This window comes from Sphingomonas sp. CCH10-B3 (assembly GCF_001556185.1).
GTDB lineage: Bacteria > Pseudomonadota > Alphaproteobacteria > Sphingomonadales > Sphingomonadaceae > Sphingomonas > Sphingomonas aquatica.
Genome location: NZ_LSIJ01000021.1, coordinates 1 through 114,208, shown reverse-complemented (window position 1 = coordinate 114,208; position 114,208 = coordinate 1). Strand labels below are relative to the sequence as shown.

108 protein-coding genes, 1 tRNA gene and 1 pseudogene (1 of these 110 cut by a window edge) are annotated in these 114,208 nt (G+C 65.6%); 62 read left to right on the top strand and 48 right to left on the bottom strand.

All coding sequences use genetic code 11. The annotated features are described in order from the left end of the window. The 7 genes from AX672_RS05215 to AX672_RS05185 form a co-directional block, all read right to left on the bottom strand. Nucleotides 1-904, bottom strand: the 5' portion of a protein-coding gene (locus AX672_RS05215; RefSeq protein WP_066649282.1) for a helix-turn-helix domain-containing protein. It extends 2 nt beyond the left edge of the window; 904 of the gene's 906 nt are visible here — the first part of the coding sequence; its start codon is at nt 902-904; the stop codon is cut by the window's left edge — 1 of its three bases falls inside, at nt 1. 173 nt (nt 905-1,077) lie between these two features. Further along, complete coding sequence (locus tag AX672_RS05210; protein WP_066649279.1) at nt 1,078-3,135, bottom strand: NAD(+) synthase; 2,058 nt, start codon at nt 3,133-3,135, stop codon at nt 1,078-1,080. 50 nt (nt 3,136-3,185) lie between these two features. Then, complete coding sequence (locus AX672_RS05205; RefSeq protein ID WP_372587571.1) at nt 3,186-5,372, bottom strand: penicillin acylase family protein; 2,187 nt, start codon at nt 5,370-5,372, stop codon at nt 3,186-3,188. A 41-nt stretch (nt 5,373-5,413) separates the two neighbouring features. After that, nucleotides 5,414-6,331: a division plane positioning ATPase MipZ gene (locus AX672_RS05200; protein WP_082730387.1), complete on the bottom strand. Its 918-nt coding sequence runs from the start codon at nt 6,329-6,331 to the stop codon at nt 5,414-5,416. Nucleotides 6,332-6,510: 179 nt separating this feature from the next. Beyond that, complete coding sequence (locus AX672_RS05195) at nt 6,511-7,593, bottom strand: CaiB/BaiF CoA transferase family protein (RefSeq protein ID WP_066649259.1); 1,083 nt, start codon at nt 7,591-7,593, stop codon at nt 6,511-6,513. A 15-nt stretch (nt 7,594-7,608) separates the two neighbouring features. Continuing rightward, the gene (locus tag AX672_RS05190) at nt 7,609-8,595 is read right to left on the bottom strand and encodes an MlaA family lipoprotein (RefSeq protein WP_066649256.1); all 987 of its coding nucleotides are present in this window, start codon (nt 8,593-8,595) and stop codon (nt 7,609-7,611) included. Nucleotides 8,596-8,827: 232 nt separating this feature from the next. Then, nucleotides 8,828-8,904 (bottom strand) — tRNA-Arg (locus AX672_RS05185). Between the two features lie 79 nt (nt 8,905-8,983). Here AX672_RS05185 and AX672_RS05180 point away from each other — a divergent pair. Genes AX672_RS05180 through AX672_RS18505 form a run of 3 tightly spaced genes read left to right on the top strand, consistent with a single transcriptional unit; the run spans nt 8,984 to nt 10,026 of the window. Next, nucleotides 8,984-9,715 carry a queuosine precursor transporter gene (locus AX672_RS05180; protein ID WP_066649253.1) on the top strand — a complete coding sequence of 244 codons (732 nt, stop codon included), beginning with the start codon at nt 8,984-8,986 and terminating at the stop codon, nt 9,713-9,715. Then, nucleotides 9,712-9,855: a hypothetical protein gene (locus AX672_RS18510; protein ID WP_168727339.1), complete on the top strand. Its 144-nt coding sequence runs from the start codon at nt 9,712-9,714 to the stop codon at nt 9,853-9,855. Before AX672_RS05180 ends, AX672_RS18510 begins: the two co-directional genes overlap by 4 nt. A gap of 21 nt (nt 9,856-9,876) precedes the next feature. Then, nucleotides 9,877-10,026: a hypothetical protein gene (locus AX672_RS18505; protein ID WP_168727338.1), complete on the top strand. Its 150-nt coding sequence runs from the start codon at nt 9,877-9,879 to the stop codon at nt 10,024-10,026. Here AX672_RS18505 and purQ read toward each other — a convergent pair. Together purQ and purS are read right to left on the bottom strand one after the other, a co-directional pair. Then, on the bottom strand, nt 10,023-10,691 hold the full coding sequence (purQ, locus tag AX672_RS05175) for a phosphoribosylformylglycinamidine synthase subunit PurQ (RefSeq protein WP_066649250.1): 669 nt from the start codon (nt 10,689-10,691) through the stop codon (nt 10,023-10,025). The genes AX672_RS18505 and purQ overlap by 4 nt on opposite strands. Then, nucleotides 10,691-10,921 carry a phosphoribosylformylglycinamidine synthase subunit PurS gene (purS, locus tag AX672_RS05170; protein ID WP_066649247.1) on the bottom strand — a complete coding sequence of 77 codons (231 nt, stop codon included), beginning with the start codon at nt 10,919-10,921 and terminating at the stop codon, nt 10,691-10,693. The genes purQ and purS overlap by 1 nt, the downstream gene beginning before the upstream one ends. 144 nt (nt 10,922-11,065) lie before the next feature. Here purS and AX672_RS18835 point away from each other — a divergent pair, with 144 nt between their 5' ends. Then, complete coding sequence (locus tag AX672_RS18835; RefSeq protein WP_202189241.1) at nt 11,066-11,215, top strand: hypothetical protein; 150 nt, start codon at nt 11,066-11,068, stop codon at nt 11,213-11,215. 18 nt (nt 11,216-11,233) lie between these two features. On the opposite strand, the gene purC is transcribed toward AX672_RS18835, so the two are convergent. From purC to AX672_RS05150, 4 genes are all read right to left on the bottom strand, one after another. Then, complete coding sequence (purC, locus tag AX672_RS05165) at nt 11,234-12,013, bottom strand: phosphoribosylaminoimidazolesuccinocarboxamide synthase (RefSeq protein ID WP_066649244.1); 780 nt, start codon at nt 12,011-12,013, stop codon at nt 11,234-11,236. 122 nt (nt 12,014-12,135) lie between these two features. Then, nucleotides 12,136-13,350, bottom strand: coding sequence for a kynureninase (gene kynU / locus AX672_RS05160; RefSeq protein WP_066649241.1), 1,215 nt, complete (start codon nt 13,348-13,350; stop codon nt 12,136-12,138). Further along, complete coding sequence (locus AX672_RS05155) at nt 13,350-14,234, bottom strand: alpha/beta hydrolase (RefSeq protein ID WP_202189240.1); 885 nt, start codon at nt 14,232-14,234, stop codon at nt 13,350-13,352. The genes kynU and AX672_RS05155 overlap by 1 nt, the downstream gene beginning before the upstream one ends. A 35-nt stretch (nt 14,235-14,269) precedes the next feature. Then, on the bottom strand, nt 14,270-15,121 hold the full coding sequence (locus tag AX672_RS05150) for a DUF4349 domain-containing protein (protein ID WP_066649240.1): 852 nt from the start codon (nt 15,119-15,121) through the stop codon (nt 14,270-14,272). Nucleotides 15,122-15,292: 171 nt separating this feature from the next. Between AX672_RS05150 and parC the strand changes: the two genes are divergently transcribed. Together parC and AX672_RS05140 are read left to right on the top strand one after the other, a co-directional pair. Then, on the top strand, nt 15,293-17,551 hold the full coding sequence (gene parC / locus AX672_RS05145; RefSeq protein WP_066649238.1) for a DNA topoisomerase IV subunit A: 2,259 nt from the start codon (nt 15,293-15,295) through the stop codon (nt 17,549-17,551). A 210-nt stretch (nt 17,552-17,761) separates the two neighbouring features. After that, the gene (locus tag AX672_RS05140; RefSeq protein WP_066649358.1) at nt 17,762-19,342 is read left to right on the top strand and encodes a putative bifunctional diguanylate cyclase/phosphodiesterase; all 1,581 of its coding nucleotides are present in this window, start codon (nt 17,762-17,764) and stop codon (nt 19,340-19,342) included. Here the strand turns inward: AX672_RS05140 and AX672_RS05135 are convergent. The 4 genes from AX672_RS05135 to AX672_RS05120 are packed head-to-tail and all read right to left on the bottom strand — an operon-like array spanning nt 19,315 to nt 22,270. Further along, entirely contained in the window at nt 19,315-20,523 is a 1,209-nt protein-coding gene (locus AX672_RS05135) for a CCA tRNA nucleotidyltransferase (protein ID WP_066649236.1), read from the bottom strand. The two genes, AX672_RS05140 and AX672_RS05135, sit on opposite strands and share 28 nt — an antisense overlap. Next, nucleotides 20,511-21,104 carry a CoA pyrophosphatase gene (locus AX672_RS05130; protein ID WP_066649234.1) on the bottom strand — a complete coding sequence of 198 codons (594 nt, stop codon included), beginning with the start codon at nt 21,102-21,104 and terminating at the stop codon, nt 20,511-20,513. Before AX672_RS05130 ends, AX672_RS05135 begins: the two co-directional genes overlap by 13 nt. Continuing rightward, entirely contained in the window at nt 21,101-21,667 is a 567-nt protein-coding gene (locus tag AX672_RS05125; protein ID WP_066649233.1) for a DUF1285 domain-containing protein, read from the bottom strand. Before AX672_RS05125 ends, AX672_RS05130 begins: the two co-directional genes overlap by 4 nt. A 39-nt stretch (nt 21,668-21,706) precedes the next feature. Next, nucleotides 21,707-22,270 carry a GNAT family N-acetyltransferase gene (locus AX672_RS05120; RefSeq protein ID WP_372587572.1) on the bottom strand — a complete coding sequence of 188 codons (564 nt, stop codon included), beginning with the start codon at nt 22,268-22,270 and terminating at the stop codon, nt 21,707-21,709. A 36-nt stretch (nt 22,271-22,306) separates the two neighbouring features. Here AX672_RS05120 and AX672_RS05115 point away from each other — a divergent pair, with 36 nt between their 5' ends. The 5 genes from AX672_RS05115 to AX672_RS05095 all read left to right on the top strand — a co-directional run bounded on the left by AX672_RS05115 (nt 22,307) and on the right by AX672_RS05095 (nt 26,744). Then, nucleotides 22,307-22,939, top strand: a complete 633-nt coding sequence (locus tag AX672_RS05115; RefSeq protein ID WP_066649231.1) for a glutathione S-transferase family protein — start codon at nt 22,307-22,309, stop codon at nt 22,937-22,939. Nucleotides 22,940-23,012: 73 nt separating this feature from the next. Beyond that, nucleotides 23,013-23,384 carry a dihydroneopterin aldolase gene (locus AX672_RS05110; protein ID WP_066649223.1) on the top strand — a complete coding sequence of 124 codons (372 nt, stop codon included), beginning with the start codon at nt 23,013-23,015 and terminating at the stop codon, nt 23,382-23,384. Between the two features lie 2 nt (nt 23,385-23,386). Further along, nucleotides 23,387-23,686 (top strand): Rossmann fold domain-containing protein, encoded by a 300-nt coding sequence (locus AX672_RS05105; RefSeq protein WP_066649220.1) that lies wholly within the window; start codon nt 23,387-23,389, stop codon nt 23,684-23,686. A gap of 710 nt (nt 23,687-24,396) precedes the next feature. Then, entirely contained in the window at nt 24,397-25,155 is a 759-nt protein-coding gene (locus AX672_RS05100) for a helix-turn-helix domain-containing protein (protein WP_066649217.1), read from the top strand. Nucleotides 25,156-25,241: 86 nt separating this feature from the next. After that, nucleotides 25,242-26,744, top strand: a complete 1,503-nt coding sequence (locus AX672_RS05095; protein ID WP_066649214.1) for a S41 family peptidase — start codon at nt 25,242-25,244, stop codon at nt 26,742-26,744. Between the two features lie 16 nt (nt 26,745-26,760). Here the strand turns inward: AX672_RS05095 and AX672_RS05090 are convergent, their stop codons facing one another. The 8 genes from AX672_RS05090 to AX672_RS05055 form a co-directional block, all read right to left on the bottom strand. Next, nucleotides 26,761-27,510, bottom strand: a complete 750-nt coding sequence (locus AX672_RS05090) for a phosphoadenylyl-sulfate reductase (protein WP_066649211.1) — start codon at nt 27,508-27,510, stop codon at nt 26,761-26,763. Next, nucleotides 27,503-27,934, bottom strand: a complete 432-nt coding sequence (locus tag AX672_RS05085) for a DUF934 domain-containing protein (protein WP_066649203.1) — start codon at nt 27,932-27,934, stop codon at nt 27,503-27,505. Before AX672_RS05085 ends, AX672_RS05090 begins: the two co-directional genes overlap by 8 nt. Continuing rightward, nucleotides 27,927-29,558, bottom strand: coding sequence for a nitrite/sulfite reductase (locus tag AX672_RS05080; RefSeq protein ID WP_066649199.1), 1,632 nt, complete (start codon nt 29,556-29,558; stop codon nt 27,927-27,929). The genes AX672_RS05085 and AX672_RS05080 overlap by 8 nt, the downstream gene beginning before the upstream one ends. Before the next feature lie 3 nt (nt 29,559-29,561). Next, entirely contained in the window at nt 29,562-30,002 is a 441-nt protein-coding gene (locus AX672_RS05075; protein ID WP_066649190.1) for a hypothetical protein, read from the bottom strand. After that, a complete protein-coding gene (locus tag AX672_RS05070; RefSeq protein WP_066649185.1) occupies nt 29,999-30,295 on the bottom strand; it encodes a DUF2849 domain-containing protein in 297 nt (98 codons plus the stop codon). The genes AX672_RS05075 and AX672_RS05070 overlap by 4 nt, the downstream gene beginning before the upstream one ends. Further along, nucleotides 30,292-31,068, bottom strand: coding sequence for a uroporphyrinogen-III C-methyltransferase (gene cobA, locus AX672_RS05065; RefSeq protein ID WP_066649182.1), 777 nt, complete (start codon nt 31,066-31,068; stop codon nt 30,292-30,294). The genes AX672_RS05070 and cobA overlap by 4 nt, the downstream gene beginning before the upstream one ends. 79 nt (nt 31,069-31,147) lie before the next feature. Next, a complete protein-coding gene (gene astD / locus AX672_RS05060; RefSeq protein ID WP_066649179.1) occupies nt 31,148-32,563 on the bottom strand; it encodes a succinylglutamate-semialdehyde dehydrogenase in 1,416 nt (471 codons plus the stop codon). A gap of 65 nt (nt 32,564-32,628) precedes the next feature. Continuing rightward, nucleotides 32,629-33,990: a protein adenylyltransferase SelO family protein gene (locus AX672_RS05055; RefSeq protein ID WP_066649177.1), complete on the bottom strand. Its 1,362-nt coding sequence runs from the start codon at nt 33,988-33,990 to the stop codon at nt 32,629-32,631. A gap of 37 nt (nt 33,991-34,027) precedes the next feature. On the opposite strand from AX672_RS05055, the gene AX672_RS05050 reads away from it, so the two are divergent. The 4 genes from AX672_RS05050 to AX672_RS05035 all read left to right on the top strand — a co-directional run bounded on the left by AX672_RS05050 (nt 34,028) and on the right by AX672_RS05035 (nt 38,715). Beyond that, nucleotides 34,028-34,927: an alpha/beta fold hydrolase gene (locus tag AX672_RS05050; protein ID WP_066649168.1), complete on the top strand. Its 900-nt coding sequence runs from the start codon at nt 34,028-34,030 to the stop codon at nt 34,925-34,927. Nucleotides 34,928-34,943: 16 nt separating this feature from the next. Then, a complete protein-coding gene (locus AX672_RS05045) occupies nt 34,944-36,068 on the top strand; it encodes a glycosidase (RefSeq protein WP_066649165.1) in 1,125 nt (374 codons plus the stop codon). A gap of 42 nt (nt 36,069-36,110) precedes the next feature. Then, complete coding sequence (locus AX672_RS05040) at nt 36,111-37,244, top strand: glycosyltransferase (RefSeq protein WP_066649162.1); 1,134 nt, start codon at nt 36,111-36,113, stop codon at nt 37,242-37,244. Nucleotides 37,245-37,311: 67 nt separating this feature from the next. Beyond that, complete coding sequence (locus AX672_RS05035) at nt 37,312-38,715, top strand: NAD(P)H-dependent flavin oxidoreductase (protein ID WP_066649159.1); 1,404 nt, start codon at nt 37,312-37,314, stop codon at nt 38,713-38,715. 227 nt (nt 38,716-38,942) lie between these two features. Here AX672_RS05035 and AX672_RS05030 read toward each other — a convergent pair whose 3' ends face one another. Continuing rightward, complete coding sequence (locus AX672_RS05030; RefSeq protein WP_066649153.1) at nt 38,943-39,353, bottom strand: phosphate-starvation-inducible protein PsiE; 411 nt, start codon at nt 39,351-39,353, stop codon at nt 38,943-38,945. Between the two features lie 143 nt (nt 39,354-39,496). On the opposite strand from AX672_RS05030, the gene AX672_RS05025 reads away from it, so the two are divergent. Beyond that, nucleotides 39,497-39,709: a hypothetical protein gene (locus tag AX672_RS05025; protein ID WP_202189239.1), complete on the top strand. Its 213-nt coding sequence runs from the start codon at nt 39,497-39,499 to the stop codon at nt 39,707-39,709. A 4-nt stretch (nt 39,710-39,713) separates the two neighbouring features. Here the strand turns inward: AX672_RS05025 and AX672_RS05020 are convergent, their stop codons facing one another. Further along, entirely contained in the window at nt 39,714-40,724 is a 1,011-nt protein-coding gene (locus AX672_RS05020) for a 2-hydroxyacid dehydrogenase (protein WP_066649151.1), read from the bottom strand. Between the two features lie 99 nt (nt 40,725-40,823). Here AX672_RS05020 and AX672_RS05015 point away from each other — a divergent pair, with 99 nt between their 5' ends. The 27 genes from AX672_RS05015 to AX672_RS04890 all read left to right on the top strand — a co-directional run bounded on the left by AX672_RS05015 (nt 40,824) and on the right by AX672_RS04890 (nt 64,870). Next, a complete protein-coding gene (locus tag AX672_RS05015) occupies nt 40,824-41,318 on the top strand; it encodes an SH3 domain-containing protein (RefSeq protein ID WP_066649353.1) in 495 nt (164 codons plus the stop codon). Continuing rightward, the gene (locus AX672_RS05010; protein ID WP_066649150.1) at nt 41,315-41,797 is read left to right on the top strand and encodes a GNAT family N-acetyltransferase; all 483 of its coding nucleotides are present in this window, start codon (nt 41,315-41,317) and stop codon (nt 41,795-41,797) included. The genes AX672_RS05015 and AX672_RS05010 overlap by 4 nt, the downstream gene beginning before the upstream one ends. Nucleotides 41,798-41,908: 111 nt before the next feature. After that, nucleotides 41,909-42,283 (top strand): NADH-quinone oxidoreductase subunit A, encoded by a 375-nt coding sequence (ndhC, locus tag AX672_RS05005; RefSeq protein ID WP_066649147.1) that lies wholly within the window; start codon nt 41,909-41,911, stop codon nt 42,281-42,283. After that, nucleotides 42,274-42,813 carry a NuoB/complex I 20 kDa subunit family protein gene (locus AX672_RS05000; protein ID WP_066649144.1) on the top strand — a complete coding sequence of 180 codons (540 nt, stop codon included), beginning with the start codon at nt 42,274-42,276 and terminating at the stop codon, nt 42,811-42,813. Before ndhC ends, AX672_RS05000 begins: the two co-directional genes overlap by 10 nt. Next, entirely contained in the window at nt 42,810-43,580 is a 771-nt protein-coding gene (locus tag AX672_RS04995) for an NADH-quinone oxidoreductase subunit C (protein ID WP_066649137.1), read from the top strand. Before AX672_RS05000 ends, AX672_RS04995 begins: the two co-directional genes overlap by 4 nt. After that, nucleotides 43,577-44,803, top strand: a complete 1,227-nt coding sequence (locus tag AX672_RS04990; RefSeq protein WP_066649135.1) for an NADH-quinone oxidoreductase subunit D — start codon at nt 43,577-43,579, stop codon at nt 44,801-44,803. Before AX672_RS04995 ends, AX672_RS04990 begins: the two co-directional genes overlap by 4 nt. 123 nt (nt 44,804-44,926) lie before the next feature. Continuing rightward, nucleotides 44,927-45,298, top strand: a complete 372-nt coding sequence (locus AX672_RS04985; protein ID WP_066649134.1) for a cupin domain-containing protein — start codon at nt 44,927-44,929, stop codon at nt 45,296-45,298. Beyond that, complete coding sequence (locus AX672_RS04980; RefSeq protein ID WP_066649128.1) at nt 45,298-45,597, top strand: hypothetical protein; 300 nt, start codon at nt 45,298-45,300, stop codon at nt 45,595-45,597. Before AX672_RS04985 ends, AX672_RS04980 begins: the two co-directional genes overlap by 1 nt. Further along, nucleotides 45,590-46,255: a complex I 24 kDa subunit family protein gene (locus AX672_RS04975; protein WP_066649125.1), complete on the top strand. Its 666-nt coding sequence runs from the start codon at nt 45,590-45,592 to the stop codon at nt 46,253-46,255. Before AX672_RS04980 ends, AX672_RS04975 begins: the two co-directional genes overlap by 8 nt. Continuing rightward, nucleotides 46,255-46,428 (top strand): hypothetical protein, encoded by a 174-nt coding sequence (locus AX672_RS04970; RefSeq protein WP_231731156.1) that lies wholly within the window; start codon nt 46,255-46,257, stop codon nt 46,426-46,428. The genes AX672_RS04975 and AX672_RS04970 overlap by 1 nt, the downstream gene beginning before the upstream one ends. Further along, on the top strand, nt 46,425-46,583 hold the full coding sequence (locus tag AX672_RS18830) for a hypothetical protein (protein ID WP_202189238.1): 159 nt from the start codon (nt 46,425-46,427) through the stop codon (nt 46,581-46,583). Before AX672_RS04970 ends, AX672_RS18830 begins: the two co-directional genes overlap by 4 nt. After that, a complete protein-coding gene (gene nuoF / locus AX672_RS04965) occupies nt 46,583-47,881 on the top strand; it encodes an NADH-quinone oxidoreductase subunit NuoF (protein WP_066649119.1) in 1,299 nt (432 codons plus the stop codon). Before AX672_RS18830 ends, nuoF begins: the two co-directional genes overlap by 1 nt. Further along, the gene (locus AX672_RS04960; RefSeq protein ID WP_066649117.1) at nt 47,881-48,285 is read left to right on the top strand and encodes a hypothetical protein; all 405 of its coding nucleotides are present in this window, start codon (nt 47,881-47,883) and stop codon (nt 48,283-48,285) included. The genes nuoF and AX672_RS04960 overlap by 1 nt, the downstream gene beginning before the upstream one ends. Continuing rightward, a complete protein-coding gene (gene nuoG / locus AX672_RS04955; RefSeq protein WP_066649112.1) occupies nt 48,285-50,288 on the top strand; it encodes an NADH-quinone oxidoreductase subunit NuoG in 2,004 nt (667 codons plus the stop codon). Before AX672_RS04960 ends, nuoG begins: the two co-directional genes overlap by 1 nt. Next, on the top strand, nt 50,285-51,337 hold the full coding sequence (gene nuoH / locus AX672_RS04950; protein WP_066649109.1) for an NADH-quinone oxidoreductase subunit NuoH: 1,053 nt from the start codon (nt 50,285-50,287) through the stop codon (nt 51,335-51,337). The genes nuoG and nuoH overlap by 4 nt, the downstream gene beginning before the upstream one ends. After that, nucleotides 51,334-51,819: an NADH-quinone oxidoreductase subunit NuoI gene (gene nuoI / locus AX672_RS04945; RefSeq protein ID WP_066649107.1), complete on the top strand. Its 486-nt coding sequence runs from the start codon at nt 51,334-51,336 to the stop codon at nt 51,817-51,819. Before nuoH ends, nuoI begins: the two co-directional genes overlap by 4 nt. A gap of 33 nt (nt 51,820-51,852) precedes the next feature. Then, nucleotides 51,853-52,461 carry an NADH-quinone oxidoreductase subunit J gene (locus AX672_RS04940; RefSeq protein WP_066649105.1) on the top strand — a complete coding sequence of 203 codons (609 nt, stop codon included), beginning with the start codon at nt 51,853-51,855 and terminating at the stop codon, nt 52,459-52,461. After that, nucleotides 52,458-52,763: an NADH-quinone oxidoreductase subunit NuoK gene (gene nuoK, locus AX672_RS04935; RefSeq protein ID WP_066649099.1), complete on the top strand. Its 306-nt coding sequence runs from the start codon at nt 52,458-52,460 to the stop codon at nt 52,761-52,763. The genes AX672_RS04940 and nuoK overlap by 4 nt, the downstream gene beginning before the upstream one ends. A gap of 3 nt (nt 52,764-52,766) precedes the next feature. Next, complete coding sequence (gene nuoL / locus AX672_RS04930; RefSeq protein WP_066649096.1) at nt 52,767-54,836, top strand: NADH-quinone oxidoreductase subunit L; 2,070 nt, start codon at nt 52,767-52,769, stop codon at nt 54,834-54,836. 9 nt (nt 54,837-54,845) lie between these two features. Further along, entirely contained in the window at nt 54,846-56,375 is a 1,530-nt protein-coding gene (locus AX672_RS04925; RefSeq protein ID WP_066649093.1) for an NADH-quinone oxidoreductase subunit M, read from the top strand. 1 nt (nt 56,376) lies between these two features. Then, nucleotides 56,377-57,816 carry an NADH-quinone oxidoreductase subunit NuoN gene (nuoN, locus tag AX672_RS04920; protein ID WP_066649091.1) on the top strand — a complete coding sequence of 480 codons (1,440 nt, stop codon included), beginning with the start codon at nt 56,377-56,379 and terminating at the stop codon, nt 57,814-57,816. An 8-nt stretch (nt 57,817-57,824) separates the two neighbouring features. Then, nucleotides 57,825-58,523, top strand: a complete 699-nt coding sequence (locus AX672_RS04915) for a biotin--[acetyl-CoA-carboxylase] ligase (protein ID WP_082730391.1) — start codon at nt 57,825-57,827, stop codon at nt 58,521-58,523. 115 nt (nt 58,524-58,638) lie between these two features. Continuing rightward, nucleotides 58,639-59,421 (top strand): type III pantothenate kinase, encoded by a 783-nt coding sequence (locus tag AX672_RS04910; protein ID WP_066649086.1) that lies wholly within the window; start codon nt 58,639-58,641, stop codon nt 59,419-59,421. A gap of 98 nt (nt 59,422-59,519) precedes the next feature. Continuing rightward, nucleotides 59,520-61,154, top strand: a complete 1,635-nt coding sequence (locus tag AX672_RS04905; protein WP_066649084.1) for a ribonuclease J — start codon at nt 59,520-59,522, stop codon at nt 61,152-61,154. A 4-nt stretch (nt 61,155-61,158) separates the two neighbouring features. Continuing rightward, complete coding sequence (locus AX672_RS04900) at nt 61,159-61,437, top strand: DUF1467 family protein (RefSeq protein WP_066649082.1); 279 nt, start codon at nt 61,159-61,161, stop codon at nt 61,435-61,437. A gap of 149 nt (nt 61,438-61,586) precedes the next feature. Further along, nucleotides 61,587-63,785, top strand: a complete 2,199-nt coding sequence (gene katG / locus AX672_RS04895; RefSeq protein WP_066649081.1) for a catalase/peroxidase HPI — start codon at nt 61,587-61,589, stop codon at nt 63,783-63,785. A 146-nt stretch (nt 63,786-63,931) separates the two neighbouring features. After that, entirely contained in the window at nt 63,932-64,870 is a 939-nt protein-coding gene (locus tag AX672_RS04890) for an NAD(P)H-dependent flavin oxidoreductase (protein ID WP_066649080.1), read from the top strand. Nucleotides 64,871-64,945: 75 nt separating this feature from the next. Here AX672_RS04890 and AX672_RS04885 read toward each other — a convergent pair whose 3' ends face one another. Further along, entirely contained in the window at nt 64,946-67,963 is a 3,018-nt protein-coding gene (locus AX672_RS04885; RefSeq protein ID WP_231731155.1) for a TonB-dependent receptor plug domain-containing protein, read from the bottom strand. A gap of 225 nt (nt 67,964-68,188) precedes the next feature. Between AX672_RS04885 and AX672_RS04880 the strand changes: the two genes are divergently transcribed. Continuing rightward, complete coding sequence (locus tag AX672_RS04880; RefSeq protein WP_066649079.1) at nt 68,189-68,704, top strand: hypothetical protein; 516 nt, start codon at nt 68,189-68,191, stop codon at nt 68,702-68,704. Nucleotides 68,705-68,728: 24 nt separating this feature from the next. On the opposite strand, the gene AX672_RS04875 is transcribed toward AX672_RS04880, so the two are convergent. After that, nucleotides 68,729-71,053 (bottom strand): hypothetical protein, encoded by a 2,325-nt coding sequence (locus AX672_RS04875; RefSeq protein WP_066649078.1) that lies wholly within the window; start codon nt 71,051-71,053, stop codon nt 68,729-68,731. Nucleotides 71,054-71,145: 92 nt separating this feature from the next. Here AX672_RS04875 and AX672_RS04870 point away from each other — a divergent pair, with 92 nt between their 5' ends. The 5 genes from AX672_RS04870 (at nt 71,146) to AX672_RS04850 (ending at nt 76,054) form a co-directional block, all read left to right on the top strand. Further along, complete coding sequence (locus AX672_RS04870) at nt 71,146-71,439, top strand: hypothetical protein (protein ID WP_066649077.1); 294 nt, start codon at nt 71,146-71,148, stop codon at nt 71,437-71,439. A gap of 66 nt (nt 71,440-71,505) precedes the next feature. Beyond that, nucleotides 71,506-72,687, top strand: coding sequence for a hypothetical protein (locus AX672_RS04865; protein WP_066649074.1), 1,182 nt, complete (start codon nt 71,506-71,508; stop codon nt 72,685-72,687). 34 nt (nt 72,688-72,721) lie between these two features. Beyond that, a complete protein-coding gene (locus AX672_RS04860; RefSeq protein WP_066649073.1) occupies nt 72,722-73,822 on the top strand; it encodes a DUF2336 domain-containing protein in 1,101 nt (366 codons plus the stop codon). Then, nucleotides 73,819-75,201 (top strand): sensor histidine kinase, encoded by a 1,383-nt coding sequence (locus AX672_RS04855; protein ID WP_066649072.1) that lies wholly within the window; start codon nt 73,819-73,821, stop codon nt 75,199-75,201. The genes AX672_RS04860 and AX672_RS04855 overlap by 4 nt, the downstream gene beginning before the upstream one ends. A 286-nt stretch (nt 75,202-75,487) precedes the next feature. Next, nucleotides 75,488-76,054, top strand: a complete 567-nt coding sequence (locus AX672_RS04850) for a hypothetical protein (RefSeq protein ID WP_066649070.1) — start codon at nt 75,488-75,490, stop codon at nt 76,052-76,054. Nucleotides 76,055-76,061: 7 nt separating this feature from the next. On the opposite strand, the gene AX672_RS04845 is transcribed toward AX672_RS04850, so the two are convergent. Both AX672_RS04845 and AX672_RS04840 read right to left on the bottom strand, forming a co-directional pair. Then, a complete protein-coding gene (locus AX672_RS04845; RefSeq protein ID WP_066649068.1) occupies nt 76,062-76,253 on the bottom strand; it encodes a hypothetical protein in 192 nt (63 codons plus the stop codon). A gap of 1 nt (nt 76,254) precedes the next feature. Continuing rightward, entirely contained in the window at nt 76,255-77,538 is a 1,284-nt protein-coding gene (locus AX672_RS04840) for a citrate synthase (RefSeq protein WP_066649066.1), read from the bottom strand. 225 nt (nt 77,539-77,763) lie between these two features. On the opposite strand from AX672_RS04840, the pseudogene AX672_RS04835 reads away from it, so the two are divergent. Then, a pseudogene (locus tag AX672_RS04835) lies at nt 77,764-79,848 on the top strand (ComEC/Rec2 family competence protein); the annotation flags it as partial. A gap of 13 nt (nt 79,849-79,861) precedes the next feature. Here the strand turns inward: AX672_RS04835 and lexA are convergent. Continuing rightward, the gene (gene lexA / locus AX672_RS18155; protein ID WP_082730384.1) at nt 79,862-80,533 is read right to left on the bottom strand and encodes a transcriptional repressor LexA; all 672 of its coding nucleotides are present in this window, start codon (nt 80,531-80,533) and stop codon (nt 79,862-79,864) included. 58 nt (nt 80,534-80,591) lie between these two features. After that, nucleotides 80,592-81,773: a molybdopterin molybdotransferase MoeA gene (locus AX672_RS04830; protein ID WP_066649339.1), complete on the bottom strand. Its 1,182-nt coding sequence runs from the start codon at nt 81,771-81,773 to the stop codon at nt 80,592-80,594. Between the two features lie 86 nt (nt 81,774-81,859). On the opposite strand from AX672_RS04830, the gene AX672_RS04825 reads away from it, so the two are divergent. Together AX672_RS04825 and AX672_RS04820 are read left to right on the top strand one after the other, a co-directional pair. Next, on the top strand, nt 81,860-82,510 hold the full coding sequence (locus tag AX672_RS04825; RefSeq protein ID WP_066649062.1) for an ATP-binding cassette domain-containing protein: 651 nt from the start codon (nt 81,860-81,862) through the stop codon (nt 82,508-82,510). Beyond that, entirely contained in the window at nt 82,507-83,898 is a 1,392-nt protein-coding gene (locus AX672_RS04820) for a hypothetical protein (protein WP_066649059.1), read from the top strand. Before AX672_RS04825 ends, AX672_RS04820 begins: the two co-directional genes overlap by 4 nt. A 2-nt stretch (nt 83,899-83,900) precedes the next feature. On the opposite strand, the gene moaC is transcribed toward AX672_RS04820, so the two are convergent. From moaC to AX672_RS04795, 5 genes are read right to left on the bottom strand one after another with little or no spacing between them, the layout of a single operon-like run. After that, nucleotides 83,901-84,368 carry a cyclic pyranopterin monophosphate synthase MoaC gene (gene moaC / locus AX672_RS04815; protein WP_066649056.1) on the bottom strand — a complete coding sequence of 156 codons (468 nt, stop codon included), beginning with the start codon at nt 84,366-84,368 and terminating at the stop codon, nt 83,901-83,903. Then, on the bottom strand, nt 84,365-85,150 hold the full coding sequence (gene trpC, locus AX672_RS04810) for an indole-3-glycerol phosphate synthase TrpC (RefSeq protein ID WP_066649055.1): 786 nt from the start codon (nt 85,148-85,150) through the stop codon (nt 84,365-84,367). The genes moaC and trpC overlap by 4 nt, the downstream gene beginning before the upstream one ends. Then, nucleotides 85,147-86,142 carry an anthranilate phosphoribosyltransferase gene (gene trpD, locus AX672_RS04805; protein WP_066649052.1) on the bottom strand — a complete coding sequence of 332 codons (996 nt, stop codon included), beginning with the start codon at nt 86,140-86,142 and terminating at the stop codon, nt 85,147-85,149. The genes trpC and trpD overlap by 4 nt, the downstream gene beginning before the upstream one ends. Continuing rightward, nucleotides 86,139-86,723: an anthranilate synthase component II gene (locus AX672_RS04800; RefSeq protein WP_066649049.1), complete on the bottom strand. Its 585-nt coding sequence runs from the start codon at nt 86,721-86,723 to the stop codon at nt 86,139-86,141. The genes trpD and AX672_RS04800 overlap by 4 nt, the downstream gene beginning before the upstream one ends. Nucleotides 86,724-86,749: 26 nt before the next feature. Continuing rightward, nucleotides 86,750-87,844 carry an alpha/beta fold hydrolase gene (locus tag AX672_RS04795; RefSeq protein ID WP_066649047.1) on the bottom strand — a complete coding sequence of 365 codons (1,095 nt, stop codon included), beginning with the start codon at nt 87,842-87,844 and terminating at the stop codon, nt 86,750-86,752. Between the two features lie 101 nt (nt 87,845-87,945). Between AX672_RS04795 and AX672_RS04790 the strand changes: the two genes are divergently transcribed. Together AX672_RS04790 and AX672_RS04785 are read left to right on the top strand one after the other, a co-directional pair. Next, nucleotides 87,946-88,353, top strand: coding sequence for a hypothetical protein (locus AX672_RS04790; protein ID WP_168727337.1), 408 nt, complete (start codon nt 87,946-87,948; stop codon nt 88,351-88,353). A 78-nt stretch (nt 88,354-88,431) separates the two neighbouring features. Next, nucleotides 88,432-88,755, top strand: coding sequence for a hypothetical protein (locus AX672_RS04785; RefSeq protein WP_066649042.1), 324 nt, complete (start codon nt 88,432-88,434; stop codon nt 88,753-88,755). 57 nt (nt 88,756-88,812) lie between these two features. Here AX672_RS04785 and AX672_RS04780 read toward each other — a convergent pair whose 3' ends face one another. Then, on the bottom strand, nt 88,813-90,324 hold the full coding sequence (locus AX672_RS04780; protein ID WP_066649039.1) for an anthranilate synthase component I family protein: 1,512 nt from the start codon (nt 90,322-90,324) through the stop codon (nt 88,813-88,815). Nucleotides 90,325-90,329: 5 nt separating this feature from the next. Then, nucleotides 90,330-92,282, bottom strand: a complete 1,953-nt coding sequence (locus tag AX672_RS04775; RefSeq protein ID WP_066649036.1) for a peptidylprolyl isomerase — start codon at nt 92,280-92,282, stop codon at nt 90,330-90,332. A gap of 125 nt (nt 92,283-92,407) precedes the next feature. Between AX672_RS04775 and tpiA the strand changes: the two genes are divergently transcribed. After that, nucleotides 92,408-93,142, top strand: a complete 735-nt coding sequence (gene tpiA / locus AX672_RS04770) for a triose-phosphate isomerase (RefSeq protein ID WP_082730383.1) — start codon at nt 92,408-92,410, stop codon at nt 93,140-93,142. A 4-nt stretch (nt 93,143-93,146) separates the two neighbouring features. Here the strand turns inward: tpiA and phnX are convergent, their stop codons facing one another. The 6 genes from phnX to AX672_RS04740 all read right to left on the bottom strand — a co-directional run bounded on the left by phnX (nt 93,147) and on the right by AX672_RS04740 (nt 106,849). Beyond that, entirely contained in the window at nt 93,147-93,959 is an 813-nt protein-coding gene (phnX, locus tag AX672_RS04765; RefSeq protein WP_066649030.1) for a phosphonoacetaldehyde hydrolase, read from the bottom strand. Next, entirely contained in the window at nt 93,956-95,083 is a 1,128-nt protein-coding gene (locus tag AX672_RS04760; protein ID WP_066649028.1) for a TIGR03364 family FAD-dependent oxidoreductase, read from the bottom strand. The genes phnX and AX672_RS04760 overlap by 4 nt, the downstream gene beginning before the upstream one ends. A 63-nt stretch (nt 95,084-95,146) precedes the next feature. Next, a complete protein-coding gene (locus AX672_RS04755; protein WP_066649027.1) occupies nt 95,147-96,460 on the bottom strand; it encodes a DUF5690 family protein in 1,314 nt (437 codons plus the stop codon). 136 nt (nt 96,461-96,596) lie between these two features. Beyond that, nucleotides 96,597-97,529 carry an acetyl-CoA carboxylase carboxyltransferase subunit alpha gene (locus tag AX672_RS04750; RefSeq protein WP_066649026.1) on the bottom strand — a complete coding sequence of 311 codons (933 nt, stop codon included), beginning with the start codon at nt 97,527-97,529 and terminating at the stop codon, nt 96,597-96,599. Continuing rightward, nucleotides 97,526-101,215: an SDR family oxidoreductase gene (locus AX672_RS04745; protein WP_066649024.1), complete on the bottom strand. Its 3,690-nt coding sequence runs from the start codon at nt 101,213-101,215 to the stop codon at nt 97,526-97,528. The genes AX672_RS04750 and AX672_RS04745 overlap by 4 nt, the downstream gene beginning before the upstream one ends. 159 nt (nt 101,216-101,374) lie before the next feature. Further along, nucleotides 101,375-106,849, bottom strand: coding sequence for an AMP-binding protein (locus tag AX672_RS04740; protein WP_066649020.1), 5,475 nt, complete (start codon nt 106,847-106,849; stop codon nt 101,375-101,377). A 309-nt stretch (nt 106,850-107,158) separates the two neighbouring features. Here AX672_RS04740 and AX672_RS04735 point away from each other — a divergent pair, with 309 nt between their 5' ends. Together AX672_RS04735 and AX672_RS04730 are read left to right on the top strand one after the other, a co-directional pair. Beyond that, nucleotides 107,159-108,403 (top strand): tyrosine-type recombinase/integrase, encoded by a 1,245-nt coding sequence (locus AX672_RS04735; RefSeq protein WP_082730382.1) that lies wholly within the window; start codon nt 107,159-107,161, stop codon nt 108,401-108,403. A 392-nt stretch (nt 108,404-108,795) separates the two neighbouring features. Next, nucleotides 108,796-109,326, top strand: a complete 531-nt coding sequence (locus AX672_RS04730) for a helix-turn-helix transcriptional regulator (RefSeq protein WP_066649017.1) — start codon at nt 108,796-108,798, stop codon at nt 109,324-109,326. A gap of 209 nt (nt 109,327-109,535) precedes the next feature. Here the strand turns inward: AX672_RS04730 and AX672_RS18145 are convergent, their stop codons facing one another. Together AX672_RS18145 and AX672_RS18500 are read right to left on the bottom strand one after the other, a co-directional pair. After that, entirely contained in the window at nt 109,536-109,985 is a 450-nt protein-coding gene (locus AX672_RS18145) for a helix-turn-helix transcriptional regulator (RefSeq protein WP_066649014.1), read from the bottom strand. Next, nucleotides 109,978-110,472: a cupin domain-containing protein gene (locus AX672_RS18500; RefSeq protein ID WP_168727335.1), complete on the bottom strand. Its 495-nt coding sequence runs from the start codon at nt 110,470-110,472 to the stop codon at nt 109,978-109,980. The genes AX672_RS18145 and AX672_RS18500 overlap by 8 nt, the downstream gene beginning before the upstream one ends. 185 nt (nt 110,473-110,657) lie before the next feature. Between AX672_RS18500 and AX672_RS18140 the strand changes: the two genes are divergently transcribed. From AX672_RS18140 to AX672_RS04700, 5 genes are all read left to right on the top strand, one after another. After that, a complete protein-coding gene (locus AX672_RS18140; protein ID WP_082730379.1) occupies nt 110,658-111,179 on the top strand; it encodes a carboxymuconolactone decarboxylase family protein in 522 nt (173 codons plus the stop codon). 112 nt (nt 111,180-111,291) lie between these two features. Next, nucleotides 111,292-111,648 carry a nuclear transport factor 2 family protein gene (locus tag AX672_RS04715; protein ID WP_066649008.1) on the top strand — a complete coding sequence of 119 codons (357 nt, stop codon included), beginning with the start codon at nt 111,292-111,294 and terminating at the stop codon, nt 111,646-111,648. 87 nt (nt 111,649-111,735) lie between these two features. Continuing rightward, the gene (locus tag AX672_RS04710; protein ID WP_066649005.1) at nt 111,736-112,329 is read left to right on the top strand and encodes a ferritin-like domain-containing protein; all 594 of its coding nucleotides are present in this window, start codon (nt 111,736-111,738) and stop codon (nt 112,327-112,329) included. A 1-nt stretch (nt 112,330) separates the two neighbouring features. Continuing rightward, complete coding sequence (locus tag AX672_RS04705) at nt 112,331-112,744, top strand: c-type cytochrome (protein WP_066649002.1); 414 nt, start codon at nt 112,331-112,333, stop codon at nt 112,742-112,744. 31 nt (nt 112,745-112,775) lie between these two features. Further along, nucleotides 112,776-113,354 (top strand): uracil-DNA glycosylase family protein, encoded by a 579-nt coding sequence (locus AX672_RS04700; RefSeq protein WP_331711170.1) that lies wholly within the window; start codon nt 112,776-112,778, stop codon nt 113,352-113,354. Nucleotides 113,355-114,208: the final 854 nt, after the last annotated feature.

Here is a 114,208-nt window from a genome sequence, read left to right as displayed (position 1 = left end):
ATTGATCAGCCAAGCCGCGCCGATATCGATTGGGCGAAATTCCCATGGCTTTGCTGAACGCGACGGTGAAGTGCGACTGGTTGGAAAAGCCGCAAACAAGTGCGAGTTCGGCGATCGTCAGGTCCGACGTCGAAAGCAATTCGCGGCTGCGCTCGAGGCGGCGGTTGCGGACATATTGATAGGGGCTGATGCCCGTCGCACGCTTGAACACGCGCGAGAAGTGGAACGGCGACAAATGCACGACGGCAGCCAGGTCTTCGAGCCGGATGCGTTGGTCGAGATGCGCCTCGATATAGTCATACAGCCGCCGCAGCTTCCATGGCGGCAGATAAATATGGTCCGCTTCGCGTGCCAGAACAGCGGGATCGGTCCGCGTGAGCAGACTGGCGATTGCGCGGGTCAGACCCTCAACGAAGATCGAAGACGCAAAACCGGGAGCGGCGATTTCGCTGTCGAGCATCCGGATGAGCTGCGCCAGATGCTGGTCGTTGCTGAAGATGTGCGGATCAAGAGTGCTGCGCGGCAGTTCCGCGACAAGCCTGCCGAGATAGCCTTGTGGAAACATCAGGTTGATCGAATGCGCCGACACACCGAATGTCGCCGAGGAATCGGCACCATGCGGCACGAAGGTGGTGCGCAGCGACCGGTTGGGTGCCACCGTGAAGCGCTCGCCAGCGACGTTGCCGAATGCGGGAACGCCCGCCCCGCGCGACAGCAGCAGCAGGTCAGGACCGTCGGAAGTCCGGTCAGCGGTGGTCATCGCACCAGCAGCACCGTAATTGCGCATGCGGAAAAGCAGAACATTGGTGGCGGGATCGCAATAGGCCTCGACCACGGGTTCATTGCGAAAGCTGATCGCGTCGATGGCAGCATGGCCGGTGTGTGTGTGGCGGTCCGGTTGCACTCACCCCTCCTTGCTGACTCGCGCATGGTCACCACGATGGCCGACCCGCGACTCGACATGAAACACGTAGCGCCCGCTACGAATGTCTCAAACGTCGGGGGTCATTGCAATGGGGCGCCGGTGTCGCTCCGGATTCCGGCGCAAAAATTGAGAAAAACAGCAGCGCCGCGAAATCAGGACGGCAAGCCCGCCCGCAATTCTTCCAGCCACACCGTCGCGACGCCATCGCTGGGCGCGCGCCAGTCGCCGCGTGGGCTGAGCGCGCCGCCGCCCGACACTTTCGGGCCGTTGGGCAAGGCGGATCGCTTGAACTGGCTCGTCGTGAAGAAACGGAACAGGAATTCCTCGAGCCATTTGCGGATCGTCGGCAGGTCATAGCTGTGGCGCGCGGTCAGCGGGAAGCCGCGTGGCCAGCGGCCGCTCTCGACATCGCGCCACGCGTGCAGCGCGAGGAACGCGATCTTCGAGGGCGGCAGACCCTGGCGGATCGTATAGTGCAGGAAAAAGTCGTGCAGCTCATAGGGGCCGATCCGGTCCTGCGTGCTCTGGATCGCGCCGTTCGCATCAGCGGGTACCAGTTCGGGCGAGATTTCGGTCGCCAAAATCGCTTCGAGCACGCGGTCGGTCTCGGTGTCCCAGAAGTCGGTCGCGATCGTCCAACGGATCAGATACTGGATCAGCGTCTTGGGCACGCCCGCGTTGACCCCGTAATGGCTCATGTGATCGCCGACGCCGTAAGTGCACCAGCCGAGCGCAAGTTCGCTCAGGTCGCCGGTGCCGACCACAAGCCCATTGTGCTGATTGGCGAGGCGAAACAGGTAATCGGTGCGTAGCCCTGCCTGCACATTCTCAAAGGTGACGTCGTAGATTTTCTCGCCCTGCGCGAAGGGATGGTCGATGTCGGCGAGCATCTGCTGCGCGGCGGGGCGGATGTCGATCTCGTCGCCCGCGACGCCGAGCGCGCGCATCAGCGCCCAGGCATTCTCGCGCGTGGCATTGCTCGTCGCGAAGCCCGGCATCGTGTAGCCGAGGACATGATCACGCGGGATTTTCATCCGGTCGACGGCCTTGACCGCGACGATCAGCGCATGTGTCGAATCGAGCCCGCCCGAAATGCCGATCACCAGCCGTTCGGTGCGCGATGCCTCCATCCGCTTCATTAACCCTTCGACCTGAATGTTGAAGGCTTCGTAGCAATCGGCATCGAGCCGCTCGGGCGTGTTGGGGACGAAGGGGAAGCGGCGCAGCTCGCGCTGCAGGCCGACATCGGCGAAGTCGGGTCCGTGCTCGAAAGCGATGCGGCGGAACTCATATTCGGGATCGCCCGCCAGCCGCGCGGCATCGTTGAAGGTGCCGTTGCGCATCCGCTCGATCCGCAGCCGCGCGACGTCGATATCGGCGACGATCGTGTCGGCCTCGCAGCGGAAGCGCTGCGACTCCTTCAGCAGATCGCCATTTTCGTAGATCAGGCTTTGCCCGTCCCAAGCGAGATCGGTGGTACTTTCGCCCGGGCCGGAGGCGGAGAAAACATAGGCGCAGATCGCGCGTGACGACTGCGCCGAGGCGAGCATCGCGCGGTCGCGCGCCTTGCCGATCAGGATCGGCGAGGCCGACAGGTTGCAGCAGATATAGGCGCCGGCCAGCGCGCCGTTGGTCGAAGGTGGGGTAGGGGACCAGAAATCCTCGCAGATTTCGGCATGGAAGATGAAATGCGGCAAGTCGCTGGCGGCGAAGATCAGATCGGTGCCGAACGGCACGCGCTGGCCCGCGAGGTCGATTTCCATGCCGGTCAGCCCGGCGCCGCTCGCGAACCAGCGCTTTTCGTAGAATTCGCGGTAATTGGGCAGAAAGGTCTTGGGCACGACGCCAAGGATACGCCCGCGCGCAATTGCCACCGCGCAATTGTAGAGCCGACCGTTGCGCGGGATTGCGGCACCCACGACCATGACCGTGCGCAGCTTGGCAGTAGCGCTGGCGAGCCGCGTGATCGCCGCTTCGGTCGCACTGTGCTGCGCCGCTTGCATGTGCAAGTCGTCGATCGCGTAGGACGACAGATTGAGCTCGGGGAAGACGATCAGGTCGACGGCGTTCGCTGCCGCTTTCTTTACCAGTTCGATGGCCGCTTCTGCGTTGGCGGCAGGATCGCCGACGGTCGCGCGCGGCGTGGTCGCAGCGACGCGCACCATTTCATGCGCGTGGATCGAATAAAAATGGTGCGGGCGTTTGGGCATGGCCCTCGCAATAAGCCGCTTTCCCCGACAAGGCCAGTGAGCGTCCCGGCTTAGCGGCCGGGGTGGTACTGCCGCTCGACATGGCCGGTCAGCTCGCTCGGCCAGAAATAGACCGGGCGTAGCGCGCCGGTGGCGTAGCGCGTTGCCTGATCGTTGAAATGCTTCGACGCCGGATCGCCGCTTTCGCCGCCTGCCGTCACGGCAATGGCGCGGACCTGTGGGCCGAATTCGACCACCGCGACGAAGCTGTTGCCGCCAGTGCCGTAATAGCGCTTGGTGCCCGGATAAGCGCGCGCGCCGAACGACGCGAGCGAGCCCCATTGCGCCGAGGCGAAACCGACCGGTGTGCTCGGCTTGACGTCATCGAATTTCTGGACGATCGCCGCGTCGTTGCGCTGGAAGCGGTTGATGTCGCCCCACGGTACTTCGGTCGAACCGAAATCGGCCGTCAGCCGGTCGACCGCGATTTCGAGCGCCTTCAGCTTGCGCGCCGGTGAAGCGGCTTCCATCGCGCGGTAATGCGCTAGCCCGACCGTTTCGAGCTCAAGGTCGCGGATCGTCTCGCCCCACAGCGCCTCGCCCCAGAAAATCGCCAGCGACGTCGCGACCGAATCGGCCGCCCAGCGGCGATCCCAGCCCTTCAGCAGCGCGACCGGGCGTGCGAGCTTGGTCTTTTGCGCGCCCTCCGGCAGCGCTTCCCACGCGGTGACAAGGCCGGGGATCAGCGGGTCGAAAGCATTGAGATGCGAATCGAAGGCAAGCGCGCGCAATCCCTCGACGGTCAGGTCGCGCGCCGGGGTGAGCAGCGCGGTTGCGTGCAGGCCGCGCGGATTCTCACCCGCTGTATCCATATAGCGAGGAAAAGCACTCGCCTTCGGACTATCGGGCCCTGCCGCTGACCATGGCCAGTCATTGGTGTTCATCACCCAGCCGGTGTTGGGCGCAACGGCGGCGGGCAGCTCGCTTAGCGTGTGCAGCCCTTGCCAGTCGGTTGCGGGGTCGCTGCCGTCGACCGGTTTGCGATAATCGAAGCGGTCGTTGCGCTTGGGCACGAATTGCGGGTGGAGATAGGCAATCACGCCCTTGTCGTCGGCGAACAGCGTGTTGTTCGAACTATTCGCGCGCCGCTCGGCGACCTTCAGAAATTCGGCGAGCGTCGTGGCCTTGGTGCGCAGGAAGCTCTGTTCGAGCGCGGCCATCGGCTTGTTCATCAGCGCAAAGGCAATCCACTTGTCCCCGGCGCTGCGCGTGATCGGGCCGTGGTGCGTTGCGTAGGTCGTAAAGCGGCGGGTGCCGAGCGTGCCGTCCGCCAGCCGGTACGACAGCGTGATCGGTCGGACCTTTACGGGGCGCAAATCACGGCCATAGCGGTAGAAGCGCTTGCCGGCCTGTTCGACGATCGTCTCGGCGAATTCGTCGACCGAATCGACGCCGCTCGACGTGTGCATCCAGCCGGCATGGGCATTGAAGCCCTGATAGATGAAGAACTGGCCCCAGGTGGCGGCGCCATAGACGTTCAGCCCCTGATCGCTCGTCACTTGCTGTTCGGAGCGGAAGAAGAAGCTAGTGTGCGGATTGATCAGCAACAGCGCATGGCCATCCTTGGTCCGCGGCGGCGCGATGGCGATACCGTTCGATCCCTGCGGCTCGCGATAGGCGCGCGGATCGGGATCGGCCATCGCCAGTTGCTTGCCACCGTAAAAGGCCGCGAGCTGGCGCAGGCTGACGTCTTCGATGTCGCCGCCGATCGACCCTTCGGAAAAGGCGAGCGCCATCCACGGCTCGAAATGTTTGATGACGCGCGGGCGCACAGTCGGGTGGGTGAACAGATAATAATTCAGCCCATCGGCCCAACTGCGCATCAGCGCCTGCAGCCAGGCGGGGCTGTCGGCAAACTGCTGGCGCAGGGTCGCCGGGTCGATGTAGAGCCGCTGGCGCAGATCCTGCCACAGCGCCATTTCGCCCTCAGCCTCCGCGAGCCGACCGAGCGCGACCAGATAGTTGGTCTCGACGCGATTGAAGTCGTCTTCGGCCTGCGCGTACATCATCGCGAAGACGGCGTCGGCATCGGTCTTGCCGTGGACATGGGCAATGCCCCAGTCGTCGCGCTTGATCATGGTTCGCTGCGCGGTTGCCGCCCAGCGCGCCCGCTCAACAGTGTCGGTCTGGGCCAGGGCAGGAACGGGGGCAGCAGCCGCAAAGGCGAGCGCGGCGAGCGTGAGGGAACGCATGTTCATGGCCACGGAGCCTAACGGCGTCACCCGGTGGCGGCAACCGGTCAGGCGCGGCGTTCGCCGAAGCGGCGGACGAACAGCGGCGTTTCGGGCAGCCGCAGATCCTCCATGAATCCGGTCAGCTCGTCACGCGCGGCGCCGCGAAGGCGGCCGATCCCCCGGATAAATTTCAGGTCGAGATGGGTGAGGCCGAGCAGGAACAGTTCGCGATAAGCGACGCGCTCCGCGAGCCCGCGGCCAACGCGGAAATCACATGCCGACGCCAGTTCCTCGAGCGCATTTTCGAAGCGCTGGTCATTCTGGCTGCCTGCCTGACGCATGCGATTGGGCATCACCACCCAGTTGAGCGGGCGCATCCCGACATTCGCGCGCGCGTCGCGCAGCGCATTGACGAGCGCGGCGAAGCACCCGGCCGCTTCGAGCTTCGAATAATCGGCGCGAAACCGGCCGAGCAGATCGAGATCGACGAACGAGCCGTTGATCGGCGTCACCAGCGTATCGGCGAGCGCGATCGCCCGGCGGGCAATCGGCGAATCATGGCCAGCCGCATCGATGACGATGAAATCGCTGTCCCAGCCGATCCGCGCCAATTCCTGACACAGCTGCGCGCCATTCTGCTGCCGCAAGACGCCTGCGACCGGCATCGGCAGCGCGACGCCAAGGCTGCGCGCGGTTGCTTCGCGATTAGTGAGCGAGCGCGCGAGCGTCTGCTGGCGATAGTCGAGGTCGAAACCGGTCACACGGTAGCCCGCGCCAGCAAGCGCCGCGCAGGCATGGAGCGCCAGCGTCGATTTGCCGACGCCGCCCTTTTCATTCGCGAAAACGATGATGTGCCCAGCGGTCCGGGGCCGCGACGCGACATCGCGGACGACCAGAGCCGGATCTTCCTCATAGACATCGTTGAGGGCCGACACTGCTGCAGGACGAAGCCGCCCGACACTCAAGGCCAGTTCAGTGCCCATCACTCACGCCCCCGTCCCGACCGGGGCCCCGCGCTCCCGAGTCGGTAAAGGCAAAGCTAACCAAAAACGCAGGCGGCGTCCTGTCATTTCGGCAGAAAAACGACCCACGACTCGCGCTTTTGGCCCAATCTGGGCCGCGCAGGCGCCGCCACCGGGGTTCCAGGCAGGGTCGGTTGGGACTAGCGCGCCGGTCGCGCCAGCGCGGCGGTGTCGGCCCCGACTTCGGGTGCGGCGGTCGGGTAGGGCGCGGGCGTTGCCGAAAAGCGCGGCGCCGGGGCGGGCTGAGTCGCACCGCCGACCGAAATGAAGGTTTCGCGCATGGCATTGTGCGGATGCAGCGGCGCCTCGCGCATCGCCAGCACGGGCGCAAAGCAGATGTCGGTTGCTTCCATGATCGCGCACCATTCGTCACGGGTCCGGCCGGCGAAAATCGCGGCGAGCTTGGCCTTTTGCGCGGGCCAAAGGGCGCGATCATGCTGGCGGTCGAAATCGGGATCGCGCTCGATCCCGAGCGCCGCGCGCAGCAATGCGTAGAATTGCGGCTCGATCGAACCGATGGCGACGAACTTGCCGTCAGCGCAGGCATAGCTGTCGTAAAAGGGGGCCGCGCTGTCGAGCATGTTCGCGCCGGTCTCGTCGCGGTTCAGGCCGGATTCGAGGAAATGCCAGCTCATCCCCGCGAGCAGCGCCGAGCCGTCAGTCATTGCCGCGTCGATCACCTGACCGGGTGCGCCATTCTTAACCGCGAGCAGCGCCGCGACCATCCCGAACGCCAGCAACATGCCGCCGCCGCCAAAATCGCCGACATAATTGACCGGCGGCACCGGTCGTTCGCCGGCGCGCCCGATGGTATGCAGCACGCCCGACAGCGCGATGTAATTGATGTCGTGCCCCGCAGCCTGTGCATAGGGGCCGGCCTGGCCCCAGCCGGTCATGCGCCCGAACACCAGCTTCGGATTGTCGCCGAGCAGCAGGTCGGGGCCAAGGCCGAGCCGCTCCATCACGCCCGGGCGGAACCCTTCGATCAGGCCATCGGCGCTGCGGCAAAGCTCGCGCGCGGCGGCGACACCTTCGGGCGACTTCATGTCGATCACGACCGAGCGGCGGTTGCGCGACAGTGCGTCACGTGGATCGAGCCGCGCGCCGGGGCGGTCGATTCGGATCACTTCGGCGCCGTGATCGCCGAGCATCATCCCGCAAAAGGGGGCAGGGCCGATGCCGGCAAATTCGATGATCCTGATGCCCGATAATGCGCCCGGCATGTCCGCTCTCCCCGGTTATTTCGGGCTAGGGATGGCGGGTGCGGGGGCCGGGATCAAGGGTGGCGGGCTGGCCGGGGCTTCGGCAGAGGGCGGCCGCGTGAAGGTGGTACGCGGCATCGAGCGAATCGGCGTGTGCGGGCGACCGCGCAAATCGTCGATCTCGTCCTGCCGCATTTGCAGGTAAAGGTCGCGCCGCTGCGAATAGAGATCCTTGTCGCTGCTGCGCATCCGCCGCAGTTCCTCGTCGAAATAGGCGCGGTGGTCGAGCGTGCGGGCGATGCTGGTCGGCAGCGTGAACGCAGGCCGGTTGAACGGCGACCCGACGGCGAACGGCAGCAGCGCCTGATCGGCAATCGATCCGAAAATGTCGCGCACCGTCGTTGGCCCGACGATCGGCAGGAACAGATAGGCGCCGGGCTTCACGCCGTAGAAGCCGAGGGTGTCGGCAAAACCGTTGGGGCGGCGCGGCAGGCGGAACGGCTTGCGCTTGGCGATGTCGAACAGCCCGCCGATGCCGATGGTGGTGTTGACGAAGAAGCGCGCAAAGGTCTCGGCCGCCTTGCCGATCTTGTGCTGGAGGATGAAATTCACGAACACGCGCGGCTCGTGAAGATTGAATAGGAAATTGCCGAGCCCGTCGCGCACTGGCGTCGGCACGATCTTGGCAAAGGTCAGCGCGACCGGGCCGACGACGGCCTTGTCGACGGCCTGCGTTACCGCGAACGACGTGGCGTTGAGCTTTTCGAGCGGGTCACCGGGCGTGCGCTGACGCACGGTGACCATCACTTCCATCGCTTCGTGCTCGGCGTTCTCGCCTACTTCGCGCGACTGAGCCGTTGCATCAAGCGGGGCGGGCGCGGGTCCAGTTGCGGGTGCGGGTGCTGCCTTGCGGTCCTGCTCGGCCTGCGCGATCAGTTCGGCGGGAAGGTCGAGCGCAATCCCGCCATTGTTGATCGGCGCCCCGGCCAGCAGCATCGCGCTGGTCATGCCGGCAAGGCTCATGACACCCTCCCGGCGCCGTGGCGCGAGGCGGTGGTGGTAATGCCAGCGGCAACGCGAACAACGATCGCGTGGGTCAACACGACACGAAAGCAGATGGCACTACATTTCCCCCTGCGGCGTTCACGAATCCGGCCCCCCCAGGCCGCGCGCACTGCCGAAACGCCGCTCTTTGCCGAGTTCTTGAGGAAGATCAACGATTCGCGTTCGATTATCGCGCGGGCTGGTGCGATTTTGGCGCGCCCGGCAGGACTCGAACCTGCAACTCCAAGCTTAGAAGGCTCGTGCTCTATCCAGTTGAACTACGGGCGCGCGCGGCATGCCTGTTAGCCGGAATTGCGTGGTCGGGAAACGCCGTTAAAGCTGCTGACACCGGAATGTGGGGGCTGACATGGACGTGAAATCGGTTTCGGCACGTGAACTGGGGCGCGAGCCGTTCCGATATTTCGATTTCGTGATGGCAGCGTTCGTCGCGATCATCCTGTTGTCCAACGTGATCGGCGCAGGCAAGGTCGCGCAGATCTGGCTGCCGGGGATCGGATACTGGCCGTTCGGCGCGGGCATCCTGTTCTTCCCGATCTCCTATGTGATCGGTGACGTGCTGACCGAAGTCTATGGCTATGGCCGCGCACGCCGGGTGATCTGGGCGGGGACGGTCGCGGTGCTGTTCATGGCGTTCATGTCGTTCGTGGTGGTCGCGTTGCCACCCGCGCCCGACTGGAAGAACCAGGCCGCCTATGAGACGATTTTCGGCCAGGTGCCGCGTATCGTGTTCGCGTCGGTTCTGGCTTTCTGGGCGGGCGAATTCGTCAATTCCTACGTCCTTGCCCGGATGAAGCTGTGGACCGGCGGCAAACAGTTGTGGAGCCGCACGATCGGCTCGACCGTAGCGGGGCAGGCGGTCGACAGCCTGATCTTCTACCCGCTCGCCTTCTGGGGCGCCGAAGGCTGGACCAATGCGCTGGTGCTGCAAGTACTGGTGACGCAGTGGGTGCTGAAGGTCAGCTGGGAAGTGCTGCTGACGCCGTTCACCTATCTGGTCGTCAATTTCCTCAAGCGCCGCGAAGGCGTCGATGTGTTCGACGACCGGACCAATTTCACCCCCTTCCGGGCCGATGTGTGAGCTGGCTCCAGTCCAGCAAACTGTGGCTGATCGGCCAGACGCATCTCGCCAAGGATGCTTTGCACATCTACGTCGCGCTGGGGCTGTTCTTCGGGTCAGCGCTGCTGTTCGGGTCGAAGCTTTCGAGCTGGAAGCCCTAGAGCGTCGTACTCGCCGCGGCATTGCTGGGCGAAGCGTGGGATATCCGCGACCGTATCGCCAGCGGCATGCCGCTCGACCTGTGGGGCGACTGGCACGACATCTGGAACACGATGTTCTGGCCGAGCGTAATCCTGCTGCTCGCCCGGCGGACGCGGTTGTTTGGACGTTAGGCGCCCACCGTCTCCAGCAGCCCTTCGAACAGTCGCCGCCCGTCGTCGCCGCCATGCGCCGCTTCGATGCGGCGCTCGGGGTGGGGCATCATGCCGAGCACATTGCCGCTCGCGTTGAGCACCCCGGCAATCTGTCGCGCCGAGCCATTGACGCGCTCGCCATAGCGGAAAGCGACGCGGCCCTCGCCTTCGATCCGATCGAGCGTGTCGGCGTCGGCGGTGTAATTGCCGTCGTGGTGCGCGACCGGCACGATGATGCGTTCGCCCGCAGCATAGCGGCTCGTGAAGGCGCTTTGGGCATTCTCGACCGTCAGCGCGACGTCGCGGCACACAAAATCGAGGCCTTCGTTGCGCATCAGCGCGCCGGGCAGCAGGCCGATTTCGGTGAGCACCTGAAAGCCGTTGCACACGCCGAGCACCGGCACGCCGCCCTCCGCCGCCGCGACGATCGCAGGAATGATCGCCGATCGCGCGGCAATCGCGCCGCAGCGGAGATAATCGCCATAGGAAAAGCCGCCCGGCAGCGCGATCAGGCCGGTACCGTCGGGCAGGGCGGTTTCGCCGTGCCACACCATCGCGGGCCTGGTGCCGGTGACGGCTTCAAGCGCCACCGCCATGTCGCGGTCGCAGTTGGAGCCGGGAAAGACGATGACGGCAGTGCGCATCAGCCGCGCTCCACCCGGTAGTTTTCGATGACCGTATTGGCGAGCAGCTTGCGGCACATCTCGTCGATGGCAGCATCGCTGGTGTCGTCGGCAACGTCGAGCTCGAACAGCTTGCCCGCGCGGACATCGTTGACGCCGTCGAAGCCCAGGCCGCCAAGCGCCTTGTGGATCGCGCGCCCCTGCGGGTCGAGCACGCCGGGCTTGAGTGTCACCACGATCCGCAATTTCATGGATTACTCCTTGTTAACGCTCGCCTGCTATGCCGGGGCGCCCGGTTCGCCGCAACCTTCATCACTTGTTTACTCCTCGGGCACACAGTGGCGTCGGGGCATTGCCGAAGTGCGATGCCGTGTCGTCAGCAAGGGGTGAGTAACATGGCCGGGTTGGCAATGGTGATGTTCATTGCGCTGTTCGCCTTTGGCGGTGAATATTTCGGCTGGGGCGACAGCGGCGGCAAGGTCCAGCTTGCGCTGTTTTGCTGCTTCATTTTCGGCATCATCTGCGGGCTGAAGGTCAAGGGCTGAGCCGATCAGCGGCGCGGGTTATTTGCCGCGCCGCTTGCGATGGCTTTCGAGGTCGAGAACGGCGTTCTCGGCGCCTTCGGGCAGGAGGCCGAGGCGACGCGCGACTTCCTGATAGGCCTCGACTTCGCCGCCCAGATCGCGCCGGAAACGGTCCTTGTCGAGCTTTTCGCCCGACTCCATGTCCCACAACCGGCAACCATCGGGGCTGATCTCGTCGGCGAGGATGATCCGCGAATAGTCATTGTCCCAGATGCGGCCGAATTCGAGCTTGAAGTCGATCAGGCGAATGCCAATTCCGGCGAACAGTCCGCACAGGAAATCATTCACCCGGATCGCCAGATCGGCGATGTCGTGCATTTCTTCCTGGCTTGCCCAGCCGAAGGCGGCGATATGTTCGTCGGTGATCATCGGATCGCCGAGCGCATCGTCCTTGTAGAAATACTCGATGATCGTGCGCGGCAGTTGCGTGCCTTCCTCGATCCCCAGCCGCTTCGACAGCGAGCCCGCCGCGACGTTGCGGACGACGACTTCGATCGGCACGATCTCGACCTGGCGAATGAGTTGCTCACGCATGTTGAGGCGGCGGATGAAGTGCGTCGGCACGCCGATCAGCGCGAGCAACGTGAAGATATGCTCCGAAATCCGGTTGTTGAGCACACCCTTACCGCTGATCGTGCCCTTTTTTTGGGCGTTGAACGCGGTCGCATCATCCTTGAAATATTGGATCAGCGTGCCTGGTTCGGGACCTTCATAGAGGATTTTGGCCTTGCCTTCGTAGATTTGGCGGCGGCGAGCCATCGGCGGGGTCTTTCACAAATAACGTGCCCCGGCCGCGCGATCGACAGGCAACGCGCAAGAGCCGGGGCGGGAACGAGGCCTATACCGGATGCCGGGCCCGCGCGCAACGCGCGAGCGGGGGCTCAGGTGACGGCGTGGCGCGCGGCGAACTGCGGATCGCGATAGGCGTGCGACGCGAGCAGATCGGCAAGGATTTCGCCCGCGCGGACGACACCCTCAAAGCCGAGATAGAGCGGCGTCAGCCCAAGCCGCAGCACATCGGGCGCGCGGAAATCGCCGATCACGCCGTGCGCGATCAAGGCCTGGCAGAGCGGATAGGCATGGGCGTGGCGGAAGGAAATGTGCGAGCCGCGCGCGGCCGGATCGCGCGGGGACACGCAGTCAAGGCCGAGCGCGTCGCCGATCGCCGCGAACGTATCGAACAGCGCCGCGCTCTTGGCGGCGATCAGCGCCGGGTCGGCTTCGAGCATCAGGTCGACGCCGATCTCGAGCGCCGCCATCGCCAGCATCGGTGGCGTGCCTGCCAGCCAGCGCTTGATGCCCGGCGCGGGAGCATAGCCATCGGCGAAGTCGAAGGGCGCGGCATGGCCCATCCAGCCCGAAATCGGGTTGGCGAGGGCGGCTTGGTGGCGCTCGGCCACGAACAGATAGGCCGGCGCGCCGGGGCCGCCGTTCAGATATTTATAGCCGCAGCCGACAGCGAGATCGGCCCCGGCGCCGTTGAGGTCGACCGCGACTGCCCCGGCGCTATGGCTCAGGTCCCACAGCGCCAGCGCGCCGGCTTCGTGCGCGCGCGCGGTCCATGCAGCCATGTCGAAGCGCTCGGCGGTCTTGTAATGGACATGCGTAAGCATGAGCAGCGCGACGCTCTCGTCGAGCGCTTCGGCGATCTGGTCGCGGGGGACGACACGCAGGCTCGCGCCCGGGATGCCTGCCACCACGCCTTCGGCGATATGCAGATCGGTCGGGAAATTCCCCGCCTCGCTCAGGATGACGCGGCGATCGGGATTGGCGCGCAGCGCCGCCGTCAGCAGTTTGAACAGATTAACCGAAGTCGAATCCGCGACCGCCACTTCGCCGGGCGCGGCGCCGATCAGCCGGGCGATCTTGTCGCCGATGCGCAAGGGCGCCTCGATCCAGCCTTCGTTCCAGCTGCGGATCAGCCGTTCGCCCCATTGGCGCTTGGTGAGATCGGCGACGGCGGCCTCGGTGGCGCGGGGCAGCGCTCCCAGCGAATTGCCGTCGAGATAGATCACGCCTTCGGGCAGCACGAACCGATCGCGAAATCCGCGCAACGGATCGGCGGCGTCGCGCGCGCGGGCTTCGTCGAGCGTCATCACTTGCCGAACGCCGCGTCGATCAGCTTCACCGTCTGTGCCCAGGCCGCGCTCTCGGGCGCAATCAACTCGACATGGCCGGTCTGGTCGATCCGGTGCAGCGCCACGCGGTCGCCCTTGGCGCGGGCCTGCGACTCATAGCCGGTGCCGAGCCGCATCGGGATGATCCGGTCATTCTCGCCATTGACCAGGTCCTGCGGCACGCCGAGCGGCAGCAGGCGCGGAACCGAGGTGTCGGCGAAGACATCGGCGTGCGTGGGCGAGGGGGCGCCCGTCAGCCGCGCGACGACGTCGGTGCCGCAGCCATTGTCGGGGCTGGCAGCGGTCGCTTCGAGATCGGGCAGGCCGCCGAGGCTGACGACATGCGCGATCGGCAGCGGCTTGGGCGAGTACAGCGCGCTCCCCTTCGCCAGCCGCGCCCGCCCCGCCAGCCACAGCGCGAGATGCCCGCCCGCTGAATGGCCGACCGCAACCACCTTGCCGAGGTCGAGCTGATAGCGCGCGGCATAGTCGCGCAGCGCATCGGCAGCGGCGGCGGCATCGGCGAAAGTCCCCGGATAGCCGCCACCGGGGCGATCGACGCCGCGATAATCGATGTTCCACACGGCATAGCCGCGCCTGCGCAGATCGTCGGCGATCCAGTTCATCAAGCTGCGATCGGCGATCTCGGTCTGCCAGCAGCCGCCATGCACCATCAGCACGGTGCGATGCTTGCCGGGCGCCTTGGGCAACCAGAGGTCGACCTTCTGGTAAGGGTCAGGGCCATAGCCGATCGTCGCATCGGGCGTCGGGCGAGCGCGACCGGTCAGGTCGGGCCAGGTCAGGAGTTTGGAGTCGGCCATCGCGGTCAGCACCAGCAGCAGGGCGAGGAGAAAGGGTCGCATCGCGCGACCCTATCCATTCGCATGCCGCGCGCCAATCACTCGGTCACGAACCGCTTGTGCAGCCGCCGCCACAGCCACCAACCGGCGAGCGCGAGCAGGACCCAGGGCAGGCCGCCTGCCAGCACGATCGTCAACAGGCTCAGCGCGGCGAGGAAGCTCTCGCGGCCTAGCGCCAGCCCGATCGCGATCGGCGAGTCGGCGTCGAAGCCCGCGAAGCTGTCGGTGGTGCCATAGTCGAAATGCATCGGCGTGGTGGCAAGGCTCGCCTGCTGTGCACCCTTGCTGGCCGCATTGGCATTGAGCGCCTGACGCAAGCCATCGGCCTGTTCCTGCAGCGTGATGCGATCAGCGGATTTGGGCGGCAGCTTGGCAAGCTGTGCCTCGATCCGTTCGAGATCGGCGCGCTTGCGAGCGCTCGCCTCGTCGATCGCCTTGATCGCGCCGCCGGCATCGGTGCCGGTAATGTCGACCGAGCCGAGCTTACCGCCCGCCTTGATGACCGCGTCGATGCCGCCGGTGCCGAACTTGCGCGCGATGGCCGGGTCGAGCTTGAAATCGAGGCTCGCGGTGATGTCGTTCGCGCCGCGCCCGACGGCGTAATGCATGCCGGTGATGCGGCATCGCGCGAGCCCGAGCGCTTCGCACGCCTGCGCATGCGCTTCCTGCGTGGTTGAAATGCGCGCGGCGGGCAGGCGGAACTCATAGGCGTATCTAAACGCGACGCCGGGAGCGGCAGTGACGCCGATGCCGGGGCCGCGCGCGGGGCTGGCGTCGGTCATGCGTTCTTCGCTCGCCATCGCATCGCTGGCCGGTGGCTCGCGTCCGCCGTCGCTTTTCGCGCACCCGGCCAGTGCCAGAGCGATGATCACGACTGCCTTGCCGCGCATTCGACTCTCCCGTTCGTCCGAGGTTGTGAACGGTTCGTCGCTATCCTATCAATTTGCTATAGTAAAGCCGGATGCCGCATTTTCGACATAATGTGATCCGGCTCTGTTCGCTTGAGGCAGGTGTGCGGGAAGGCTTGGCCTTGCGGCCTCGTCGCTGCTACGGCTCGCGCGATGACCACCGAAACGATCGATCCGCCGCCCGCGCCTGACGACATCCCCGGCCAGTCCGACACACCTTTCGACACGGCGCTGTCGGAGCGCTACCTCGTCTATGCGCTGTCGACGATCACCGCCCGTTCGCTGCCCGATGTGCGCGACGGGCTGAAGCCGGTGCATCGGCGATTGCTGTGGGCGATGCGGCTGCTGCGGCTCGACCCGAGCCAAGGCTACAAGAAATGCGCGCGCGTCGTCGGCGACGTGATCGGCAAATACCACCCGCATGGCGACCAGTCGGTCTATGACGCGATGGTGCGGCTCGCGCAGGATTTCGCGCTGCGCTATCCGCTCGTCGATGGGCAGGGCAATTTCGGCAATATCGACGGCGATAATGCCGCCGCTTACCGCTACACCGAGGCACGGCTGACGCAGGTCGCGATCGACCTGATGGACGGCATCGACGACGACGGCGCCGACCTGAAGCCCACCTACAATGGCGAAGAGGAAGAGCCCGAGCTGTTCCCGGGCCTGTTCCCCAATCTGCTGGCGAACGGCGCGAGCGGGATCGCGGTCGGCATGGCGACGAGCATCCCCCCGCACAATGCCGCCGAGCTGATCGACGCCGCCGTCGCGCTGATCGACGATCCCGACGCCGATCCGCTGGCCTTTGTCCAGGGCCCAGATTTCCCGACCGGCGGGCTGGTAGTCGACAGCCCCGCCGCGATCGCCGAAACCTATGCCACCGGGCGCGGCAGTTTCCGCGTGCGCGCGCGCTGGCAGATCGAGGATCAGGGGCGCGGCACCTGGCAGATCATCGTCACCGAAATCCCCTATGGCATCCAGAAGGGCAAGCTGATCGAGGCGATTGCTGCGATCATCAACGACAAGAAGCTGCCGATCCTGGGCGATGTGCGCGACGAGTCCGACAGCGAGATCCGGCTGGTGATCGAACCGCGCAGCCGCACCGTCGACCCCGACGTGCTGATGGAAAGCCTGTTCAAGCTCTGCGACCTCGAAGTCCGCGTGCCGCTCAACCTCAACGTGCTCGACGCCCAGCGCACCCCGCGCGTGATGAGCCTGAAACAGGCGTTGCAGGCGTGGGTCGAGCACCAGTTCATCGTGCTGCAGCGGCGCACGCGCTATCGGCTGAGCAAGATCGCCGACCGGATCGAGCTGCTCGACGGTTACATCATCGCGTTCCTCAACCTCGACCGGGTGATCGAGATCATCCGCACCGAGGATGAGCCCAAGCCGGTGATGGTCGCCGAGTTCCAGCTCACGGACCGCCAGGCCGAAGCGATCCTCAACATGCGGCTGCGGCAGTTGCGGCGGCTCGAGGAAATGGAATTGCGCCGCGAGCGCGACGCGCTGGCGGAGGAAAGCGGCGGGCTTGAAGCACTGCTTGCGTCCGACAAGCTCCAGCGCAAACGGCTGAAGGCGGATCTTGGCGTCATCGGCAAGCGCTATGGCCGCGACACCAAGCTCGGCGCGCGGCGCACGACGATTGCCGAGGCGGCGCCGGCGCGCGACATCCCCCTAGAAGCGATGATCGACCGCGAGCCGATCACCGTCATCCTGTCGCAGCGCGGCTGGATCCGCGCGATGAAGGGCCATATCGACCTCGGCTCGCCCGACGCGCTCAAGTTCAAGGAAGGCGACGGCCCCGCTTTTGCGTTCCACGCGCAGACCACCGACAAGCTGCTGCTGGCGGCCGAGACCGGGCGCTTCTACACGCTCGGCGCCGACAAGCTGCCCGGTGGGCGCGGCTTTGGCGAGCCGGTGCGGCTGATGGTCGACCTCGACGGCGACACGGCAATCGTCGACTTGTTCCCGGCGAGCCGCAGCGCGCGGCTGTTGCTGGCGGCCAGCGACGGGCGCGGCTTCATCGCCCAGGCAAGCGATCTGATTGCCGAGACGCGCAAGGGCAAGACGGTGATGACGCCGCGTCCCGGCGCGCGGCTGTTGCGCGTGCGCGCGCTGAGCCCCGATGCGGACTATGTTGCGGTGATCGGCGACAATCGCAAACTGCTGGTGTTCCCGCTGGCGGAGTTGCCCGAGATGACGCGCGGGCAGGGGGTGCAGCTCCAGCGTTACCGCGACGGCGGCTTGAGCGATGTGACCGGCTTCGTGTTCGCAGCCGGGTTGAGCTGGGCGATGGGCGGCGACAGCGGGCGGACGCGCACCGAAAGCGACCTTGGCCCGTGGCGCGCGGCGCGCGGTGCGGCCGGTCGTCTGCCGCCAACGGGATTTCCGCGCGATAATCGTTTCGGTTGATAGGCGTTTGGGATCATAGGTTTATGTGCCCGGATTACTTCAGGCGGCCTTAACCTATAGTCATTAGACGAGCGCAGGATGGTGACGCGTTCGTCTCGACCTCTGGACGCCGAAGCCGTGCCGGGTAATGGCCTGCGCGCGGAAGTCGCTACGCGCCCGTCGGTCGGGGGCGCGATCAACCTGCTGCCGATCCCGGCCGTGATCTTGCAGATGCGCGGAAGCGGCTTTGCGGTCGAAGAGATGAACGCGCCGATGGTGGCGGCGGGGCTGGGCGGCGCCGGCGATGCCGCGCCGCTGATCCGCAGCCTTGGTGGGCGGCTGATGCCTTTCATGTTGTCCGGCGCGCCGTCCGAAGACTTCGCCTGGCAATGCGGCGATGCCGTCGACCGGCGCCATTTCCGCGTCCATGTCGCGCGCGCGCAGACGCGGCAGGTCGACCGCTGCCTCGTGACCTTGATCGACCGGACCGCCGAAGTGCGCACCGAACAGAATCTGCGGCGCGAGATGCTCACCGACGCGCTGTCGGGCCTGCCCAATCGTGCAGGATTTGCCGATCAGCTCGAATCGCTGTTTGCCGATGCCGCGCATGACCCCGAAGCTCATGCGGTGATGGTCGTCAATCTCGATCGCTTCAGCCGGATCAACGCTTGCATGGGGTCGTTGGCGGGGGACGAGTTGCTGATCACGGTCGCGCGGCGCATTCGCGGCGCCTTGCGCGGTCGCGATGTGCTGGCGCGCATCGGCGGCGACGAATTCGGCGTGCTGCTCCAGCTTGATGCGGGGCGCAGCGATGCCGATCATGTCGCCAAGCGTGTGCTCAATGCGCTGGCCAATCCGTTCCGTCTGTCGGACTTCGAAATCCGCGTGTCCTGCTCGATCGGCATTGCTTTTGGCGGCGACCCTATCGACGATGTCGAAGACCTGATCCGCCACGCGCAGTTCGCGGCGAAACGCGCAAAAGTGTCGGGCGAGGTCACTGCCTATCAGCCGCAGGCGTTCGACGTCGCCCGTGCCGAATTCGGCATGGAAACCGCGCTGCGCCGCGCGATCGACAGCCAGACGCTGCAGCTTGCCTATCAGCCGATCGTCGATCTTGCGACGGGCCGGATCGTCGCGTTCGGAGCCTTGACGCGCTGGCGGACCGAGGACGGCGTCGACATGGCGCCCAACGATTTCATTCCGGTTGCCGAGGAATCGGGGCTGATCGTGCCGCTCGGGCGATGGGCGCTCGACACCGCTGCCAAGGCACTTGCCGGCTGGGATGCGGTTGCAGGCGGCGATTGCGGGGTGCGCATTGCCGTCAATGTCTCGGCGATCCAGCTGCAGCGCGACAATATCCCGCGGATCGTCGAACGCGCGCTGGAGGCAGCGGGATTGCCCGGCGCCCGGTTGACGCTGGAGCTGACCGAAAGCGCGCTGATCGCCGATCCCGATCGTATCGCCCAGACGATGCAGGCGCTGAAAACCATGGGCGTGACACTCGCCATGGACGATTTTGGCACCGGCTATTCGAACCTCGCCATCCTGCAGAAGCTGCCGATCGACGTGCTGAAGATGGACCGCAGCTTTGTGACCGGGATGCTGGCCGACCGCGACAAGATCGCGATCGTTCGCGCGATCCTAAGCCTTGCGCAGGCGCTCGGCATGAAGACGACGGCAGAAGGCGTTGAGACGCATGAGCTTTCGCAGACGCTGACGGCGCTCGGCTGCAGCTATGGCCAAGGCTATTATTTCGGTCGCGCGGTCGATGCCGACGCGGCCTATCAGCTGGTCGTCGATCGCAGGGCTTGATCGAGCACCGCATCGGTGATCGCCGCGACGCGTGCGTCATCCGGAAAATCCTCGGCAATCCACTGGTCTTCGATCCGGTGAAGCGCGCGCGCGACGTCGGGGCCTTTGCTCAGCCCGCGCGCGACCAGCGTGCCGCCCGAAACCGGCAGCGCAGGCGGCGTCCAGCCCGCGATTATCGCCAGCGCTTCCAGTGCTGCATCGACGGCCAAATGCAGCGCAAAACGGTCGCAGGCGCCTTCGAGTCCCAAGCGATAGGCAAGCGCGCGCGGCGGCTCCAGATCGGTCGCAAGGGCGGCTGCAAGCCGCCGTCGCTGCAGGTTCGACAGCTTCAGCCGTGCGCCGACTGCGTCGCCGATCGCGGGATCGTCGGGCAGCAGTGCGGCTAGGCGGCGGATCGGCTGCGGTGCCATACCCGCGGCGGCCTCGATCGCGGCGACACGCGCCAGCCGGTCGGCAGCGGTAACCTCGGGTAATACGGGCGCGAAAATGCCGTGCTCGATCATCAGCGCGACGACCGCAGGCGCATTCGCGGCGACCAGCAGCTTGAGCAGTTCGTCGGCAATGCGTTCGCGGCTGAGCGCCATCAGGTCGTTCGCGCGCGCTGCGCAGGCGGCAAGGCCCTCGGCATCAGGCGTATCGCCGAAGCGCGCGAGGAAGCGGAAGAAGCGCAGGATGCGCAAATGATCCTCGGCAATGCGCTGCAGCGGCGCACCGATGTAGCGGACGCGCCCGGCGGCGAGATCATCCTGCCCGCCGAAATAATCGAAGATCGCGCCGGTCGCAGGGTCGGCATAGAGCGCGTTGATCGTGAAATCGCGGCGCGCGGCATCCTCGCGCCAGTCATCGGTGAAGGCGACGGTCGCGTGCCGACCGTCGGTTGCGACATCGCGGCGCAGCGTGGTGACTTCGACCGGCCCGTCGGGCAGCACCGCCGTGACGGTCCCGTGCGCGATGCCGGTCGGCACGGCCTTGATCCTTGCGGCGCGCAGCCGCTCGACGACGGCATCGGGGGTGAGGCGCGTCGCAATGTCGATGTCGTGCGCGTCGATCCCGAGCAGCGTGTCGCGCACGATGCCGCCGACGAAGCGCGCATCGCCTTGATCCGCGCCCAGCGCTGCGCATAGCGCGTCGAGCCCCGCCCGCTGGCGCCACGCCGCCGGTGGCAGCGTCAGTTCGCCCATGCCAGCCGCCGCGACAGATTGACGATCATGCCCGCCGTCGCGCCCCAGATGCGCCGGTTTTCCCAGTGGATTTCGTAAAAGCGGCGGGTCCGGCCCTGCCACTCGGCGCTGGCTTCGCGGTGATTGGCGGGATCGAGCACATAGTCGAGCGGGACTTCGAAGACGGCGGCAACCTCGGCTTCGGCAGGGACGAGCAGCAGATCGGCGGGGACAATGCCGATCACTGGCGTCACGTCATAGCCGGTGCCGGTGCGATAGCGGTCGGCCGTGCCGATGACCCGCACCGCCGAGGGCGGCAGCGCGATTTCCTCATGCGCTTCGCGAAGCGCAGCGGCGACGGCATCTTCGTCCTCCGGGTCGATCCGGCCGCCGGGGAAAGCGACTTGGCCCGCATGGCGGCGCAGCGTCTCGGTGCGCTGGGTCAGGATCAGGCCGGGTTCGCGCCGGTCGGTGATCGCCACCAGCACCGCCGCCGCAGTCGAGGCTTCATCGAGCGGCAGGTCGCGGCTGTCGCCCGGCAGCAGCAATGTTTCCCCCGGCACCGCATCGAGCGCGCGCCGCAGCCGCAAGTCGAGCGTCACGCTTCGGGCTCGATCGCGAAGAAGGCACCGTCGCTCCACACGCCCGCCGGATCGGCGTCGCTGGCGAGCGCGAGTTCGGCGATTTCATAATAGACCGGCCGCGCGATCAGCGCCTCCAGCCCGGCGCGGACGTGGAGATAGGGGCGCGGACCGTCGTCGCCGGTTGCAAAGCGCAACGCATGGTTCGGCCCCGCCGTCACCAGATCGCCGGTGTTGAGCCGGAACGCGAGCCGCATCGCCGCGCCTTCGCCCTCGGCCTTCATTTCGACCGCGACAAAGGGCGCGTCCTCGACCGCGATGTCGAGCTTTTCGACAGGCGTTACGAGCACATAACCGCCGTCGGGCTCGCGGCGCAGGATGCGCGAGAACAGCCGCACCATCGCGATCCGGCCGATCGGCGAGCCCTGATGAAACCAGGTGCCGTCGCGCGCGATCCGCATTTCGCTGTCGCCGCAGTGGGTGGGGTTCCAGCTTTCGACCGGCGGCAGTTTATCGGCTTCGACCAGCCGGGCGATGTCGGTGAGCGATAGCGCGGAAAGATCGGGCAGCGGGTCCATCGGCATGGCGCTCAGGTAGGCGCGCGGCGGCGGCGCGTAAAGGCGTCAGCGGCGCGGGCCGAGCATCCCCGCGGCATCGGGCACCGCACAGCCATGCGCGAGCAGCCGGTGCCGCTCGACCGGCCCCGGCGCGCGCCAAAGGCCGGTGCAATCGGCGCTGAAACCGAACCGCGCATAATATTCCGGGTCGCCGATCAGCATCAGCGCGTCGCCCAGATCGAGCGCATCGGCCGTCGCCTGCATTTCGGCCATCAGCGCGCGGCCATAGCCCAGCCCCTGCAGATCGGGCCGGATCGCGACCGGGCCGACCATCACCAGTGGCACCGCGCCGCCTTCGTCGCGGTGGAGCGCGATCGGCCAGCACTGGATCGTGCCCGCCAGCGTGCCGTCCTTGAGCGCGGCAAAGCTGAGCGCGTCGATCGCCGCCATCCCGGCGCGGATCAGATAGGCAGTGCGGCCGCGCCGATCGGCACCGAAAGTCGTGTCGAGCAGCGCGTCGATATCGGTGGCGGCAATGCTGTGCAGCGGGCGAAGGTCGATGATCGGTCTCCGACGAGTGAATCGGCATGGACGAAGCGGGGCGGCGCGCTTTAGCTTGGGTGCCAGCAAACACCAACCGGGCAAACACCAACGGGGGAACGCGCGATGAAGCTCTATGATTCCGCCTGGGCGCCGAGCCCGCGCCGGGTCCGCATCTACCTCGCCGAAAAGGGTATCGAGGTCGAGCGCGTCGCGGTCGATCTGCGATCGGGCGAGCATTTCGGCGACGCTTACCTTGGCATCAACCCGCGCGGCACCGTGCCCGCGCTCGAGCTCGATTCGGGCGAAGTAATCTGCGAATCGGCAGCGATCTGCCGCTATTTCGAAGCGCTTCACCCCGCGCCACCGCTGTTCGGCACCACCCCGGTCGAGATCGGCCGTATCGAAAGCTGGACCCGGCGGATCGAAAGCGACGGCTATACCGCCGCCGTCTATGCGTTCCGCAACACGCGCCCTGCGATGGCCGACCGGGGCGCGGCGGGCAAATGGCCGCCGATCCCGCAGATTCCCGAGCTGGCGACGCGCGGCGCGATCATGTGGGGTGCGTTTGTCGCGGCGCTCGACGCACGGCTGGGCGAGTCGCCGTGGATCGCGGGCGATGCGTTCAGCTTCGCCGACATCACCGCGCTGGTGACGATCGACTTTGCGCAGAGCGCCAAGCTGATGGTCCCCGAAAGCGACGTCCACCTGCGCCGCTGGTATCACGAGGCCACCGCGCGCCCGAGTGCTGCCGCCTGAGGCGCCGTTCGCGACGCCTTTCGCGCGCACACAAAACTGCTATGGGCGCGGCCTTGCTGCGGAGAGACTGAGCTTGGACGATCGCCTCGAACTGGAAGTGCACGACATCGAAGTGCCGGTGCTGACCGGCATCTATTCTGAAGAGACGCACTTGCCGCAGCCCTTGCGGATTTCGATCACGGTCGAGCTCGACTGCCTGCCGCATTATGCGCCCGACACGCCACTGGGGGGCTCCAAAAACTATCTCGACCTGAAGCGCGCGGCGACCAGTGCGCTGCCGCCGGGCGTGCATTTCACGCTGATCGAGGCGGTGGCGGACCATATCGCCGAAACGCTGATCGTGCAGGATGCGCGCGTGCGCTGGGTGAAGGTGAAGATCGTCAAGCTCGCGATTTCGGAAAATGGCGAGTCGATCGGGATCACGCTGTTGCGGCACCGGCGGTAGGCGTGGCGGCGCGCGTCATCACGCTGGGCGCGGGCGCCACGGTGGGGGCGCTGGTGGCGGCAGTGCAGGAAAGCGCCGCCGAGGTGATCATCGTCGAAGTTGCCCCCGATATTGCCGCGCTGGAACGGCATCTGATTCTGGCGGCGATCACCCCGCTCGCGATCGAGCTGGCGCCGGGGACGCGGCTGTGCGCGATCGATGTGGGGCCGGGGGCGGAAGCCGAGGATGTGGCGGCGGTGCGCGGCTGGCTCAGCGGCGCGGACTGCACGACGGGGCAAGTGGTGGCGGTGACGGCGGAGTAAGCTTCCTTCCTGTTACCTTCCACCGTTCGTCCCGAGCGCAGTCGAGGGGCGGGATTGAGGCGAGTCGCTTGGGGCCGGTCCGTCGACTTGGGCACTGCGTGCCCAAGCCTGTCCTGAGCGGCTGGCTTGCCAGTCAGTCGAAGGGCTCGGGACCAACGGGTGTAGTGGATGAGGGGGGAGAGCGCCCCCAGCTGCACACGGACTCCGGGCGTAAAATCAGGACACCCGCGGACGCAGGGGAAATTCGACCGGCGCGTTTGCCACGCGTTCGGGGCTCGGCGACTTGGGCAGTGATGCTTTCAGTCTTTTGGCGCCGAGACTGAATTGGCCCGATGAAGTGCACGCCGTCGCCGGGAAGTTCTCCCGGCCTATTGTGGCTGCTTTCGAGTTTAGCCGCTTGGCGGTTGCCCGCTCATGCGACGCCCTACGTGCGTTTACCTTATCGGTGCCGGGGTATGCGGATCCGTCTTACCCGAACGACTTTTCCGCGCCGGTCGAAGATCGCCGCTTGGCCCCTTGCGAGGCGGCACGGAGACCCCATCACCACCCCCGCGCTGGCCTTTTCGAGGGGGTGGCGATGGGGAGGGTGTTTAGCCCATTTGGTTGGTTTTGTCAATAGCAATGTGCGGTCGTGGTCATTCGCCACCAATCTAGTCAAATTCCCCGAGTGCGGCTACTCTGGGCTCATCCTCCCGTCTCGCTGGGGTGACATGACTTTTTTTGCCGCCCTGACGTCCCGCCATTATGACCAGCATAGCGCGCTGGCCGATCATGCGCATGACGCATCGTCAATGTGTGTGGTGATCGCCGGGGCCTATCACGAATCGATTTGCGGGCGCACCGAGCGCTATCCGGCGGGAACGATGTCGTTCTACCCCGCAGGCGAGCCGCATGCGCAGCGATTTGAGGCGCGGGGCGCGCGCAAGTTGCTACTCACGCCAACGCAGCCAACGATCGACCGGATCAAGGCGGCAGTGCCTCAGGTCGCCGCGCCGTGCGTCCACGACCCCGATTTTGTGCTGATTGCCCGGCGGATGGAAGATGAACTTGCCGAGCGCGACGCCTTTTCGTGCGCCATTGTCGAGGGGTTGTCAGTCGAATTGCTGGCGCGGTTCGAACGCGCGCTTGTCCGCTGCCGCCCCGCCCAGCCATCGCTCGCGCTGCTCGCCAAGGCTGAGGAGTTTATCCGTGAAAATCTGAGCGGACGGCTGTCGGTTGCGGCGATTGCGCGGGCGATCGACGCGACGCCCGATGGCCTTGTCGACTTGTTCCGTCAGCATCACGGCGTGACGCCCGGCGAGTATCAGCGGCGGCTGCGGTTGAAAGGGGCGGTGTCGCTGCTGAGCGAGACCGCTATGCCACTCAGCGAGATTGCGCTGGCGTGCGGCTTTTACGACCAGGCGCATTTTACGCGCAGTTTCAAGGCGCTCTATGGTCAGGCGCCGAGCCGCTTTCGCGCCGCTCGCTGAAATACAAATCGCGCCGCGCGTGCAAGATCGGGCCGGGGGCTACTGATACATCCGGGACCGCATCATGCTTGCTGGAGGCCCGTTTTATGCCCGTTTCGCTCCTTGCTCGATCATCGCTCGCCGTCGCCATGTTGGGGTCGGTTTTAGCCGGTCCGGCGGCCGCGGCACCGCCCGCGTTCGATGCCGCCAAATGGCAGGCCGATTACCGCCAGCTCAAGGCGGCGATGGAACGCGAATACGCCAATCTGACGTGGTTCGGGACGGTGGAGGGCGGGCTCGATTTGCCGCGCCTTGACCAGCTGACCCGCGCGCGGCTGGCGCAGGCGAAAAGCGATGGAGAGGCGCGGCGCGTGATCGCGAGTTTTGTAACTGCCTTTGGCGACGGGCATTTCTCGTCGCTTGCCGATCTGGTACCCGGTGGCCCTGCCAAAGCAGCGCCGATCCCGGCGCCCGAGATCAATCCTGACAAGCCCGAGGAGGGCTGCGCGTCGCTGGGGTTCGGCGTGACGAGCCCGGTCTCCTTCTCGCTGCCGTTCGAAACGCTGCCGGGCTTTTCGATGATGTCGGACGGCTTGCAGGCGCCGTTTCGCGCGGGGTTTCTGACGACGCCGGGCGGGACCAAAGTGGCGATCATTCGCATCCAGCAATTCTCCAACCGCGCCTTTCCCGCCGTCTGCACCCAGGCCTGGGCAAAGCTGCGGGCCAGCGGCGCGGCGATCAATCGCGCGTCGGTGCGCAAGGTGGCCTATGGCCATTGGTACGAAGCCTTTGCCGCGCAACTGGCCGCGTTCCAAAGCGCGGGTGCGAGCGCGCTCATCGTCGATATCGGCGACAATAGCGGCGGCAATGACAGCGGCGATTACTTCCCGCGCATGCTGACCGATCGGCTTGTGAAATCGGCGCCGCTGCGCATGGTCGCCTCGCCACTCGCCGCGCGCTACATTGAGGGGCAACTTGAGAATCTGAACGATGCCTTGAGCGAAAAGCCCGACGCTGCGGGGCGGCAAGCGCTGGAAGCGGCGCTCGCGTTTTTCCAGCAGGCGGCCAAGGCGCTGCCGAGCGCGCAGTGCGACCGTTCCTGGGTGTGGCGCGAGCGGCGGCGGTGGGCTGCAATCGGGTGCAGCGGCACGCTCGATGCGGGCTTTGCCGGCGGCGCGGTCGCGGGGCTTCCGCGCGGTGCTTATGCTAGCAGCGACGTCTCCGCACGCTTGTCGGGCGCGTCCGAGGTCGAGGCACAATTCGGCGCTTGGACGGGCCCGGCCTATGCGCTCACCGACGGCAAGACCTATTCGTCGGCTGAGATGTTCGCCGCCGTCTTTCAGGATAACCGCATCGGCAAGACAATCGGCACGCGCACCGGCGGCGATGGCTGCGGGTTCATGGTGAATGGTGACCCGGTGGTGCTGACAAACTCGCAAATGCGGTTTCGCATGCCCAATTGCACCCGACTGCGTGCCGACGGGACGAACGAGGTCGCGGGCATCGCGCCCGATCTGCCGCTGGTCCCGACCCGCGGCGAGGATGACCGCCAGCGCGCGATGCGGGCGATCATGTTGATCGAGGGCGATCTGAAAGCGGGGCGCCCCTGATGGCTAGCTGGCCGGCCTAACGATTGCCGTCGGTGTGAATCCCACACTCCACCTTTGCGAACCCGCGCCATCTCCCCGCGCGCGCGTCTTCGCCCTCGGCGACTGCGCTCGTGCACGGCGCGCAGCCGATCGAGGGGTAGCCGGCGGCTTCGAGCGGGTGGCGGGGGAGGTCGTGCGCTTCGAAATACGCGTCGAGGTCGGCTTTCCCCCAATCGCGTAACGGGTTGATCTTCAGGCGGCCGGCGGTGTCGCTGGGGTCGATCTCGACCAGCGGGAGCGCGGCGCGGGTGCTCGCCTGATACGCCTTGCGGCCCGAGATCGTCGCGTCGAACCCGGCGAGCGCGCGGGCGAGCGGGCGGACCTTGCGCAGGTCGCAGCAGCCGTCGGGGTCGTAGGACCAGCGCTCGCCCTTCGCGTCGCGCGCGGCGAGATCGGCGGGGTCGGGGGTGAGGTTGCGCAGGTCGGTCAGCCCCAGCCGCTCGGCAAGCGCATCGCGATAGGCAAGCGTTTCGGGGAAATGCTTGCCGGTGTCGAGGAAGATCACCGGCACGCTGCGGTCGACAGCGGCAACCATGTGCAGCAGCACCGCCGCTTCGGCGCCGAACGACGAGACCAGCGCAATCCGCCCCGCGAGCCGATCGCCGATCAGCGCGGCAAGCACCTCGGCGGCGGGCAGGCCAGACAACCCCGCGTCGAGCTCAGCCGCCTGCGCCACCGTGAAGCGGGGCGCCACGTCAATCACATCGCGCGGGTGCGCGTCAGCCATGGCGCAGTTTCCACACCGGCACTGCGCCATCGGCGGCGGGCTGATACACGGCCGGGAAGCGCGCGAGCGCGGCGTCGAGCGTCGCCTGGTCGATCGGGGATTCGGGCGCGAAACTGTCGAAGCCGCAGCGGCGCATGAAGGGCACCTGGTCGACCAGCACATCGCCCGCCGCGCGCAGCTCGCCGACATAGCCCGCCTCGCGCAGCACCCGCGCCGACGAATAGCCGCGCCCGTCGCGAAAGCTCGGGAAGCTGATCTCGATCAGCGCGAGCCGGTCGAGCATCGGCAGCAGCGCACGGGCATCGTCGCCCGCCTCGATCCGCACGGCGGTGGCGTTGGTCTGATCGGCGAGGAAAGCGTCGAGCGTGACGGCGGGCTCGTCATGCGCGTCGTCGTCGCGGAAGCGCAGCAAAGTCTCAACCATAAATCGCTTCCTTGAAGGGTTCGATGCCGACGCGGCGATAGGTGTCGATGAAGCGCTCGCCGTCCTCGCGGACTTGCAGATAGAGGTCGGTGGCGCGCTCGACCGCATCGACGATGCCGTCCTCGTCGAAGCCGGGGCCGGTGATGCGGCCGAGGCTCACGTCCTCCGCGCCCGATCCGCCGAGCAGCAGCTGGTAATTCTCGGTACCCTTCCGGTCGACGCCGAGGATGCCGATGTGGCCGGCATGGTGGTGGCCGCAGGCGTTGATGCAGCCGCTGATCTTGAGCTTCAGCTCGCCGATGTCACGATGGCGGGCCGGATCGGCGAAGCGCTGGGCGATTTTCTGCGCGACCGGGATCGAGCGCGCGTTCGCAAGGCTGCAATAATCGAGGCCAGGGCAGGCGATGATGTCGCTGATCAGGTCGAGATTGGCGCTGGCGAGCTCGGCGGCGACGAGCGCGTCATAGACGGCGCGGAGGTCAGCCTGACGGACATGGGGGAGGACGATGTTCTGCGCGTGGGTGACGCGGCATTCGTCGAACGAGTAACGCTCGGTCAGGTCGGCCATCACGTCCATCTGCGCCGACGACGCGTCGCCGGGAATGCCGCCGACGGGCTTCAGGCTGATGTTGACGATCGCATAGCCGGGGGCCTTGTGCGGCTTGACATTCTGGTCGAGCCAGGCGGCGAAGGCGGGGTCGCTGCGGTCCGGTTCGGTGCTCGGGGTGGTGTCGAACGCGGGCGGCGCGAATTGCGCGGTGATGCGCTCGAGCTCGGCGAGCGGCGGGTCGATGCCGAGTTGCTTGACGTGCTCGAATTCCTCGGCGACCTGACGGCGATACTCATCGGCGCCGATTTCGTGGACGAGGATCTTGATCCGCGCCTTGTAGATGTTGTCGCGGCGGCCATAGCGATTGTAGACGCGCAGGCACGCCTCGATATAGCTCAGCAGGTCTTCGGCGGGGACGAAATCCTTGATTTCGAGCGCGATCATCGGCGTGCGGCCCATGCCACCACCGACGAAGACGCGCGCGCCGAGCTGGCCGTCGCGGCGGACGAGCTGGATGCCGATGTCGTGGAGGCGCATCGCCGCGCGGTCTTCATCGGCGGCGATGACGGCGATCTTGAACTTGCGCGGCAGATAGCTGAATTCGGGGTGGAAGCTCGACCATTGCCGCAGCAGTTCGGCCCAGGGGCGCGGATCGGCGACTTCATCGGCGGCGGCCCCGGCATATTGGTCGGACGAGATGTTGCGGATGCAATTGCCGCTGGTCTGGATCGCGTGCATCTCGACGCTGGCGAGTTCGGCAAGCAAATCAGGTGCTTCGGCGAGTTTTATCCAATTGTACTGGATGTTCTGGCGGGTGGTGAAATGGCCGTAATCGCGGTCGTACTTGCGGGCGATATGCGCGAGCATCCGCATCTGCGCCCCCGACAGCGTGCCATAGGGAATGGCGACCCGCAGCATATAGGCGTGAAGCTGAAGGTAGAGCCCGTTCATCAGCCGCAGCGGCTTGAACTGATCCTCGCTGATCGCGCCCGAGAGGCGGCGGTTCACCTGATCGCGGAATTCCTCGACGCGGGCATCGACGATCGCCTGATCGTAAGTGTCGTATCTATACATGATTTAGCTGCCCTGCTGAACGAGGGTGAGGGGGTGGTGGCGGACGATCGTGCCGAGTTGCGCAAGGCTCTGGCCGTCGATTTTGATCTCGCGGTGCGCGGCGCGAATTTTCTTGAAGGCATCGGCGACACCGGGGGCGTCATGGCCCTGCGTGGTCGGATAGCCGACGGCGACGATGACGTCCCAATCGGCGGGCTCACTGTCGGCGCGTTCCATGAGCGCATAGCTGGTGAACAGCCCCTGCTGAATGCCGATCCGGTCCATCGCGAACCAATTCGCCTTGATATAGGCGATGAGGGTGGCCCGCTTGCCAGGGACGGCGCGAAGATAGGTCTGGGTGACGTGGCGCGTCTGTACCTTGGCGACGGATGTTTCCGGCGCCGCGGCGAGCGCGGCAGGGCCGCCGCTCGCCAACGCGAACGCCAGGGCGAGGCGGCGGATCATATCACCCAGGCCCCGGCGTCCGGATCGGCGGGCTTCAATGTCAGGTCGGGGCGCACCGTCGGGCCGAGCGCGCGCACGCGGTCCTTGATGTGCGCGGGGCGGGGGCCTTCGGGGGTGGCGTCAGCATCGATGACATAGGGCGCGTTGACGCGGCGCGCGCCTTCCTCGGCGCGGGCGATGGCTTCGCCGCCGGTGTCGACATCGGCGGCGTCCTCGACATGGCGCGACCAGCCGGTGCCGGTCCACCAGATCACGTCGCCGGTCGGTAAATCATTCCCTGTCAATATCTTCACGCCATCATCTCCGCCGCGGTGGCAAGTTGGTTGAGTGCAGGACCACCGCGCGCCGCGACCGCGCCGACGACGATGACGGCGGGGCTGACGACCGCCTCGCGCCGCACCAGCGCGCCGAGATCGGCGAGCAGCCCGCGCAGCACCCGCGCTTCGGGCCGGGTGCCGTTTTCGATCACGGCGACGGGCATGTCGGGGGCGACACCCTCGGCGATCAGCTTGTCGGCGATCGCCTGCGAGGTTGCGATCCCCATGTAGATGACGAGCGTGCGCCCTCTGCCGGCCAGCCCGGTCCAGTCCTGTTCGGACAAGCCCTGGCATTGCCCCGCGACGAAGGTCACCGCGCTCGACACATTGCGGTGCGTCAGCGGCATCAGCGCCTGCGCCGCGCCCCCCATCGCTGCCGAAATGCCGGGGATCACTTCCACTGGCACGCCTGCCGCGATGCACGCCTCGGCTTCCTCGCCGCCGCGCCCGAAGATGAACGGGTCGCCGCCCTTCAGCCGCACCACCAGCTTACCGCGCCGCGCCTCGGCCACCAGCAGGTCGTTGATCGCTTCCTGCCGCATCGTGTGGCGGCTGCGCGCCTTCGCGACCGACACGCGCGAGGTGGCAGGCGCCAGCGCGAGAATGCGCGGATCGACCAGCCCATCATGGACGATCAGATCGGCCGCGAGGATCGCATCGCGCGCCTTCACCGTCAGCAGGCCGGGGTCGCCGGGGCCGGCGCCGACCAGCAGCACGCGGCCGTCTGTGGGAAAGTTGGTGCGGGTCATTGGTAGCGCAATTGGTCCTCTCCCACCGCCATCGCAACCGATCGATGCTTGGCGCGCGCCAAGCATAGCTATCGCGCGTTCACGCGTCGCGCAGGCCGATGCCAATCAATGCGCGCGCCTGTTCGGATTCGCTCGAAACCACCGGATAGGCGCAATAGTCAGCCGCGTAATAGGCGCTCGGGCGATGATTGCCCGACCAGCCGATGCCGCCGAAGGGTGCTGCCGAACTCGCGCCATTGGTCGGCTTGTTCCAGTTGACGATGCCGGCGCGGGCATTGGCCCAGAACTGGTCGTAGAGCGCGGGGTCCTGGCTGACGAGCGACGCCGACAGGCCGTAGCGGGTGTTGTTCGCCTCGGCGATCGCGTCTTCGAAGCTGTTGACGCGGATCAACTGCAGGATCGGGCCGAACAGCTCGATGTCGGGCCGGTCGTTCATTTCGGTGACGTCGATCAGGCCGGGGGTAAGGAAGGGGCGGTTGGCGACCGGGCGCTGCATGTGGCGGATCGGGCGGCCGCCGCGCGACATCAGCGTCACGAAGCTTTCGGTCAGCAAATCGGCTGATTCATTGTCGATCACCGGACCCATGAAGGGCTGCGGATCAGCGTGCGGATCGCCGACGATTACCCGGTCGAGCAATTTCGCTAGTTCTTCGAGCAGCGGCCCCTGCAGGCGTTCGTCGACGATCAACCGCCGCGCCGCCGTGCAGCGCTGCCCCGCGCTGGTGAAGGCCGATTGCACCACCAGCACGGCGGCCGAATGGAGATCGGGCGTGTCCCAGACGATGATCGGGTTGTTGCCGCCCATTTCGAGCGCGAGGATTTTTTCGGGCCGGTCGGCGAATGCGCGGTTGAGCGCGATGCCGGTGCGCGCCGAGCCGGTGAACAACAGCCCGTCGATGTCAGGATGGGCCGCCAGTGCCTTGCCTTCGGCCGGTCCGCCGATCAGCAGCCGCAGCACGCCCGGCGGCACCCCGGCTTCGTGGAAACAATCGACCAGAAAAGCGCCGGTTGCGGGCGTCTTTTCAGACGGCTTGAAAACCACCGCATTGCCTGCGAGCAGCGCCGGGACGATGTGGCCGTTGGGCAGATGCGCGGGGAAATTATAGGGGCCGAGCACTGCGAGTACGCCGTGCGGCTTGTGACGCAGCGCCAGTCGCCCGGAAAGCTGGCTGTCGAGCCGCCGTTGCGGCGTGCGTTCGGCATAGGCAGTAGCCGAAATGTTGACCTTGCCGATCACCGTGTCGATTTCGGTGCGCGCTTCCCACAAAGGCTTGCCGGTTTCGCGCGCGATCAGGTCAGTGAAGGCATCGGCCTTGGCCCGCACGACATTGACGAAACGGCGCAGCGCCTCGAGCCGATAGGCGAGCGGCTGCGCAGCCCAGCTCGCCCAGTTTGCGCGCGCGATGGCGACTTCCTCATCGACGTCGCCGGGCATGTTCCGCCACAGCACCGCCCCGGTCGCCGGTTCAGTCGAGACGATTTCCTGACCCGCCATTCGATCCCGTCCTCTCAATCCCGCGCTCTTGCCCCAATATGCCGCCCTTTGCCAAGCGCTGCCGATCAACCTGCGAGCGCGGCACCGAAAGCGCGGATCGCCGCAACCTTCGCCTCGAACGGCGCCCAATCGTCGCGCTCGGCAATCGCGGCCCAGATCGCCTCGACCTCGTCGATCAGCATGGAGCAGGGTGGGCCATTCCAGAAGCCATCGTCGCGGGCCTTGCGCGGGCGATAATCGGCGAGCGCGACGCGCGCTTCGTCGAAGGCGTCGCCGAGCGCATCGGGAATGCGTCCGCCGAAGCTTGCGTGAAAGAAATCCGCGAGCGGCGTGGCGCTTGCGCGCAGCCCGCGTTCGATCGCCTGAATGACCGCGACATCGCTTCGCCCACGCGGAATGACGCCAAGCCGCCACAGGATCGCCTCGGTGACTGCGGGCTGATAGGCATCGCCGAAGCGGTCGAGCACCTCGATCAGCGGCGCCGCTTCGACAAGCTGGCGCAGCGACACCGCGAGCTGCATCACGTCCCAGTGGATCGCCTCGGGCTGGCGACCGAAGGCGTAGAGGCCCTGATGGTCGAAATAGGCTGCCGTAAAGCCCGGGTCCCAGGTCGGTGCGAACCGCCACGGGCCGTAATCGAAGCTTTCGCCCGAGATGTTGATGTTGTCGCTGTTGAGCACGCCGTGGACGAAGCCCGCTGCCATATATTGCGCCGCCAGCCGGGCAGTGGTGCCGACGACGAGGTCGAGCAGCCGCACCGGATCGCCGCTCGTATCGCCATAGTAGTGGCGCAACGCATAGTCGGTAAGCCGTTGGAGCCGATCGGTGTCCTGGAAATAGGCGAGCCGCTGGAACGCGCCGATGCGGATGTGGCCGTGGCTCAGCCGCACCAATACGGCCGAGCGGGTCGGTGAGGGCTCGTCGTTGCGCTCAAGCGCCTCGCCGGTTTCGATCAGCGAGAAGCTTTTCGACGTCTCGACGCCCAGCGCCTCAAGCATCTCGGTGGCGAGAATTTCACGCACACCGCCCTTCAGCGTGAGGCGCCCGTCGCCGAAGCGGCTGTACGGAGTCTGCCCCGACCCTTTGGTGCCCAGATCGAGCAGGCGCCCGCGATCATCATACATCTGCGCGAACAGGAAGCCGCGCCCGTCGCCGATGTCAGGGTTATACACCCGGAACTGATGCCCGTGATAGCGTAGCGCGAGCGGCTGCCGGAGCGAGCCGGAGAGCGGCGCAAACCGCCCGAAATGGCTGATCCACGCCGCATCATCGAGGTCGCCCAGCCCGACCCGCTCCGCCCAGCGCTGGTTGCGGAAGCGCAGCCGCGTCTCCGGGAAGTCGGCGGCAGTGACGGGATCGAAAAATCCCTCCCCCAGCGTCAGGATGGCAGCGGCGGGGCGATAGGCGGGTTGCGGGGCGATGGGCATCCGGCGATATGGGGCCGCACAACGCAAGGACGCAACCATGGCCAGCGCCGAAGATCGTCATTGGGAGAGCCGCTATTGGTGGTCGCGCGACGGTCTGCGGCTGCACGCGCGCGACTATGCGCCGCGCGATGCCGCGGGGGCGGAGCGGCCGCCGATCCTGTGCCTGCCGGGACTGACCCGCAATGCTCGCGATTATCATGCTGTTGCCGACCGGCTGAGCGCGCAGTGGCGCGTGCTCGCCGTCGATTTTCGCGGGCGCGGCGACAGCGGCTATGCCAAGGATCCGATGAGCTATGTCCCGCTCACTTATGTGCAGGACATTGAGGCGCTGCTGACCGAAATCGCTGCCGATCGCTACATCGCCATCGGCACGTCGCTTGGCGGGATCGTGACGATGCTACTGGCGGGCGCCGCGCGCGAGCAGATGGTGGGCGCGCTGTTGAACGATGTCGGGCCAGACATTGACCCGGCGGGGCTGGCGCGCATTCGCGGCTATGTCGGGCGCAGCCACACCTGGCCGACGTGGATGCACGCCGCGCGCTCGGTCGCCGAGGCGAATGGCGATGCCTATCCCGATTATGCGATCGGCGATTGGCTGGCGATGGCCAAGCGGCTGTACCGCGTCAATGCGGCGGGGCGGATCGTGCTCGATTACGACATGAAGATCGCCGAGCCGTTCCGGGTGCCCGGCAACGAAGCCGGCCCCGACATGTGGCGTGCGCTCGACCAGCTGAAGGGCAGGCCGGTTGCGATCGTGCGCGGCGCGCTGTCCGACATCCTGCCCGAAGCGACCGCCGCGCGGATGGCAGCCGAGCTGCCCGAAGCGACGCTCACCACCGTGCCGCGCACCGGCCATGCACCGACGCTCGCCGAACCCGAAGCAATGGCGGCGATCGACGCGCTGCTGGCGCGAATCGTGGAACAAGCCGGCGGCTGATCGCTTGTCCGCCGCAATGGCTGCCCCCGCGCATCTTGCCGACCGGCTGATCTTCACCCCGCGCGACGTCGATCTCGCGCGCTCGCCGCTGGCGGGGCAATTGGGTGCAGAAACCTATGTGCTCGGCGCGTTCAATCCGGGGCTGACGCGGCTGCCGAACGGCAATCTGCTGCTGATGGTGCGCGTGGCAGAGGCATTGCGCGCGCCGGTGCAGGGCGAGCAGGTCCGCGCGATCCGCTGGACGGCGGCGGGCTATCGGCTTGATGCCTGGCCGGTCGAGGCAGTCGATATGCGCGACCCCCGCGTCTTTGCCCTGCGCGACTGTGTATCGAAAACGATCGCGCTGACCTCGCTGTCGTGGCTGCTGCCGGTCGAGCTGACGCCCGATGGCTCGGCGGTCGTCGGCGTCGACTACGCCCGGGCAATCGCGCCGAGCGCGCCCTATCAATGCTATGGCATCGAGGATCCGCGCATTTCGCGAGTTGGCGACCGCTGGCTGATGACCGTCTGCTCGATCAGTCCGGAGCGGCAGGCGACCTCGCTCTATTCGTCGACCGACGCGCGCGACTGGACGCTCGAAGGGCTGGTGCTCGACCATCAGAACAAGGATATGCTGATTTTCGAAGGGCTGATCGGCGGGCAATATTGGGCGCAGACGCGGCCCTTGGGCGATGTCTATTTCGCCTATCCTCCCGACAGCGCGTGGGTGAGTGGCCCTGCGATCAACCTGGCGACCTCGCCCGATGCGCTCCACTGGCGCCCGTGCGACCGCCCCGGCATTCGCCCCCGCGCCGGGACGGCGGCGACCGCGCGGATCGGCGGGGGCGCGCCGCCGATCCTGACCGATCGCGGTTGGCTTAGCTTGTGGCACGGCGTCGAGCCCAATGACGGAGTGGGCAGCTATCGCACCTACTGGTCGCTGCTTGCTGCGGCCGACCCGGCGCGCCTGATCGCAACCGGCGACACTCCGCTGATCGAGGCGGCGCCAGCGCTCACCGCGCCGCTCGACGACCTGATGTACCTCCGCGATATCGTCTTCACGACCGGCATCGTCGATGCCGGCGATCATTACATTGTCGCGAGCGGCGAGGCCGATCTCGCCTGCCGGATCACTCACATCGACAAGCGCGCCTTAACCTGAAGGGGCTGGCAAGCGCGGCAAACCACGCTAACGGAAAAGGCGATGGCGGCGATCCATATCCTGCACTTGCATTCGAGCTTCGATCTGGGCGGCAAGGAAGCGCGGGCAGTCCGGCTGATGAATGCGTTCGGCGACGTCGCGCGCCACACGATCGTTTCCGGCGTGCCCGACGCGCTGGGCGCGCGCGACGCGATCGCCAAGGGCATTGCCTGGGAAATCGCGCAGAATCCGCCGCCGCTGACCGGCAAGCCTTCGGTCGCGCGCTATGAAGCGATTGCCCGGTTCATGCGCCGGTTCGATCTGGTGCTGAGCTATAACTGGGGCGCGATCGACGGGGTGATGGCGCGGCGCGTGTTCGCCAAGGATGCGCCGCCGATCGTCCATCACGAGGACGGCTTCAATGCCGACGAAGCGAACGGGCTCAATCCGGTACGCAACATGTACCGCCGGATGGCGCTGGGCGCCGCACATGCGCTGGTGGTGCCGTCGCGCACGCTGGAGGCGATTGCGCTCGGCGCTTGGAAGCAGCCGCCGGCGCGCGTGCGCCGCATCGTCAACGGTATCGATGTGGCGCGCTATGCGGCCGCGCCGGACCCGCGCGCGATCCCCGGCTTTCGCAAGAAACCGGGCGAAGTCGTGATGGGTACGCTGGCGGGCTTGCGCGCGGTGAAGGACCTGCCGTTGCTGGTGCGCGCCTTTGGCGGATTGCCGGGTAAGGCACGGCTGGTGATCGTCGGCGAGGGGCCCGAACGCGGCGCGATCGAAGCGGCGGCGGCGGCAATGGCGGTCAGCGACCGCGTGCATTTGCCGGGTTTCCTGCCCGATCCGGCGCGCTACGTCGGGCTGTTCGACATACTTGCGCTGTCGTCGCGCAGCGAGCAGTTCCCGATCGCGGTGGTCGAGGCGATGGCAGCGGGCCTGCCCGTGGTCGCGCCGCCGGTCGGTGACGTACCCACGATGGTGTCGGCGGAGAACCAGCCCTATCTCGCGCGTTCGGGCATTGAATTGTGGCTGCGCGACGCGATGCAAGCGCTGGCGGTCGATGCCGGGCTCCGCGCGCGCATTGGTGCCGCGAACCGGTTGAAAGCGCAGACGGAATATGCCGAGAGCATCATGATCGACGCCTATCGCAGGCTTTATGCCGAAGCGGCAGGCGTACCGGGGATTTTGGGGTGAGGCCGAATTTTGTCGAAATCTTGCCCAATTGCGTTATGAATGTGGCTTTGGTGCTAGGGAGAAGTGGGTGTTCAAGGGCTTGAAGCCGATCGTCTATGGCGGCCAGGAAGTCTGGCCGCTGGTGGAGGGCGGCAAGGGTGTCGCAGCGACCAATCACGCCAGCGCAGGCGCCTGGGCCGCGGCAGGCGGCATCGGCACGGTTTCCGCCGTCAATGCCGACAGCTATGACGCGGACGGCAAGATCATCCCGCAAATCTACCGCGCGCTGACCCGGCGCGAACGTCATGAGGAACTCGTCAACTACGCGATTGAAGGCGCGGTGCAGCAGGTGCGGCGCGCGTTCGACATTGCCGGTGGCAAGGGCGCGATCAACATCAACGTCCTGTGGGAAATGGGCGGCGCGCAGCGGGTGCTGCACGGTGTGCTCGAACGCACGCGCGGCATGGTCGCGGGCGTGACCTGCGGGGCGGGCATGCCGTACAAGCTGTCCGAAATCGCCGCGTCCTACGAAGTCAATTACTTGCCGATCATCAGTTCGGCCCGCGCCTTCCGCGCGCTGTGGAAGCGGGCCTATTCAAAGGCGCAGGAATGGCTTGCCGCGGTTGTTTACGAAGACCCGTGGCTGGCGGGCGGCCATAATGGCCTGTCCAACGCCGAAAACCCGCTCGAGCCGCAGGACCCTTACCCGCGCGTGAAAGCGCTGCGCGAGACGATGCGCGAAGGCGGCATTGCCGATTCGGTGCCGATCGTGATGGCTGGCGGCGTCTGGTACCTGCGCGACTGGAACGAGTGGATCGACAATCCCGAACTCGGCCAGATCGCGTTCCAGTTCGGCACGCGGCCGCTGCTGACGCAGGAAAGCCCGATCTCGCAGGAGTGGAAGGACAAGCTCACCCGGATCGAGCCGGGCGAAGTGCTGCTGCATCGTTTTTCGCCGACCGGTTTTTATTCGAGCGCGGTTCGCAATCCCTTCCTGCGCATGCTCGAAGCGCGGTCGGAGCGGCAGATTCCCTATTCGACCGAAGCCGCGGGCGATCACCAGTATCAGCTCGACGTCGGCGTGAAGGGCAAGAATTTCTGGGTGACCAAGGGCGATCTGATGCGCGCGCGCAGCTGGTATGGCGCGGGCTTCACTGACGCGCTGAAGACGCCGGACAACACGCTCGTGTTCGTGACGCCGGAGGAAAAGGCGACGATCCGCAAGGACCAGAGCGACTGCATGGGCTGCCTGTCGCAATGCGCTTTCTCGTCATGGATGGACAGCGAGACCAATTCGACCGGACGCCTCGCCGATCCGCGCAGTTTCTGCATCCAGAAGACGCTGCAGGACATCGCCCATGGCGGCGACACCGATCAGAACCTGATGTTCGCGGGCCACGGGGCGTATAAATTCAAGCAGGACCCGTTCTATTCGAACGGTTTTGTTCCGACGGTGAAGCAGCTGGTCGACCGGATTCTGACGGGGGATTGAGGGTTTGCGAGAGAAGCGTAAGGCTGTTTTCGCGCCAATTGCTCCCGCTCATTGCGTACGGAACGACTCTCAAAATCCACCGTGGCCCCGTGTCAAGCACGGGGCGATGGGCCAAGGTGGATTTGATCCATCAGGCGCAATTGCGGGTAACGCTGCCCGTCCGTTTTCCACCAATAGAATCCTCTGCGTCATCGGAATCGCGCCGCCGGACCGTGCCCAAGCCGAGCCTACGCCGCATCCCTGCGCGATCGCAGGATGATCATGATTGCGACCGACAGCAGCAGGATCGCGCTGGCTTCGAACACGATGTTCTCGGGCTTCATTTCCTTGCCCTGCAGCACGATGAGACGCGACAGCGCGGTGATGGCGATGAAGATCGGATAGACGAACGGCGAGGCCGAGCCGCGCCCGGTATAGAACACACCGATCATGCTGATGACTTCGGTGTAAAGAAACATCTGGAGGATATCGGCGAGGGTGACCGTCATTGTCGCGGTGACCGAGGCGATTTCGCGCGCGACCGCGCCGATCGTCAGCAGCGCGATGATGATCAGCAGGCCGTGTTCGAGCAGGTGAAAGCTGGTGACGGCAAAGCTGCTGATCGCCTTGTCGGTGGTGGTCTGCTCGTCCGGCTGCATCGCATGCGCTCCCCCGTTGTCGGGTGTAACTTACGCCAAAATGGTCCGGACGCCTATCGCGGTGCAGTGGGCCATCGCTCACCCGCAATTAACTGTTACGGTGTAGGCGGTTGAGCGAGCCAAAGACGCGGCGGGGAGACGGCATGTTCTATTCCATTACCTATTTGATCGGCTTGATCGTCGGCCTGGTCGTGGCCTTCATCGTTGTCGGCATTCCGACCGGCATCGTGCTGAAGCGGGTGGGCTATTCGGAATGGTGGGCGCTGGTGCTGTTCATCCCGGGCGGGGCGCTGGTCGGGCTGTGGGTGCTGGCCTTCGCAAATTGGCCCGGCCCGGACGTGCGCGTCCGCAAGTAACGGGTCAGACCCACCCCTCCAGCACCTGGTCGGGCGGGCGGTGGCCGTCGGCCCAGACGCGGATGTTGGTGATGACTTTTTCGCCCGAAGCCATGCGGCCTTCGTAAGTGGCGGAGCCCATGTGCGGGGTCATCACGACATTGGGCAGTGCGAGCAGCCGCGGGTCGATCTGCGGCTCGTGGCGCCACACGTCGAGTCCGGCGCCGGCCAGCCGCCCGCTTTCGAGCGCATCGGTGAGCGCTTCCTCGTCGACGATGCCGCCGCGCGAGGTATTGATGACATAGACATGCGGGCGCAGCAGCGCGATCCGCTCGGCGCTCAGCAGATTTTCGCTGTCGGCATTGCGCGGCGTGTGCAGCGTCAGAATGTCGATATTGGCGAGCATTTCGTCGAGATTGGGGTGCCACTGCGCGCCCAACTCGGCCTCGACCACTTTGGGCAGCCGGTTGCGGTTGTGGTAATGGATCGACAGGCCGAAGGCGCGTGCGCGGCGGGCGACGGCCTGGCCGATCCGGCCCATGCCGATAATGCCGAGCGCCTTGCCGCCGATACGGTGACCGAGCATCCCGCCCGGGCTCCAGCCCTTCCACTGGCCCGACCGCACGAGCTTTTCGCCTTCCGCCAGCCGGCGCGGGACCGATACGATCAGCGCCATCGTCATGTCGGCGGTGTCTTCGGTCAGCACGCCGGGGGTGTTGGTGACGATGATGCTGCGGCGGCGGCACGCCTTCAGGTCGATATGGTTCACGCCCGCGCCGAAATTGGCGATCAGCTTCAGCCGCTCGCCCGCCGCGTCGATCAGCGCGGCGTCGATGTCGTCGGTGACGGTCGGCACGAGCACGTCACAGTCCTGCACCGCCGCGACCAGCCGTTCGCGGGTATAGGGCGTGTCGTCGCGGTTGAGCGTGACGTCGAACAATTGCTCCATCCGCGCCATGACCTCGTCGGACAGCTCGCGAGTCACGACAACTTTCGGATTGGGCACGCGGGGCAGGGGGCGTCTCATATCGGGCATGGTCAAGGCTTGGCGTGTCGTCCGGGCGGCGTCAACGGTGGTTGAAATGGGGTCGCGTCAACCGGTAGAGCCTTGAGGGCCAACTCCGGGGGAATGACGATGCGATCGTTGCGTTGCGTACTGATCATCGCGCTGCTGGCTGCTGGGCTGGCTGCCGGGCTGGCGACGGAGGCCGACGCGCAGAAGCGCCGATTGCCCTATTATGCGTCGATCGATGCGTCGAAGGCCCGGATGCGCACCGGGCCGGGACGCGAATTTCCCGCGACCTGGCTTTACCAGCGCAGCGGCCTGCCGATCCGCGTGATCGCGGTCTACAAGGAATGGCGCAAGGTCGAGGATCCCGATGGCGCGAGCGGCTGGATGCAGGCCAATCTGCTGAGCGACACCCGCACGGGCTATGTGATGGGGACCGAGGCGCAATTGCTCGAACGGCCGCAGTTCGGCGCGCGATTGCTCTGGCGCGCAGCACCCGGCGTGGTCGGGCGGATCAGCAAATGCGCGCGCGGCTGGTGCTGGCTCGATGTGCGCGGGCGCGGCGGCTATGTCGAGGTCAACCGGCTGTGGGGCGTTGATCGCGACGAAGTAATCGGGTGACCGGCTGGCGGATCATCGAGGATGATCTGACCGGCGACGCGATCCGCGCACTGATGACGTTTCATGTGCAGGCGGCGCACGCCAACACGCCCGCCGCGCATGCCTTTGCGCTCGGCGTCGAGGCACTGCGGGCGCCGGGGATCACGCTGTGGAGCCTGTGGGAAGCGGGGGCGCTGCTCGGCTGCGCGGCGCTGAAGGATCTCGGGCAGGGCGAAGGCGAGCTGAAATCGATGCGCACTGCGCCCGACCAGCTGCGCCGCGGCGTGGCAGCGGCGCTGCTCGACCATGCGATTGCCGAGGCACGGCGGCGGGGCTGGCACCGACTCAATCTCGAAACCGGCACCGATGCCAGCTTTGCCCCGGCCTGGGCGCTCTATCGCCGGTTCGGCTTCAGCGATTGCGGCCCCTATGCCGATTATGTCGAAAGCGACCATAACCGCTTCATGACCCTGGCCCTGAACCTTGAAAGAAAAGGCTAATTTCGGGCGGCGCATGTTTTCCTCGCAACCGCACCATCGCGGCCTTGCCCCTGCCGGACCATCGTCCTAGAAGCGCCGCAATTCCTCCCTCTGGACACAAAGAGAGCCGTTTTGGTCGATCTTTCCCAGTATCTGCCGATCTTGCTTTTCCTGGGCGTGGCCCTCGTGCTGTCGTCCGCGTTCGTGTTCCTGCCGATGCTCGTCTCGCGGCTGACCGGCACGCACAACCCGACGCCGGAAAAGCTCACCGAATATGAGTGCGGCTTCCCCGCATTCGAAGACAGCCGCAGCCAGTTCGACGTGCGTTTCTACCTCGTCGCGATCCTGTTCATCGTCTTCGATCTCGAAGCGGCGTTTCTGTACCCGTGGGCGGTATCTGTCTTCAAACTCGGCTGGGTCGCGTGGTTTTCGATGATGATCTTCATTTTCGAACTCGCGCTGGGCCTTGCCTATGCGTGGAAAAAGGGAGCGCTCGATTGGGAGTAGAGCTTGAGCGGGCACCGGCCGCCGGAACGCTTCCGGACGTCGGCTTCCTCAACGACATCAATGCCGAGCTGGGCGACAAGGGCTTCCTCGTCACATCGACCGAGGAGCTGTTCCAGTGGGCGCGCACCGGATCGCTGTGGTGGATGACCTTCGGGCTCGCCTGCTGCGCGGTCGAGATGATCCACGTCAACATGCCGCGCTACGACCTCGAACGCTTCGGCGCGGCGCCGCGCGCGAGCCCGCGCCAGTCGGACGTGATGATCGTCGCGGGGACGCTCTGCAACAAGATGGCGCCCGCGCTGCGCCGGGTTTACGACCAGATGTCGGACCCGAAATATGTGATCTCGATGGGGTCGTGCGCGAACGGCGGCGGCTATTACCACTATAGCTATTCGGTGGTGCGCGGCTGCGACCGGATCGTGCCCGTGGACATCTACGTCCCCGGCTGCCCGCCGACCGCCGAGGCGTTGCTGTATGGGATCATGCAGCTCCAGCGGAAGATCCGCCGGGTGGGGAGCCTGGACCGGTGAGAGCGCCTGCGCCTGCCTATGCCGCCAATGACGGCGTGATCGATGCCGCCCGGGTCGCGCTCGGCGAGATGATCGTCGAGACGCTCGATGCGGTCGGCGAAGTCACACTGACGGTCGACCGCGACCGGCTGGTCGAGGCGATGACCTTGCTTCGCGACACGCCGGGGCTGGCGTATCAGCAGCTGATGGAAATCGCGGGTGTCGATTATCCCGAGCGGCCTGAGCGGTTCGACGTCTGCTATCATCTGCTCAGCCTGACCCGGAACCACCGCCTGCGCGTGCGGGTGACCACCGACGAGGTCCAGCCGGTGCCGTCGGTGACCGGGCTGTGGCCGGTCGCGGGCTGGCTCGAGCGCGAAGTGTACGACATGTACGGCGTGCTGTTCAGCGGCAATCCCGACCTGCGGCGCATCCTGACCGACTACGGCTTTCGGGGGCATCCGCAGCGCAAGGACTTCCCGCTCACCGGCTATGTCGAGCTGCGCTACTCCGAAGAATCGAAGCGCGTCGTCTACGAGCCGGTCAAGCTCGCGCAGGATTTCCGCACCTTCGACTTCACCTCGCCGTGGGAAGGCGCCGAGTACGTCCTGCCCGGCGATGAAAAGGCGGCCGCGCCGGCGCCTGCCGCACCCGCACCTTCACCACCGCCGCCCACGCCCAAGGTGACCGAAACCACCGCCCAGTCCGGCGCGGGCAAGCCGCACCCGCATGCCGGCCCCGAGCCCAAATCGCCCGACGTGAACCCCGGCAAGGGGCAAAACCGATGACCGACCAGACCGCCACGATCGCCCCCGAAATCGACCCCGAAACGGGCGAGATCGCGATCGAGAATTACACGATCAACTTCGGCCCGCAGCACCCGGCGGCGCACGGCGTGCTGCGGCTGGTGATGGAGCTCGACGGCGAGATCGTCGAGCGGCTCGACCCGCACGTCGGCCTGCTCCACCGCGGCACCGAAAAGCTGATCGAGTACAAGACCTATCTTCAGGCACTGCCGTACTTCGACCGGCTCGATTACGTGTCGCCGATGTGCATGGAGCACTCCTATGTGCTCGCAGTCGAAAAGCTGCTCGATCTCGAAGTGCCGCTGCGCGCGCAATATCTGCGTGTGCTGTTCGCGGAACTGACGCGCATTTCCAACCACATGCTCAACCTGGCCAGCCATGTCATCGACGTCGGCGCGCTGACGCCGGGATTGTGGATGTACGAACTGCGCGAAGACGTGATGAACTTTTCGGAGCGGGCATCGGGCGCGCGGATGCATGCCGCCTATTTCCGCCCGGGCGGCGTGCATCAGGACGTGCCGCTCAAGCTGCTGAGCGATATCGGCGACTGGGTCGACACGCGCGTGCCGCGGCTGTTCGAGGATGCGATCAGCCTTGTCGCCGACAACCGCATCTTCAAGCAGCGCAATGTCGACATCGCGGTGGTGAGCCGCGAAGACGCGATCAAATGGGGCTTTTCGGGGCCGATGATCCGCGCGGCGGGCATTCCGTGGGATTTGCGCAAGTCGCAGCCCTATGATGCCTATGCGCGGATGAATTTCGAGGTGCCGGTCGGCACGCGCGGCGATTGCTATGACCGGTTCATGGTCCGCGTCGAGGAAGTGCGCCAGTCGGCGAAGATCATCAAACAGTGCCTGAGCGAAATGCCCGACGGGCCGATCGCCAGCCTCGACCGCAAGGTGGTGCCGCCCAAGCGCGGCGAGATGAAGCAATCGATGGAAGCGCTGATCCACCACTTCAAGCTCTATACCGAGGGCTTCCACGTCCCCGCGGGCGAAGTCTATGTCGCGACCGAAAGCCCCAAGGGCGAGTTCGGCGTCTATCTGGTGAGCGACGGGACCAACAAGCCGTATCGCTGCAAGATCCGCCCGACGGCGTTTTCGCATTTGCAGGCGATGGATTTCATGAGCCGGGGCCATATGCTCGCGGACACGACGGCAATTTTGGGCGCGCTCGACATCGTGTTCGGGGAGTGTGACCGGTGATGGAGGCGCCCCTGCGCGATCGTCATGCTGAACTTGTTTCAGCATCCACCGCTCCACAGGCGGTGTCGGGTCGGGCTGCACGATGGACCCTGAAACAAGTTCAGGGTGACGGAGTGTCGGCTGATGCCTGACACCCCCGCCACCCTCAACCTCGCCGACAAGCTCGCGCAGTTCGCGGATCACTGGAATCCGCGCATTGTCGGCCGCTACAATGGCAATGAAATCCGCCTCGCCAAGGTGCAGGGAGATTTCACCTGGCACGCGCATGCCGATACCGATGAGCTGTTCCTCGTCGTGGCGGGCGAGCTTTGCATCGAATTCCGCGACGGTGTGCGGCGGCTGACGGCGGGTGAGATGATCGTCGTGCCCAAGGGCACCGAGCATCGCCCCTTCGCCGAAGCCGAATGCCACCTGCTGCTGCTCGACCGCGAGGGCGAGCCGAACACCGGCATCAACCCGAGCGACATGACGCGCGCGACGCTGGAGGTGCTGTGATGGCCGATCTACCGCAGCCGCGCGCGATTGACCGGCTGGTCGACTTCGCCGACGGCGTCGCGGACCGGTTGCGCGTGCCGCTGTCGGTGGTGTCGGTCGGCTGGTTCGCGCTGACTTGCGCCGATTATGCAGGCTTTGTCCGACTGCCCAGTTTTGTGCTGATTGACGGTATGCCCGGCCTGATCGCGAGCGGGCTGTTCAATGCGCTGTGGTGGGGATTCCTCTATCCGCGTGCCGAGGCGCGCCGCGCCGAGCGTGCCGCCCAGTCTTCTTCCACGAGTTCGAACGCCCATGGCTGACACGATCCACATCCCCGACGAAGCCGAAACCCGGGCGCGCTGGGGCAATTTTGCCTGGTCGGCCGAGAGCGCCGAAAAGGCGAAAACCATCCTTTCGCGCTATCCCGCCGGGCGGCAGCAATCGGCGTCGATCCCGTTCCTCGATCTTGCGCAGCGCCAGGTCGGCGCGGAAACGCAGACGCAAGGCTGGCTGCCGGTGCCGGTGATCGAGTTCGTCGCGCGCGAACTCGGCATGCCCTATATGCGCGTGTACGAAGTCGCGAGCTTCTACACGATGTTCAATCTCGCCCCCGTCGGCCGCTATCATGTGCAGGTATGCGGGACGACGCCGTGCCTGCTTGCCGGGTCGGACGAGGTGATGAAGGCGTGCAAAAACCGCGGCCTCGTCAAGGGCAAGACGACGCCTGACGGCCTGTTCACGCTCACCGAAGTCGAATGCCTGGGCGCGTGCGCCAATGCGCCGATGGTGCAGATCAACGACGACAATTTCGAAGATCTCGACTATGATCGCACCACCGCCGTGCTTGACGCGCTGGCGCGGGGCGAGGCGCCGGCAGCGGGATCGCAGATCGGGCGCCGCGCGAGTTGCCCCGAAGGCGGGCCGACCACACTCGTCGAGATGGTGACCGGGAATCACGATTACCGGGGGGAATGGTGATGCCGAAATATGCCATGGCCGGTTTCCCGATCATCGGCGTCGTTTTCCTGCTGCTGGCGCTGTTCAAGTTCCTGAACGGCGACAGCTGGGTGGTCTGGGCACTACTCGGCTTCCTGTTCGGCGGGTTCGGCATCTTCACTGCGAAGCGCCCCGGCGCGGGAGGTGGCGCATGAACATCCTGATTTCGATCGGCATCGCCTTGCTGGCGCTGCTCGTGCTGGTGGTATTGGTGAAGCTCGCCTTCAACCTGATCGTGCTGGCGGTCGTGCTGGGGCTCGCGGTGGCGGCTTATTTCTTCCTCGAAAAGCTGTTGGGACAGGGCAAGTAATGCTCGCGGACAAGGATCGCATCTTCACCAATGTCTATGGGTTCCAGCCGTGGACCCTCGACGCCGCGCGTAAGCGGGGTGACTGGGACAATACGAAAGCGCTGCTCGAGATCGGGCAGGACGCGATCATCGATCGCATCAAGGCGAGCGGCCTGCGCGGGCGCGGCGGGGCAGGGTTCCCGACCGGCACCAAATGGAGCTTCATGCCCAAGGAGCCCAAGCCCGACCGCCCCAATTTCCTCGTCATCAACGCCGACGAGTCCGAGCCGGGCAGCTGCAAGGACCGCGAGATCATCCGCCACGATCCGCACAAGCTGATCGAAGGCGCGCTGGTCGCGGGCTTCGCGATGCGCGCGCGGGCGGCGTACATCTACATTCGCGGCGAATATATCCGCGAAGCCGAGACGTTGTTCGCTGCTGTTGCCGAAGCCTATGCGGCGGGGCTGGTCGGCAAGAACGCCTGCGGGTCGGGCTATGACTTCGACGTGTTCGTCCACCGCGGCGCGGGCGCCTATATCTGCGGCGAAGAAACCGCGATGCTCGAAAGCCTCGAGGGCAAGAAGGGCCAGCCGCGCCTGAAGCCGCCGTTCCCGGCGGGCGCGGGGCTCTATGGCTGTCCGACGACGGTCAACAATGTCGAATCGATCGCGGTGGTGCCGACGATCCTGCGCCGCTCGCCCGAATGGTTCGCGAGCTTTGGTGCGGAGAATAACAAGGGCACCAAGCTGTTCCAGATCAGCGGCCATGTGAACCGCCCCTGCGTGGTCGAGGAAGCGATGAGCATCCCGTTCCGCGAGCTGATCGAAAAGCACTGCGGCGGCATTCGCGGCGGGTGGGACAATCTGCTGGCGGTGATCCCCGGCGGATCGTCGGTGCCTTTGGTCCCCGCCGCGCAGATCATGGACTGCCCGATGGATTTCGACGGGCTGAAGAAGCTCGGCTCGGGGCTCGGCACGGCGGCCGTCATCGTGATGGACAAGTCCACCGACATCGTGCGCGCGATTTCGCGGCTCAGCTATTTCTACAAGCACGAAAGCTGCGGCCAGTGCACGCCGTGCCGCGAAGGCACCGGCTGGATGTGGCGGGTGATGGAACGGCTGCGCACTGGCGACGCCGAAGTGAGCGAGATCGATACGCTGTACCAGGTGACCAAGCAGGTCGAGGGCCACACCATCTGCGCGCTCGGCGATGCGGCAGCCTGGCCGATCCAGGGCCTGCTGCGCCACTTCCGCCCGGAGGTCGAGCGGCGGATCGCGGAGCGCAAGGGTGCGATGCCCATGGCGGAGGCGGCGGAGTGATGGGCGTTTTTCGTGTCGATCTGCGCCTGTCCAACCCGGTCACCGGGAGCGATGAGACCAATGCCCTCGCTCTGGTGGATACCGGCGCGATGCATTTGTGCATCCCCGAACGCGTTCGTGCGCTGCTTGGCTTGCAGGGCGACGATACCCGGCCTGTCCGCCTTGCCAGCGGTGAATTGATGGACGTGCCCTATGTCGGCCCGGTCAAGGTCGGCTTGATGGGACGCGATGTGTATACGGGCGCGATGGTGCTCGGCGAAGAGGTGCTGCTCGGCGCCATTCCGCTCGAAGATCTCGATCTCCATGTCGATCCGCTTCAGGGTCGGCTGATCCCCAATCCAAACAGCCCCGATCGCCCGATGTCGATGGCGATGGGTGTGCGCCCTGCACAGGCGAGCGAATAATGCCTAAACTCAAAGTCGATGGCGTCGAAATCGAAGTGCCCGCTGGTGCCACCGTGCTGCAGGCGTGCGAGCTGGCGGGGAAGGAAATTCCGCGCTTCTGCTATCACGAGCGGCTGAGCATTGCGGGCAATTGCCGCATGTGCCTGGTCGAAGTGAAGCCGGGGCCGCCCAAGCCGCAGGCGAGCTGCGCGCTGCCCGCGGCCGAGAATCAGGAAATTTTCACCAATTCGCCGATGGTCAAGAATGCGCGCGAAGGGGTGATGGAGTTTCTGCTCATCAACCACCCGCTCGATTGCCCGATCTGCGATCAGGGCGGCGAGTGCGACTTGCAGGACCAGTCGGTCGCCTATGGCCGCGGTTCGTCGCGCTACAGCGAAAACAAGCGCGCGGTGACCGAGAAGTATATGGGCCCGATCGTCAAGACGGTGATGACGCGCTGCATTCAATGCACGCGCTGCGTCCGCTTTGCCGAAGAAGTCGCCGGCGTCGAGGAAATCGGCGCGATCGGGCGCGGCGAGAGCATGCAGATCACCAGCTATCTCGAACATGCGGTGACCAGCGAACTGAGCGGTAATGTCGTCGATCTCTGCCCGGTCGGCGCGCTGACGTCGAAGCCCTATGCGTTCGAAGCGCGGCCGTGGGAGCTGAAGAAGACGCTGACGATCGACGTGATGGACGCGGTCGGCACCAACATCCGGCTCGATTCGCGCGGGCGGCAGGTGCTGCGCTGCCTGCCGCGCATCAACGAAGACGTGAACGAGGAATGGGCGAGCGACAAGACGCGCCACGCGGTCGATGGCCTGGTGCGCAAGCGGCTCGACCGGCCGTTCGTGCGGCGGGCGGGCAAGTTGGTCGAAGCGACGTGGGACGAGGCGTTCGCGGCGATTGCGGCAGTGGGGGCGGGGTCGTCGGTCGCAGCGATCGCGGGCGATCTGGTCGATTGCGAGACGATGTTCGCGGCCAAGTCATTGCTCGCGCAAGCCGGGTCGAGCTTGCTCGAAGGGCGGCAGACGGGGATGGATTACGACATCGCGTCGCTGGCCGCGCTCAACTTCAACACGACGATCGCGGGCACCGAGCGCGCCGATGCGATCCTGCTGGTCGGCACCAATTTGCGCTGGGAAGCGCCGCTGGTGAACACGCGGGTGCGGAAGGCGATCAAGCGCGGCGCGAAGGTGTTCGCGATCGGGCCCGAGGTCGATCTGACCTACAAGGTCGAGTGGCTCGGCGATGATCTGGGCGTGCTGGGGAGCCTGCCCGAGGCAGTGACCGAGCTGTTCGGCAAGGCCGAGCGACCGATGGTGATCGTCGGCGGCGCGGCACTGAAGAACGGGCTGGGCGGGGCGCTTGCCTTTGCGTCGCAGTTCAACCTCGTTCGCGAAGGCTGGAACGGCTTCAACACGGTGCATATGGCAGCAGCGCGGATGGGTGGGCTGATGCTCGGCTATGCGCAGGCCGGCGGGATCGCCGATGTGGTTGCCGCCAAGCCGAGCCTCGTGTTTTTCCTCGGCGCCGATGAAGTCGATTTTGCGGCGTTCGCGGGCAGCTTCAAGGTCTATGTCGGCCATCATGGCGATCGGGGTGCGGCGGCGGCCGATGTGGTGCTGCCGGGCGCGAGCTACGCCGAGAAGTCAGGGACCTGGGTCAATCTCGAAGGCCGGGTCCAGCGCGGCGAGCGCGCGGTGTTCCCGCCTGGCGATGCGCGCGAGGACTGGACGATTTTCCGGGCGCTCAGCGAGCGGTTGGGCCACGCGCTGCCGTTTGACACGCTCGACCAGTTGCGCGCGGCGATGGCGGCGGATGTTCCTGCGCTCGGGTCGCTGGGGCTGGCGCGTTTCGAGTGGAACCCGCCTGCGCTTGACGCCAAGGCGGAAGGGGTAATCGCGGGCTATCCGATCAAGGATTTCTACCTCACCAATGCGATCTGCCGCGCCTCGCCGACGATGCAGCGCTGCTCGGCCGAGCTGATCCACGGGCAGGATTTTGCGGAGGCGGCGGAATGACCAGCTGGTTCACCTATCTCGGCATGCCGTTCGAAGCGGCGTGGTTTACCGCGACGCTGATCGACATCCTGCTCATCGCTTTCCCGGTGATGCTGATGGTCGCGCTGATCATCTATGCCGACCGCAAGATCTGGGCGGCGATGGCGCTCCGGCGCGGGCCGAACGTCGTCGGGCCGATCGGCATCCTCCAGTCGTTCGCCGACGGCATCAAGGTGTTCCTGCAGGAAACGATCATTCCGTCGGGCGCCAACAAGGGGCTGTTCCTGCTCGCGCCGATCGTGACCTTCACCGTCGCGCTGATCGTGTGGGCGGTGGTGCCGTTTCAGGCCGATCTGATTCTGGCGAACATCAATGTCGGGCTGCTCTATGTGCTCGCGGCGAGTTCGCTCGGGGTGTATGGGATCATCCTCGCGGGCTGGTCGTCGAATTCGAAATACCCGTTCTTCTCGGCGATCCGCGCGGCGGCGCAGATGGTGTCCTACGAAGTCGCGATCGGTTTCGTGCTGATCTCGATCGTGCTGTGGGCAGGGACCTTCAATCTGGCGGGCATTGTCGAGGCGCAGAAGGGCGCGATCTTCGGCGTCGTCAACGGCTTCGGCTTCAACCCGCTGCTGTTCCCGATGGCGGTGGTGTTCTTCATTTCGTCGCTGGCGGAAACGCAGCGCGCGCCGTTCGACCTGACCGAGGCCGAGAGCGAACTCGTCGCGGGCTATCAGACCGAATATTCGAGCATGTCGTTCGCGCTCTACTGGCTCGGCGAATATGCCAACGTCATCCTGATGTGCACGCTCAACGCGACCTTGTTCTGGGGCGGCTATCTGCCGCCGGTCGACTGGGCGCCGCTCTATTTCGTGCCGGGGCTGATCTGGCTGTTCGCCAAGATGCTGTTCTTCTTCTTCCTGTTCAGCTGGGTGAAGGCGACGGTGCCACGCTATCGCTATGACCAGCTGATGCGGCTGGGGTGGAAGGTGTTTCTGCCGCTGAGCCTTGGCTTCGTTTTCCTGGTGTCGGGCTATTTGATGCTCGTCCGTGTCGGAGTTCCCGCATGAGCCTTGCTCAAACCATCAAAGCCTTCACCCTGTGGGAATTTCTGAAGGCGCACGCCAAGACCTTGTCCTATTTCTTCAAGGCCAAGGCGACGATCAACTATCCTTATGAGAAAAACCCGATCTCGCCCCGTTTCCGCGGCGAGCATGCGCTCCGCCGCTATCCGAACGGCGAGGAGCGCTGCATCGCGTGCAAGCTGTGCGAGGCGATCTGCCCCGCGCAGGCGATCACGATCGAGGCCGAGCCGCGCGCCGACGGCTCGCGCCGCACCACCCGCTACGACATCGACATGACCAAGTGCATTTACTGCGGCTTTTGCGCCGAAGCCTGCCCGGTCGATGCGATCGTCGAGGGGCCGAATTTCGAGTTTTCGACCGAAACGCGCGAGGAGCTGATCTACGACAAGGCGAAACTGCTCGATAACGGCGATCGCTGGGAACGCGCGATCGCCGCGAACCTTGCCGCCGATGCACCTTACCGTTAAGCGCCAGCCGATCCTGAGGGGCCTCCAGATATCGTGATTCAGGTTTTCGCCTTCTACCTCTTCGCAGCACTGGTGCTCACCTCGGGCGCGATGACGATTGCGTCGCGTAACCCGGTGCATTCGGTGCTGTGGCTGATTTTCGCCTTCTTCAACGCCGCCGGGCTGATGGTGCTGGTCGGCGCCGAGTTCATCGCGATGCTGCTGGTGATCGTTTACGTCGGCGCGGTGTCGGTGCTGTTCCTGTTCGTGGTGATGATGCTCGACATCGACTTTGCCGAGCTGCGCGCGGGCGTGTCGCGCTACATCTGGCCGGGGCTGACGCTCGCAGTCGCGCTCGCTGCCGAACTGGTGGTGACGGTGCAGGCGTGGTCGGTCGGGCCGATCGCGCTGGGGCGCCGCGTCGCGCCGATCACGGCCAAGCCCAATATCGAGGCGATCGGCGAGCTGCTTTATTCGCGCTACCTCTATATTTTTGAAGCCGCGGGGCTGGTGCTGCTGGTCGCGATGATCGGCGCGATCGTGCTGACGCATCGCCGCCGCTCCGGCGTGAAGCCGCAGAACATCGCGCGCCAGAATGCACGCCGGCCCGAGGAAGCGACCCGCAACGTCCAGGTGCCGGTCGGCGAGGGAGTCGAGCTGTGATCGGGCTGTTCCATTATCTCGTCGTCGCGGCGATCCTGTTCACCATGGGGGTGCTCGGCATCTTCCTCAACCGCAAGAACATCATCGTCATCCTGATGGCGATCGAGCTGATCCTGCTGGCAGTGAACATCAATTTCGTCGCGTTCAGCGCCTATCTCGGCGATCTCGTCGGCCAGATTTTCGCGATGTTCGTGCTGACGGTGGCGGCGGGCGAAGCGGCGATCGGGCTCGCGATCCTTGTCATCTATTTCCGTGGCCGCGGCACGATCGCGGTCGACGACGTCAACCGGATGAAGGGTTAAGTCGTGGGGACGTCGATCCTTCTCATCGTTTTCCTGCCGCTGCTCGCCGCGATCGTCGCGGGGCTGGGCAATCGCGCGATCGGTAATGTGCCGGCCAAGGTCATCACCACCGGCGCCTTGTTCGTGTCGTGCGCGCTGAGCTGGCCGATCTTCATCAGCTTCCTCGGCGGCGATGCGGTCAAGACCGTGACCCCGGTGTTCGACTGGATCCGCTCGGGCAGCCTCGAGATCGCCTGGTCGCTGCGGGTTGATGCGCTGACCGCAGTGATGCTTGTCGTCATCACCTCGGTATCCGCGCTCGTGCACCTTTATAGCTGGGGCTATATGGACGAGGACCCGGACCAGCCGCGCTTCTTCGCCTATCTCTCGCTGTTCACTTTCGCGATGCTGATGCTGGTGACCGCCGACAACATCGTCCAGATGTTTTTTGGCTGGGAAGGCGTGGGGCTGGCGAGCTATCTGCTGATCGGCTTCTGGTTCAAAAAGCCGAGCGCCAATGCTGCCGCGATCAAGGCGTTTGTGGTCAACCGGGTCGGCGATCTGGGCTTCATGCTCGGGATTTTCGGCACTTATCTGGTGTTCAACACCGTCCAGATCGACGAGATCCTGCGGCTCGCGCCGGGAATGGCGGGGTCGACGATCGGCTTCCTGTGGTTCCGCGCCGATACGATGACGGTGCTATGCCTGCTGCTGTTCGTCGGCGCGATGGGCAAGTCGGCGCAGCTCGGCCTCCACACTTGGTTGCCCGACGCGATGGAAGGGCCGACGCCCGTCTCCGCACTGATCCACGCCGCGACGATGGTGACGGCGGGCGTGTTCATGGTGTGCCGCTTGTCGCCGATGTTCGAAACCTCGCCGTTCGCGCTGACCGTGGTGATGACGGTGGGCGCGGCGACCTGTTTCTTCGCGGCGACGGTCGGCCTCGTTCAGACCGACATCAAGCGCGTGATCGCCTATTCGACCTGTTCGCAGCTCGGCTACATGTTTTTCGCGGCGGGCTGCGGCGCTTATGGCGCGGCGATGTTCCACCTGTTCACCCACGCCTTCTTCAAGGCACTGCTGTTCCTCGGCGCCGGCTCGGTGATCCACGCGATGCATCACGAGCAGGATATGCGCTTCTACGGCGGCCTGCGGAAATCGATCCCCGTAACCTTCTGGGCGATGATGATGGGCACGCTGGCGATCACCGGTGTCGGTATTCCGGCGGTGTTCGGCAACGAGTTGGCGATCGGCTTTGCGGGCTTCCATTCGAAGGACGCGATCATCGAAAGCGCCTGGGCAGCGGGGCAGCAGGGCGCGTCGATCACCGGCATCATCGTCGCGCTGCTGACGAGCTTCTATTCGTGGCGGCTGATGTTCCTGACCTTCTGGGGCGCGCCGCGCTGGGCGGGTTCCGAGCATATCCAGCATGCGCTCCACGCGCATGGCCATGACGATCACAAGCGTGATGATCATGGGCATGACGATCATGGGCATGACCATGGTCATCACCCCGCCGCGACTGGCGATGGCGGCTATCACCCGCACGAATCCCCGCTGTCGATGCTGCTGCCGCTGATCCTGTTGTCGGTCGGCGCGGTGGCGGCCGGGTTTGCCTTCCACGGCTTCTTCATCGAGCCTGCCTCAGGCGAGGAATTCTGGCGCGGTGCGATCGCTTACAGCGAGCACCTCGCGCACGAAGCGCATGAAGTGCCGCTGATGGTCAAGCTGTCGACCGGCATCGTCATGCTGCTCGGGCTGGGCGGGGCGTATTTCGCTTATGTCGCGCAGCCTGGCCTGCCGGGTGCCGTGTCGCGTGCGGTGCCGTGGCTGCACGACTGGCTGCTCAAGAAATGGTATTTCGACGAGCTGTACGACTTGCTGTTCGTCAAGCCTGCCTTCGCGTTCGGGCGGTTGTTCTGGCACGCCGGCGACGAAGCGACGATCGATCGCTTCGGGCCGAACGGCGCCGCCGCGATCGTCGCCTCGGGCAGCCGCGCGGCGGCGACGCTCCAGAGCGGTTACATCTATACCTATGCCTTCGTCATGCTGATCGGGCTCACCGCCGTGGTCACTTGGGCGATTGCGAGCTGAGCGGGGACCATGGACAATCTTCCGATCCTCTCGATCATGCTCGCCGTGCCCGCTGCGGCGGCAATCGGCTGCCTGTTCCTGAGCGCGAACGGTGCGCGCTGGCTGGCGCTTGCCGCGACGCTCGTCGATTTCGTGCTCGGCGTCGTGATGTGGGCCAACTTCGACATCGGCGGGCCGCAGTGGCAGTTCGTCGAGCGCGCGGCGGCGATCTTCGGACCCTTCGGCTGGTCGCTTGGCATCGACGGCTTTGCGCTGATGCTGATCATGCTCAGCGTGTTCCTGATGCCGATCTGCATCGGCGCGAGCTGGGAATCGGTCACCAGTCGCGTGCCCGAATATATGGCGGCGTTCCTGTTCACCGAAGTGCTGATGATCGGCACGTTCGCAGCGCAGGACCTGTTCCTATTCTACGTCTTCTTCGAAGGCGGGCTGATCCCGATGTTCCTGATCATCGGCATCTGGGGCGGGGCGAACCGCGTCTATGCGAGCTATAAGTTCTTTCTATACACGCTGCTCGGCTCGCTGCTGATGCTGATCGCGATGCTGTACATGGTGCAGCAGTCGGGCACGTCGGACATCCCGACCTTGCTGAATTACAACTTCCCGCGCGGGGCGCAGACCTGGCTGTGGCTGGCGTTCTTCGCGTCGTTCGCGGTCAAGATGCCGATGTGGCCAGTGCATACCTGGCTGCCCGATGCGCACGTGCAGGCGCCGACGGCGGGGTCAGTGATTCTGGCGGGCGTGCTGCTCAAGCTCGGCGGCTATGGCTTCCTGCGCTTCTCGGTGCCGATGTTCCCCGAAGCCTCGGCGAGTCTGACCTGGCTGATCCTCGCGCTGTCGGCGGTTGCGGTGATCTACACGTCGCTGGTGGCGTTGGTGCAGTCGGACATGAAGAAGCTGATCGCCTATTCGTCGGTCGCGCATATGGCGATCGTGACGATCGGGCTGTTCGCCTTCAACCAGCAGGGCATCGAAGGCGCGATGATCGTGATGCTGAGCCACGGGCTCGTGTCGGGCGCGCTGTTCCTGTGCGTCGGCATTATCTACGACCGGCTGCATACCCGTGAGATCAGCCGCTATGGTGGCCTTGCGATCAACATGCCGCGCTATGCGATCTTCTTCCTGCTGTTCACGATGGCGTCGATCGGCTTGCCGGGGACGAGCGGCTTTGTCGGCGAGTTCCTGAGCCTTGCTGGCACCTATCAGGTGTCGACCGTCGCGACTTTCCTCTGCACGACCGGCATCATCCTTGGCGCTGCCTACATGCTCTATCTCTACCGCCGGATCGCGTTCGGCGAGATCGTCCATGACGATGTCCGCGTGATGCCCGACCTGTCGATGCGCGAAGTCGCACTGCTGCTGCCGATCGGTCTCGCGGTGCTGTGGATGGGTGTCTATCCCGAAAGCTTCCTTGCGCCGATGCGCGGCGATGCGAAGACGCTGGTCGCCAGGGTTGCGCGCGCGCAGCCGGTGGGCGACTCGCAGCCGACACCGGGCACGCCGCCGGTCGCCGCAACCGCGCATGCGGAGGCGCATTGAGATGGACATGCACCAGAACCTGCTGACCACGCTGCCCGAAATCCTGCTGTCGATCGGCGGGCTGATCCTGATGATGGCCGCAGCCTGCGGCGGCAGCGCCCGCGCGATCGGCTGGACTGCGGTCGCGGTGCTTGTTGGCGCGATCATTGCGCTGTTCGGCCCGGCCTCGGCGGTCGGTGACGCCTTCGGCGGGCTCTACAAGGCCGATGCGTTTGCCAATTTTGCCAAGGTGCTGATCTTCGGCGCGGCAGCAGTGGCGATCGTGATGGCGCCGGGCTTCTTCGAGCGTACCACCGGCGACGCGATGCGGCCCGAATATCCGGTGCTGATCCTGTTTTCCGCCGTCGGCATGGGGATGATGGTGTCGGCGGGCGACCTGCTGACGCTTTATGTCGGGCTCGAACTGCAGAGCCTTGCCGCTTACGTGCTCGCGAGCATGATGCGCCGCGACCTGCGCTCGGCGGAGGCGGGTCTCAAATATTTCGTGCTGGGGGCGTTGGCGAGCGGGATCCTGCTCTACGGCATCAGCCTCGTTTACGGCTTCAGCGGCACGACGGGCTTCGATGCGATCGCAACCGCCTATACCGGCGCGCATTCGAAGGGGCTGTTGTTCGGGCTGGTGTTCGTGTTCGCCGGGCTCGCGTTCAAGATGAGCGCGGTGCCGTTCCATATGTGGACCCCCGACGTTTACGAAGGCGCGCCGACGCCGGTCACTGCCTTCTTCGGCTCGGCGCCCAAGGTGGCGGCGATGCTGCTCGCGGTGCGGGTCGCGGTCGAAGCGATGGGGCCGGCGACGTTCGAGTGGCGCCAGATCGTCGTGTTCGCGTCGCTCGCGTCGATCGTGCTCGGCGCGGCGGGCGCGATCGGGCAAGGCAATATCAAGCGGCTGCTGGCGTACAGCTCGATCAACAACGTCGGTTTTGCGCTGGTGGGGCTTGCGGCGGGTACGCCGCAGGGCGTGTCGGCGGTGCTGATCTACATGGCGATTTATGTCGTCATGACGCTCGGCAGCTTCCTGATCGTGCTGCAGATGAAGGACCATGAGGGTCAGTCGATCGAGAGCATCGCAAGTCTCTCGGGCATGTCGCGGACGCGCCCCGGCCTTGCCTTCGCGCTCGCGGTGATGATGTTCTCGCTGGCCGGAATTCCGCCGCTGTTCGGCTTCTACGCCAAGTTCGTGGTGTTCTGGGCGGCGGTGCAGGCGGGGCTGTTCGTCTATGCAGCGATCGGCATCGCGCTGTCGGCGGTGGGTGCCTATTATTACCTCCGCATCGTCAAGACGATGTATTTCGACGAGCCTGCTGCTGCCTTTGCGCCGGTCCGTGACCCGGTCGAAGGCGGGCTGATCGTTGCATCGACGGCGTTCCTGTCGCCGCTCGGCTATTTCCTGATCCCTGCGCTCGGGCTGTGGAGCGCGGCGGCGGCAAAGGCGTTGTTCTGACGGCGACGATCCGGACCATTGCCACGACTGCATCGACCAACGCCGACCTGATCGCGCTGGCCGCGACCGGGCAGGGCGAGGGGTTCTGGCTGCGCGCTGAGCAGCAGACCGGCGGACGCGGGCGGCAGGGTCGCGTGTGGCAATCCCCGCCGGGCAATTTCTATGGCTCGACGCTGGTGCGGCTGCGCGGGAGCGATCCGGCACCTGCGACGCTCGCGCTGGTGGCGGCAGTGGCGCTCGAGGAAGCGGTGCGGACGCTGGTGCCCGACGCCGCGCTGGCGATCAAATGGCCCAATGACCTGTTGCTCGGCGGCGCCAAGCTGGCGGGCATTCTGCTCGAACGCGCAGGCGACGCCGTCGTCGTCGGCATCGGCGTCAACCTTGCGTATCACCCACACGACCTCGACCGTCCTGTGACGAGCCTCGCCGCGCACGGCGCGGCACCAGATCCCGCTGCCTTTGCCGAGGTGTTGGCCGATGGCTTCGCGGCATGGCTCGCGCGCTGGCGGGGCGAGGGGCTGGCGCCGGTCCGCGAGCGCTGGCTCGCGCGCGCGCATCCGCCCGGCACCGCGCTTGCCGCCAGCCTGCCCGATCGCGACCGGATCGAGGGGCTGTTCGAACGGCTCGATCATGACGGCGCGCTGATCCTGCGCTTGGCGGACGGCAGCGTCCGTGCCATTCACGCGGCCGATGTTTTTCTGATTTAGGTCTGGCGTTCGTTTAGGTGGAATCGTCATTGCGAGCGCGGCGAAGCAATCCAGTCCGCCGCTATGGATTGCTTCGCTACGCTCGCAATGACGGTGTAACAGGGGAAAAGGCGCAATGCTGCTCGCGATCGATGTCGGCAATACCAATGTCGTCTTCGCGGTGATCGACGAAGGCCGCATCCGCACGCGCTGGCGGATCGCGACCGACGCGCGGCGCACGGCGGACGAATATGCGGTCTGGCTCAATCAGCTGATGCAGCTCGAGGGGATCGATCGTCAGGCGGTGACCGATGTGATCATCGCGACCGTCGTCCCGCGCGCGACGCATAACCTGCAAGTGCTGAGCGAGAAGTATTTCGGCACCACCGCGCTGATCGCGGGGCAGCCGCCGGTCGCCTGGGGCTTCGAAATCGACGTCAAGGAGCCAAGCTCCTTGGGCGCCGACCGTGCCGTGAATATCGTTGCGGCCCATGCCCTCCACGAAGGCGACCTGATCGTCGTCGATTTCGGCACCGCGACCAAGTTCGAAGTCATCGACTTCAATGGCGCCTATAAGGGCGGGATCATCGCGCCGGGGATCAACCTGTCGCTCGACGCACTGGTAACGGCGGCCGCCAAGCTGCCGCGCATCGCGATCGAAGCGCCCGCCGATACCAGCGTCATCGGCCGCGATACGGTCAGCCAGATGCACATCGGCATTTATTGGGGCTATATCGGCATGATCGAGGGGCTGGTCGCGCGGTTGAAGGCCGAAATCGGCCGCCCAGCCAAGGTGATCGCGACCGGCGGGCTGGCGGTGCTGTTCGAAAAGCACACCGATGTGTTCGACGTGATCGAACCCGACCTGACCATTCAGGGGCTGGCGATGATGTGGAGTCGCGCCCATATGAATCGCTAGGCGCGCGCCGGCGCCGCAAAATTCAAGGGTCGCGCACCTTCATCGCGCATTGCCCCCGCTATCTCGCGGCGGCTTCAAAACGAAAGACAAAGACTTAAGTGACTCCAGGAAATGAACTGATTTTCGTCGCCCTCGGCGGCTCGGGCGAGATTGGCATGAACGTCAATCTCTATGGCTGCCAGGGCAAGTGGATCATGGTCGATTGCGGCATTACCTTTGCCGATCCGGCCTATCCGGGCATCGACCTGATTTTGCCCGACCTCGCCTTTATCGAGGAGCGTGGTGACGACCTGCTCGGCATCGTGCTGACGCATGGGCATGAGGACCATATCGGCGCGCTGCCCTACCTCGCCGAGGATCTCGGTGTGCCGCTGTTCGCCTCGCCGTTCACAGCGGGGCTGATCGCGGGCAAGCTCGAGGAAGAAGGCAATGCCGCGCGGATCGACCTGAACGTGATCGAGCCGGGCGAGGCATTCGCGCTTGGGCCGTTCGGGCTGCGCTTCGTGCCGGTCGCGCATTCGATTCCCGAAGGCAGCGCGCTGCTGATCGAAACGCCCTATGGCCGCGTGTTCCACACCGGCGACTGGAAGCTCGACGAGACGCCGGTGATCGGCAGCCCTGCCGACCCCGAAGTGATCAAGGCGATCGGCGACCAGGGCGTGCTCGCGTTGGTGTGCGATTCGACCAATGTGTTCAATCCCGAGCCCTCGGGCTCGGAGGCGAGCGTGCGTGAAGGGCTGCGCAATGTCGTCGCGGCCGCGAAGGGGCGAGTGCTCGTCACCACCTTCGCGTCGAATGCGGCGCGGCTGAAGACGCTTGCCGATGTCGCGAACGATACCGGGCGGACGCTCTGCGTCGCGGGGCGGTCGCTCGATCGCATCCTGAAGGTCGCGCGCGCGACCGGCTATCTGAAGGATTTCCCGGCCGTCGTCGATTTCGACGACGCGATGCGGCTGCCCGCCGACGAAGTGCTGATCATCGCCACTGGCGGTCAGGGCGAGGAGCGCGCCGCGCTCGGCCGGATCGCCAGTGGCAATCACCAGATCAGCCTGGGCGAGGGCGACACGGTGATCTTTTCGTCGAAGCAGATCCCCGGCAACGAAGTCGCGATTGGCCGGATCATGAACCAGCTTGCCGCCAAGGGCGTGCTGATGGTCACCGACCGTCAGGCGCATGTCCATGTGTCGGGTCATCCGGGGCGTCCAGAACTGGCGACGATGTATGGCTGGGTGCGGCCGCAGATTCTGGTGCCGGTGCACGGCGAAATGCGCCACTTGATGGAACAGGCGCGCTTTGGCCTGTCGCAGGGGATCCCGGGCGCGGTGGTGCAGACCGACGGTGACATCATCCGCCTCGCGCCGGGGACGCCCGCCAAGATCGGCAATGCGCCGGTCGGTCGGCTGGTGCTCGACGGCGATGTCATCCTGCCTGCCGATGGTGCGACGATCAACGAGCGCCGCAAGCTGGCGATCAATGGCCAGATGTCGGTCGCGGTCGCCCTTATGCGCGGCAAGCTGGTCGGCGAGCCGCAAATCCGTATCCAGGGTATTCCGGTCGAGGAAGACCGCGATCCGTTCCTCGACGAAGCGATCGACGCGGCGGCAAAGGCCGCGGGCGAGGGTGGTCGCGACCGCGAGAAGCTGCGCGAGAATATCCGGCTCGCCGTACGCCGGGTCGCCGCGCGGTGGACGGGCAAGAAGCCAGTCGTCGATGTGCTGCTGATCGAGGGCTGAGCCGATGCAACTGACGTCGCTGCTCGCGATCTACGCGCTGTTCTGGGCGTTCTCGATCTTCCTCGTGCTGCCTTTCGGCGTGCGCACCGCTGATGAAGCGGGCGTCGCCAAGGTGCCGGGGCAGGCCGAAAGCGCGCCCGCCGAGTTCCGCCCGTGGCGCACGGTGATGCGGATTACGATCGTTGCCAGCGTGCTGTTCGGCCTGTTCCTGCTCAACGCGCACTATGGGTGGGTGACGGCCGAGACGATCGACTTCTTTGGTGGGACCAAGCCGGTCGAGTGAGCGCGGCGGCTGAGCCTGCGCACCAAACAAGTAAATTCGATCACAGACATCAGAAGCGATCGTTTCGCGCTGCGATCGGCTCGGCCTATGGTTGCTTCAGGGCTGCAGCGTGAGTCGCGTCGCCAGCCCCAACCATGATTGGAGAGACGATGGACGCCGAAACCACGTGCCCCGTGCCGCACGACCGCCACGACCGCGCCAAGATCTGGGGAATGTCGAACCGCGATTGGTGGCCCAACCAGCTCCACCTCGGCATGCTGCACCAGCATTCATCGAAATCGGACCCGATGGGTACCGAATTCAACTATGCCGAGGAATTCAAGACGCTCGATCTCGATGCGGTCGTCGCCGACCTGCATGCGCTGATGACCGATTCGCAGCCTTGGTGGCCGGCCGATTATGGCCATTACGGCCCCTTCTTCATTCGCATGGCGTGGCATAGCGCCGGCACCTATCGCATCGCCGACGGGCGTGGCGGGGCAGGGTCGGGCACGCAGCGCTTCGCACCGCTCAACAGCTGGCCGGATAACGGCAATCTCGACAAGGCACGCCGCCTGCTGTGGCCGATCAAGCAGAAATATGGCCGCAAGCTGAGCTGGGCCGATCTGATGATCCTCGCCGGCAACGTCGCGCTCGAATCCATGGGCTTCAAGACCTTTGGTTTTGCCGGTGGCCGCGCCGATGTTTGGGAACCCGAAGAGGACATCTACTGGGGGCCCGAGGGCAAGTGGCTCGATGACCAGCGTTATTCGGGTGACCGCGAGCTCGCCAACCCGCTCGGCGCCGTCCAGATGGGTCTCATTTACGTCAATCCCGAAGGGCCGAACGGCACGCCTGATCCGATCGGCTCGGGCCGCGACATCCGTGAGACCTTCGCGCGCATGGCGATGAACGACGAAGAGACGGTCGCGCTGGTCGCGGGCGGCCATACCTTTGGCAAGGCGCATGGCGCGGGTGATCCCGGCCAGTTCGTCGGTCCCGAGCCCGAAGGCGCGTCGATCGAGCTGATGGGGCTTGGCTGGCGCAACACGATGGGCAGCGGCGTCGGTGTCAATACCATCACCAGCGGCATCGAAGGCGCCTGGACGCCGACGCCGATCAGCTGGGATAACAGCTATTTCGACACGCTTTTGAACAATGAGTGGGAGCTGACGCGGAGCCCTGCCGGTGCTCAACAGTGGACGCCGAAGAACCCCGAAGCGCAGGGTATCGTGCCCGACGCGCATGATCCGTCGCGCCGTCACGCACCGATGATGACGACCGCCGACATGGCGCTGAAGATGGACCCTGCGTATCTGGAAATCTCGAAGCGTTTCCATGCCAATCCCGATCAGTTTGCCGACGCTTTTGCGCGCGCGTGGTTCAAGCTGACTCACCGCGACATGGGGCCGCGCCCGCGTTACCTCGGCAAGCTGGTGCCGCAGGAAGTGCTGATCTGGCAGGATCCGGTGCCCGAAGTCGACCATCCGCTGGTCGATGATGCCGATGTTGCGGCGCTGAAGGCGAAGCTGCTCGGATCGGGGCTGACCGGTGCGCAGCTGGTGCGGACGGCCTGGGCTTCGGCCTCGACCTTCCGCGGCAGCGACATGCGCGGTGGCGCCAATGGCGCGCGGATCCGGCTCGCGCCGCAGAAGGACTGGGCGGTCAACGACCCCGCCGAACTGGCGCAGGTGCTGCCGGTGTTCGAGGCCATCAAGACCGAGTTCGACGGTTCGGCTGCAGGTGGCAAGAAAGTGTCGATCGCCGACCTGATCGTGCTCGGCGGCACGGCAGCGGTCGAGGATGCGGCGAAGAAGGCTGGGTATGACATGACCGTGCCGTTCACGCCGGGCCGTACCGACGCGAGCCAGGACCAGACCGACGCGCACAGCTTCGCGCCGCTCGAGCCGATCGCCGATGGCTTCCGCAACTGGGCGCGCGACGATCATCCGCTGTCGCTGGAGGCGTTGCTCGTCGACCGTGCGCAGTTGCTGACCCTGACCGCGCCCGAGATGACGGTGCTGGTGGGTGGCCTGCGCGTGCTCGGCGCCAATGCCGGGGGCTCGACGCATGGCGTGCTCACCGATCGCGTCGGCACGCTGTCGAACGACTATTTCGTCAACCTGCTCGACATCGGCACCGAGTGGAAGCCAGTCGGCGGCGACGACGAGGAGTTCGAAGGTCACGACCGCACGACCGGCGCGCGCAAATGGACCGGCACCCGCGCCGATCTGGTGTTCGGATCGAATTCGGTGCTGCGCGCGGTCGCTGAAGTCTATGGCTGCGCCGATGGCGAAGCGAAGTTCGTGCACGACTTCGCGGCAGCTTGGACGAAGGTGATGAACCTCGATCGCTTCGATCTGCGCTGATCGACGATCGGGTAAAGCGATGACGGGGCGGCGTGTCGGGGGAACCCGGCACGCCGCCCTTTCGATTCCGGTCGTCCGCATTTCGCTTTGACAAGCGCGCGCCACCCGCGAGACTGGGCGTCAAAGACCAACAGGGGAGGCCAAGCATGAACCGTTTTCTGGCGCACAGTGGCGCACGCTATCCGATCATTCAGGCGCCGATGGGCTGGATCGCGCGCTCGGCGCTGGCGTCTGCGGTGTGCAACGCGGGCGGGCTCGGCATCATCGAAACCTCCTCGGGCGAAACCGAGGCGTGCCAGGCCGAAATCGTGAAGATGAAGGACCTGACCAGCGCGCCGTTCGGGGTGAACCTTCCGATCCGCTTCCTGAAGGATGATGCGATGCTGCATTTCATCTGCGGTTCGGGCGTGAAGTTCGTCACCACATCGGCGGGCAGCCCGGCCAAGTTCATCGCGCCGCTGAAGGAGGCGGGGATCACCGTCTATCACGCGGTGCCGACGGTCGACGCGGCGCTGAAATGCGTCGCGGCGGGAATCGACGGGCTGGTGGTCGAAGGCGCCGAGGGCGGCGGCTTCAAGAATCCGGAGGAAGTGTCGACGCTTGTCCTCCTGCAGGCGATCCGGCGCGTGCCCGATGTGCCGCTGGTGGCGGCGGGCGGCATCTGCGACGGCAAGGGCATGGCCGCCGCTTTCGCGCTGGGGGCAGAGGCCGTGCAGATGGGCACGCGCTTCGTCTCGTCGGCCGAAAGCCCGGTGCATCACAATTACAAACAGGCGATTATCGATGCCAAGGAAACCGGCACTTATGTGCTCAACCAGAAATCGACGCCGTGCATCCGCGCTTTGAAGACCGAGCGGACGGCGGCGATCCACGAAGCTGGGTTGATGCCCGCCGACACCTTTGCGCGGCTGCAGGAGCTGTATTTTGGTGGAGATATGGAAGCGGCCGTCGGGCTCGCGGGCCAGACATCGGGCCTGATCGACGACGTGAAGCCGGTCAAGGCGATCATCGACGAAACGATCGCCGAATTCCACGCAATCTGTGCGCGGATGGGGGGCATGGCAGCGCCCGGGGTGTTCGGCTGATCGCCGCGAAAGTCAGGTAGCTGCAGGCAAAAAAAGACGGGCGACGGCAGCGAACTGCCGCCGCCCGGCAGGGGCTTAGAACTTTATGCGCGCGCCCATGGTGAAGGCACGCCCGATCGGATCATAGATCGTCGGGAAAGTGTTGCCGCTGTTGAACGCGGTCCCGCCGACGCCGCTACCGACGTTAGGCGGCTGACGGTCGAGCAGATTGTCGATCGTCATCGTCAGTTCGAGGTTCTTGAGCGGCATCACCCGCAGCGACAGGTCGAACAGGTCATAGGCGTCGATCTGCCGGAAAGCCGGCAGCACCGTCGTCGGGTTCGGGCCGCCGGGCTGCGGCGTCGATACCGGCTGGATCGCGGTCGCAAGGAACGGCTCCAGCTCCACTGCGCTGACGCGGGTCCACAGCAGCGAGATGTCGAACCATTCGCGGCTGTAGGTCAGGCGGGTGTTGGACCGGAACTTCGCACGCGGGTTGGTGCAGCCGTTGGCGCTGTAATAGCCCGTGCAATCGCGGTTGATGGCATTCGGCGTCGCCTGGAAGTTGTAATAATCCAGCAGCGTCCCGTTGAAGCCCAGCGTCAGCGTGCCGCCATTCTTCAGGCCGAAGTCGTCGAGATCGAAGCGCTGCGACAGGGTGAAGTCGATGCCCGCGGTCTGGATGACACCAAGGTTCGAGAAGCTGAGGATCACGCCCGGCGTTTCGCCCGCACCGTTCAAGCTGCCGGTGAGCGGATTGCGCCGGATCAGCTGGCAGAATGCGTTGTTGGCGAAGGTCGGGTTGAGGGCGGCCGAATAGCAACCGTTCAGGATGTCGGCCTGTGCCGGCTGCGTGATCGCATTGTTCACCCGGATGTTGAAATAGTCGATCGTGACCGACAGACCCTTGACGAAGCGCGGCGTGAAGACGCCGCCAACAGTAAATGTGGTTGCCCGTTCGACGTTGAGCGTATTGTTGCCCGCCGTGGTGACGTTGATCTGGCCCGAGGTCGGCGCCGGAATCTGGCCGATCGTCGCCTGCGGTGCGCCAGTGGCAACGCACAGCGCGGCGAGGCCGGCCGACAGGCCCGTCCCTTGGCACGGATCGACCGTCAGGTTGCCCAGCCCCTGCACTGCCGACTGGAACAGTTCCTGAATGTTCGGCGAGCGCACCGCCCGCTGATAGGTGCCGCGGAACTTGAAGCCGGCGAACGGCTCATAAGTGCCGCCGACCTTCCAGGTGGTGCTGGCGCCGGTGGTCGAATAGTCGGAGAAGCGGATGCCGCCTTCGAGCGACAACTTGTAGAAGAACGGCTTGTCCTCGACGAGCGGCACCGCCAGTTCGATGAAACCTTCGCTGACGGTATAGGCACCGCGGTCAGGCGGCGTACGCGCGCCGGTGCCGAGCACTTCGCCCTGAATCTGCGACGATGCGTCAGGCTGGCTGGCAGCGCTGAGGTCGCGATATTCGCCACCGACCGAGAAAGCGATCGGGTGCGAAGCGAACGGCGAGGTCAGCCCGAACAAGTCACCCGAAATGCTGCCAGTGAAGACCGCCAGCTGGGTCTTGCGATTGATCAGCGCGTCGAGATCGATGAAGTCGAGCTGATCCTGGGTGATGCTGCCATTGGGGCCGAACAGGTTCAGCGGTACGCAGTTGTTGGTCGTATCGGCGCAACGGATGGTGCCATTGGCGGCACCGCCGACGACGCGATAGGCGCGCAGCGCTTGCTGCACGCGGCTGAACGATCCCCAGTTCTGGCGAACCTGATTCTGGGTCGTCTCACCATATTGTGCCGAGAAGTCATATTTGATGGTGTCGGTGATCTTGCCGCGGATACCGGCCTGGATCTGGAAGACCTGGCTGGTGATCGGGTTGCCGCGCGGACCATATTCGGTGAAGCGCCGCTGCGCGATCACGGGTGTTTCGATATAGCCCGCTGTCCCCGGACCACCCTGAACGACCGCGGCCGCGTTGCAGTTGGCCATGGTGATATTGCGCGCGGTGCAAATCTGGTTGCGGATGCCAGCTGGCAGAAAGGGGTTGTTGAGCGCCAGCTGATAAGTGTTACCGAAGGTGCCCGACGGCGCCAGCTGCAGCCGCACTTCGTTGCGGTTGAAGAAGGCGGTCGAATAGAATTCGAGATGCTCGTTGATCTCGTAACGGCCCGCCGCATAGACGTTGATGCGATTGAGCGGCGTCTGGAAATAGGTGCCGTTGTTGGTGTTGTAAGTGTCGTTTGCCGTGGCTGCCTGCAGCAGGCCGGTAGTCGGGTTGACGACGGCGCCGAAGGTGCTGGCCGGCAGCCCGAGCTGGGCGTTGGTCGGCGAGGCGAAGATCGTCACCTGCGCAGCCGTCGCGCCCTGGAACAGCCCGGTGGTCGAGCTGATCGGAAACGCACTGATCGGGCGCTGGGTATGCAGCAGAGGCGACGCGTCGGTATAGTCGATGCCGAGCACCACATTGCCGCGGTTGTCATCGAAATTGGCACCAACCAGCAAATTGGCACGGAAACGCTCGGCGCCGCCGCGTTCGACGGCGCGATAATTGACCGACAGGTCGAGCCCTGCGAAATTGCGCTTGGTAATGAAGTTGACGACACCGGCAACGGCGTCTGCACCATAGACCGACGACGCGCCGCCGGTCACGACGTCGACACGCTCGACGAGCGCGATCGGGATGACGTTGGTGTCGGTCAGGCCGTCGAGGCCGAACGGCACGACGCGGCGGTTATCGAGCAGCACGAGCGTGCGGTTGGTGCCGATGCCGCGCAGGTCGATCGTGGCCGAGCCGTCCGAACCGTTGTTGACGCCGGGGCCGATCGACGGGCGAACCGCCGGCAGGTCGCGGATCAATTCTTCAGCTGTGCCGGGCTGGCGGAAACCAATTTCGGCTGCGCTGATGACATTGACCGGGCTGGCGAGCTCAAGGTCGGGCCGCGCAATGCGCGTGCCGGTGACGACGACTTCGCCGTTGCCAGCAGCCACTTCGGCGCCATCGGGGGCCTTTTGCGGATCGGCGGGTGCGGTCTGCGCCAGCGCGGGCACCGCGAACAGGCAAGAACTCGCCATCAATGTCGTGGTGAAAAAGCCACGACGCATTGTCTTCAACATTCGTCTTTCTCCCCAAAAGCTCGGATCGCTCCCCCTGCGAAGCGCCCCGCCACGCTCACCGACCGGCCGTTCGGGCTCGACACGATGCGCAAGAGCGCCAAGGTTGATTATCTGCAATCATGATGACAACATGATTCGTAATTTTGTGAGAAAAATGCATTTCCTGCGTTACAAAATTGCCACAGTAACATCTTCAACCAGTCACGAAGGGCGCGCGCGATGGCTATGGCAGGTTTGTTAGTCGCGGCGTTGGCGATTGGGATTTATCCCGAAACGAAAACGCTTGATAATCAGGCACTCGCGCAGAAATTTGCACAGTGTCTGGCGATCGCCGTCGATAGCGAACGGCTGGCTTGTCTCGAGCGGGAAGCGCGGACGCTGATCGACAATGAGGCGAAGGGCGAGATCGTGATCGTCGACCAGGAGACTATGGCAAAGACGCGCCGTTCGCTGTTCGGATTCAGCCTGCCCAAGATCAAGCTGTTCGGCGCCGGGGATCGAACCGGTTCGGACGTGGCGAATGATGTGCTGGAAACATCGATCGTCGCTGTCCGGGCCGAACGCTATGGGCTGTGGACGCTCGACTTGGCCGAAGGCGGGCGGTGGCAGACCACGGAGAGCTGGTCCTTTGGTCCGACGCCGCGGGTCGGCAGCAAGGTGCGGCTCGATCGCGGCGCGCTGGGCAGCTATTCGCTGAAGACGCCGGGTGCACGACCGGTCGCGGCCCGTCGGATCAACTGACGCCAACCCGGCGCGCTGAACCCATTAACTGCGTAGCCGCTCGATCGCCTGGGCAAGGGCGACATAGAGCTTGCCCATGTCGGAGGACAGCAATGTTACCCCCATCGGCGCGCCGTCGCGCTGGGCGAGCACGCCGCGCAGCATGCTTTCGAAATCGTGGATATAGCGGTTGACTTGATCGCGGAAGGCAGGGTCATTCTCGTGCAGGCGAGCGATCTCGCGCGCTTCGGTCGCGTCGAGCAGGCGGACCGCGCGGCGCGTGAAGACGCCGCGGTCGCCCTTCAGATAAGCGGCCCAGGCGCTGTCGGCGACGTCCGCCGAAAAGGCTTTGGCGATATCGATCGACGCCGAATTGAGCGCCTCGACGAGGATCGACGAACGCCGCCCGAAGCTGTCGGTATCGGCTTTCTCGCGCTCCTCGCGTGCTTCCTCGATCCGCGTGTCGACGAGCGCGGTGGTCTCGGCGATGGTCAGCATCTGGTCGGCGAGCCGGTTGGCGGCACGCTGCGCGGCGGCGACGGCATCTTCGGCGGCGGTTGCGATCGCGGCGAGCTGGCGTTCGACTGAATTGCCGATCGCGCGTTGCATCGCCTCGACGCTCGCGCTTTCGATCATCGTCGCAGCCTCAGGGATCACGCCCGCCAGTGTGTCACGCGCGCGGTCGGCGGCAGTCGCGGCGGTATCGCGCACCCGGATCAGCGCTTCGATCAGCTGGGGTGCGGCTTGCTCCGCGAAATGCTGCGTCCGGCCGATTGTCGCGTCGAGCGTCTCGCCGATCGCCTCGGCACGTTCGCGACCCGTTGCAAGCGCATCGTTGAGCAGCTTCGACAGCTGGTCGAGTGTCGCGCGCTGGCCCTGAATCACCGTGGCAATCGCTTCGATCGCGTCGTGCGTGCTTTCGGCGGCCGTTACGAGCGACAGCAGTTCGGGTTTGGCGCCGGCAACGACACTGCGGCTGGCGGCGATGCGCGCGTCGAGCCGGGCGAGCGCTTCGGGCAAGGTTTCGTCGATTTCACGCGCGGCAGCATCGAGCGATGTCAGCAGATCCTCGCTGGTGTTGATCACCTTGCGTGCGGTCGCTTCGCCGGTGTTGAGCGCTTCGGTCATCGCATCGGCCGAGCCGCCGAGCGCGCTGATCGACGCGGCGAGCATCTGATTGCGGTCGATCTCGCGCTTGTGGAAATCCTCGAGCCGCGCCTCGACGACTTGAAACTGGTGGTCGAGATCGCGCACCAGCGCATCTCCCGAGGCGCGCTGTTCGCCGAGCCGTTCGGCGATCCGGCCAATGACGTGCTCGATCGCGGCGATGCGCTCCGCCAGTGCTTCGACGCTGTCGCGGCTGGCGCGGTTGAGCGCGGCCTGATTGGCCTCCAACATTGCAAGCATCGCGTCGCCCTGCGCAGCGATGCCCTTGCGCGCTTCGTCGACCGCCGAGGCAGTGCGGCCGAGCAGCCCGTCGACCGCATCGGACATGGCGCCGGTGACTTGTTCGAGCCGCGCGCTCGCGGTTTCGCTGGTGGCTTCCATCCGCGTGATATGGGCGGCAAGCTTTTGCGCCGCAGCGCCGGTAACGTCGTCGGCGATGCGGCCCTGTTCGGCAAGCGCCGCGAGCTGCGCGCCGAGCGCTGCGGCCCGTTCGCTGGCTTCGAGGCCCGTCGCCGCCAGCGTCTTGGCGATGTCGGCGGTTTCGCCATGCGCGCGCGGCAGTGATGCGAGCAGCACACTCAGCGCGCGCTCCGCGCCGGTAACGGCATCGGTGAGCGCGCGGGCCTGCGCATCGGCAGTGTCGACTTGCTGGGCGATGCCGCTGCTGATCGCGGCAAGCCGTTCGGCGGCGCGATCGGCCGTTGCCGACATGATGTCGGCATGGGCGGCAAGCTGCTGGCCATTGGCTTCGACCCGTCTTGAAACGGTCGCCAGCGTCAGGTCGAGCGCGCGCGCTTCGGCCCGCATCGCCTGCGCGGTCGCGGCGAACCGGCGCGCTTCGGCGCGGCTGGTGCGCTGGGCAAGGAGCCAGAGGATGCCGATCAGCGCCGGTGGTACACACAGCGCGGAAATGAACTGGACGAGCGCAAGCGGGGCGAGGCCTGTGCTCAGTACCGGCCAGCTGAGCGCGATCATGCCGCCGAGCCACCCCGCGACGGCGGCAAAAGCGAGCGTCGGTCCGAGCCAGCGCCAGATCGAGCGCGGCGGAGCTTCTTCCTCCTCGTCGACAACGACAGGGTCAGCGGCCGGGAGCGGGGCGGGCGGCGCGACGTCTTCAAGCAGCAGCGAGTCATCGTCGGGCGCTGCCGTCGATGCACTGGCCGGTCCGATCCGAAGATCGATGATACGCGAACCCCCGTTCATCGCGCATGTTTACCACGAATTGTGCGCGCGCAAAGCCCCCGTGGTCCCCGCGCGGCAACGCGGCGTTAACGCCTCGCGCGCTAGCGTGCGGCATGGCTTATGATCCCGGAGCAATCGACGCATCGCTCGCCGCCGCGCTGGGCGAAGACAGCGCGCTGATTGCCGAGCTGCGCGCTGCGTTCGTCGAGAGCGCCGCGCGGGCCAGTGCGGCGCTTTATGATGCCGAGGATGCCGCCGCGTGGCGCGCCGCCGCGCTGCGCCTGAAGGGACTGGCGGCGAGCTTCGGTGCGGTGCGGCTGATGGCGATCGCTGCCGAAGCGGCCGAGGCGACACCGCATGACCCGCGCATCACCGACCGCGTGGTGCGTGCGGTCGCTCGGCTCTGAGCCGGGACAAGCCGCCAAATAGCCGATCCCTTTGCCAAGCGGTATTTCAGCGCTTAAGCGCGGCCGATGCTTGCCGGCCTTTTGTTTGCCATTGACGACGCGGATGACCGCCCCGATACTCTGGTTGCGACCTTGCCGTTCGGCGGGGGTACTCTGCTGGAATTTCAGGCGCGGTTGCTGATTGCGGCGGGGATCAGCCAGATTGCCGTCGTTGTCGCGCGGCTGACCCCCGAACTGATCGGTGCGATCAACCGGATCGGGCGGCGCGGCATTGCCGTCGATGCGGTGCGATCGGCTGCCGAGGCCGTCGCCAAGCTGCACCCGCTTGCCTCGGTGCTGGTGCTGGCCGACGGGCTGGTCACAACCGGCGATATCGTCGCGAGCATGGTCGATGAACAGACGGGCGATGAGGGCGACCTGCTGCTGGTGACCAGCGACGCCGATGCCCTGCCCGGGCTGGAGCGGGTGGGGCGCGACGCGATCTGGGCGGGGCTGGCGCGGGTGCAGCCAGCGCGGCTCGCCGAAGTCGCAGCACTTCCCAAGGAATATGATTTCCAGTCGACCTTGCTGCGGGTGTGCGCGCAAGGCGGCGCGGTGCATTTGACGTTACCGGCAAGCCGGAGCCGGGCCGGTCACGGCATCGAGCATGATTCGGCGCGGCTACGCGGGCGCAACGACGCCGTGCTCGCTGCCTATGTTTCCAACCGGGTAAGTTGGGTCGAGCGCTGGCTGATCGCCCCGGTTGCGCGCGCCTCGATGCCTTGGCTGGTGGGACGGGCAGTGCCGGGTACGACGCTGGCGGGCGCCGCAGGGGCAGTGATGCTGGGCGGGCTGGCACTGACCGGCGGAGGCTGGAGCGCCGCTGGCCTTGCGCTGGCGTTCTTGGCCGTGGGCGCGCTGTTGATTGGCACGGCGCTGGCGTGGCTGCGCGACGAAGCGATGCTCGCACGCGTGCAGCAAGGGCTGATCGCGGGCGGTGCGGCGCTGGCCGCGCTGCTGCTGGGCTGGTCGACAGGCGGCGAGGCGAGCCTGATCGCGGCGCTCGCGCTGGTCGTGCTCGGCGGGCTGGCCGAGCGCGCGGCGAACGAGCGGATTCGGCAGCGCTGGTGGGCGCAAGCCGCCGCCTATCCGCTGCTGCTGCTGCCGTTTGCGGCCGCTGGCCAGCCATTGGCGGGACTGCTGGCGGCGGCGGGCTATGCCGGGCTGACGCTGGGCGCCGCCATTGAGGCGCTGCGCGAAAAGCCTTAGTCTGGTTTTAACGCAACATCCATAAGCGTGAGACATGTCGATCGACCGTGGCGACATGAACGATGGCCTCCCGCCGGATGCCAGCCGACTGCTCGCGCGCGGAGCAGCCGATGACGTGCGCGCGCGCCGCCGCATCGTCGCAGCGAGTGCGGACCTGCATCTGGACGAGACCGAGCGGCTCGACGATCGCTATCGCACCGCGCTCCACCACATGATCGCGGCACTGGTCGCGCTGATCGAGACCGATCTGCGGCAATATGCGGCGCGTCAGCTGGTCGCGCGCGGCATGCCCGAACCGGCGCTGGCGATGAGCGAGGCAACGCTGATGGCCGATGGCGCGCTGCGTGACGCCGGGCTGCTCGACGACCCCGATTTCATGCGCGCGATGCTGGGACGGACCGGGCTGGCGTTGCTTGCCGAACGGCTGCCGCTCGCGACCGCAGCAAATGACCGCCCGAGCCTGTTGGTGCGGCTGGCCGAGCACCGCGACGGCGTGGTCGCGGCCGCCGCAAAGGCGTTGCTGGCCGCCGACGCGCGCCGCCGCGAAGCGGTCGACGGCGCTGCGCCGCGCAACGACATTGCCGCGGAGCAACAACATCAGCTGGTCTGGTGGACGGCCGCCGCGATCCACCGCGACTTTGCCGAGACTTGCGAGAGCATGGCCGATTTCGATCGCGCGCTTACCGAAGCAGCGACGCGCGCCCTGTCGGTGCACGACGAGGCCGAGCGTGCCGAAGCAGCGGCAATGCGGCTGGTCGCAATGCTCGCACCGCAACCGGGCGAGCGCGCCGACCTGCTCTACGAAGCACTTGCCGATCGCCGGCCGGCGCTGTTCGTGGCCGTGCTGGCGCAGGCGCTCGAGCTCGATTTCGATCAGGTGCGCGACGTCGTGATCGATCCTGATAGCGACCGGCTGTGGGTAATGCTGCGCGCCGCTGCGCTGGAGCGCGACACGATCGCGCGGCTGGGGCTGGCGCTGTGCGAGGCGATGCCCGGTCGTGATGTCGAAGCCTTTGCCGACCGGCTCGATACGATCATGGCGGTTACCCCAGTCGCTGCCGAAGCGGCATTGGCCCCGCTGCGGCGCCATACCGATCTGCGCACGGCGCTGGCGCGGATGGGAAACCGCCGGTGAATCAGGTCGATAGCGCGCTGCCGGTCATCCACGGTCGGATCGACGCCGTCGGGCATCTTGTCGAGGCTGATGCGCGGCTCAACGCGCTCAACTCCCGTGCAGGCGGGCGGATCGGCGCGCCGATCGCCGTGCCGCAACTGGCGACGCTGGTGCGGCTGGCGCAGCGGCTGCGCGTGCTCGTGTCGCGGTCGGTCGTGGTTGCCGATGGCGACAGCGATTGCGACATGTGGGTCCGCGCTGAACCGCAGGCCGACGGCGGCGTCCGGCTGACGATCAGCGGCTGGCGCCCGCGCGGCGCGTGGCGAGCCGACGTCGATCCAGTCCAGCGCGAAGCCGATCTGGTGCGCGCGGGCGGCGGCTGGCGCTGGGAAACCGATGCCGCTCTTCGTCTGACGCATGTCGCAAGCGCACTCGGTGGCGGTCAGGCGGGCGATCCGCTGGCGTTGCTCGGCCAGCCGCTGACGCATCTGTTCAAGCTTGGCGAGGATGAGGCCGGGTCAGTGCCGATCCTGAGCGCGCTGGCGATGCGCGCACGGTTCGACGATCAACCGGCGGCGCTGCGCGCAACCGGCCAGCGCGTGCAATTGTCGGCAGTGCCGCGGATTGATGCCGCAGGTGGCTTTGCCGGGCTGGTTGGCTCGGCGGAAATGGTCGATGCCGAAACGACCGGGCCGGAGGCGCCGCCGTCGAGCTTTGCCGCGCGGCTGGACCAGGCGCTGCGCGCGCCGCTCGGGCGGATCATTGCGCATGCCGACAGCATCAACGCGCAGGCCGAAGGGCCGCTGCGGCAAGATTATGTCGATTACGCCGCCGATATTGCGACCGCGGGGCGGCATCTGCTCGGGCTGGTCGATGATCTGGTCGACCTGCAGGCGATCGAGCGGCCCGATTTCGTCATTGCGACCGAGCCGGTCGACCTTGCCGATATTGCCCGCCGCGCGGCGGGGCTGCTGGCGGTACGCGCGGCTGCCGGCAACGTGCGGATCGATCGCCCCGCCGCCGACGAAACCGTGCCTGCGGTTGGCGAGTTCAGGCGGGCGCTGCAGATTCTGGTCAACCTGATCGGCAATGCCGTGCGTTACTCGCCGCCCGGCGGCATGGTGTGGATCCGCACCGAGCGCGAAGGTGACCGCGCCGTGGTCGTCGTCGCCGACCAGGGCAAGGGCATCGCGATCGAGGATCAGGCGCGCATCTTCGAGAAGTTCGAGCGCGTCGACCCGAGCGAGCCGGGCGGCAGCGGTCTTGGCCTCTACATTGCCCGGCGGCTGGCGCGGGCAATGGGCGGCGACATCACCGTCGACAGCGCACCGGGGCAGGGCGCGCGATTTAGCTTTTGGCTGTCGGTTCGCGGGGAGACAGGTTCGCCAGTAGATGAATAGTTGATGTCCCGGCGCGATATTGAAATGCCAAGCTACAAATCGATGCATCGATTGCAATAGAATTAAATGCCATCCGCAAAATTTAACGCTCAATTAGCCGATGCCCACTAAATAATTCCTCACTAGTCGCTGAGGAAGAACATCAATGATGCGAAGGTCTTTCGGGAAGCGTGTGGTCGAGTCTGGTCCGGCGCGCTCGGTGCCGCCTTACCCGGGTCCACAGCCCGACGCCGATGGTGAGACGCGCGTCATTCCCCAGGCAATGTGGGATGGCCCCCGGGGCGAAATGCTGCGTGACTTAGGATTTTCGCCCGATGATCCGAATAATCTGGCGCTGACGCCCGAACGTGCACGTGCCAAGGAGGACGCTGCAACGGCGCGGATGAATGCCCTGGTCGCCAAAGTAAACGCGCATGTGCCCGGTGTTTCCGTCATTCCTTGGGCAATGATTCCCTGGTCCGTGTGGGAAGGATTGAACGCCGAGTTTCTGATCAAGCGCGACTTTCTTCCCAGTTCGCCTTGGAACAACCTGCTTTTGCCCGCTGATGCCGCCTCGGCAGATTTTCTGGGCCTGCCGCTCCATCCTCGCGCCGCCCAGCCGGGTCTCGATGAGAACGTCGCAGCGCTCATCACCGAACTCCGAATCGAAGCCCGCGATGAGTTTCAAACGACATTTGCTGCCCTTGCGCGCGGGGACTGGTCGGCGCTGGATCGGCACGAGGCATTCCGGAACGATCAGTTCAAGAAGCTTATTGCTCTGACGCGATATGTCGCCGATCTGGTATTTGGTTCAGCCGCCTGCGCGCGGCACGATGAACTCTTCGGGTTCGGGCTGTCGGAAGTGACGGGCTAGCGCGCGGTCAGCGCTTGCCCCGCGCGAACAGCAGGACTCCTAAGCCAGCGACCGCCAAGGCGGCGCCGCGGATCGCCCAAGGGCGCTGATCGATCATGAAGCTCGACGGCGGCCAGTGGACATAGCCCAGCCCCTGACCGACCCACAGCAGCCCCATCGCCACCATCAGCGCGCCGAGGATGGCGAGGGCGCGGCGCATTTCAGCGCTGGTCCAGCGGCACGTAATCGCGCTGGGTGGGGCCGGTGTAGAGCTGGCGCGGGCGGCCGATCTTCTGCTCGGGGTCGGCGATCATCTCGTTCCACTGCGCGACCCAGCCGACGGTGCGGGCGAGCGCGAACAGCGCCGTGAACATCGTCGTCGGGAAACCGATCGCCGACAGGATTACGCCCGAATAGAAATCGACGTTCGGAAACAGCTTCTTTTCGATGAAATAGGGGTCGTTGAGCGCCATTTCCTCGAGCTGCAACGCGACTTCGAACACCGGATCGGTGACCTTCAGCGCCGCGAAGACCTCCCGTACCGTCTGCTGCATCACCGTCGCGCGCGGGTCGTAGTTCTTGTACACGCGGTGGCCGAAGCCCATCAGGCGGAACGGGTCGTTCTTGTCCTTCGCGCGCTCGATATAATGCGGGATGCGGTCGGGCGTGCCGATCTCGCGCAGCATGTTGAGCGCGGCTTCGTTGGCACCGCCATGCGCCGGACCCCAGAGGCAGGCGATGCCCGCCGCGATGCACGCGAACGGGTTCGCGCCCGACGAGCCGGCCAGACGGACGGTCGAGGTCGACGCATTCTGCTCGTGATCGGCATGCAGGATGAAAATGCGGTCGAGCGCCTTTTCAACGACCGGATTGACGACATAGGGCTCAGCCGGAACGCCGAACGTCATCCGCAGGAAATTGCCCGTGTAGCTCAGCGAATTGTCGGGATAGAGGAACGGCTGGCCGACCGAATATTTATACGCCATCGCCGCGATCGTCGGCATCTTGGCGATCAGCCGGTGGCTCGCGATCATCCGCTGGCGCGGATCGGTGATGTCGGTCGAGTCATGATAGAAGGCCGACAACGCGCCGACGACACCGCACATTACCGCCATCGGGTGCGCGTCGCGGCGGAACCCGCGGTAGAAGGTCATCAGCTGTTCGTGCAGCATCGTGTGGCGAGTGATCGTGTAGCTGAAGTCGGCGAGCTCGTCCGCGCTCGGCAATTCGCCGTTGAGCAGCAGGTAGCAGACTTCCATGAAGCTCGACTGTTCGGCGAGCTGGCCGATCGGATAGCCGCGGTGGAGCAGCACGCCTTCGTCGCCGTCGATATAGGTCAGGCCCGATTCGCAGCTGGCAGTCGACGTGAAGCCGGGATCGAAAGTGAACGTCCCTGTCTGCGCATAGAGCTTGCGGATGTCGATCACCTGTGGGCCGATCGACCCCGACACGACCTTGTAATCATGATCGGTGCCATTGACGGTGAGTTTGGCGGTATCGGTCATGTGTCTGTTTCCCTAGTCTGCCCCAGCCGGATCGCCGATGCGATCGGGCCGGGAAAGTGGCGGTCGCCGGGTCGGCTGGCGCCTTCCGTATCCCAGTCAGCAATGGCGTCAAGCAGGCTTTGGTCGCGGCGCGGGCCAGATGCGCGCGGGCGGCCCCCGACGGTACCCTGACGGTGCAGGACAGCTTGCGCAGACGGGGTCCAGGCGCGCAGACAGGCGCTCGCGATGGGGGGCAGGGCGCATATTTTCCCGCGCGTGATCAGCGCGGTCGAACGCTGGCTGGAAGGCGAGCGCGATCAGCTGTTCCTGTGGCTGCCGGTGATGCTTGGCGGCGGCATCGCCCTGTGGTTCGTGCTGCCCGATCCGCGGAGCTGGACGTTTGCGTCGTTGTCGCTCGCCGGCTTTGCGGCAGCAGCGCTGGCGCTCGATCGCGGCGGTCGGATGACGCGCGTGGCGGCGATCGCTGCTGCCGCCGCAGCGCTCGGGCTGGGACTGGTCTGGTGGCGGGCCGAGCGTGTCGCGGCACCTGTGCTCGCTCGCCCAGTGGTGACATTGATCGAGGCGAAGGTCGAGCGAGTCGAGCCGTTGCCGCCGCGCGGGCTGGTGCGATTGCGGCTGGCACCGCGTGCAGGATCGCCCAGTGCCGATGCCGTGCCCCGCCATCTGCGCGTCAATCTGGCCGATGCCGATGCGCCGGCCGGGTTGAGCGCGGGGGCTGTGATCCGGCTCGGCGTGCGGCTGCTGCCGCCACCGCCCCCCGCCGTGCCCGGTGCCTATGATTATGCACGGGTCGCGTGGTTCGACGGTATCGGAGCGACCGGGCGCGGCTTTGCGCCGGTCACGGTCCTGCACGCTGGGGTACCCGATCAGGGCCTGCGTGCGCGACTGTCCGCGCACATACAGGCGCAGGCACCGGGCAGTCCCGGGGCGATCGCGGCGGCGCTGGCGACCGGTGACCAGGGGGCGATTGCGCTCGGCGATGCCGAAGCGATGCGCCGCGCCGGGCTCGCGCATCTGCTGTCGGTCAGCGGGCTGCACATCACTGCTGTCGTCGGCGCGACGATGCTGATCGTGCTGCGGCTGCTTGCGCTTAGTCCATGGCTGGCGCTGCGCGTGCGGTTGCCGCTGGTCGCGGCGGGGGCGGGCGCGCTGGCGGCGATCGGCTACACCGTGCTGACCGGCGCCGAAGTGCCGACGGTGCGGTCGTGCGTCGCCGCGTTGCTGGTGCTCGCCGCGATTGCACTTGGGCGTGAAGCCGTGACGCTGCGGCTGGTCGCGACCGGCGCGCTGGTGGTGTTGCTGGCCTGGCCCGAAGCGCTCGCCGGGCCGAGCTTCCAGCTATCGTTCGCGGCGGTCGCGGCGATCGTTGCCCTGCATGAAGCGCCGCACGTGCGCGCCTGGTTTGCGGCTCGCGAGGAAGCGTGGTGGCGGGGCCTGCTGCGCCGCGTTGCCGCGCTGCTGGTGACCGGCATCGTCGTCGAGATCGCGCTTGCGCCGATCGGGCTCTATCATTTCCACAAGGCCGGGCTCTACGGATCGCTGGCGAACATCGTTGCGATTCCGCTGACGACCTTCGTGGTGATGCCGCTCGAGGCGCTGGCGCTGCTGTTCGATCTGGTCGGGGCGGGCGCACCCTTGTGGTGGCTGACGGTACAGGCGCTGCGGCTGCTGCTGGCGATCGCGCATCTGACGGCGGCGGCGCCGGGAGCAGTGGCAACGCTGCCGGCGATGCCGGGCGCGGCCTATGGTCTGATTATCGCGGGCGGCCTCTGGCTTGGCCTGTGGCGGACGCGCGTGCGGGCCGCGGGGTTGATCCCGATCGCGGCCGGTGCGGTCTGGACCGTCGCGACGCCGCTGCCCGATCTGCTTGTAACCGGGGACGGTCGCCATCTCGCGTTACGCACGCCCGAGGGCGAGATCGCGATGCTGCGCGACCGGGCGGGCGACTATACGCAGGCGATGCTGGCCGAAAATGGTGGCATCGACGGGGTGCCGCTGCTGCTGGCCGAGCAGGACTTCGCTCGCTGCACACGCGATCTGTGCCTCGCCGAGCGCATGACGGGGGGGAGGCGCTGGCGGATCCTTGCGACGCGCAGTGTCTATCGCATCGACGCGACCGCGCTGATCGACGCCTGCGCGCGCGCCGACATCGTCGTCAGCGACCGCCGTTTGCCACGCCGCTGCACGCCGCGCTGGCTGAAGCTCGACCGCCCGATGCTTGCGCGCACGGGCGGTGTCGCGGTCAGCCTCGCCGCTGGTTCGATCACCACGGTGCGCACGCCCAGCGACCGGCACCCATGGCGCGATCCGCCGGTGCTGCCGGTCAGTCGTAGCGGCGGAGCAGCCCGGCGAGTTTCCCCTGCACGCGCACCTGCGCTGGATGGTAACGCTGCGGATCATAAGCGCGGTTGGCCGGATCGAGCCGGATCATCGCGCCTTCGCGACGGAAATATTTGAGCGTCGCTTCGTTGTCCTCGATCAGCGCGACCACGATCTCACCGTCGCGCGCGACTTCCTGCCGCTTGATCAGCGCATAGTCGCCGTCGAGAATGCCGGCATCGACCATCGAGTCCCCGGCGACTTCGAGCGCATAATGTTCACCGCCGCCGAGCAGCGCTGCGGGGACCGCAAGCATCGCCGAGTCTTCGAACGCCTCGATCGGCACGCCAGCGGCAATCCGGCCATGCAGCGGAATTTCAATCACGTCATTGGCCGGTTCGGGCATCGGCCGAACGTTGGCGGGCGCCGCGGGTGCGGCCGTCCGCTTCTTCGGCTCGGCACGTTCGGGCATGCGGAGCACTTCGAGCGCGCGGGCGCGGTTGGGGAGACGGCGGATGAATTGGCGCTCCTCGAGCGCGCTGATCAGCCGGTGCACGCCCGATTTCGATTTCAGATCAAGCGCTTCCTTCATTTCCTCGAACGAGGGCGAAACGCCGGACTCGGTCAAGCGGTCGTTGATGAAGCAAATAAGTTCATGTTGCTTGCGCGTTAGCATCGCTCAACTCCACCGTCTGGAACAGACGCCGAACGATTAGGCAACAAAAAGAACGAAGTCAAGCGATGGTGAGGATTTCCACCGAGTCGCCTGCCGCTGCTGCCGGTGCGCCCGGTGCGCGACGGATCAGGCAATCGGCGCGTGCCAGCGTCTGCAGCATCGAACTGTCCTGGTGGGTGGCGGAATGAATGCGCCCGTCGCGCGTTTCGGCCCGCAGATAATCCTCGCGGTGATCGTTCGCCGGGAGTTGGGCACCGAGCGTTGCGGTCAGCAACGGCGGCAGCGGATTGCGCGCGCCCGCCATCGCGGCGATCAGCGGCTTCAGGAACAGCGTCGCCGTGACAAAAGCCGAGACAGGATTGCCGGGCAGGCCAAGCACGACCGCCTCGCCGAGCCGTCCGGCCATCATCGGCTTGCCGGGGCGCATCGCGATCCGCCAGAAATCGATCGTCGCTCCTGCCGCTTCGAGCGCGGGGCGGACGAGGTCGTGGTCGCCGATCGACGCACCGCCGCTGGTGACGAGGATGTCAGCGCGCACCTGCGCAAAGCTGGCCGTCATCGCGGCGAGATCGTCGGGCAGGATGCCGAGGTCGATCAGGTCCACCGGCAACGGGGCAAGCAACGCGGACAGCATGACGCCGTTGGATTCGGGCAATTGTCCGGCGCCGACCGGCTCCCCCGGACGCACCAGCTCATCGCCGCTCGCGGCCAGCGCGACGCGGATCGGCCGATTGACCGCAAGCTCGCCGTGCCCGGCCGCCGCCGCCAGCGCGACCCGCGCCGGCGTCAGCCGCTCGCCGCGCGCGATCAGCACGTCGCCCTGCGTGAAATCGAGCCCGCGCGGGCGGACGTTGCGGCCCGCGTGGCGGGGGCCTTCGCCAGTCAGCCGGACGCGGTCGCCTTCGCGGGCCGCTTCCTCCTGCACCATTACCGTGTCGGTGCCGGGCGGCATGACCGCACCGGTGAATATCCGCACTGCCTCGCCGGGGGCGACGGCACCGCCGAAGGGGTGGCCAGCCGCGCTTTCGCCGATCACCCGCAGCGGCCCGGGGAGATCGGCGAAGCGCACTGCATAGCCATCCATCGCCGACAGATCGGCTGCGGGCTGGGTGCGCGCGGCGATCACATCCTCGGCGAGCCAGCGCCTGGCCGTGGCCGCGAGCGGCAATATCTCGCTGGCAACGCGGGGCGCGAGGCTAAACAACAGGGTCTGAGCTTCGGTGACGGGGAGCAGCGACATCGACTTCGGCCATCGCATATCATGCGCGCGTTGCGAAGGCGCCAGCGGGCTTGCCTGGGCTGTATCATCTGTATAATACACCTATCATGACTATGCACCTCGATGATGTCGCCAAATCCTATGGCCGCAAGCAAGTGCTCGACGCGGTGACGATCGGCCTGCCGGTGGGGCTGACCTTGCTGGTAGGTCCAAGCGGCGCGGGCAAATCGACGCTGCTGCGGCTGATCGCCACCGCCGAGAAGCCAAACAGCGGGCGGATCGAATGGGACGGCACGGCGCTGCCCGGCGCGCGAGGGTCGTTGCGGCGGGTGCTCGGCTATGCCCCGCAAGCCGTCGACTTGCCGGAGGACCTGACCGCGCGCGAATTCGCGTTGCACATCGCGGCGCTCAAAGGCCTCGACCAGGCCGCCGCCGACCGCCAGTTCGCCGCAATCACCGACGCGATCGGGCTGCACCCCGACATCAACCGGCGGATCTCGACCTATTCGGGCGGCATGCGGCGGCGGCTGATTTTCGCGCAGGCGCTGCTCGGCGCGCCCAGACTGCTCGCGCTCGACGAGCCGACCGCCGAGCTCGACGGCGAGACCGCGCGGCGGGTCGGGGCCTTGCTCATCGAGCGTGCGCAAACGGCGGCGGTGGTGATGACCACGCACCTGGCCGACGAACTGACACCAAACGCGCGCCAGGTGCTTCGGGTCGATGGCGGCCATGTGATGCAGGCGTCTCTGGTAGCATGAGCGGGCTGGCGATTGCGCGATCATCGCTGACCACCAGCCTCAAGCGTTATGCGCGCAGTTGGGGGCTGTGGCTGGTGCTGCTGGCGGGACCGATCGGCGCGCGCTTCATGGTCGCGCGCGATGACGGGACCGGCGTGCAGATCGCAATCCGCAATCATTTGCCGATCATGACGTCGGGCATGCTCGGCGTGTCGCTCGGCATCGTCGTGACGACGCTCTTGCTGCCGCTCGGCTATCTTTACCTGCGATCGAACGTGACGCGGCGGCAGCCGTGGCAGATCGAGGAAGTCAGCGCAGCCGCGCGGGTGCCGATCGCGCTCGGGCGCTGGGCCGCCGACGCTTGCGTGATGCTCGGGATGCTGGCGACGCTGACCATTGCGGGGTGGTTCCTCGGCTGGCTCATCGTGTCCGGGCCGCTCGATCTGGTCGCGATCAGCTGGACGCTGTGGCTGATTGCGGCCCCTTCGCTGCTGGGGCTGGCAGCCATCCGCATCCTTTTCGATGCGCTGCGGTTCACGCGCGGCGCCTGGGGCGATGTGGTGTTCTTCATCCTCTGGCTCGTCAGCATTGCCATGCCCGCCGCCGTCAGCGATCAGCCGACGAGCTTTGCGGTCAACATGTATGACTTTCCCGGCTTTGTGCGGCCGATGGTCGGGACGGCGCCTTCGTCCGGCCCGGATTTCTCGATTGGCTCGACGAGTGATCTGAGGCCGGGGCGAGTGCGGCTCGATGTGTTCGAAGGGCTCTATGCCGAGGGCTATATCGCGTCGCGCCTTGCCTGGGCGGGGATCGCCGTGCTGATCGCAGCGTTGGCGGGGCTGCTCTACCAGCCGCATATGCTGCGCCGCAAAGGCCGGGTCGCCACGGCAGTCGATCGATTACTGGCGGCGGGGCCACCGCCTGCCGTGATCGCCGGTGCGCCGCCCGCACCGGGCACCGCGTTGCCCTTTGCCGGGCTGGTGCTCGGCGAGTTCCGGCTGATCGGTTCGGGACGGCTGTTCCTGCTGGCGGCGGCAGCAGCGGCGATGGCGGGGCTGGCGGCGGACTATCGCCATGTCGGCAGCCCGGCGGCGCTGCTGGTGCTGGTGTTCGGGCTGGTCGCGCACGGCGGGCGCAGCGAGGCGCGCGGGTTGCTGGCACTGACGCAGACTGCAGTCCAGCCGCCGATGCTGCGGCGCGTGGCGTTCTTGCTGGCGGGAATCGGCTGGGCGGTACTGCTCGCGCTTCCCGCCGCGGCGATCCGCTTTTCCGTCGAGCCGCTGGTGTTGGCGCTCGCGGTCGGCGCGGTCGCTTCGGCGGTGGCGATGACGCTGGCGACGATCAGCAGGTCGGCATTTGCGCCAAGGCTGGTGCTGCTCGTGCTGTGGTACGGCTATTTGTCGACTTGACGTCAGGCGCGATAGTCGCCCGATTTTCCGCCGGTCTTGGTCAGCAACCGGATGTCGCCGACGACCATCGCCTTGTCGATCGCTTTTGCCATGTCGTAGATCGTCAGCAGCGCGACGCTGGCGGCGGTCAGCGCTTCCATCTCGACGCCGGTGGGGCCAGTGCAGGCGCAAGTGGCAGTCACGGTGACGCCGCTCGCGTCGGGGGCGAGGTCGATCGTGACTTTGCTGAGCGGCAGCGGATGGCAGAGCGGAATCAGCTCGCTGGTGCGCTTCGCAGCCATGATTCCGGCGACGCGGGCGACAGCGAGGACGTCGCCCTTTTTGGCGGTTCCTTCGGCGATTGCGGTAGCCGCTTCGGGCGACATGGTGATGCGCCCGGTCGCCACGGCTTCGCGCGGCGTCGCGGCCTTGGCGCCCACATCGACCATGCGCGCGGCGCCCGCGTCGTCGAGGTGGGTGAGGCCGCTCATCCGAGCAGGGCCCGCGTTGCTGCCTCGACATCGTCGGCGCGCATCAGCGCTTCGCCGACGAGGAAGCATTTGACGCCGCGCTCGCGCATCGCATCAAGATCGGCACGCGTCGACAACCCGCTTTCGGCAACGAAGGTGCAGCCTTCGGGCGCACGTTCGATCAGCTCGTAGGTGCGCTCGAAACTCACCGAGAAATCGCGCAGGTCGCGGTTGTTGACGCCGATCAGCCGCGACTTGAGCTTGAGCGCGCGGTCGAGTTCCTTCGCGTCGTGCACTTCGACCAGCACGTCCATGCCGCAGTCGATTGCAGCGGCCTCGATCTCGGCAAGCTGGTCGTCGTCGAGCGCGGCCATGATCAGCAGGATCGCATCCGCCCCGATCGACCGTGCTTCGGTGACTTGCCACGGATCGACCATGAAGTCCTTGCGCAGCACCGGCAGGTCGCAGGCATTGCGCGCGGCGGTCAGATAGTCGTCGGCGCCCTGGAACCAATGTTCGTCGGTCAGCACCGAAAGGCAGGCGGCGCCGCCGGCCTGATAGGCGCTGGCATGGGCGGGCGGATCGAATGCCTCGCGGATCACCCCTTTCGAAGGGCTTGCCTTCTTGATCTCGGCGATGAGCGCGGGGCCGGATGCCGCGCGCGCGTCGAGCGCGGCGCGAAAGCCGCGCGGCCGACTCTGTCGGGCGATCCCGGCGTCGAGCTCGGCGACCGAAATACACGCCTTGCGCGCGGCGACTTCGGCGCGCTTGGTTTCAAGGATGCGGTCGAGGATGTTGGTCATTGATAGGCTATCCAGCAATCGAGCAGCGTATTGGCAAGCCCGTTGTCGAGCACTTCGCGCGCTTCCTCGATACCGTTACGCAGGTCGGTTGCGTGACCGGCCAGAAAGAGTGCGGCGGCGGCGTTGAGCAGCACCGCGTCGCGATAGGCGCCGGTCTCACCCTGCAACAGGCGGCGGAGCGCGGCGGCGTTATAGGCGGGATCGCCGCCCCGGATCGCCGCGATCGGATGGCGGGGCAGGCCAGTATCTTCAGGCGTCACGCGGGCGGGCGAGGCAATGGCACCGACGCTGACGACCACGCTCGGCCCTGCGCCCGAGATTTCGTCGAGCCCTTCCTCGCCCGACACGACGAGCGCGGCTTCGGTGCCGAGCTGGGCGAGGGCATCGGCATAGACCGGGGCGTAATCGGGGCGGGCAATGCCGATCAGCTGACGGGTGACGCGCGCCGGGTTGGCGAGCGGACCCATCAGGTTGAAGATCGTCCGCTTGCCGATGCGTTTGCGGATCGGGGTGATGCGCGCCATCGCCGGGTGGTGGTTGGCCGCAAACAGAAAGGCAATGCCGATGTCGCGCAACGACGCTTCGGCCAGCCGCCCGGCGCGCGCCATGTCGAGCCCCAGCGCTTCGAGCGTATCGGCGGCGCCCGCTTTGGATGAGGCGGCGCGGTTGCCATGCTTGGCGACCGGCACGCCGCAGGCAGCAACAATCAGCGACACGGCGGTCGAGACGTTGAGTGTATGGTGCCCGTCACCGCCGGTGCCGCAGACGTCGACTGCGCCGGCGGGCGCTTCGATGGGGATCAGCCGCTCGCGCAGGGCACGCGCCGCCTCGGCGATTTCGGTCGCGGTCTCGCCGCGCTGGCTGAGCGCGATCAGGAAATCGGCGATCGCCTCTTCGCTGGTGCGCGCGTCGAGAATGTCGGCAAAGGCCTGCGCAGCGGCGTCGCAGGACAGGGGCTGCGCGGGATCGGGCAGCGCGACATAGGCGCTCACGCGAGCGCCTTGGGCCGCAACCCGGCGAGCGCCATGAAATTGGCGAGCATCGCATGGCCATGTTCGGTGGCGATGCTTTCGGGGTGGAATTGCACGCCGTGGATAGGGAGCGTCGCGTGGCGGAAGCCCATCACCGACCCGTCGTCGGCGGTCGCGTTGACGACCAAGGCGTCGGGTGCGCCTTCGACGATCAGCGAGTGATAGCGCGTCGCGGTGAAAGGCGATGGGAGACCAACAAACAGTCCGCTGCCGTCATGGCTGACCGGCGAGGTCTTGCCGTGCATCAGCCCGCCGCGCACGACCTGGCCACCGAAATGCTGGCCGATCGCCTGATGGCCGAGGCACACGCCGAGCAACGGCTTGCCCGCATCGGCGCAGGCCGCGACCAGATCGAGCGACACACCCGCGTCGTTCGGGGTTTTCGGCCCCGGCGAAATCAGAAAGGCATGGGCGTTGCTGGCGAGCGCTTCAGCGGCGGTCAGCGCGTCGTTGCGCACCACCTGCACCTCGGCGCCCAGTTCCATCAGGTAATGGACGAGGTTCCAGGTGAAGCTGTCGTAATTGTCGATGACTAGGATCATGGCTTTGGGATCATGGCCGACCGCCCTTAGCGGGCAGCGGCAGCCGGGGGAAGGGGTGGCCCAAAGGCTTTCTGGGCGAGCAGTTTGGCGAGATCGGCTTTCCAGAATTTGGCCCAGGTGTGCGTGCCATGCCCCTTGGTGTCGGCACTCGCGGGGATCAGGATGAAGCGGGCGCGCGGCATCCGCCTGACCGCCTTCTCCGCGAAACCGAGTTCGGGCGGGTTGATGAAATCATCGGCCGAATTAATCCACAGGACCGGCACCGTGATCTTTTCTAGCGCGCCCGACGGATCATAGTTGCGCGAGGAGTCGATGTAATAGAGCGCATCATTGGCGTCGATCCGGCTCGCTCGCGCAAAGGCGGTGTCGAGCGCGGCCTCGGTCGCGGCGCGGGTCGGGAATTGCGTCTGCGCGGCGATCGGGTTGAGCCCGGCAAGGATCAGCAGATCGGCGACGGTCCGCACCCCGGCAGCGGGCTGGGAGGTGTAGGCGCCGTTGGCCCATGCGGGATCGGCCTTGATCGCGTCGATCGCCATCTTGCGCCACATCCGGTTACGCCCGGCAAGCGGCACCGGATTGCATGCGAACGGCGCGAGCCGCTCGGCGAAACCGGGGAAAGTCTCGCCCCAGACGAACGCGTGCATGCAGCCCATCGACGTGCCGAGGATCAGCTTGAGCCGGGTGATGCCCAGCCCTTCGACCAGCAGCAGGTGCTGGAGCGCGACCATGTCGTCGTAATCATAGCGCGGGAAGGCCATTCGCAGCCCGTCGCTCGGCTTGGACGATCCGCCATGGCCGATATTGTCGGGCAGGATCACATAGGTATTGGCGAGATCGAGCGGCGCGCCGGGGCCGTAAAGTTCGTCGGCGAACTGCGGCACGAGGAAATTCTTGCCCGAGCCGCCGGTGCCGTGGAGCACCATCACGGCATTGTCGATCTGCCCCTTCGCGTCGCGGTGCGGCGTGCCGAGCGTCGTATAATGGATGCGGACTTCGGCCATGGTCTCGCCCGTCCCGAAGCGGACATCGCGCGCGACAAAATCGCCTTCGGTCGTGGGCCAGGGCGCCGCAAGGGCAGGGGACGCGATGAGCGCAGCCAGCGCGAGGATCAGGCGGAACATGCCGCGAGCGTATCAATGCCCCGTGCCCGGTCAAGCGCGGCTTGTTCAGCCGTATGAAAGAACCGATATGCGAGGCTGTCGCCCTACCGAGGAGATATGCGATGTTGCGACCGTTGATGATTGCCGTGCTGCTGTCGCTGCCGGTTGCCGCCGTCGCGCAGGATGCGAGCCTCCAGAGCCAGCCGCCCGAGCGCATCCGCTCGATCCTGCTAAAGCCGGGCGAGACCTGCCCGCCGGCGCGCGACGCGAACGAGGTCGTAGTCTGTGCGCCGATCGAGGCGCCTTACCGCATCCCGCGTGAATTCCGTCAGGCGCCCTATACCCCGGCGTCAAACAGCTGGGTAAACCGCGTCGAGACGATCGATCAGGTCAGCCGCGTCAATGGCGCCGTGCCGGGGAGCTGCTCGGTGGTCGGCTCGGCAGGTTTCAGCGGTTGTGTGCAGCAGATGATCCAGAACTGGGCGGCCGAGCGGCGCCAGGCGAAAAAGGATGCGGTGGGCGAGCGGTGAGCTCTGCGTGGCCGTTGCCTCGGCATCAGGCGGAGCGCTATTCATTGACTTCAGCCACGGCGATGAGAACGGTATCCCATGCTCATCAAACGGCTCTTCATGTTCGGCTACGAGTCCCCGGCTGAAGCGGACCAAAATGCCCGTCATGGCTGGGACGATGAATCGAGCGCGGGCGTCTGGATTGTCAGCCAGTCCGATGACGATGCGCTGAACTGGGGCCGAGTTGTCGCCGAGCGATTCGTTTGTTGGCTGTTTGCAGACAAGGATGATTATTCCTGGGCCGACGCGGGCTTCGCGCATTGGATCGAGAGCGACCCGACGGCTTTGGCGGCAGCAAGCGAGCTCCCCGTCGTTACCGTTGGTGAAATGCCGGATTTCGAAGCGTTGTCGGGCGAAAGGTAACGTCACACGTCGCTTGCTGTTGCGGGGCGCTTGGCCGCGGTGGCGTCACCAGCGAATCTACTGCCCGAAGCCGACCCCGCCCGCGCGCGCCATCGCCTCGCGCGCCGCTGCCAGCAGCGCGCCCGCTTTCGCTTCGCATTCGCGCTGCTCATACGCCGGGTCGCTGTCGGCGACGATGCCGGCGCCCGCTTGCGCGTGCATCATGCCGTCCTTCACCACGGCGGTGCGCAGGACGATGCACGAATCCATCGATCCATCGGGCGAGAAATAGCCGACGCCACCTGCGTAGGCGCCGCGCGCTTCGGGCTCGAGTTCGGCGATGATCTCGCACGCACGCACTTTCGGCGCGCCGCTGACCGTGCCTGCGGGGAAACCTGCGAACAGAGCGTCGATCGCGTCGTGGCGCGGATCGAGTGTGCCGACGACGTTCGAGACGATGTGCATGACATGGCTGTAGAATTCGACGCCATAGCTGTCGGTGACGCGGACCGACCCTGCGGTTGCCACGCGCCCGGCATCGTTGCGACCGAGGTCGAGCAGCATCAGATGCTCGGCGCGCTCCTTCGGGTCCGCCAGCAGGCTCGCGCGGTTGGCTTCGTCCTCGGCTGGGGTTGCGCCACGTGGACGTGTGCCCGCGATCGGGCGGATCGTGATCTCGCCATCGCGCACGCGCACGAGGATTTCGGGGCTCGATCCAGTCAGCGCAAAGCCCGGCAGGTCGAGGTGGTAGAGAAAGGGGGAGGGGTTCACGCGCCGCAGCGAGCGGTAAAGCTCGATCGGCGGCAGCGCGAAGGGCGCGGTGAAACGCTGCGCGAGGACGACCTGAAAAATGTCGCCCGCAACGATGTAGTCCTTGGCGGCTGCGACCATCTCGCCATAGCGTCCGGCAGGCAGCACCGGGGTCAGCACAATGTCGTGGATTTCGGCACGGACAGGCGGCGGCACCGGGGTGGTCGCGAGCCGAGCCGCGGTAGCCTCGATGCGCTCGGCTGCCGCCGTGATCACATGGTCTGGATCGCCGCCTGGCCAGACCGGCGCGACGATGAACAGCGCGTCCGCCAGCCGGTCGAAGATCAGGATCACCGTCGGCCGCACGAACATCATGTCGGGCAAGCCAAGTCCGGGACCCGCCGCGCGCGTTAGCCGCTCGACCAGACCGACCGTTTCATATCCGAAATAGCCGACCAGACAGGCCAGCGCGCGCGGAAGTTCGGGGGGCACGTCCATCAGGCAGTCGGCAACCAGTGTGCGCAGCGCCGCCAGCGTCGGTTGCGGGCAGGGCGCAAAGGCGTCACGATCGGTCAGCCACTGCGAGTTGATCTCGGCCCTTTCTCCGGCCGCGCGGAAAACTAGGTCGGGGGCAAGGCCGATCAGGCTGTGACGGCCACGGATGGCGCCGCCTTCAACCGATTCGAGCAGGAAATCGCCGCGCCCGGGCTCGATCAGCTTGAGTGCGGCCGCAACCGGCGTGTCGGTGTCGGCGCTCTGGCGATGCCACAACAGCGCCGGACGCCCGGCGGCAAGCGCGGTGCGCGCCGCGGCAACGCCGTTCGCCGTACTTCCCGCCATCGCGGTCAGGGTGCCGTGCCAGTCGTGCCGAGCAGCTCTCGCCGCACCCGAGCGATCACATCGTCGTGCTTGGTGACGCCGATTTCGGCGCGCATCGCGGCGATGAACTGGCGGACATATTCCGTGCCGAGCACGCGGGCGAGATCGTTCTGCTGGGCGCGGACAACCTCGGGCTTGCCGCGCGCGTCGCCGGGCTCGATCGCGTCGAGATAGACGATGAGCCAGCCAGCTGCGTTGGGCGCCTCAAGAATCTTGGCAGTGCGCGGGGCGAGCGTGAACATCAGCGCGAGCGGGGGCGGCGCGTTCTGCCCCGACGCCTGTAGCTGGGCGCGGCTGGCCGCAGCAGGCTCGATCGCGGGCAGCGACAGCTTGGTTGCCTTCAGCGCCTCGGCGAACGGCGTGCCGCCATTAACCTTGCGAACCACATCGACTGCGACGACGCGAGCGGCCCGGCGCGCGCGATCGATCGTGAAGTCGCGGGCGATCGCTTGGCGCAGCTCTTCCGGCGGCGGCGGCGCGGCGGCGACAACCTTATCGACCGCGACAACGGCAAAGGCGCCGTCGGCGCTGGTGGCAACGACCTGCGGGCCGTCGCTGGCCTGTGCCGCAAACGCCGCCTTCATCAGCGGGGCGAGCGCGGGATCGGGCTTGGCCGCCGGGTTGGCCGGATCGGTGCCATCGGCGAGCAGCGGTGCGGTCGTCATCGTCGTCAGCTTGTTGTCGGCAACGATCTTGGCAAAGGTTGCGCGCGCGTCGACCGCGTCGTTGATCCGGTTGGACAGATCAGCCATCGCCCGCTGCGTCTTGGTGGCCGCAACTTCCTTGGTCAGCTCACCGCGAACCTGATCGAGCGTCTTGGCCGCAACCGTTTCGACTTCATCGACATGCGCGACCGTCCAGCCGAGCGGTGCCTTGACCGGGCCGAGCGTCGCACCCTTCGCCGCACCGAACACCTGCGCCGCAAGCTCGGGACCCGAGGCACCGGCATAGGCCTTGCGCTCGACACCGGGCAGCTTGGCAGCCGAAAGGCCAAGCGCCTTGGCCGCATTGTCGATTGGCGTCCCTGCCTTCACCTTGGCGGCAAAGGCATCAGCGGCTGCCTTGTCGGCGAGCACCACTTGTGAAATGCTGCGCTTCTCGGTTGCGGCAAAACGGGCTGCCTGCGCGCGATAGGCGGCAGCGATCTCGGCCTCGGTCGGTGCCGCACTGGCCTTCAGCGTATCGGGCGAAACCAGCGCATATCGGATCGCGCGCCGCTCGGGGATGATGTAGCGCGCGGTGTTCCGCTTGTAAAAGGTCCGAAGCTCGTCGGCGGTCGGCAGCGCGCCGGCGCCAATCGCGCGCGTCGGGATGAAGGCGATCGACCCGCGCCGCTTTTCGAGCAGCAGATCGGCATAGGGCTGGGCAACCTTCACCGGCACCTGGCCGGCGCCACTGGTCGGCGCGGTCAGCTGTTCGATCAAGATGCTGCGGGCAATATCGGTGCGGATGTCGGCATCGGTCAGCCGCCGCTGGGCAAGCAATTGTTCGTACACTTTCTGGTCGAACTTGCCGTCGATGCCCTGCAACTGCGGAATCGCCGCAAGCCGCGTGTCGATCGCCTGTTTCGACACCGTCATGCCGTGGCGCCGGGCGAATTGTTCGAGCACCTGACCATCGATCAGACGGTCCACCGTGCCCTCAAACCCGCCGCCGTCAATGAATTGCTGCACGGTAAGCGTTGGCTGTTGTGCGCGGAAATTCTCGACGTCGGCCTTGACCCGGCGCGCGAGTTCGCCCGCTGTGATGGTCGTCGGCCCGACTTTGGCGATCGGCGCGCTGTCCTTTCCTGACCCGGCGCCATCGCGCCAGCTCGAAATGTCGCTCAGCGCGAACAGCACCACCAGCATCGCAATGGCCAGCATCGTTATGGCCACGCCAAGGCGCGAGTTGATCAGGCGGCGGAAGAAACTGAGCATGCGATCTTTCTGGAATAGGCGAATGGCGCTCCGCTTTAGGGGCGGTCGCGGGCAGCTTCAAGCTTGTGCGATGGCGGTTGCGCGCTATCGGGGACGCTGAACGCTCAGTCAAAAGGGAAAACAGCATGCGGCGGTTGATTGCCGGAAACTGGAAGATGAATGGCAACCTCGCGGCGCTGCACGAGCTTGATGCCATTTCCAGTGCGACCTTGGCGCATCCTGCAGTCGATGTGATGGTGGCGGTGCCCACAACCTTGATTGCGCCTGCCGCCGCGCGCGTGCCGACGCTGGCGATCGGGGCGCAGGATGTCCACGCGCAGGACAGCGGCGCCCACACCGGCTGCATCTCGGCCGCCATGGTCAAGGAAGCCGGTGCGCGCTTCACCATCGTCGGCCACAGCGAACGGCGCGGCGATCAGGGCGAGACCAGCCAGGATGTTTGGGCAAAGGCCATGGCCGCGCGTCGCCACGGCCTGTCCGTGATCCTCTGCGTCGGCGAGACCGAGGCCGAGCGCGACGCCGGGCGGGCAGCGCGAGTGGTGCAGGCACAGATCGAAAAATCGGTCCCTGATGAGGCCGCGGGCGACTGGCTGACGCTCGCCTACGAACCCCGTTGGGCGATCGGCACGGGACGCACCCCGACGATGGACGAGATCGGCGAGATTCACGCAATCGCGCGCGCAAAGCTGCGCATGTTGATCGGTAACGCGGCTGATGGCGTGCGGCTGCTCTATGGCGGGTCGGTGACGGCCGCGAATATCGGCGAGATTCTCGCGGTCGGCGACGTCGACGGCGTGCTGGTGGGCGGGGCGAGCCTGACTGCCGCCAAATTCGTGCCGATCATCGAAGCGGCCGCCTGACCGGTCAGGGGCGAGGGCGCTCGCCATTGTCGATGCGGCGGGCGATCGTGTCGATCACCGGCCAGAGATCAGCGACGCTGTCGATGACATAATCGGCGCCCGCCTGGTCCAGCACCGTCGCCGAACGTGCGATCGCGGCGGCGCGGTCTTCGGGCGAAAGCGCGTGGAGTGCTTCATAATCGAGCCCGACGCTATTGCCCGAGGCAGCAACTCCGACCGTCCAGGCGCCTGCCGCGCGCCCTTCGCCAATCCCGACGGGCGCATCATCAACCTTGATGCACGCCCAGGCCGGCCAGGTGCCGAGTTCGACCAGCGCCTTCCACAGCATCAGCGGGGAGGGCCGGCCCGCCGGCGTTTCGCCCGAACAGATCACGACTTCGGGCGCATAGCCCTGCTCGGCGGCGAGCGGCAGGATGTCGGCCATCATCGGACGGGTGTAGCCCGTGCACGAGCCGATCCGAATGCCCACGTCGCGCAGTTGCGCCGCGAGCGCTGCCGCGCCGGGGATCAGCGCGGCACAATCGCTGGCGGTGACGCGCATCATCGGTTCGACCGCGTCATGCAGGGCGCTCACATCGGCCTCGGTCGGCGCTTGACCATGCAGGTCCTGCCAGCCAGCGGCGATCCGCGGCATGGCGAGCAGCGCGCGGATATGATCGCGCTTGGCCCGCCCCATGTCGGCGCGCGCTTCCGCCTCCGTGATGCTCAGCCCTGCCTCGGCAAAGGCCATTTGCAGCGCCAGCACTGGCGCGCGGCTGCCATGGTCGATCATCGTGCCGGCCCAGTCGAGCACCACAGCTTTCACCGAATGAGTCATGCGGCACTTCCTTCGTTGGCAATTTTGGCAAGGACTTCCTCGGCCAGCGCAAAGGCCGTCGACGCGCCGGTGCCGCTGGTCACGACGACCAGATGCACGCCGGGCAGCGGCTGGCAGACATGGCTGTGGCGATCGGCCGAGGCATAGGTCCCGGTCCAGCGCTCGATCACGGGCGGCACGGTGCCGAAAACCGCGCGGAATTCGTCGAGAATCAACGCTTCGACGCGCGCATCGCCGAACGGGTCCGGGGTCGGCGCATAATGGTGGCTGTCGCCGACCACCAGACTGCCGTCGGCTGACTGAGTGACGATCAGGTGGATGCCCTGTGCGAGGTGATCGCCCTGTTCGGCGTCGAGCCGCGCGCGCAGGGGTGTTGTCGCGGGCAGCGCGGCATAGCCGAGATAGCGGACCAGGCTGAGGTCGGACATGATCGCGGCGGGCAAGCGATAGCCGGGCGCCGCCAGCCGCAGCATCTGGAGCTTGCAGCGCGTGATGCCGGCGAGCGCATCAGGGAAGAGCGTGACGAGATCATCGCCCGGACAGACGATGATGGTGTCGGCGCCGATTGTCCCTAGGGTGGTCTGCACCGCACCAGTAGCGACCTCCCGGACAGCGACGCCGCGCAAGAAGGCGACGCCGTGCCGCTCGTGCAGCCAAGCCGCGAGCTTGGGGATGGCAGTGCGCGATTCGACGCGGATATCGACGCTGCTCGTCAGCACGCCTTCAAGCCGCGCGGGATGGATGTCGCCCAGCAGGCGGCGGGCGGCTGCGCCGTCGTGCCACGCGCATCCCTCGGCCATGTCAGTCGCAAGAAACGCCGCGCAGACGGCGTGCGCTTCGGGTCGCTGCGCGATCATCGCGAGCCCGTGATGCTCGATCGCGATTCCGGCGGGTCCGGCAATCTCGAGCCAGATGTCGCGGGAGCGGCGCGCGCGGCGCCACACCGCGCCCTGCTCCTGCCCGGTGACCGTCACGAACCCGAAGTTGCGGATCGACGCGCCATTCGCTTGCGCGTCACGATCGATGACAACAACGCGCGACCCCGCCCGGACCGCCGCCAACGCATGCGCCAGCCCGACGATTCCGGTGCCGACGATCGCCACGTCGTAACGGCTGTGCTGCACTTCAATCTCCTCACGCCATCATCGCCTTCGCGGCGGCTACCGATCGATTGCCCTCGACTTCGATCAACCCTGCGCGGGCACAGCGGCTGACGGCGCCGCCGCAAGGGCTGCCGTGCGCCGGTGGAGGTAGATCCCGGCAAAGATCGTCAGCACGGTTCCGACGATGCTGGTCGCATAGGCGGCCGCGATGAAGAACTGCAGCCAGTCGAGCGATGCTTGCCCGAAATTCCGCCACAGCAGCAGCGCGACGCTGCCCAGGTAGCCGAACGAGTCCGCGACATACAGCAGGAAGCCGGCATTCGCGACGCGACCGCTCGCGGCGATCAGCCGGTCGAACAGCACGGCGTTGACCGGATTATAGGCCAGATAGAGCCCAGACCCAGCGAGGATCATCCACGGCAGTGGCGCGATCAGATGCGCCTGAAACGCCAGCGTCGATAGCCCAACCAGCGCGAAACCGCCCGCCATCATCGCGTGGATGACCGCCAGCGCGTGCCGGTTGTCGCGAATGACGATGACAAGCGCCAGCCCCGCCAGCGCGAACAGCGCAACCGGCAACTCGCTAAGCGAAAACACGGCAGCCTGGCCGCCATAGCCAAGCGCGGTCCAGATTTCGGGGGCGAAATTGTCGCGGAAATCGCGAAAGGCATTGAGCAGCACATAGGCTACGACAATCGCGAAAATTCCCGGCGCAAAGGCGCGCAGGAAGCTTGCGCGTTCCGCCGCCGTCATCGGCGCGCGACGGACACGCGCGGCTTCGTCAGCCGGGCTGGGCGGGGGCAGGCGGCGCAGCACCCAAACCGAGCCGAGCAACAACGGCAGGAACAATGCGCCGGTGGCCGCAGGCATCCAGAAACGATCGACATCGACACTCTGCATCAACCAGGTGCCGACCGATTTGACGACGCCCGACGAGACGATGAAGCTCGCACACAGCATCGACGCCAGCACTTCGGACACGCGCCGCCCTTCCATGAAGCCGAAGACGAGGCCCCAGATCATCCCCAGCGGCACGCCGTTCAGGAACAGCATCGCGACGTTCCACGGTGCGGGGATCAGCGCAAAGCCGATCAGCGCGAGCCACGACAGGCCGATCAGCGCAAGGATTGCGGTGGCGCGGCGACGCGGATCGATCTCCGAAATCACCTTGACGCCGATGAACTTCGACAGCGCATAGCCAGCGACCTGCGCCAGGATCAGCGCGATCTTGTAATCGAGCACGAACGGCCAACCCGCCACCTGCTCGTAAGTCGCGGCGGTGAAGGGCTTGCGAAACGAATACATCGCCGAATAGGCGCAAAAGCCGGCCATGCCGGCGACCAGCGTGAAAACGGCTGGATGGGCCCGCGCCAAGGCTCGGCCGAAACGCGTTTCCATCGATTGCCCCACTGGAATTCCCCCAACCACCGCCGCTAGCGCCGCAGCGTTACAGCGCCGCGTCGCCGATGGAAGCGGGCCGGAGGCAAGTTCCCCAATCTGGGCCGAGCGTCGCTTCGGTCAGGCGCCATCGGCGCTAACTGCGGCCGAGCCGAAGGAAGTAGTTTCGCCGCTCAACCCGAAGCTCCCCCGGCGTCAGCCGCGTCAAGGCGTCCAGTTCGGCGTTGAGTGCCAGCGTCAGACGCTTGATCGCCTCGGCATGGTCGCGGTGGGCGCCGCCCTTCGGCTCGTAAACGATGCGGTGGATGACGCCCAGGCGCAGCAAGTCCGCCGCTGTGACTTTCATTGCCTCGGCCGCATCGGGCGCGCGATCGGCGCCGCGCCACAGGATCGATGCGCAGCCTTCTGGCGAGATCACCGAATAAACGGCGTGTTCGAGCATCAGGACTCGGTTGGCAGCGGCTAGCGCCACTGCGCCGCCCGAGCCTCCTTCGCCGACGATGACAGCGATCAGCGGTACGCCGAGCGACAGGCATTTCTCGGTCGTCCGCGCGATCGCCTCGGCTTGCCCACGGGCCTCGGCATCGATTCCGGGAAACGCGCCCGGGGTGTCGACGAGCGTGATGACCGGCAGGCCGAAGCGGTCGGCCAAGTCCATCAGCCGGATCGCCTTGCGATACCCCTCAGGCCGGGCCATGCCGAAGTTGTGGTGCAGGCGCGAGGCGGTGTCCTCGCCCTTGGCATGGCCGATCAACATCACACGCCGCCCCGCGAACCGCGCAAAGCCACCCATGATCGCAGGGTCGTCGCCAAAGGCGCGGTCGCCGGCCAGCGGCAGAAATTCGTCGAACAGGCCGGCGGTAAGGTGCCGCAGGTGCGGCCGGTCGGGGTGCCGGGCGACCTGGGTGCGCTGCCACGGCGTCAACCGCGCATAAAGATCGACGAGTTGGCGCGTCGCCCGCTCGTCGAGCATTGCCACCTCGTCTTCATGCCCCCCCGCCGCACGGAGCGCCGCGGCGCGCGACGCCAGCGCTTCGATCGGCTTTTCGAAGGGCAGATAGTGCATCACACGGTCATCGACATGCCGCGATAGATCCGCGCGCGGTACCGCGAATCCTCGGCATCGGGGAGGGGAGCGCCCAGGAGCAGCACCGCGCGCGCGAAGCGCTTCACTTCTTCGAGATGCTCGTCGAGATTGCGCGGCTCTTCGGATTGCACGCGCCGGGTCAGATTGACCTGGTTGACGGGCACATCGTGCACCAGCCGCTCATTCTCGACCGCCAGCGTCGCCGTGAAGGCATGCAGCGTCGTCTTGATGAAATTGGCGAGCGCAAATGCCGGGCTGGTATCGCCCATCGCGACGTCGGGCGACGCGAGCACGAGCTGGCAATCATCATAAAGCGATGCCTTGCGCGCCACGCGGAAGTGGTTGGTCAGATTGTTCGCCACCACGGCGCGGAATGCCTCCGGGGTCAGCGGATCGTCGGTCGCGAACAGCTTTTGGGGCAGCGCCTCGAACGGAGTCGAGAGCAAGGTGGTCGGTCGACCCCATTGCGTCATTGCTGCGTCCATCGCTGCCTCGATTGTCTCGCCGCAGACGATTGACTGTAGCGCGGTGGCGGGCACATCGTCGAGCGCCGCCTTCAGCGCGTCGAACCCGGCTTCGGTCCGGGTGATCAGCACCACGCGTGCGACCTGGCATTCGTTGATGAAGCTGCGCGCGGTCTCGGCGATGTAATCGACCAGATGCTCGCCGACGATCCATACCGTCTTGCCGCGCATCTGATCGAGCCGCTCCTGTTTGGGGCTGCCGAACAGCTCGCGCTCGGTGGTCGAGCGTTCGACCGACAGGCCGCCCGACGGCATGAAGGTCTCACCGCTGACCGCGCGGTCGGCGAGGAAGAAGACCGTCGCCTGCGCCACGTCCGTTTCGGTCGGCATCTTGCCGAGGTGAAGCTTCGACAGCACGCCGCTGCCGACCTTCTTGGCTTCGACCGCGATCTTGTCAGCGGGCAGGAAGGGGACATTTTCGGGCGGTGTGCGAAGCAGCCAGCTGCTGTTCGCCTCTGGCGTATCGGGCCGGTCAGCCCAGCCGGGCGCGTCGAGGAAATAGCCACCCTGGCGCAAGCGCGAAACAAGCGCCGCGGCGATGGCCGGGGTCAGCAGATACTGGTCCCAGGTGCACACGCCATCGCCTTCGCGCGCGCAGGCTAATGCCAGATCACGGATCTCGCGCGGATTATTGGTGTCGTGCGACATGCGAACCGTGTCGTTACGCGCGAGCCGCGTCAGCAGCGCCTCGACCCGCACGCCGCGCCGCAGCGCCTTCACCGATGCGGCATGAACAGCGTTCAGCCGCTTGTTTTCAAGGATCAGCTTGCCGCGCCGTTCGAACAGTCCGGGCTTGCCGCCGGTCCCCGCCAAGCGGTCACCATCGACCGGACCGGGCGCAATCGCATTGAACTGCACTTCCGGCCCCAGATAGCGCGACATCGCTTCCACCATCGCGCGCTGGCCCGATTTCGACACAGCGTAATCGGCGCGATTGGGATAGGCGACCGCGAGATATTTCTCGCCGCCGAAATAGGACGAGACGTTGAGCACATAGCCCGACCCTTGCGCCTTCATCAGCGGGACGACGTGGTGCATCAGGAAGTAATTGGACACCAGATTGGCGTCGAGCGTGTAGTTCCAGGCGTCAACGCCCATGTCGACGACCATGTCCTCGGCGCCCGCGACACCCGCGTTGTTGATCAGGTAATCGATCCGCCCGAATGCCTTCAGCGTCGCATCGACGGCACCTTTGAGCGAGTCGAAATTGCTGACATCGACATTGGCCAGCGTCTGCACGCGGCGCTCGACCCCGGCAAAGCCGATGTCCTCCAGCTCGGACACGATCCGCGCGCGCGCGACCGCCAGTTCGCTTTCGCGCCGGGCGACCATCATCACCTTGGCGCCCGCCAGCGCGAGCAGCCGCGCGACCTGGCCGCCGATGCCCGCCGAGCCGCCGGTGATCAGCGCCACCTTGCCGAGATGCAGCCCGGTGATGTTCTCGCTGAACCCCGGCATCGCCTTGCGCGAGCCGGTCGCGTCGCCGATGCTGGTGGGCACGTAGAGCGTGATTTCGCGGATCTTGCTTTCCTTCAGCAGGATCCGCGCCGCGTGCCCGGCGGTGAAACGCGTGTTCTCACCTTCGATATTGCCGAACCGGACGATCTGGTTCCCCCATTCCGCCTGCCGCCGGCGACCATGGCCAACGTCGATCTCGGATTCGTCGCGCCAGATGCGGATCAGCTGTTCGGTCGCCGCGCGCAGCATCTGTGCATAGACGTCGCCCTTGCCGTCGCTCGGGTTGGTCAGGAACACGAAGCGCGGTTCCTGCAACAGGCTGTCGTGCCGCTTCCAATAACGGCTGAGCGTCCGCGCCAGCGCGATGCTGCCAGCGAGCTCGACATCCATGAAGCGCTCGACATCTTCGTCGGTCGCATCGACCAAGTCGCCGACAAGCTCGCCCGGCCCCAGCACCGGCATGAACATCGCGCCGGTGATCGGTGCGTTTTCGGTGGTGTAGGATTCGAGCGCCGCTTCCATCGCGGCGGGTTCGGTGCGGTTGAACCGGATGATGGTCAGCCGGTCGTCGGCGCCTTCGGCCTTGGCGCGCGCCTGCGCAATTGCGACGTCGGCCTGCCGCGTCAGCCCCAGCAGCACCCGGGCGCCGCAAGCAATCTGGATATTGGCCATTTCCAGCGCCTGTTCCCAGCCGTCGCCGGCAGCAATCAGCACCGCCAGACCCGCGCCGTCCATCGATCGCATGGTCGGGCGCGAGAGATAGGTCGCGCGCTCTTCCTTGCGCACGGTCATCCCGTGCGTCACCTCGAAATCATGGCCGTTATAGGCGGCGGATTCGTCGCTACCCAGAAAGACGCACGTCGTGGCAATGTCGGTCGGGGTTGGAAAGGTCTTGGCCTTGGCATTGCCGCCGGTCGATCGTTCCAGCGACATCATGTCGAAGAACTGGTTGGCAGTGGTGCCGGCATCGTCGCCGCGCATCTTGTCCATCGTTGCAAAGACACTGCGGATGCGTTCGCTTTCGATCGGGCCGGGGAAGACCAGGTTGACGCGGATGCCGCGCGGGCCGAGTTCCAGCGACAGTTCGCGCGAAAAGGCGTTCATCGCCGCCTTCGGCACGACATAAGCGGCGCGCGCGTAATAGGGCGTGCGCGAGAAGATCGTCGACACGTTGATGATCGAACCGCCTTCCGTCATCGCCGTCGCCGCCGCGCGCGACACGTTCCAGGCAACACCGAAAATGTTGCGGATCGCGTTGCCGACGGTTTCATTATCGGTCGATCCCGCCTTTTGCAGCGCCGCGAGTTCGGCGGCATCGAGCGGCAATTGCTCGATCGGCTGTTTCGGGCCTGCCGAGCCGGCATTGTTGACCAGAATATCGATCCGACCGAAGCGTTTGACGATGTCGGCGATGGCTGCGCGCACTGACTCGGGATCGCCGCCGTCGAGCGCCACAGTCGCCAGTCGCGATGCATCGACGCCCGTTTCGGCGCGAATGGCGTCCGCGGCGGCGTCGGTGCGGGCAGGGGTGCGCCCGGTCATCACGACAGTCGCGCCTTCGGCCAGATAATGGCGCACGATATGGCCGCCGAGATTGCCCGCTGCCCCCGTCACCACGGCGATCTTGCCTGCAAGCCTGCCGCTGCTGGCGAGCGAGCGGTCGGGGGCGGTCGTTGCTTTGGCCATGACTCTCTCCAGGTAACGGTTAGCGGATCGACGCAGTCCGCAAACGATGATTGCAATGCCTGGGGAGGGCGAAGCCGAGCATATCGCACCCGCGCGCAAAAGCGCAACGGCGATCGGGCGGACCGCCTTGATTCCCCTTCGTTTCGGCGGGCCAGCCGCTCAACTGGCCGCTGCCCAGGCCTCGAGCAAGGCATCGCGGCTGCGCAATCCCAGCTCGGGCAGCGCATGGTTGACGACATAGGTCGCGCCCGAATGGCGATTTTCCCACATCGCCTGATGCGCTTCCGGCAGGCCATGCCAGGGGACCACTTGCGGCTCGGTGACTTCGAGCAGACCGGCCGCGATCATGTCGTTCATGCGCGCGACTTCGAAAGCGTTGCACAGATGCGTGCCGAGGATCGACGCGGTCGGCATCAGGATCTTGCGTTGCCGCGTCCACACTTGCGGCGCATAAAAGGTGAAGCGCTGGCCGGCGAGATCTTCGGCAAAGATCACGCGGCCAGTGAAAGGCTTCACCAACGATGTCGAGACGCCTAGCGTGTCCTGCCCGGCGCGTTCGATGACGACATCCGGGCTGCCGCGCGGATTGTCGGGCGACCGCAGGATTTTGCCCACGGCAGACCCGAACGGCTTCATCACCCGGTCCTGATAGTCGCGCACGGCGGCCTTGAAGACTTCGATGTCGGCCTTGGCATCGGGCAGGCGCGGCATCGTGTCGGGCCAGAGGAAATTGGCCCCCTCGCGCCGACGGATCGCCTCAAGGCTGACGATGCCCTCGATCGCATCCTCCAGCCCCAGCGACTGCAGGAATTCGCGCTGACCGTCGGTTGTGGTCGCAACCACAGTGCGCGCGTTGAAGCGCCGTGCGGCCTCGATCATTTCAAGGCCGGTTTCGTCGAGCAGTTCCGCCGATCGCGGACCATAATAGAGGAGCACCGCCTCGCCGCCGCGCACAGCGGCACGGCGCAGCATTTCCTCGGGCGGCGCGCTGCCCGGCTTGCCCATGAAGCTGAAGTGATAGCCCGATGACGCGCCATAAAAGGCCAGCGCCCCGCCTTCGGCCAGCAATTGGAAACTGCGCGGAAACGCGGTTTCGCCGGCATGGCTGACGACATAATCTGCGAGCTTGCCACCGTTCAGCGCCTGATATTCGGCAATCAACGCTGCACCCGCCGCTTCCCACGCCCGCGCTGCTTCGGCGTCCTCGGGTACCGTCGTGAACAGATCGGCGAAGCGCGGATCCTTGCGGTCGATTGTACCGACCGCGCCTTGCTGACCCGTGATGAAGGCTGCGCGCTCGGGCGACGAGACCAGACCCGTGACCTGAAGACCGGTCCGTACCGAGCTGCGCAAAGCATCGAGCCCGGTGCCGGTCGCTGCCCCTTCCACGAACAAAGTCCGCCCCGGCGCGATCTGCAATGTCGTGAACAGGCAGCGCGAAATCGTCCCGAGGTTGAGCACATAGCTGCCGGCCTGCTCGAGTGTCAGGTCGGGGGGAATGGCGTGCATCTGCGGCGCCTGCACCGCCAGAAACTGCGCATGGCTGCCGGTTTCGGTTTCATAGCCCTGGATCGCAAAATCGGCGTACATCGGATCATTGCCGACTGCCGGGCTCAGCAGATCGTTGGTGCCTGAATAGACTGTAACGAGATCGCCGACTTTCACCCGGCCCTCGGCGCGCGTCTCGCTGCCGAGCGCGGCGACCAGCGCAATGCCGCCCGATCCGGTGATCTGGACATCTTCCTCATGGGCATCGAACGGTGACACAGGAATGCCGGTCAGCGCCCAGATGTCGTTGAAGTTGACCTCGCTGGTCAGCATGTAGAGCAAGGCTTCGTTCGGTGCAGGCTCGGGCACCTTGACGATCAGCTCGCGCTCATGGCTGGCGGGCGGGCCGAAGCGCGGCGCGCCGGTTTCGGCATCGCGGGCAATGCCGAACGCATATTGCCAGGGCGGGATCGGCGTGACGCCCGGATAGAAGGGTGCGCCGACGGGGAGCAGATCACCAGCTTCGATCAGCGCCTTGCCGCGTGGTTCATGCTCGTCGTCGAGCCAGACGCCGTCGCGGCGGACGGGGAGGGGCGGGCTGACCTTGTCCATGAACTGGCGGATGCCGGTCTTGCCCCCGTCCGGGTCGATGATCGCTTCGGCGAACAATGCTGCCTCGCGCGCGAGCCCTGCGCTCATCCCCTGTTCGAGCCCGGTCCGCACCGCTTCGAGCGCGCGTGCCGCCGCCCGGCCGCGTCCGGCCCAGTCAAGCTGGCGACGGATTCGCTGCAGAAAGTCATCGTTGAGCACCGCGTCGAGATCGACTGACGATGCCGCTTCCCATTCTTTGGTCGCGGCCTGTCGCGCTGCATAAGCCGCCCCCAGAGGACTGGCGGGACCATCCTTCACAAACGCCCGGACAGCGGCATGGGCCGCGCTCAGGGCATCCTCGGCGCCGTCGACCACTGCCTCGACCAGCCCGATCACTTCAGCGGCCGCGGCGTCGATGCTGCGCCCGCCGAGGATCAGGTCGAGCGCGTCGCGCACGCCGTCCGCGCCATGCCGGTCCGCGAGCAGCCGTGGCAGCCGCTGCGTCCCGCCATAGCCGGGCAGCAGCCGCAGGCGGATTTCGGGCTGACCAAAGCGCGCGGTCGGCTCGGCGATGCGGTAATGGCAGGCGAGCGCAAATTCCATGCCGCCGCCCAGTGCCACGCCCTGAACCGCGGCGATGCACGGCTTGCCCATCGTCTCGATCTTGCGGAACGCGAGCTGGGCGTTGTTGGGGAGCACCATCGCCTCGTCGAGCGTGTGGATTTCCTCCAGCATCTGGCGGATGTCGGCGCCCGCCACGAACGACGCCGTGCCCTGACCGGTAAAAACCACCGCGACGACATCGTCCTTGCGCGCGAGCTGGTCGACAACGACCACCAGTTCGTCGATCGCGCGTTCGTTGAGCGCATTGACCGGCGGGTTGGTGACCGTCACGGTCGCCACGCGTTTGCCCGGCGCGACATTATTATACTGGACGAGGAAATAGCGGTTGCGTTCGAACAGCGACTGCTCCTCGCTCATTCGCTGCTTGCGCTGCCAATCGTCGATTGCGGCCTTGATTTCGGTCAGCGCCTCGGGATTGCGCAGCGTGGTCACGTCGCCGATATCGCCACCCTCGACCAGCGCCCGGACCATCCGGCGCATGTACTTGCCGCTGCGGGTTTCGGGGAACTGCGACACCGCGATGAAATCGGCGGGAACCGCCACCGCGCCCTTTTCGCTGCGCACCAGTTCGAACAGGCGGCGCTTGTCGTCGATCGTTAGCTTGCGCCCCGCGACCGGCACCACAAAGGCCAGCGGCGTCAGCCCTTTCTCGCGGTGCGGCGCGCCGACGACAAGGACATTGCCGACAGGGGAATCGGGGTCGAGCGCCTTGTCGCGCAGCACCGCGCCTTCGATTTCCTCGGTCCCCATGCGGTGGCCCGAAACGTTGATCACATCGTCGCTGCGGCCGTGGAGCGAGAAGGAACCATCGTCGTGGGCGATGGCGAAGTCGCCCTGCGTATAAGCCCAGACGCCCTGCCAGCGTTTCCAGTAACCATCGATCCAGCGGCTGACATCGCCGCGCCAACCAGCGCTTACGCTGCCATTTTCGACCTGAAAATTGCCGACATCGCCCCAGATGGTGCGCGCGAGATAAGGGTAGGGGGCGGCAATGACGATCTCGCCCTTCTCGCCGGTTTCGGCGCGCCGCCAGGGCACGCCATCGCCAGCGGCACGCGCAAACGGCGTGGCGTTCCCCGACCCGTCCGCATCCTCCACCCAGACATCGCCGACAATCCAGGGCAGGGGAAAGGCATGCGCATCGGGCTTCAGCGGGAAATCCCGGTTGCCATAGAAATGCGTCCAGGCAATACCGCCATGCTCGGTCGCCCAATAGCTGTTGATATATTGCGGCGTGACATGCTGCATGCCGAATGCCTGCACCGACGGCGATGTCGGCTCGGCGCAGAAGGTCGCAACGCGCAACTGCCCCATGTCATAGCGCTGCAGGTCGGCGAGGTTCGACGGGTCGGACATCACCGATTTCAGGAACGTCACCCCGGCCTTGAAGATCGTTACGCGGTGCCGTTCGATCATCGACGCGAAGCGCCCCGCATGGGGAAAGACTGGCGATCCTTCCGACACCAGGCTCGTCACCCGGCTCATCAGCGGCGCGCAGATCAGATAGCTTTGCCCGGTAATCCAGCCCGGATCGGCGACCACGAACAAGGTATCCCCGGGCCGGGCATCAAACGCCACTTTCATCGTGTGCGCGACCCCGGCGGCATAGCCATGGACGTGGACGATGCCCTTCGGCTTGCCCGTCGATCCGGAGGTGTAGATGAAGAACATCGGGAATTCGGCATCGACCGGCAGCGGCCTTGACGAGGCCCAGATCGCGCGCACGAAATCATGGTCGGGCAGCGCCAGCAATTCCGCCTGCGAAGTCACCGCAAAACCGGCATCGCGCGCGCCGGCTAACAGCGTCTCGAGCGCAGCATCGGTGAGTTCATGGCTCCAGCGGTCGCGCTCCTCGCGCCAGATCATGTCGGGCTGGGCGGTGTGTCGCACCACAATCACCGTTTCGACCCGCGGCGGCAGCGTCACTAGGCTGGAGGCTATGGCGATGCGGATGCGGGCGGCATCCGCCGAACTGATCCGCCCTTCGCTGCCCAGCGTGATTAGCGCCCGCCCGACACCGCGCATCACGTCCGACCGCTCGACCGACACTTCGCCCGCCAGCGTCTGCCTGACGGTGTCGAGAATCGTGGCCGCGTCGGCTTCCGGGAGGCCGAGATCGGTGTCTGCCAGAATCGACAGCGCGGTTGCGACCGGCACATAATTGTCGAGCGCCGGATCGGTGTAAGCGTTTTTGAAAGCGGCGACCTGCGCGTTGCGATAGCTGCCGTCGGACGTGACGATCACTCGCGCACCGGCGTCGCAGATCCGGTCCGACAGCGTCTTGTCGCTGAACCCGCCAAACACCGCCGTGTAAACGATGCCGAGCCGCTTGGCGGCCTCCGTCCAATAGATTTGCGGAACGATGCTCGGCATGTTGAGCGCGATGCGGTCGCCTGCCTTCAGCCCGAGCGCCTGCAGGGCCAGCGCGCATTTTGCCGTCTCCAGCAGCAACTGCTTGCGCGAGACCGAAAAGCAATCGACTGGCGCGCCGTTGCCGCCATTGGCGGACATGTCCCAACGGTCGCCCTCAAAGATCAAGGCGGTCTCGTCGCCGTGCCCGGTCAGCACATGGCGGTCGACTTCGCTGAAACAGGCATTGGTCCGCCCGCCCACGAACCAGCGCCAGTGCGGCGGTGCCGACCCGTCGAATGCAGTTGTCCAAGGGGCGAAGTCTGGCGGCAGATCGGGGGCGATCGGCGCGCCGCTCTGCGCGTCCCAGCCAGTCCATTGCCCGTCGCTGCCCTTCGCCAGCCAGGCGCCGGCGTCGCCGACGTCGGCAATGAACCAGTGTATTGCTTGCGCGGCGATGGCGCCGTGGAAGGCGCCGGGGTCGGACAGAACGTCGGCACGCATCCGTTCCCAGTCACGGCGGTCGACGATGGGGTTGATCTGTGGCACCGCAACAATCGCAGAAGTCGACGCTTGTTGCATGACCGACTCAACCCCTTCATGATCCAGAACCGATCCAGCCCGAATAATGCGCTGTTGGCAATATCCGGCAATAGCGGCGCTGCGATCTGCTGCGATGCGGTCGATTACGATGTCGATGGTTTTATGGTGGACGCACTTGGGCTCGAACCAAGGACCCGCTGATTAAGAGCGGAGCTTTGTGCCCTTTTCGTTCCTTTCCAATACTACGCCAAACTACGCTCAAGGGCTTGAAACGGTTGGAATAAATCCGCCGTGGATTACCCTTCGCTACGCCAGCGTAATCCCGACATCTGATTACGTGGCGATTACGTGGACGAGCGCCAGATCATGCCCAATCAGTCAATCACATTGCGAACCATTCAATCCGTTACACCGGACCCGCACCGCGACATTTACGTGTGGGACCCCCGGCTGAAGGGCTTCGGACTTCGCATTACGCCAAGAGGAGCACAGTCCTTTGTGTTCCAGTATCGGGTCGACGGCGGGCCTGCGCGCCGCAAGACAATTGGGCCTGTCGGCAGTCCCTGGACGCCGGCCACGGCGCGCAAGGAAGCCGAGCGGCTGCTGGTCTTGGTCTATCAGGGGATCGACCCGGTTGAAGCCAAGCGTGAAGCGAAGCGGAAAAAGGAGACGCTGAACTTTCGGACCTACAGCGAGAGGTTCGTCGAGCTCTATCTCAAGCCGAACTGGCGGGGGACGTGGGGCTCGGCGAATTGCACGATCCACAACGTTTTTATTCCGCGCTGGGGCAACCGCCCCGTCCATGAGATCACCCGCGCTGACATCGTGAAGGTGCTGGATGAGTATTCCGATCGCCCGGCGCGGCGCAAGGAGATCCACTCGCTCCTGCGCAAGTTCTTCAATTGGGCGACCGACCGGCAGGATATCGATGTCTCGCCGCTGGCCGGGATGAAGGCTCCGAAGGCCGTTCCATCGCGACGCAGGGTGCTCAGTGACGACGAGGTTGTGGCCTTGTGGAGGGCGACCGAGAATTCCGGATGGCCGTGGGGGCCCTTTGTGCGGATGCTGATCCTAACGATGCAACGGCGTCAGGAAGTTGCCGAGATGGACTGGTCTGAAATCGATCTGAATGCGCGCCGGTGGACCCTGCCGGCCGATCGGGCGAAGAATGATCAGGAACACGTCATACCGCTGACGAGCCTCGCCCTCGCAGAGCTCCAGCTGCTGGGTCCGAAGCGGAAGGGCCTCGTATTCACGACCACTGGCACGACCCCCGTCTCGGGTTTCTTCAAGGGGCGAGCAGCGCTCCACAAGGACATGATTGCGTATCTGAAGGCGAAGCAGGTCGAGGAGGGCGGTGACCCAGCAGAGGTGGAGGTTCCGAACTGGCGGCTGCACGATATCCGCCGAACCGGCGCAACCCATCTCCAGTCGTTGAGAGTCCCCGTCGAGGTGACAGAAAGCGTACTCAACCATATCAGCGGAACAAGGGCAGGGGTCGCGGGGATCTACAACCGCTACAGATATGACGATGAGAAGCGCACCGCTCTCGATGCGTGGGACGCGAAGCTGCAGTCACTCCTATCGACATAGGCCAATGCAACGCCGGGTCTGATTCCAGCCCACGGCTTGCTGCGCCTCTTGGCCCACGATGAACGCAGCGGAGCAACACGGCAGTGCAACAAAAGCGTCACAGCAAACACCGTTGACAAATGTCAACATATAGGCGATATGGAGGTCGGTTGAATGGCTAGGCCACGCCATCCGAACAAGGAGATTGAAGCGGCTATTGCCCATGCGGAAACGCTGGGCTGGCGGGTCGTTCCGATCAGTGGCCACGCCTGGGGGCGGCTCTACTGCGCTTGGGCTGACCGGGACGGTTGCATGGTCTCGGTGTGGAGCACGCCGCGTAATGCGGAGAACCATGCCAAGGCTATACGACGGGATGTGGCGCGGTGCCCGCACGGGCAAGCGGAGTGAGTGAGATGAAGACGCATGAGTTCACCATTGTAGCCTCCGGCCTCGATCCCGAGGCGGACGGCTACGAAGATCGCTTCTTCGAGGCCGGTTGCGACGACGCGACGCTTTCGTTCCAGAAGGGCGTGATCATCGCCGAGTTCGCCCGTGAAGCTGTGTCATTTTCCAAAGCTGTTACAACCGCTTATAAGGATACGCTCCAAACGGGTGCCAAGATCGAACGGGTCGAGCCGGATTATCTGGTGAACCTCAGTGATATTGCCGAGCGCTCAGGCCTCACCCGTCAGGCGATCTCGCTCTATACCAAGGCGGAACGGGGCTCGGGCTTCCCCAGTCCGGTTGCGCGCGTCACCTCCAACAGTCCTCTCTGGGATTGGCTGGAAGTCACCGAGTGGCTCCACGCCCAGGCAAAAATCGACCGCGAAGCGGTGGTAGAGGCGCGGATTGTCAAAGAGGCCAATCGCTTTCTCGAGTTGCATGACGGGGAGCCTGATAACTTCACGCGGCGACTGGAATTGCTCGAGGATGCGGGACCCTAGGCGTATTCAGGTCTGACGCCCATGCACCACCCTATTGCTCAGATGCAGCATTTGCCGTATCTTTCGTCACCGGCTGATTAGATCGCCTATCAATAGTTTGAATTCGGGAAAATACATCAATATTCTAAAAGTCATGAACAGGCTCGACGAGTTGATTAAGCAAAAGCAAGAATTAGTTTATGCGGTCGACCGCGATGGCTTCGCCACTTCTACGCTGCGTTGCTGCTCATCCTTCGCTCTTTGGGCGAACAGCCGAAGCGCTCTGAAAACGCGCGCGTGAAAGCGGCAGCCGAGCGATAGCCAACGCGATTGGCAACCGTCTTTATCGGGACATTGCTTTCCGCGAGTAGGTTGAGCGCACGCTGAAGCCTCCAGTCCACTATATAGGCCATCGGGCCACTGCCAACCAGCTCGCGAAAGCGCTCGGCAAAGCGGCTGCGCGACATCCCCACGTCCGCCGCTAGGCTTTCGACAGTCCATCCATGGGCGACATCACCGTGAATGAGGCTGAGTGCCTTGCCGATCTGAGGGTCGTAGACAGCGGAAATCAAACGGCTGATTTCGGGCGCCTGCGCGATGCCGGCGTGTATCGCCTCGATGAACAGCACCTCGGACAGGCGGCTGACGCTAGCTGTGGCTCCCGGTTCGCCCTCAAACATGCGGCGCACAAGCAGGGCGCAGAACGTCGTCAAGCATGGGCCGTGATGCACGGTCCGCTGCGGTAACATGCAACAAGTCCGGTATCGAACGTAGCAACGGGTGGTCTGCACCATCGGCAAAGGAGAAATGGCCGCATACCATTTGGCAGGATTCGCCGGCTTCGCCGCTCCCGACGATGAACGGCCCCGAACCGGTGAAGCCTGCTTGCTGTATGACATCGCCAAGCGGTTGCCCTTCAACGGTTTCGCTGCTCGACAGCAAATGGCCAGCGCCGCCGGGAACAAGGGCAAGATCGCCAGCTCGCAACTTTGTGCGCGTCCCATCAGCGAGGGTGACGTAGCACGTCCCTTGTACCACTAGGTGAAAGCGCGCTGCACGCCTGTAGCTAGGGACGGCGATATTAAACGCCGGGTAAAAATCGGTGCGAAAGTAAATTGTGGCTTTCAGTGCTACTGTGTCGAGCACGTCGCTGAGTACATCGGTCATGCTGGTTGCTTAGCACCGGCGCTCGTTAAGTCCACAAGACTATTCGCGAAACGTTGCAGGTCATCCCAACGAATTGACCAGAAGTCGCAAAATGACACCACCGCATTGCGTTACCTCCCACCGACGCGCAATCAAGCGTCGACGGACTTGCTAACCCTTCGCCAGGAACTGCACGGAGATTTGTCGTGGAGACCATTCCCCAGACTGATGCCGCGTCTGCGCCGTCGAAAACCCAAGACCTGCTAAATGCGGTCAAGAAACAGACCGGCGGCTTGCCCAATATTCTTGCCACCATGGCGCAATCACCGGCCGGGCGAAGTGGTTATCTTGGAGTTGCCGGAGCACTCGCCGCACGAAGCCTGTCAAATGTGAACCGCAAGCAGATTGCGCTCGCTGTCGCCGGTGCCAATGTGTGCGATTATTGCGCTTCGGTGCATTCGGGACGCGGCAAGGGAGCAGGTCTTTCGTCCGACGAAATGGCCAGGAATTTGATTGGCGGATCGTCATATCCCAAGACCGCCGCTCTGTCGGGCGTCGCATGCGAAGTCGTTCGCCTACGTGGCCAGACAACGGCAGCTCAACTCGCAACGCTCACCACGCCGGTTTCGATCATGAGGCCGGTGTCGAGACTGTCGCGAACATCACACTCAGCATTTTCACGAACTACTTCAACCATATCGCGGGGACCGAAAATGATCTCCCGCTGATGCGTTCGCGGAGCGCCTTGTTTGTTTAGGCGACCCCAACGGGCCGGTTCGCCGCCCCCAGCGAACCGGCCCAACTCAGTCTTCAATCACATTCAATCCGAAGGAAAAGCCAATGACCAATCCAATAGAAGCTGCCGAAAGCGCATCAAACGCGCTCACCGCTCAGGGCAGAATCCTTGAGTCGATCGACCAGTACTATGCCGACAATTGCGTATTCATCGAACCCGATGGCGCAAGCCGCACGTCGAAGGACGCAGAGCGCGCACATCTTGAAGGCTTTTTCGCGAGCCTGAAGAGCTTCGAAAGCGCGACGTTGCACGGCCAGGCCGTCGGGGACAATTTCTCGGCGAGCGAATGGACGTTCAAGATGACGGCCGGTGATGGCAGCCCGATCATCTGGCACGAAACGCTCGTGCGCACCTGGCAGGACGGCAAGATCGTCTCAGAAAAATACTACACCCAGGCCTGATCTCGGGCGACCCGATTGGCTCCGTTTCGACTTGAATCCCGGCGCACAGCGCGCGGGTAATTTACTACTCCAACAGAGGGAAATCTCATGTCCAATGAAAATGAAGTTGCCGTCCAGTCCCGCCGTGCCCTGTTCCGTTCAGCTGGAATTGCCGCTGCTGGGCTTGGGCTCGCCACCCTTGACGCACCGTTGCTGGCCGCGCCACGCAAGATTGCGCGCCGCGGCGATACCGACAGCTCAGATGTTGGCGTGATGCAGGGTGCTCTTGCACTTGAACATGAAGGTATCGCTGCCTATCGCATTGCCGGTGGAAGCGGGCTGCTCAGCAAGGGCGTGCTCGACGTTGCACTGGTTTTCCTCGGCCATCACGAGGGGCACCGCGATTCACTTGCCAAGCTGATCGCGACGGCTGGTGCAAAGCCTGTCGAACCCAAGACCGATGCCGAGTATATTTCGGCACTTAACATCGGCGCGCTCAAGTCCGAAGGCGATGTCATTAAGTTTGCTGCCGGCCTCGAACAGGGCGCGACGAACGCCTATGTCGGCCAGATCGCTGCGTTGCAGGACCACAAGCTGGCACATCTCTTCGCGCAACTTAGCACAGACGAAGCGGTTCACTGGGCCATTCTCAACAACGCGGCGGGCGGCGCGATGCCCAAATCTGCGTATCTGTTCGGCTGATATGGCAAGTCGCAAACGCATCGAGGCCGGGGTCGCGGTTTGCGCGATCCTGGCCGGGGCCGGACTGGTGTTTGCCCCCACCGCCGCGCCGGCGCAAGCGGTGGGCAATCTCGCAAATGGCCAGGCGCTTTATCGAGCAAAATGTGGCGGATGCCATTCCATCGAGGCAAACCGTATCGGCCCGGCGCACCGCGGTCTCATTGGACGTCGGATCGCAACGGCACCAGGCTATGCTTATTCTCCGGCACTCAAGAAATTGACCGGCGTTTGGACGCCGGCGCGGATCGATTTATGGCTGCAGGGACCCCAAAAAATGGCGCCAGGCTCGAAAATGTTTTCGACTGTCTCCGACGCCGCGCAACGGCGCGACATTATTGCTTATCTTGCCGCAAACTCGTCCGTGGACCGGAGGTAGCGGGACGCCTGTTATGAGATCGTCCGATTGCTTGCTGGAAGACATTCAAGCGTGCACCCTGTGTGCTGAGCATCTGCCAGCCGGACCGCGCCCGATCGTTCAGTTCAGCGTAACCTCCACAATTGTCATCATCGGTCAGGCGCCCGGCGCGCGCGTCCATGAGAGCGGCATTGCCTGGGATGACGCAAGCGGCGAGCGGCTGCGCGAGTGGACGGGGCTTACGCCCGATATTTTTTACGATCCCGCGCAGGTCGCACTTGTGCCGATGGGCTTTTGCTATCCCGGCACCGGCAGCAGTGGCGATTTGCCGCCGCGCCTCGAATGTGCACCAATGTGGCATGATCGCGTCATGGCCGTGCTTCCACCCGCGCGATTGACGCTGCTCGTTGGCAGCTATGCACAGCAGCGTTACTTGGTCGAGGCCAAAAAACAATCGCTGACTGAACGTGTTGGTAAATTTCACCAGTACCTGCCGCACTACTTTCCGCTTCCGCATCCATCATGGCGCAGTATGGGCTGGATGAAACGTAACCCATGGTTCGAGCACAACGTCCTGCCAATGTTGCGCGATGCAATTGGAATGCGAATAGGCACTGCCCCACACGAGTAGGCTTGTCAGTGTTTTAGGCGACCGCCAGGCCATTGGTAGGCGCTTGGATCCCCTCGTGGGGCAATTTGGCGAACGAGGGCTTCTCGGTTCGGTGCTGGGCTACCCATGCGGAAGGGCTGGGCTGGCGGGTCGTTCCAATTAGTGGCGATGACTGGGATCGGTGTTATTGGCGCTGGGTTGACTAAGACGGCTGCATCATTCCGGTGTGTCGGCGGTGATAGCAGGCGATCAAACAGGTTTGCTGTCGGGCGACGGGTTCATTTCCAGCAGGGTGCCGCGTCCGCGAGGCTATCGAACAGGTCATACCAATGCAGTCGTGTCTACCGTCCATAGTTGCCGTGGCTTTCAAAGTGAGGCGACCGCCAATGGGCAAGTGACAAGCGGTCGGAAAAGGGCGCATTTAATGTGGTGGAGGGGTCTCCACTTTACGGGATCTTCTCCGAATAAGTCAGACAGGAAGGCGACGATGGAGCAGGTACCGGCTGTTGAGTTGGATTTGGCAAAGCGGGTTGGCTAGGTTCACGGCGTCAACGCACAGTGCAATGTGCCCTGATTGGGACGCACAGCAATGTTTTCGAGCCCAACGATGCACCATTCGGGGTCATAACGCACCTCCGTCCCGTCTGAGCGCCATATCCAATGATCCCCATTTATGTCCTAGTTCGATCCGTCTTTCCGGCATGCGTTCCTATCAGCGATACTGATCGGCCAAGGCGGAAGGTGCTCGCTCAATCGAACGCGCGCGCAATGCTGGTGTTGGGTACCGCAGCTTGCATCCTAGCCCAGCATTCAGCCATGCCGGTCGCGTCCGTCAAGGTGGTGTAATTTCGGCTGTGGCCGTGGGCCATCGTCAG

Bases quoted from the DNA above. Each gene is read 5' to 3' on its own strand.
- AX672_RS04970 (WP_231731156.1), top strand. From the start codon at position 46,255: ATGCCGAAATATGCCATGGCCGGTTTCCCGATCATCGGCGTCGTTTTC.
- AX672_RS05155 (WP_202189240.1), bottom strand. From the start codon at position 14,234: ATGCGACCCTTTCTCCTCGCCCTGCTGCTGGTGCTGACCGCGATGGCC.
- AX672_RS05140 (WP_066649358.1), top strand. From the start codon at position 17,762: ATGCGCGGAAGCGGCTTTGCGGTCGAAGAGATGAACGCGCCGATGGTG.
- AX672_RS04740 (WP_066649020.1), bottom strand. From the start codon at position 106,849: ATGCAACAAGCGTCGACTTCTGCGATTGTTGCGGTGCCACAGATCAAC.
- AX672_RS04925 (WP_066649093.1), top strand. From the start codon at position 54,846: ATGGACAATCTTCCGATCCTCTCGATCATGCTCGCCGTGCCCGCTGCG.
- AX672_RS05205 (WP_372587571.1), bottom strand. From the start codon at position 5,372: ATGAACATGCGTTCCCTCACGCTCGCCGCGCTCGCCTTTGCGGCTGCT.
- AX672_RS05195 (WP_066649259.1), bottom strand. From the start codon at position 7,593: ATGCCGGGCGCATTATCGGGCATCAGGATCATCGAATTTGCCGGCATC.
- AX672_RS04830 (WP_066649339.1), bottom strand. From the start codon at position 81,773: ATGTCGCTGCTCCCCGTCACCGAAGCTCAGACCCTGTTGTTTAGCCTC.
- AX672_RS04825 (WP_066649062.1), top strand. From the start codon at position 81,860: ATGACTATGCACCTCGATGATGTCGCCAAATCCTATGGCCGCAAGCAA.
- AX672_RS04850 (WP_066649070.1), top strand. From the start codon at position 75,488: ATGCTGCGTGACTTAGGATTTTCGCCCGATGATCCGAATAATCTGGCG.
- AX672_RS04755 (WP_066649027.1), bottom strand. From the start codon at position 96,460: ATGGAAACGCGTTTCGGCCGAGCCTTGGCGCGGGCCCATCCAGCCGTT.
- moaC (WP_066649056.1), bottom strand. From the start codon at position 84,368: ATGAGCGGCCTCACCCACCTCGACGACGCGGGCGCCGCGCGCATGGTC.
- AX672_RS05150 (WP_066649240.1), bottom strand. From the start codon at position 15,121: ATGCGCGGCAAGGCAGTCGTGATCATCGCTCTGGCACTGGCCGGGTGC.
- nuoN (WP_066649091.1), top strand. From the start codon at position 56,377: ATGGACATGCACCAGAACCTGCTGACCACGCTGCCCGAAATCCTGCTG.
- AX672_RS04705 (WP_066649002.1), top strand. From the start codon at position 112,331: ATGGCAAGTCGCAAACGCATCGAGGCCGGGGTCGCGGTTTGCGCGATC.
- AX672_RS04900 (WP_066649082.1), top strand. From the start codon at position 61,159: ATGCAACTGACGTCGCTGCTCGCGATCTACGCGCTGTTCTGGGCGTTC.
- AX672_RS05180 (WP_066649253.1), top strand. From the start codon at position 8,984: ATGGACGTGAAATCGGTTTCGGCACGTGAACTGGGGCGCGAGCCGTTC.
- AX672_RS04820 (WP_066649059.1), top strand. From the start codon at position 82,507: ATGAGCGGGCTGGCGATTGCGCGATCATCGCTGACCACCAGCCTCAAG.
- AX672_RS05090 (WP_066649211.1), bottom strand. From the start codon at position 27,510: ATGGCTGACGCGCACCCGCGCGATGTGATTGACGTGGCGCCCCGCTTC.
- astD (WP_066649179.1), bottom strand. From the start codon at position 32,563: ATGGCGGGTCAGGAAATCGTCTCGACTGAACCGGCGACCGGGGCGGTG.
- AX672_RS04745 (WP_066649024.1), bottom strand. From the start codon at position 101,215: ATGGCCAAAGCAACGACCGCCCCCGACCGCTCGCTCGCCAGCAGCGGC.
- AX672_RS04840 (WP_066649066.1), bottom strand. From the start codon at position 77,538: ATGACCGATACCGCCAAACTCACCGTCAATGGCACCGATCATGATTAC.
- AX672_RS04780 (WP_066649039.1), bottom strand. From the start codon at position 90,324: ATGGCGGGAAGTACGGCGAACGGCGTTGCCGCGGCGCGCACCGCGCTT.
- tpiA (WP_082730383.1), top strand. From the start codon at position 92,408: ATGCGGCGGTTGATTGCCGGAAACTGGAAGATGAATGGCAACCTCGCG.
- AX672_RS04790 (WP_168727337.1), top strand. From the start codon at position 87,946: ATGTTGCGACCGTTGATGATTGCCGTGCTGCTGTCGCTGCCGGTTGCC.
- AX672_RS04880 (WP_066649079.1), top strand. From the start codon at position 68,189: ATGGCAGGTTTGTTAGTCGCGGCGTTGGCGATTGGGATTTATCCCGAA.
- AX672_RS05100 (WP_066649217.1), top strand. From the start codon at position 24,397: ATGACTTTTTTTGCCGCCCTGACGTCCCGCCATTATGACCAGCATAGC.
- AX672_RS04910 (WP_066649086.1), top strand. From the start codon at position 58,639: ATGCTGCTCGCGATCGATGTCGGCAATACCAATGTCGTCTTCGCGGTG.
- cobA (WP_066649182.1), bottom strand. From the start codon at position 31,068: ATGACCCGCACCAACTTTCCCACAGACGGCCGCGTGCTGCTGGTCGGC.
- AX672_RS04785 (WP_066649042.1), top strand. From the start codon at position 88,432: ATGCTCATCAAACGGCTCTTCATGTTCGGCTACGAGTCCCCGGCTGAA.
- AX672_RS05075 (WP_066649190.1), bottom strand. From the start codon at position 30,002: ATGATCCGCCGCCTCGCCCTGGCGTTCGCGTTGGCGAGCGGCGGCCCT.
- AX672_RS05200 (WP_082730387.1), bottom strand. From the start codon at position 6,331: ATGGGCACTGAACTGGCCTTGAGTGTCGGGCGGCTTCGTCCTGCAGCA.
- AX672_RS05135 (WP_066649236.1), bottom strand. From the start codon at position 20,523: ATGGGCGAACTGACGCTGCCACCGGCGGCGTGGCGCCAGCGGGCGGGG.
- AX672_RS04890 (WP_066649080.1), top strand. From the start codon at position 63,932: ATGAACCGTTTTCTGGCGCACAGTGGCGCACGCTATCCGATCATTCAG.
- AX672_RS05025 (WP_202189239.1), top strand. From the start codon at position 39,497: ATGTTCTATTCCATTACCTATTTGATCGGCTTGATCGTCGGCCTGGTC.
- purS (WP_066649247.1), bottom strand. From the start codon at position 10,921: ATGAAATTGCGGATCGTGGTGACACTCAAGCCCGGCGTGCTCGACCCG.
- purC (WP_066649244.1), bottom strand. From the start codon at position 12,013: ATGGCTCGCCGCCGCCAAATCTACGAAGGCAAGGCCAAAATCCTCTAT.
- AX672_RS05085 (WP_066649203.1), bottom strand. From the start codon at position 27,934: ATGGTTGAGACTTTGCTGCGCTTCCGCGACGACGACGCGCATGACGAG.
- AX672_RS04845 (WP_066649068.1), bottom strand. From the start codon at position 76,253: ATGCGCCGCGCCCTCGCCATCCTCGGCGCGCTGATGGTGGCGATGGGG.
- AX672_RS04875 (WP_066649078.1), bottom strand. From the start codon at position 71,053: ATGAACGGGGGTTCGCGTATCATCGATCTTCGGATCGGACCGGCCAGT.
- AX672_RS05030 (WP_066649153.1), bottom strand. From the start codon at position 39,353: ATGCAGCCGGACGAGCAGACCACCACCGACAAGGCGATCAGCAGCTTT.
- AX672_RS04730 (WP_066649017.1), top strand. From the start codon at position 108,796: ATGAAGACGCATGAGTTCACCATTGTAGCCTCCGGCCTCGATCCCGAG.
- AX672_RS04980 (WP_066649128.1), top strand. From the start codon at position 45,298: ATGGCCGATCTACCGCAGCCGCGCGCGATTGACCGGCTGGTCGACTTC.
- parC (WP_066649238.1), top strand. From the start codon at position 15,293: ATGACCACCGAAACGATCGATCCGCCGCCCGCGCCTGACGACATCCCC.
- AX672_RS04775 (WP_066649036.1), bottom strand. From the start codon at position 92,282: ATGCTCAGTTTCTTCCGCCGCCTGATCAACTCGCGCCTTGGCGTGGCC.
- AX672_RS04860 (WP_066649073.1), top strand. From the start codon at position 72,722: ATGTCGATCGACCGTGGCGACATGAACGATGGCCTCCCGCCGGATGCC.
- AX672_RS04960 (WP_066649117.1), top strand. From the start codon at position 47,881: ATGGGCGTTTTTCGTGTCGATCTGCGCCTGTCCAACCCGGTCACCGGG.
- AX672_RS04715 (WP_066649008.1), top strand. From the start codon at position 111,292: ATGACCAATCCAATAGAAGCTGCCGAAAGCGCATCAAACGCGCTCACC.
- AX672_RS05095 (WP_066649214.1), top strand. From the start codon at position 25,242: ATGCCCGTTTCGCTCCTTGCTCGATCATCGCTCGCCGTCGCCATGTTG.
- AX672_RS05080 (WP_066649199.1), bottom strand. From the start codon at position 29,558: ATGTATAGATACGACACTTACGATCAGGCGATCGTCGATGCCCGCGTC.
- AX672_RS04710 (WP_066649005.1), top strand. From the start codon at position 111,736: ATGTCCAATGAAAATGAAGTTGCCGTCCAGTCCCGCCGTGCCCTGTTC.
- AX672_RS04990 (WP_066649135.1), top strand. From the start codon at position 43,577: ATGACCGACCAGACCGCCACGATCGCCCCCGAAATCGACCCCGAAACG.
- AX672_RS18835 (WP_202189241.1), top strand. From the start codon at position 11,066: ATGGCCGGGTTGGCAATGGTGATGTTCATTGCGCTGTTCGCCTTTGGC.
- nuoG (WP_066649112.1), top strand. From the start codon at position 48,285: ATGCCTAAACTCAAAGTCGATGGCGTCGAAATCGAAGTGCCCGCTGGT.
- AX672_RS05015 (WP_066649353.1), top strand. From the start codon at position 40,824: ATGCGATCGTTGCGTTGCGTACTGATCATCGCGCTGCTGGCTGCTGGG.
- trpC (WP_066649055.1), bottom strand. From the start codon at position 85,150: ATGACCAACATCCTCGACCGCATCCTTGAAACCAAGCGCGCCGAAGTC.
- AX672_RS05045 (WP_066649165.1), top strand. From the start codon at position 34,944: ATGGCTGCCCCCGCGCATCTTGCCGACCGGCTGATCTTCACCCCGCGC.
- AX672_RS05020 (WP_066649151.1), bottom strand. From the start codon at position 40,724: ATGCCCGATATGAGACGCCCCCTGCCCCGCGTGCCCAATCCGAAAGTT.
- AX672_RS04975 (WP_066649125.1), top strand. From the start codon at position 45,590: ATGGCTGACACGATCCACATCCCCGACGAAGCCGAAACCCGGGCGCGC.
- kynU (WP_066649241.1), bottom strand. From the start codon at position 13,350: ATGACGCTCGACGAAGCCCGCGCGCGCGACGCCGCCGATCCGTTGCGC.
- AX672_RS04985 (WP_066649134.1), top strand. From the start codon at position 44,927: ATGCCTGACACCCCCGCCACCCTCAACCTCGCCGACAAGCTCGCGCAG.
- AX672_RS05055 (WP_066649177.1), bottom strand. From the start codon at position 33,990: ATGCCCATCGCCCCGCAACCCGCCTATCGCCCCGCCGCTGCCATCCTG.
- AX672_RS04865 (WP_066649074.1), top strand. From the start codon at position 71,506: ATGCTTGCCGGCCTTTTGTTTGCCATTGACGACGCGGATGACCGCCCC.
- AX672_RS04885 (WP_231731155.1), bottom strand. From the start codon at position 67,963: ATGTTGAAGACAATGCGTCGTGGCTTTTTCACCACGACATTGATGGCG.
- AX672_RS05190 (WP_066649256.1), bottom strand. From the start codon at position 8,595: ATGAGCCTTGCCGGCATGACCAGCGCGATGCTGCTGGCCGGGGCGCCG.
- AX672_RS05115 (WP_066649231.1), top strand. From the start codon at position 22,307: ATGAAGCTCTATGATTCCGCCTGGGCGCCGAGCCCGCGCCGGGTCCGC.
- AX672_RS18145 (WP_066649014.1), bottom strand. From the start codon at position 109,985: ATGTTTGAGGGCGAACCGGGAGCCACAGCTAGCGTCAGCCGCCTGTCC.
- AX672_RS04870 (WP_066649077.1), top strand. From the start codon at position 71,146: ATGGCTTATGATCCCGGAGCAATCGACGCATCGCTCGCCGCCGCGCTG.
- AX672_RS04795 (WP_066649047.1), bottom strand. From the start codon at position 87,844: ATGTTCCGCCTGATCCTCGCGCTGGCTGCGCTCATCGCGTCCCCTGCC.
- nuoH (WP_066649109.1), top strand. From the start codon at position 50,285: ATGACCAGCTGGTTCACCTATCTCGGCATGCCGTTCGAAGCGGCGTGG.
- nuoI (WP_066649107.1), top strand. From the start codon at position 51,334: ATGAGCCTTGCTCAAACCATCAAAGCCTTCACCCTGTGGGAATTTCTG.
- nuoF (WP_066649119.1), top strand. From the start codon at position 46,583: ATGCTCGCGGACAAGGATCGCATCTTCACCAATGTCTATGGGTTCCAG.
- AX672_RS18830 (WP_202189238.1), top strand. From the start codon at position 46,425: ATGAACATCCTGATTTCGATCGGCATCGCCTTGCTGGCGCTGCTCGTG.
- AX672_RS05125 (WP_066649233.1), bottom strand. From the start codon at position 21,667: ATGCCGATGGACCCGCTGCCCGATCTTTCCGCGCTATCGCTCACCGAC.
- AX672_RS04800 (WP_066649049.1), bottom strand. From the start codon at position 86,723: ATGATCCTAGTCATCGACAATTACGACAGCTTCACCTGGAACCTCGTC.
- purQ (WP_066649250.1), bottom strand. From the start codon at position 10,691: ATGCGCACTGCCGTCATCGTCTTTCCCGGCTCCAACTGCGACCGCGAC.
- AX672_RS05040 (WP_066649162.1), top strand. From the start codon at position 36,111: ATGGCGGCGATCCATATCCTGCACTTGCATTCGAGCTTCGATCTGGGC.
- phnX (WP_066649030.1), bottom strand. From the start codon at position 93,959: ATGACTCATTCGGTGAAAGCTGTGGTGCTCGACTGGGCCGGCACGATG.
- katG (WP_066649081.1), top strand. From the start codon at position 61,587: ATGGACGCCGAAACCACGTGCCCCGTGCCGCACGACCGCCACGACCGC.
- AX672_RS18500 (WP_168727335.1), bottom strand. From the start codon at position 110,472: ATGACCGATGTACTCAGCGACGTGCTCGACACAGTAGCACTGAAAGCC.
- AX672_RS05210 (WP_066649279.1), bottom strand. From the start codon at position 3,135: ATGCCCAAACGCCCGCACCATTTTTATTCGATCCACGCGCATGAAATG.
- AX672_RS05050 (WP_066649168.1), top strand. From the start codon at position 34,028: ATGGCCAGCGCCGAAGATCGTCATTGGGAGAGCCGCTATTGGTGGTCG.
- lexA (WP_082730384.1), bottom strand. From the start codon at position 80,533: ATGCTAACGCGCAAGCAACATGAACTTATTTGCTTCATCAACGACCGC.